Raw genomic sequence first — 115343 nt, forward strand, 5'->3', positions numbered from 1 at the left:
CGGCATGGTCTGCCAGCTCGGCGCCTGCCTGACCAGCGCGGGCACCCTGGTGCTGACGTACCGCTTCGAGCCGGGCCTGGTCCTGGAGGCGTTCGCCGAGCACCGCCCGCAGTACACGGTCGGCCCGTCCACGGCCTTCATGGCACTCGCCGCCCACCCGGACGTCACCCCGGAGCACTTCGCCTCCTTCGTGAACATCTCCTCGGGCGGCGCGCCGCTGCCGCCGGCGCTGGTGGAGAAGTTCCGCGCGGGGTACGGGCCGTACATCCGCAACGGCTACGGGCTGACCGAGTGCACCGCGCCGTGCGCCTCCGTGCCGCCCGGCCTGGAGGCGCCGGTGGACCCGGTCTCCGGGACGCTCGCGGTCGGCGTGTCCGGTCCCGACACGGTCGTCCGGATCATCGACGACGCGGGCCGCGAGGTGCCCTTCGGCGAGCAGGGCGAGATCGCGGTGCGCGGGCCGCAGGTCGTGCCCGGGTACTGGCGGCGGCCCGAGGCCACCGCGGAGACCTTCCCGGACGGCGAGCTGCGCACCGGTGACATCGGGTTCATGGACCCGCAGGGCTGGCTGTACGTCGTCGACCGCAAGAAGGACATGATCAACGCGTCCGGCTTCAAGGTCTGGCCGCGCGAGGTCGAGGACGTGCTGTACACCCATCCGGCGGTGCGCGAGGCGGCCGTCGTCGGCGTGCCCGACGGGTACCGCGGGGAGACCGTCAAGGCCTACATCAGTCTTCGCCCGGGAACTGCAACCGACCCGGACGATCTCGCCCTCTATTGCAAGGAGAGACTGGCGGCCTACAAATACCCGCGCCAGGTGGAGATCCTGACCGACCTGCCGAAGACGGCAAGTGGGAAGATCCTCCGACGGGAACTGCGTTCCCGACCGCAACAGGGTTAGCAGAGACGACGAGGAAGGCAGGTGGCGGCAGTGCCCAGGACGACGGACGGGGACGGGGCTCCCGTTCCGCAGCGGCTCCTCGCCGCCGCCACCCGGCTCTTCGCGGAGCAGGGCTACGACCGCACCTCCGTGCAGGAGATCGTGGAGGCGGCCGGCGTCACCAAGGGGGCGCTGTACCACTACTTCGGCTCCAAGGACGACCTCCTGCACGAGGTGTACGCGCGCGTGCTGCGCGTGCAGCAGGAACGGCTCGACGCCTTCGCGAACGCGGACGAGCCGATCGAGAAGCGGCTGCGGGGCGCGGCGGCCGACGTCGTCGTGACGACGATCGAGAACCTCGACGACGCGTCGATCTTCTTCCGGTCCATGCACCATCTGAGCCCGGAGAAGAACAAGCAGGTGCGCGCCGAGCGCCGGCGCTACCACGAACGCTTCCGCGCGCTCATCGAGGAGGGCCAGCGCGAGGGCGTCTTCTCGACCGCGACCCCGGCGGATCTCGTCGTCGACTACCACTTCGGCTCGGTACACCACCTGTCGACCTGGTACCGGCCGGACGGACCCATGGCTCCGCAGGAGGTCGCCGACCACCTGGCCGACCTGCTGCTGCGGGCGCTGCGGCCCTGAGCCGCGAACAGACCGGCGGCCCCGACCTCATGGCCGGGGCCGCCGGTCTGTTCCCTGTCTACAGGTACTTCTTCAGCTCCCGGCGGGCCAGCGACCGCTGGTGCACCTCGTCGGGGCCGTCGGCGATCATCAGGGTCCGGGCCGAGGCGTAGAGCTCGGCCAGCGGGAAGTCCTGGCTGACACCGCCCGCGCCGTGCAGCTGGATCGCCCGGTCGATGATGTCGACGACCGCGCGCGGGGTGGCGATCTTGATGGCCTGGATCTCGGTGTGGGCGCCCCGGTTGCCGACGGTGTCCATCAGCCAGGCGGTCTTCAGGACCAGCAGCCGCAGCTGCTCGACGGTCACCCGCGCGTCGGCGATCCAGTTGTGCACCACGCCCTGCTGGGCCAGCGCCTTGCCGAAGGCCTGGCGGGAGACGGCCCTGCGGCACATCAGCTCGATCGCCCGCTCGGCCATGCCGATCAGCCGCATGCAGTGGTGGATCCGGCCCGGCCCGAGCCGGGCCTGGGCGATGGCGAAGCCGCCGCCCTCCTCGCCGACCAGGTTCGCGACCGGCACGCGCGCGTGGTCGAAGATCACCTCGGCGTGGCCGCCGTGCGAGTGGTCCGAGTAGCCGAAGACCTGCATCGCGCGCTTGACCGTGACGCCGGGGGTGTCGCGCGGGACCAGGACCATGGACTGCTGGCGCCGGATGTCGGCGCCCTCCGGGTCGGTCTTGCCCATCACGATGAAGATCTTGCAGTCCGGGTTCATCGCCCCGGAGATGTACCACTTGCGGCCGGTGATGACGTAGTCGTCGCCGTCGCGTTCGATGTACGTGGTGATGTTGGTGGCGTCCGAGGAGGCCACCTCCGGCTCGGTCATGGCGAACGCGGAGCGGATCTCACCGGCGAGCAGCGGCTCCAGCCACTGCTTCTTCTGCGCCTCGTCGGCGAACTGGGTGAGCACCTCCATGTTGCCGGTGTCCGGGGCCGCGCAGTTCAGCGCGGTGGGCGCCAGGTGCGGGGAGCGGCCGGTGATCTCGGCGAGGGGCGCGTACTGGAGGTTGGTGAGGCCGGCGCCGTACTCGGCGTCGGGCAGGAAGAGGTTCCACAGGCCCTGCCTGCGGGCCTCGGCCTTCAGCTCCTCGACCACGGCCGGCGTGTCCCACGGCGAGGCCAGCGCCGCGCGCTGCTCCTCGGCGACCGGCTCGGCCGGGTAGACGTACTCGTCCATGAAGGCGAGCAGCTTGGCGCGCAGTTCCTCGGTGCGCGCGTCGAACGCGAAGTCCATGGCCGGTCAGCCTTCCTGAAGAGTGGTCAGTCCGTGCTCGATGAAGACGGGGACGAGTTCGCCGATGCGGTCGAAGCCCTGCCCCAGGGTCTGGCCCAGCGTGTACCGGTAGTGGATGCCCTCCAGGATCACGGCGAGCTTGAACCAGGCGAACGCCGTGTACCAGGAGATGTGCGAGACGTCCCGGCCGGAGCGGGCCGCGTAGCGCTCGACCAGTTCCCGCGGGGCCGGGTGGCCGGGTGCCTCGGCGGTGGTCGACACCGGCGAGTCGGGCGCGCCCAGCGGCTGGCTGTACATCACCAGCAGGCCCAGGTCGGTGAGCGGGTCGCCGAGCGTGGACATCTCCCAGTCGAGGATCGCCCTGATCCGGTCGTCGTCGCCGATCAGGACGTTGTCGAGGCGGTAGTCGCCGTGGATGACGGTGGCCGCGGGGGAGTCGGGCAGCCGGCGGCCCAGGGTCGCGTGCAGCTCGTCGATGCCGGCCAGGTCACGGTTGCGGGAGGCGTCCAGCTGCTTGCCCCAGCGGCGCAGCTGCCGGTCCAGGAACCCCTCCGGGCGCCCGAAGTCGGCGAGGCCGACCTGCCCGGGATCCACGGAGTGCAGCTCGACCAGCGTGTCGACGAGCGACAGCACCGCGTCGCGGGTGCGCTCCGCGCCGAGCGGGGCGAGCTGCTCGGCGGTGCGGTAGGGGGTGCCCTCGACGAACTCCATCACATAGAACGGCGCGCCCAGCACCTCCTCGTCCTCGCACAGCAGCACCGGGGCCGGCACCGGCACCTCGGTCGGGTGCAGCGCGCTGATCACGCGGTGCTCGCGCCTCATGTCGTGCGCGGTGGCCAGGACATGGCCGAGCGGGGGCCGTCGTACGACCCACTTCGCGGTGGAGTCGGAGATCGCGTAGGTGAGGTTCGACCGTCCGCCCTCGATCAGCCTTCCGGTCAGCGGACCGGTCACCAGGCCGGGGCGCTCGCGATCGAGCAGTCCGCGCAGCCGGTCGAGATCGAGTCCGGGCGGGTGGTCGGGGCTCATGCATCGCTCCTACGAACGAATGAACAGGACCCGACTCATGATGCCGACCAGTCGGTATGTCGTCCAGCCGGTGAGCCGAAAGTGACCGGGACCACCCTAAGGCCCGGCCGGGAGACGGCGGCTCCCCGTGCGCGCAGAACGGGGAGCCACCGATTCCGGACCGGGCCGGTTCAGTGGTCGTCCCAGTGGCCGTTGTGCTCGGCGTGCCGGTGTCCGTCGTGCAGGTAGTCGATGTGGTCGCCGTGCAGGACACCGGTGTGCCCGCAGCCGTCGCCGTGCCGGTGGTCGTGGTCCGCGTGGGTCACGTGCCCGTCGGGCTCGCACTCGTCCCAGTGGCCGCCGTGCTCGCGGTGCAGATGCCCGTTGTGCGCGTAGTCGACGTGGTCGCCGTGCGGCACCCGGTCGTGCCCGCAGTCCGGTCCATGGGTGTGGCCGTGCGCGGTGTGTTCCTGATGAAGGATGGTCATGGTGCTCACCTTCGGGAGTGCGGGGTTCAGGAGAGTGGCGTGATGCCGACGGACAGGCTGCCACGCGAACCGTGCATATGCGGGCATCCCGGTTGCGTGGCGTCCGAGTACCCCGGAGGGTCGTTTGCATGAAGGGGATCAGCTACAGCCGGTACGGCGGACCCGGGACACTGGAGTACGGCGAGGTCGAGGACCCGAAGGTCGGCCCCGACTCGGTGCTGGTGAAGGTCCGGGCGGCGGCCGTCAACCCGGTCGACTGGAAGTGCCGTGAAGGCCGTCTGGACGGTGTCCTGGACGCCGTCTTCCCGGTGATCCCCGGCTGGGACGTCTCCGGAGTCGTCGCAAGACCGGGGGCGGCGGTCACCGAGTTCGCGGCCGGCGACGAGGTGATCGGCTACGTCCGCGAGGACTTCCTCTCCCGGGGCACCTTCGCCGAGTACGTCGCCGCCCCGGTGCGCACCCTCGCCCGCAAACCGCGCAACCTCTCCTTCGAGGAGGCCGCCGGGCTGCCGCTGGCCGGACTCACCGCCTACCAGGTGCTGGTCCACGTCCTGGAGGTCAAGCGCGGCGAGACCGTCCTCGTGCACGCCGCCGCCGGCGGGGTCGGCTCGCTCGCCGTGCAGATCGCGGCCCACCTCGGCGCCCGGGTCATCGGCACGGCGAGCGAACCCCACCACGACTTCGTACGGGGGCTGGGCGGCGAGCCGGTGGCCTACGGCCGGGGACTGGCGGAACGCGTCCGCGGACTGGCCCCGGAGGGCGTGGCCGCGGTCTTCGACACCGTCGGCGGCGAGGCCCTGACCGTCTCCGCGAACCTGCTCGCCCCCGAGGGCCGGATGGCCTCGATCGCCGACCCGGACATCGTCGACTTCGGCGGCCGCTACTGCTTCGTACGGCCCGACGCCGACGACCTGGCACGGCTCACCGCGCTCGCCGAGCAGGGCGCGGTGACCGTCCATGTCGCCGAGACGTTCCCGCTGAAACGGACGGCCGACGCACACCGGCGCAGCGAGGAGGGGCACACCAGGGGCAAGCTGGTGGTGACCGTGGACCGGGCCGAGGAGGAGTGACTCCTCGGCCCGCTTCTCATACGACCAGTGCGGCGGCGCAGACCGCGATGGCGACCGTGCACAGCACCGCGGCGGTCGCCCGGCGCGGGGCCAGCGCCGGGGGGCGGTCGGTGGCCGCGAGGGCGCGGATCCGGTGGTGGGCGATCAGGAGGAAGCCGAGCCACAGGGCGCAGCACACGGCACCTATGACCACTCCGTCGGCCGAGGCGCCGTCGTGCACGGCGGTCTTCGCCGCGAGGACGCCGGCCACGGTCGCCGACAGCGTCGTACGACGCCAGGCCAGCCGGGTCCGCTCCGGCTGCAGCCCCGGGTCGCGGACCGGCTCCGTCATCCCTCCCACCCGACGAGCACGACGACGACCATCGCGACGGCCACCACGGCGACGACGACGCTCAGCAGGGCCGGAAAGCGGGACACCGGCAGGTCCTCACCGCGCCGCATCGCGCGCTCGCAGCGCATCCAGTGGTTCACCGCGCGGAGCGAACACAGGACACCGGCGGCGAGCAGCGCGAGCGCGAGGCCGACGCGCCAGGCCCGGCTGAGGTCGGGCAGGAACTGGTCCACGGCGAAGCCGCCGCCGATGAGGGCGAGGGCGGTGCGCAGCCAGGCGAGGAAGGTCCGCTCGTTGGCGAGGGAGAAGCGGTAGTCGGGGGTCGTGCCCTCCTGGCGTACCTCTTCGGGGGCGAACCACAAACGGACGTTCCGCGCGAATTCGATCACGTGGAAGGAGACTACCGGGGGGAGGACGGTGGGTCGTCCGCGGGCCGGTGGGGGCTGGTCGCGCCCACGCGGCGGAGCCGCATATCAATACCGCCCCGCGCCCCTTTCGGGGCGCTTCAGCTGAAGTTTCTCCCAGGCCGCGAGGCCGTCCGGTACCCACTCCCAGTCCCCGAGGCGGGCGGTCAGCTCCTCGTCGGTCAGGAAGGTGTGCCAGGCCACCTCTTCCACCTGCGGTTGGACGGGAAGGTCGCAGAGGGCCTCGTACACCGCGCACCACCAGCTCTGGCCGGTGCCGTTGTGGTAGAGGAACTTGAAGAGGAAGGTCGGCTGGGGGAGGCCGGTCACGCCGAGTTCTTCCTCGGCCTCGCGCAGGGCGGCGGTGTCGTAGGACTCGCCGGCGCCCACCACGCCGCCGACGAACATGTCGTACAGGGAGGGGAAGACCAGCTTGGTGGCGGTGCGGCGGTGGACGAAGAGGCGGCCGGCGGGGTCGCGGGCCTGGATGAAGACGCAGCGGTGGCGCAGACCGCGGGCGTACGCCTCGCCGCGCGGGGACTGCCCGATGACCTGGTCGTGCTCGTCGACGATGTCGAGGATTTCGTCAGCAGCGCTCATACCGTCATCCAAGCAGGCCGACGGGGCGCGGGGGTCAGCGCGGCTGGAGGTCCAGGGCGGGTTCGCGGGGTGCCGATCCGCGGGGCATCGCCGGGTGCAGGCCCAGCAGCACGATGCCCGCCACGATCGCCGCGAGGCCCGCCGCCTCCCAGGCCAGCGCCCCGGTGTCGGTGCGCAGCCGGTCGCCGAGGAAGCCGACGCCGCACAGGATCCCGGCGAGCGGCTGGGCGGCGGTGAGGGCGGGCAGCGACATGCGGAGCTCGGCGGTCTCGAACGCGCTCTGGACCAGGAGCAGGCCCGTGACGCCCAGTACCAGCACGCCGTACGGCTGCCAGCTGGTCAGCACCTCCATGATGCCGCCGTCGGAGAAGTTTGTGCCGGTGACCCGGGTCAGCGCGTCCTGGACGCCGTAGAGGAGACCGGCGGCCAGGGCGAGCAGGGTCGGTCCCGCGCTGAGCCGGGAGCGTTTGGCGTAGGTGGTGAGCACCAGGGCTATGCCGACCATCACGCCGATGATCAGCCAGTGGCGCAGCGGATTGGCGACGGCGTTCCCGCCGCGCGGCTCGCCCGCCACGATGAACGTGGTGACGCCGCCCGCCAGCAGGATGAGGCCCGCCCAGCCCTGGTGGCTGAGAGGGTGCTTGGTCTGGTGCCGGGAGAGGGCGAGGGCGAACAGGAGGTTCGTCGCGAGCAGCGGTTCGACGAGGGAGATCTCGCCCTTGCCGAGGGCGACCGCGCCGAGGATCATGCCGGCCACCATCAGGCCGATACCGCCCAGCCAGCGCGGTACCCGCATCAGGTCGAGCAGCAGCCGGGGCGAGAGGAAGTCGCTGAGCGGAGCCTTCTGGGCGACGTTCTGCTGGAGCACGAACCCGAAGCCCAGGCAACAGGCGGCGCTCACGGCGAGAATCAGAACCAGTACGGACACGCTGCGTACCTCGATCATGCGGCCGGGCTACGGGGTGCGTAGTGGCCGACTGTAGCGGTCCCGGGTCGGGATTGCTCCGGGAGTGCCCGGAACCGGGCAGTCGACTCGGTCACGCCGACCGAATCGGTCACGGGCGGTGGATCGGGGCGGCGGCGAAGCCCCTACGGCCATGGTCCGCCGCCGGGACGGCCCGCGCCATGGCGTACGCCACAGCCGGAACCCCGGGCCCCACGGCCACGGTACGCCAAACGGACTCCGGCGCGCGTCAAGTTCCGCACCACTCACGGTAGTTGAACGGAGTACCGTCTCTGTTCAGCTTGACGCAAAGTCTTGGCTGGGGGTTTGCTGTGCGTGATCGGCCGATGGCAGCCCGACAACCAGGAAGTTCCGCGGTGCCCCCAACCCCGCCCCTCTTAGGCCCAGGCCGGGCCGTCGCCGAAGGTCCCCGCGCGGCAGCGCACCCCGGGTGCGAACACTGTCCCGACGACGCCCTCGACGACGTCGAACTCATTTCCGCCCGTGCCGCGTTGGCCCAGGGCCGCTGGCAGTCCGCCCGCTCCCTGCTGCTCCATACGGGTGAGGACTGGGACCGCCGGGGCCACCGGGTGACCGTCCTCGCCCACGAGCCCTACGCCGTCGCCTGGGCCCGCGAGTGGCTGCTCGCCGAGCCCGGCTCCGCGGGCGCCGCCACCCTGTACGCGCTGACCCTGGTCCGGCACGCCCTGCGCGGCAAGGAGGACCCGGACCGGGCCCGCGAGGCCTGCGAGCGCGCCGCCGCGCTCGCCCCGGCCGACCCCACCCCGTGGCTCGGCCTGCTGATGCTGGCCCGGTACCTGGGCACCGACGACGAGACGCGCCGGACCTTCGGCGAGGTGCGCGGCCGGCACCCCGAGCACCACCACGCCCACCACCTGATGGCCGCCCGGATCGCGGAGACCGAGACCCAGGGGACGTACGAACTGTGCGCCTTCGCGGAACGCTCGGCCGCAGCCGCCCCCGCCGACTCCCCGCTCGCCGTTCTCCCGGTCGTCGCCTACGCCGAGCGCCACCGGGTGCTGGCCGCGACCGGCCGGGCCCCCGCCGACCCGGCCGCAGCCGGCCACTGGGAGGAGCCCTCCGCCCGGCGCGCCCTCACCGCCGCCTTCGACTGGTGGCTGGAGTGGGGTATCGAGGAACACCCCCGCCGCCACGTCGACCTCAACCACCTCGCCCACGCCACCTCGGGCGCCGGCCGGTACGCCGAGGCCGCGGCCCTCTTCCAGCGCATCGGCCGCCATGCCACCCCGGCACCCTGGTCCTACCCGGACCGCGACCCCTGCGAGGCGTTCCGGACGGCCCGGGAGCGCGCGCTGGGAGCTTCATGATCGGGGGTTCATGAGAAGAGGTTGTGGATTCCTTACGGCTGCGGGATTCCGTGGCCGGGGCCGCCCCGAGGGTGTTCGAATGAGTACGTGAACTCTGAACGATCCGAGGAGCCACGGCGCGCCGAGGAGGGCACCCCGGTCGGCCGCCGGGTGTTCCTCGGCACCATCGGCCTCGGCGCCCTCGGGCTGGTGACCGCGCCGGTGCTGCAACGCGTCACCGAGTCGGTCCTCGGCACCTTCTCCGGCAAGGACCCCACGGGCCTGACCGGACTGCTCCCGAACGGCGGCGGCTTCCGCTACTACTCGGTGACCGGGTCCGTGCCGACCAAGACCGCCGCGAACTACCAGCTGAAGATCGACGGCCTGGTGGACAAGCCGCGCACGTACACCCTGGACGACCTGCGGGCCCTGCCGCAGACCCGGCTGGTCAAGGACGTCCAGTGTGTCACCGGCTGGCGGGTTCCGGACACCCCCTTCGACGGCGTCCGGCTCTCCCACCTCCTGGACCTGGCGGGCGTCCGGGACACCGCCAAGGCGATCCGCTTCACCTGCTTCGACGGCGCGTACACCGAGAGCCTCACCCTCGACCAGGCGCGCCGGCCGGACATCCTGGTCGCGCTGCGCATGCAGAACAAGGACATCGGCCACGACCACGGCGGACCAGTCCGCCTCTATGTGGCCCCCATGTACTTCTACAAATCGGCCAAGTGGCTCTCCGGCATCACGGTCACCGACAAGGTGCGGCCGGGATACTGGGAGAACCTCGGCTACGACGTCGACGCCTGGGTCGGCCGTTCGAACGGACGCGACGATGAGCCTACGAGCTGACGCGCCGGCCGGCACGGAGCAGCGGCTGCACCGCTTCACCCCCGCCGAGCGCTGGATCCACCGCACGACGGCGACGCTGATGGGCATCTGCGTGCTGACCGCCGCCTGCCTCTACATCCCGCAGCTGGCGATCCTCGTCGGCCGCCGTGAGCTGGTCGTCCGGATCCACGAGTGCGCGGGCCTCGCCCTCCCCGTCCCGGTCCTCCTCGGGCTCGCCTCCCGCGCCTTCCGCCGGGACCTCGGCTTCCTCAACCGCTTCGGCCCCCACGACCGACTCTGGCTGCACGCCGCCCTGAGCCGCGACAAGCGCCCGTCCTCCCGCCCGGCAGGCAAGTTCAACGCCGGCCAGAAGATCTACGCCAACTGGATCGCCGGCGCCACCCTCGTCATGCTCGCCACCGGCCTGCTCATGTGGTTCACCCACCTCACCCCCCTCATGTGGCGCACCTCCGCCACCTTCGTCCACGACTGGCTCGCCCTCACCATCGGCGTCGTCCTCGCCGGCCACATCTGGATGGCCGTCTCCGACCCGGAGTCCCGCCGCGGCCTGCGCACCGGCCAGGTGAGCCGCGAGTGGGCAAAACGCGAGCACCCACTCTGGCGACCGTAGACCTGCGGCGCCAAAGCCGACGCGGCCTGTCGAAGCGACCCCGACGCTGATCACCGTCGCGGCGGAAAGAACGCCGCGCGGAGGGGGCCCGAAGCGACCGTCGGCAGGGCCCCCGGCCCACTCCGGCCCACCTCTGCCCGCCGCAACGGCGATCAGCCGAGACGGCGGAGTCCGGCAGTACCTTGCAGGACCGGCTGCGGTCTGCTGCCAAGGTGAATGCTCTTTCGGCCTCCGTCACTGGGACGATCGCGCTGATCAGATCCTCGACCTTCGGCTCGCGGGCCAGAAGGGCCAGTCGTCCCGGCCGTGGATCACGCAGCCCAGCATCCGCCCGGCCCCTTTCACAGCACGCTCGTCATGCCGCCGTCGACGTACAGCACCTGTCCGCTCACGAAATCGGCGGCGGGGGAGGCGAGGAACAGCACCCCGCCCACCAGATCCTCCGTACGGCCCCAGCGGCCGGCCGGGGTGCGGCGGCGCACCCAGGCGCTGAACTCCTCGTCGTCGACGAGGGGCCGGGTCAGCTCGGTCTCGATGTAGCCGGGGCCGAGGCCGTTGACCTGGACGCCCCGCGGGCCCCAGTCGGCGCACATGCCCTTGGTGAGCATCTTCAGTGCGCCCTTGGTCGCCGCGTAGGGCGCGATACCGGGCCGGGCCACCTCGCTCTGCAGCGAGCAGATGTTGATGATCTTGCCGTGGCCGCGCGCGGTCATCCGGCGCGCGGCCTCCCGGCCCACCAGGAACGCGCTGGTCAGATTGGTGTCCAGGATGCGGTGCCAGTCCGTGTCCGTGAACTCCAGGAGCGGGGCCCGCAGTTGCATGCCCGCGTTGTTGACCAGGATGTCCAGCGGACCCACCCGCTCCTCGACGTCGGCGATGCCGGCGGCGACGGAGGGCCCGTCGGTCACGTCGAACGCGGCCGTACGGGAGCCGGGGATCCCGGCGGCGGCCTCGGCCAGCCGGTCCTCGTCCCGCCCGTTGAGGACCACCGTGCAGCCGGCCTGGGCCAGCCCCCGGGCCAGCGCGAGGCCGATGCCCCGGCTGGAGCCGGTGACCAGGGCGGTCCGGCCGCCGATGTCGAAGAGGGGGTGAGCCGTCATCGTCGTACCGCTCCCGGTTCGTGAGGGGGGCTAGATCACCAGGGACAGGAGGAGGACCAGACCGCCCGCGACCACCGAGATGATCGTCTCCATGACGGACCAGGTCTTGAGGGTCTGGCCGACGCTCAGGCCGAAGTACTCCTTCACCAGCCAGAAGCCGGCGTCGTTCACATGGCTGAAGAAGAGCGAGCCGGCGCCGATGGCGAGGACGAGGAGGGCGGCGTGGGTGGTCGACATGTCGGCCGCGAGCGGGGCCACCAGGCCGGCCGCGGAGACCGTGGCGACCGTCGCCGAGCCCGTCGCGAGACGGATCGCCACCGCGATCAGCCAGGCCAGCAGCAGCGCCGGGATCGACCAGTCCTTGGAGATCTCCAGGATCATCTGGCCGACACCGCAGTCGATCAGCGTCTGCTTGAAGCCGCCGCCCGCGCCGACGATCAGCAGGATGCCCGCGATGGGCATCAGGCCCTTCTCGACGGTCCGCGAGATCCGCTCCCGGGAGAACCCGGCCGGCCGGCCCAGCGTGAAGATGCCGACGAGCACGGCCGCGAGGAGAGCGATCAGCGGGGAGCCGATGACGTCGAAGACGCGCTGGACGGTGTGGGTGGGGTCGTCCACGACGATGTCCACCAGGGCCTTGGCCAGCATCAGGACGACCGGCAGCAGGATCGTGGCGAGCGTGGCGCCGAAGCCGGGGCGCTTCTCCAGGTCCTCCGAGGGGCGCTGCGGCAGCATCCGGTCGGGGGCCGGGACGTCCACCCAGCGGGCGGCGACCTTCGAGAACAGCGGACCGGCGACGATCACGGTCGGGATGGCGACCAGGACGCCGAGGGCCAGGGTCACGCCCAGGTTGGCGCCGACCGCGTCGATCGCGACCAGCGGGCCGGGGTGCGGCGGCACCAGGCCGTGCATCACGGACAGGCCCGCGAGGGCCGGGATGCCGATGCGCATCAGGGAGTAGTTGCCGCGCTTGGCGACCATCAGCACCACGGGGATGAGCAGCACGATGCCGACCTCGAAGAAGAGCGGCAGGCCGATCACGGAGGCGATCAGCACCATCGCCCACGGCATGGCACGGCCGCCCGCCTTCGCGAGGATCGTGTCGACGATCTGGTCGGCGCCGCCGGAGTCGGCGAGGAGCTTGCCCAGGATCGCCCCGAGCGCGATCAGGACACCCACGCCGGCGACCGTGGAGCCGAGGCCGGTGGTGAAGCTGGTGATCACCTTGTCGAGCGGTGCCCCGGCGAACGCGCCCAGCGCGAGCGAGCCGATGGTCAGCGCCAGGAAGGCGTGGAGCTTGAACTTGGTGATGAGCAGGACGATGACGGCTATGCCCAACAGGACGGCGATGCCGAGTCGGGCATGTCCGGCCGAGGTGATGGGCGCGACGGTGTCCGCTGCCAGCATCTCGACGCTGAGTCTGGTCACGGGGGTTCCCTTGCAGATATGGGGGTGAGGGAGGAGGGGCTGTGGGGCTACTGCGGGGTGAGGTCGGGCAGCGCGTCCAGCGCGCGCACGGCCCGTGCGGTGATCTCCTCGGGGGTGCCCGAGACGTCCACGGCGACGCCCGGCTCGTCCGCCTCCAGCGGTTCGAGCGTGGCGAACTGGGAGTCCAGCAGCGCGGTCGGCATGAAGTGGTTCTGCCGGTGCGCCATGCGGTCCTCGATGAGCCGGCGGTCGCCGGTGAGGTGCACGAAGACGATGCCGGGGGCGGCGGCCCGGAGCCGGTCGCGGTACGACCGCTTCAGCGCGGAGCTGCTGACCACCCCGCCGAGCCCCGCCCGCCCGTGCGCCCAGCCGCCGATGGCGTCCAGCCACGGCCACCGGTCGGCGTCCTCGAGCGGGTGCCCGGCCGACATCTTGGCGATGTTGGCCGGCGGGTGGAAGTCGTCGCCCTCGGCGTAGGGGACGCCGAGCCGGGCGGCGAGCAGCGGACCGATCGTGGTCTTGCCCGTGCCGGCGACGCCCATCACCACGACGACGTGGGGGGTGTCCATCACTGCCTCGCTGTCTTCCTCGACGAGAGACACCGGCGTACGTCATCCGGTGTCGGCCACACTGAAACCCATTAGGTACGACGAATTCAAGAGTGTGTGACAAATAAGTCTGACTTTTTGAGGCTGTGATCCACTCGGTACGCTGAGTGCATGAGCACACCTGGCCGGGGGCTGCACGGCCGCGTACTGGACACCCTCGGCCCCGCGATCACCGCGGGGGAGTACCCGCCGGGCAGCGTGCTGCGCACGGACGAGCTGGCCCAGCACTTTCAGGTGTCACGTTCCGTGATGCGCGAGGCGGTCCGGGTCCTGGAGTCCATGCACCTGGTCGAGTCCCGCCGCCGGGTGGGCGTCACGGTCCGCCCCAAGGCCGAGTGGAACGTCTACGATCCGCAGGTCATCCGCTGGCGGCTGGCCGGCGCCGACCGCCCGCACCAGCTGCGCTCCCTCACCGTGCTGCGCTCGGCGGTCGAGCCGGTGGCGGCCGGCCTGTCGGCCAGGCACGCCACGCCCGAGCAGTGTGCCGAACTCACCGAGTGCGCGCTCGGCATGGTCGCCAACTCGCGCGGTCACCGCCTGGAGGCGTACCTCGTCCACGACATGGCGTTCCACCGCGTGATCCTCGCCGCGTCCGGCAACGAGATGTTCGCCCGCCTCGCCGACGTCGTGGCCGAGGTCCTCGCCGGCCGCACCCATCACGAGGTCATGTTCGAGGACCCCGACCCGGCCGCCGTCACCCTCCACGTCCAGGTCGCCGAGGCGGTCCGCGAGGGCGACGCCACCCGCGCGGAACAGCTCACCCGCGAGATCACCGTGGGCGCCCTGCACGAACTGGACATCCTCGCGCCCTAGCCGTGCTCCTCGGGGAACTCCCCGTCCACGTAGACCCAGTCGCCCGCCACCCGCTCGAACCGGCTGCGCTCGTGCAGCGAACCGCCCTTGAAGGACGCGCGGAACGTCACCGTGCCGGTGGTGTGGAAGGCGGTGCCGTCCGTCGCGTCCAGGATCTCCAGGCCGGTCCAGCGCATCCCCGGGTCGAAGTCGATCCGGGGCGGGCGCGTTCGCGGATGCCAGGTTCGCAGGAGGTACGGCTCGTCGCGCTTGACGAAGGCGGAGTAGCGGGAGCGCATCAGGCGTTCGGCCGTGGGGGCGGTGGCCGCACCCCGGTGGAATCGGCCACAGCACTCTTCGTACGTCTCCGCAGGACCGCAAGGGCAGGAGGGGTTGTGATCTGCGGCGGAGCCGTGCTGCCGCCGGGATTGCGAGGTACGTCGGGACATGGGGACCATTCTGCTGCACCATCGGCTGTGTGCATTCTGTGAACCACCTGATCCGACACGTGCTCATCGTGTGCGCGTTGCGGAAGTCGCTCTTCATCGAACCTCCCTTCGGGCTGGCGTGAACCCACCTTGCTCCTGCAACGCCCGACTCCCCAAGGTGGAGGGGCACTTGAGCATCAGGAGTCACAAGCGTGCGTGCTTGACCCGGGCGGCCGTCCGTCCGGGGTACTGACGGGGGAAACTGATCCGAAGTGCGTGGCCGGCGCCACCGTGCGCGCCGGGACCGACCGCCGCGCGCTTCGAGCACGACCTCTCCCTCTGCCGCCTCTTGGTGCCTGCCATCCGGTGCCTGAGAAGGGATAGGAGGGGGAATGCCGACGAATGCCGTGAGCGCCGCGAGGCCGACGTATCCGGGCGTCTACGTCGAAGAGCTTCCCAGCAGCACCCGCACCGTCTCCGCCGTGACCACCTCGGTGACCGCGTTCGTGGGACACACCCGGCGCGGCCCGCTGAACGAACCGGTGCGCGTCACCGGATTCACCGACTTCGAGCGGCGGTTCGGCGGCCTGAGCGCACAGAGCCCGCTCTCCTACGCGGTCCACCAGTTCTTCGGCAACGGCGGCACCGTCGCCGTGATCGTCCGCGTCGCCAGGTCCGGCAGCGGCAAGGCCGCCCGCGTCGTCCTGGAGTCCACCGAGGGCCACAGCGAGAGCCGGGTCCTGGAGGTCCACGCCAAGGAACCCGGCGTCTGGGGCAACGGCCTGCGCGTCGCCGTCGACTACGACACCCCGGACTGCGAGAAGACCTTCAACCTGCGGGTCCACGACGCCCGGGGCGACGCCCATGAGAGCTTCACCGGCCTGTCCATGGACACCGGCAGCGGCAGCTACGCGCCGACCGTCGTCAACGCCGGCTCCCGGCTGATCCGGGTCGAGGCGGTCGGCGAGGGGCGCCCGGACCCGTCCGGCACGGTCTCCAAGCCGTTCGGCCGCGAACTGCCCGACCTCGCCGTCGACCTGACCGTCAAGATCGGTGACGTGGAGCGAGAGTTCAAGCTCTACGACCCCGACTGCGACGGCGAAGCCCCGTCCACCGTGGCCGAGTTGGCGCTGCTGCTCGAACGCAGGCTGCGCGCGCTGCCCGACGCCCCCGGCAAGCACGCCTTCGCCGGCGTCGAGGTCACCGCCTTCGGCCGCCGGATCCAGGTGGTCGCCGGTTCCACCGACCCCGAGGACGTCGTCCGCTTCCTCGGCCAGTGCGCCAACGACCTGGGCCTGGAGGCCTCGGTCAACCCGCCGGTGTTCCCGCTGGAGGGCGGCGAGGACGGGGAGGCCCCCGGCCCCCGCGACCTCATCGGCTCCGAGGCCGGCAAGACCGGCATCCAGGCGCTGCGCCGGATTCCCGACGTCAACCTGCTGGCGCTGCCCGAACTGGCCTCGTACGAGAAGACCGAGGACGCCCTCACCGTCGTCTCGGCGGCGCAGCGGCTGTGCGAGGAGCGGCGGATCTTCCTGCTCGTCGACGCGCCCGCCACCTGGGTGAGCGTGGACTCGGCCCGGGCCGGGATCGCCGCCTTCGACCCCGTCCGCGGCAACCACGCGGGCCTGTACTTCCCGCACCTCCAGCTCACCGACCCGCTCACCGGGCGGCTGCGGGCCTTCCCGCCGTCCGGCGCGATCGCCGGTGTCATCGCGCGCACCGACTCCGAGCGGGGCGTGTGGAAGGCCCCGGCGGGCACGGACGCGCAGCTGGTCGGCGTGCACGCGCTCACCGTCGACCTGACGGACCGGGAGACCGGGCTGCTCAACCCGCTGGGCGTCAACTGCCTGCGCACCTTCCCCGTCACCGGCCCGCTGGTCTGGGGCGCGCGCACCCTCGAGGGCTCCGACGCCCTCGACAGCGACTGGAAGTACGTACCCGTACGGCGGCTCGCGCTGCATGTGGAGGAGAGCCTCCAACGCGGCCTGCAATGGGTGGTGTTCGAACCCAACGACGAGAGCCTGTGGCAGCAGATCCGGCTGGCCGCCTCCTCGTACCTGCACACGCTGTTCCGCCAGGGCGCCTTCCAGGGCAGCACCCCGCGCGAGGCGTACTTCGTCAAGTGCGACAGCGAGACCACGACGGCCGAGGACGTGGCGGCCGGTGTCGTCAACGTCCTCGTCGGCATCGCGCCGGTCCGCCCGGCCGAGTTCGTGGTCGTCAGGATCCAGCAGACGTCCGGCCAGTTCGCGCTCTAGCGCTTCAGGGAGAGCTGAAGGAATCCGATGGCTGAGTTCACGGTCAACGCGCACCGCTTCGACCCCTACAAGAACTTCAAGTTCCTTGTGCTGTGGGACGGTCGGACGGTCGCCGGCATCAGCAAGATCAGTCCGCTGAAGCGGACCACCGAGGTCGTCAAGCACCGCAACGGCGGCGACCCCTCCTCCCCGCGCAAGTCGCCGGGCCGCTCCGAGTTCGACGGCATCACCCTGGAGCGGGGGGTCACCCACGACCCCGAGTTCGACCGCTGGGCCAACAAGGTCTGGCAGGTCGGCGCGGGCCTGGGCGCCGAGGTGTCCCTGGCCGACTTCCGCAAGGACATCGTCATCCAGGTCCTCAACGAGGCCGGGCAGGTCGCCGTCTCGCACAAGCTGTACCGGACCTGGCCGAGCGAGTACCAGGTCCTCGGCGAGATGGACGCCAACGCCAACGCGGTGGCCATCCAGTCGCTGAAACTCGAGTGCGAGGGCTGGGAACGGGACTACGAGGTGCCCGAGCCGGAGGAGCCCTCGTTCCTCAACCCGGCGTGAGGTGACGGGTGTCGGGGGAGCGGGCCATGGCCGCGGCCGACCTGCTGGCCACCTGGGAGGCGGGCCTCGGCGAGGCGCCCGTCGGCCGGGCGCTGCTGCTGCACCGCGCGGCACGCCCGGACGCCGACGCGGCGGCGCTGCCCGCCCTGCCGGCCGGCGAGCGCGAGGCGGACCTGATCACACTGCGCCGGGCGCTGTTCGGCGAGCGGATGGAGGTACGCCTCGCCTGCGCCGCCTGCGGCCAGGACATGGAGTTCGACCTGGACGCCGGGGAACTCGCGGGCTCGCTCGGCGGGCGGGGTGGGCGTGGTGAGCCTGGCGGGCCTGGCGGATGCGGTGGGCTTGGTGGGCCGGGCGGGCCGGGCGTGCCTGGTGGGCTTGGTGGGCCGGGCCTGCAGGGCGGGCGTGGTGAGCCGGGTGGGCCTGGCGGATGCGGTGGGTCTGGTGGGTCTGGTGGGCCGGGCGTGCCTGGTGGGCCGGGCCTGCAGGGTGGGCGTGGTGAGCCGGGTGGGCCTGGCGGACGCGGTGGGCCTGGCGAGGCCGGTGGGTCTGGCATGGCCGGTGGGCCCGGTGGGCAGGGCGGGCGCGGTGAGCGGGTCGGGTCCGATCGGGACGGCGACTGGGGCGCGTCCGATCGGGACGGCGAGCGGGGCGGGTTCGGGCGGGACGGTGGGCGGGTTGTGCGGATTCAGGAGGGGGGCTGGGACGCCGAGTTCAGGCTGCCCTCCGTCGCCGACCTGCACGCCGTGGCCCGGGCGACCGACCCGCGGGCGGCGCTGCTCGCGCGGTGCCTGGTGTCGGCGGCCCACCACGGCACGGCCGTGCCGGCGGCGGAGCTGCCCGCGCCGGTGCAGCGCCGGATCGCCGAGGCCGTCGAGGCGGCCGACCCCGGCGCCGACCTCACGCTCAACGTCGCCTGCCCCGAGTGCGGCGCGGCCACCCGGGCCGAGCTGGACATCGCGTCCTACCTCTGGACCGAACTGGACTCCTGGGCCCGGGACGTGCTGCTCGACGTCCACCTGCTCGCCACCGCCTACGGGTGGAGCGAGCCGGAGATCCTGGCGCTCAGCCCGCTGCGGCGCCGCTACTACCTGGAGCTGTGCGCGGATGCCTGACACCCCGGACGCCCCCGACTTCCTCGACCGGCTGATCGCCCGGCACACCGCCCCGCGACCGTCCGCGACCCGGGTACGCCCCCGGCTGCCCGGCCCGTTCGAGCGGGTCGAGGCGGTCCGGGCCACGGCACCCGGGACGGCGGCGCCGCTCTGGCCCACGACCGCACCGGCCGCCGTACCGGAGACGGCCGCACCCGGGCCGGCGCTCGGGCAGACGCGGACGACGCACACGCAACGGGAGCGGACCGTCGTACACCGGGAGCCGCCGGCCGCGCCCGCGGAGCCCGCGGTACGGCGTCCCGTGGCGCCGCTGCTGCGGCCCGCCGCGCCCGTCGCAGCGGCGGCGGCGTCGAGACCGTCGGCGTCCGGCGCCGTACGGCCCCCGGCGGGGCGTGCGCGGCCGGAACCGTCACCGATCTCCGCGCCCGTGTTCGTCCCCCCGGGTACGGAGGCCGTCCCCGACGCCGTGTCGGCGGCGCCGCGACCCCGCGCCGCCGACACGGCGGCAGCCCGGGACGCCGTACGGCAGGCCGCCGCCCGGCGACCCGCGCGGGCCGCCGCCGAGCAGGTGGTCCAGGTGCAGATCGGGCGGCTGGAAGTGACCGCGGCGGCGGCCGGAGACGGCCGGCGCCGCCCGCCCGCGAAGGAGCGGGCCGGGGCCGCCCTGGGCCTCGCCGAGTACCTGGCAGACCGAGAGGGACCGAGGAACTGACGTCATGAGCAACGCACTCGCCATCGCGCACGTTACTCAAGCCCTCGCGCTCCTCATCGAGAACAACGTGGGCCCGGAGTTCGGTGAGGCCGTCAAGGTCGAGCCGCGCAAGCCGCCCGCCGATCCGCAGCTGGAGCAGCCGACGATCTCGGTGTTCCTCTACCAGGTCACCCCGAACACCGCCCGCCGCAACGACGACCTGCCCACCCGGGCGTCCGACGGCACCCTCGTCAGGCGGCCCGCCGCCGCGGTCGACCTGCACTATCTGATCAGCGCGTACGGCGACGAGAAGGAACTGGTCGGCCAGCGGCTGATCGGCTCCGTGGTGCGCACCCTGCACGAGATACCGGTCCTGCCGAAGGACGTCGTCGAACAGGCCGGTGAACGCCCCTACCTGGCGGGCAGCGACCTGGCCGAGGCCGCGCAGCGGATCCGCTTCGCGCCCTCGGTGATGGACGTCGACGAGACCTCCAAGCTGTGGGGGATGCTCTACCAGACGCCGTACACCCTGTCCGTCGTCTACCAGGCGGCCCTCGTCCTCATCGACGGCCGCGAGACCCCGGCGCCGCGCAGGCCGGTGGACCGGCCCGAGGTGCGGGTGCTGCCGTTCGGGGCGGCGACGGGGACGGCGGATCAGGGCGCTGGTGAGGGCGAGGCCGAGGGCGCGGGCGCGGAGGACGCCCCGAAGGCACCCGCGAAGACCGCCGCGAGGACGCCCGCGAAGGCGCCCGCGAAGACGGCGGCCAAGACCCCGCCGAAGGCCCCCGCCAAGTCCGCGGAGAAGGCGGAGAAGCCGGAGAAGGCGGAGAAGACCGTGGCCAAGGCCCCTGCCCGAGCCCGTAGGTCCACGACCGGGACCGGCGGGCAGGCGCGCCAGACACCCCCGAAGAGCGCTCCGCGCAGGTCGGACCACGACGGCACGGAGCGCTGAGACACATGCAGACGACGGGGGCGGGAGCGGACATGGCGGCGTACGAGCCGGCGGTCACGGCGTGCCGCGCGGGCGGTACGACGCTGACCGCGGAGATCCGGCGCGTCCTGGCCCGCGTCGACACCCACGCGGCACGCGCCACCGGTGCCGCACCGACCCCACCGAAACCGTCCGCGCCCCCCGACCCGCCCGCACCCGCGCCCGCCCCCGGGGACGAGGGCACCGCCCCCGTCTCGGCTGACGGTCCCGGCCCCGCTCCAGTCACTGCCGACGGTCCCAGCCCCGCCCCGGTCTCCATCGACGGTCCCAGCGCCGCGCCGGCCTTCGCCGACGCCTCCGGCCCCGCCCCGGTCTCCGTCGACGGTCCCGGCGCCGCGCCGGCCTTCGCCGACGTCCCCGGCCCCGCCCCGGTCTCCGTCGACGGTCCCGGCGCCGCGCCGGCCTTCGCCGACGTCCCCGGCCCCGCCCCGGTCTCCGCCGACGGTCGCGGCCCCGCCCCGGTCTCCACCGACAGTCCCGGCACCGCCCCGGTCTCCGTCGACGCCCCCGGCACCGCCCCCCTAGACGCCCTGGTCGCCTGTTTCAGCCTCACGCCCTTCGAACGTGACCTGGTTCTGCTCACCGCCGCTCACGAACTGGAGCCCACGGCCGCCGCTCGGTGTGCCGCCGCGTGTGGTGATCCGGAGCGGGCGCACCCCACGTTCTCGCTCGCCCTCGCCGCGCTCGCGGAACCGCACTGGAGCGCGCTCACGCCTGTCGCGCCGCTGCGGCGCTGGCGGATCGTCGAGCTCGACGACGACTCCAGGCTGACCACCTCACGCCTGCGGCTCGACGAACGCATCCTGCACTTCCTGCTCGGCTCGCCGTACCTGGACGCCCGGCTGCACGGCCAGCTGCGCCGCGCGCCGGTGCCGGACGCGCTGCCGCCGTCGTACGACCTGGCGGCGGACCGGCTCGCCGAGGGCTGGACGCACCCGGCCGGGACGCCGACCGTCGAGCTGACCGGGGGCGATCCGCGCAGCCGGGCCGACATCGCCGCCGCCGCGGCCGCCCGCGCGGGGCTCGGGACGTACGCGATGAGCGCGGCGGACCTCCCCACCGACCCCGTGGAGCGGGACCGGCTCGCCCGGCTCTGGCAGCGCGAGGCGATCCTGCTGCCGGCCGCGCTGCTCGTCGAGGCGGCCGACCTGGACCGCGACCAGCGGGCGGCGACCGAGTCGTTCCTGGCCTCGGCCGCCGTACCGGTGGTGGTGTCCAGCGAGGACCCGCTGCGCTCGGAGCGGTCCCACGGCGCCCGGGTCGCCGTACCCCGCATGGACGACGAGGAGCAACTCGGCCTGTGGGCGGGCGCGTTCGCGGACACCGACCTGGACCAGCGGGAACTCCGGTCCCTCGTCGCCCAGTTCCAGCTGCCGCCGCACGTCGTACGCGCCGCGGCGGCCACGGTACGGCACCGGCTCCCGTACGAGGACGAGCTGGACGTCGCCGAACTCGCCTGGCGGGCCGGGCTCGACGAGGCCCGGATCGGCATGGACGACCTGGGCCGGCGCATCGAACCGAGGGCCGGCTGGCACGACCTGGTGCTGCACGAACGGCAGACCACCGTGCTCCGGGAGATCGTCGCCCATGTACGGCAGCGGGCGACCGTCCACCAGGAGTGGGGGTTCGCCGGCACCCTGCGCCGCGGCCTCGGTGTCACCGCCATGTTCGCGGGCGGCTCCGGCACCGGGAAGACCCTGGCCGCCGAGGTCATGGCGAAGGAACTCGGCCTCGACCTCTTCGTCATCGACCTCTCCCAGGTCGTCAGCAAGTACATCGGCGAGACCGAGAAGAACCTCCGCCGGGTCTTCGACGCCGCCGAACGCGGCGGCGCCCTGCTGCTGTTCGACGAGGCCGACGCCCTGTTCGGCAAGCGCAGCGAGGTCAAGGACAGCCACGACCGGTACGCCAACCTGGAGGTCAGCTATCTGCTGATGCGGATGGAGGCCTACCGGGGCCTCGCCGTCCTCACCACCAACATGAAGAGCGCCCTGGACACGGCGTTCCTGCGGCGCATCCGCTTCGTCGTCGACTTCCCCTTCCCCGGCGAGCCGGAGCGCGCCGAGATCTGGCGCCGGGTGCTGCCGCCGCAGGCCCCGGTGAAGGACATCGACCCCGGGCTGCTGGCCCAGCTCACCGTCGCCGGCGGCTCGATCCGCAACATCGCGCTGTCCGGGGCGTTCCTCGCCGCCGAGGAGGGCGACCGGCTGCAGATGCGGCACATGCTGGCCGCGGCCCGCACCGAGTACCTGAAACTGGAGCGCTCCCTGACGCCGACGGAGGTCCGCGGATGGGTGTGAGTCCTGCCGACGAACCCTCGGCGATCCGGGTGGAGATCGGCGAGCTGGTCCTGGACGGCTTCCGGGCCGACCCGGAACGTGTCTCGGCCGCGTTCGAGACCGAACTGACCCGGCTGGTACGGCTGCACGGCGTGCCGCTCGCCGCGGACGGCCCGCTCGCCGTCGACGCGCTGTCCGGGCTGCCGCCCCTGCCGGCCGGGCTGTCCGCACGCCGCCTCGGCCAGGAACTGGCGCGAGCCGTGCACGAAGGGCTCAGCGGCCACGGGGAGGTGAGCCGATGAGTTCCCGGGCCCAGCAGGACGCACAGGCGGAGCAGAGCGCCGGGCAGCGCCACCGTAAACGCCGGGAGCGGGCCGCCGCGTCCCGTACCCTCGAGCCGAAGAACATCGTCAGCGGCGCCGGACAGCCCCTCGACCCCGGGCTGCGCCGCGAGTTGGAGGAACAGCTCGGCCACGACCTCGGCCGGGTACGGCTGCACACCGGCCGGGACGCCGGTCGGCTGACCGAACTGCTCGGCGCGGACGCCGTCGCCGTCGGCCAGGACATCCTCTTCCGCGAGGGCGCCTTCAGGCCCGGCACCGACGAGGGCCGGCGGCTGCTCGCCCACGAGCTCCAGCACACCGTGCAGAACCCGCACGGCCTGGGCGCGCTGCGGGCCGGACGCGACCTGGGCGCGGTGAGCCTGCCGCAGCAGGCGATCGAACGCGAGGCCGAGGCGGCCGTCCGCGACGAGACCGCCCCGCCCGTGCGGGAGGGCCAGGCCACCCCCGGCTGGCTGCGCTACGCCACCGTCGACGCCGACCGCCGGCGCGCCGAGGCGATCGACCCGGCGACCCTCGTGGACCGGCTCGCCAACTCCCTCGTCCGCTCCCTGCGCGGCGACCCCGAGGACCTCTCCCAGCGCACCCGCAGACAACTGGCCGGACTCCCCGCCGAGTTGCTCGACAGCGTCCTCGTCCGGCTGGAGGGCCGGCTGCTCGCCCCCGAACACGACCGGGTCCTCGACCTCGTCGACGACATCGACGCGTACGACGACTACGCCGACGACCGCGTGGAGAGCGACGCGCACGACGCCCCTGAGGTCGAACCTGACACGGCGGAACAGGTCCGCGACGAGCGGGCGAGCGCACAGCGCCGGGCCCGGCAGGACCGGGACGACCGGGACCGGCCGGTCACCGCCTCCGGCCCGGAGAAGGAACGGGCCGAGCGGGAGGGGGCGCCCGGCAGTACGCCCCTCAACGGCGGCACCCGCGCGCAGCAGCGGACCAGGACCGAGGAGCGGACGCGGCGGGCACGGGCCGAGTCCGAGGCCCGGGAGCGGCGGGAGCAGCAGCCGGCGGGCTCGGCGCGTGGGGCGGGAGTTCCCGCGGCCGGGGTGCGGGACGAGACGCCGGCGGCCACGCAGACGGCCACGGCCACGGCCGCTGACACCGCCACGGCAACGGACACGGCCGTGCCAGAGCCACGGGAACAGCCGCAGGACCGGGAAGCCGACGCAGGCGGCCAGGACCCGCAGGGGCAGCGGGAGGGCGGCGAGAACCAGCAGGCTCAGCAGGAGGCCGGCCAGGAGACCGCCGACGAGCGGGGGGTCCCCGTCGCCGGCGCGGAGGAGTCCGCCGCGCGCAACCGGCCCGGGGCCGCCGACCAGTTCGCGGCCGGGCGGCAGGTCCCGTCGGCGGAGAAACCGGCCACCGACCGGCCGACGGATTCGCCCAGGGCCGGTACCGACATCCCGTTGCCCACGTCGACGAGCCGCCTGGACGGCGTACGGAGCCAGGACCTCGACGGACCGGAGGAGGCGGCCGACGACGAGGGCGCGCTCTCCGACAGCACCTCGGAGGTGGAGGCGGGCGGCGCCGAACCCAGCGCCTGGGACGTCACCCTCCAGCCGGAGGACCACCTGCCGGCGCAGGACCCCGACGTGTCCGGGGTGCCGACGGCGGACCAGGGAGCGGACGCCGCCCTGCCGTCCTTCCCGGCACCGCCGCCCACCAGGGCCGACCAGGTGCAGGCGGAGCGGGACGCCGAGGACGCCGAGGACGCGGCGGCGCAGGCGGACGTCGAGGAGGTACCGGCCGCCGAACCGGCGCCCGCGCCGTCGCTCTCTCCGGAGACGGTGGGCGGGCCCGGTGACACCCTGCTCGCCGGTCTGGACCCCGAGGACAAGGCCGCCGAACTGCCGGACACCGGTGCCGTATCGAAGGATCCGAGGCACGGCGACGACCCGAAGGCCGGTCCCGTCACCGTCCAGACCCCGGTTCAGCGGACGGCCGCCCCGGACGGCAACGGTGCCGCCCAGGAGAAGGGCTCACCCCAGGCGGTGGCCGGAACGGCCGCCGGAGGACAGAAAGACCGGCCGCAGACCGGATCGGCAGCGGGACCTGGATCCGGATCGGAATCACGCTCCGCATCGGAACCGGGAACCGCATCGGAACCGGGAACCGGATCGGCTCCGGCCGCGGCGAACGATCGTACGGGCGACGCTTCGGCCTCCCCGGCCGCCGGGGACTCGCAGATCACCGGGGGTTCCAACGCCGACCGGCCGGGTGCCGCGACCAGCGGCGCGCGGAACGCGGCGGAGCCGGAGCCGGACCGTGCCACGCCCACGCAGCCCGCGTCCGTCCCCAGGACGACCCCCCGACCGGCGCCCCCGGTCCCGAAGCCGTCTCCCTCCGCTTCCCCTGGCTCGGCGGCCACCGCCCAGGCAGCCGAGGACGCGATCGGTGCGGCCCCGCAACCGGAGAAGGCCCCTGGGCCCGCAGTGCCCGCCTCATCCGCATCCAGCGCACCACCCGCTGCGGGCGTCGCGAGCAAGCCCGCCGGCAAGGGCAGGGGCAAGGGGAAGAAGGACTCCGCCTCGGCCCCGAACCTCTCCCAGTTCTCGCCCGAGGCCGGACTGAGCACGGCCGCGACCCTCAAGCCCGACAAGGCCCTCACGGCGATGGGCGGAGTGAGCGGCTCGGTCGACCGCAGCGTGGGCGACGAGCACCAGCAGCTCGCCGCCGCGCCGCCCGCCATGCAGCGCCCGACGGGCGCCCCGCAGACCCTCGAAGGCAAGCCGAAGACCGACGCGCCTGCCCGGTACTCGCAGGATCCGGCCCAGAAGTCGCAGGCACCGGAGCAGGAGAACGCCCAGGTCACGGGCGCGAAGGAGCCCGAGGGGCAGATCGAGGCGGAGAAGGCCGAGGAGCCGGGCGGCTGGCAGACCTTCAAGATGGCGCTGGGCTTCGGCATCGGCTGGCTCGCCGAGAAGCTCGGCTTCAAGGTCGACAAGCAGGAGCTGGCCGCCAAGTTCGCCGGTCTGCCCACCAAGGACGAGGCCCTGAAGCAGGCCCAGGCGGGCAATGCGCCCGGGGTGCAGATGCAGGGCGCGGCCCAGCAGACATCCGACGAGCAGGGTGCCGCCGTCGACACCAAGGGCCAGGACACGGTCGACACGGCTCGGGACGACTCCGGCCGTGGGATGGGCGAGGACCAGGTCTACCCGGACGCTCCCCAGGCGGAACTGAAGGGGAAGGTGCCCGGCGCGGCCGGGGGCCAGGGCGCTGCCGTACCCTCCGCCGCCACCGGTGCCGTACCCGCGGACGCGGCCTCCGCGGTGGCCGAGCACGACAAGGGTCCGGAGTTCCAGGCGGCGTTCAGCCAGGGCCAGAAGGGCATGTCGACCAGTCGTCAGACCAAGGACAAGGACACCCGCGACACGCAGACGAGGCACCGTCAGCAGGTCGACACGGAGATCGGCCGCAACACCAAGGACCAGGCGGCCCAGCGGACGAAGGCCCTCGACGACGTCACGGCGCGGCGGGAGGACTGGCGCAAGGACCAGGACCAGTCGCTCAAGAAGCTCGGCGACAAGAAGAGCGACCGAGCGGACAAGGTCCGAAAAGACGTCCAGGACCGCGAGAAGAAGACCGACGACGACGTCACCCGACAGAAGACCGACAGCGACAGACAGATCAAGGACAAGGGCGACCAGGCCGAGACGGACGCGAAGGGCAAGACGGACAGCGCGGCCCAGGACTCGGGCAACTGGCTGTCGAAAGCCTTCGACTGGATCAAGCAGAAGGTCATCGAGATCAAGAACGCGATCGTCCGGATCATCCGGGACGCTCGTGACGCCGTCGTCAACTTCATCAAGAACTTCAAGGACACCGTCGAGCGCTGGATCAACGAGGCGCGCGCGTTCATCGTCGACACGATCAAGAGCCTGATCGACGACCTGATCGAGTTCGCCGTCGAACTCGTCCGCGAGATCATTGAACTCGCCGCGCGCATCCGCAAGTTCATCACCGACCTGGTCGCGGCGGCGATCGCCTTCGTCACCCGCCTCGCGGCGGAGCTCAGGCAACTGGTCACCGACCTGCTGGACCAGCTCGCGAAGATGCTCGGCGACATCCTGAACATCCTCAAGAAGATGCTCATGGACGTCATCAAGTCGATCATCGACGCGGTCAAGACGATCCTCGACTACGCCTCCAAACTCCTGGGCGCACTCGGCCAGTTCATGATGATCGCGGTCGACTTCCTGGACGACCCGGGCGGCTGGCTCAGCGGCGCCAAGAACTCGGCGGTCGACGGCGCGCAGCACCACCTGTTCCGCGAGGTGCAGTCCGCGGTCAAGCAGTGGTTCCAGGAGAAGATCCAGGAGATCCTCGGCATCCCCAGGGCGATCATCGACAAGCTCGTCAAGGGCGGCTTCTCCCTCGAACGGATCGTGAAGGAGACCTGGGACGCGATCGTGCCCCAGCTCCCCTTCATCATCGGCGAGATCGTCATCACCAAGGTGATCGCGAAGCTGATTCCCGGCGCGGGCTGGGTGATGGCCGTCATCGACGCGATCCGCACCGCCATCGGCGCCCTGGGCGCCATCCTGCGGGCCATGGGCGCGGTCCTGTCCTGGCTGCTGGCCGTCCGCCTCGGCGGCGCGGGCCTCCTCTTCGCCAAGGCCGTCGCGGCCGGCGTCGTCGCCCTCCTCGAACTCGCCTACCAATACCTCCTCAACGCCATCGGCAAATACGTCGCCAAAGTGGGCCGCCGCCTGAAGGGCATCGCCGCCAAACTCTTCCGCGGCGGCCACGAGGGCGAGGGCCCGGGGCGGCGCCCGGCGGGGGGCGCGGAGGACGAGGGCGCGCCCCGCGGCGGCGACCGTCCGGCCGAGCGGACCCCCGCGGCGACCCGTCCCCAGGAGACGTCCGCGACCCCGAACAGGCCGAAGTCCGACACCGACACCCCGGCCCGCCCGAAGCCGGCGGAACCGGCCGCGACCCGCCCGAAGGACCGCCCCGCCGACCGGCCCTCGGGCGAGCAGGACACCCGCCCCACCCCGGCAACGAGGCCCAAGCCGAAGCCGGAGCCGCGCCCCAAGCCGAGGCCCGAGCCCGAGCCGAAGCCGAGGACTCCGGCCAAGGACGAGACCCCCGGGCGCCCGAAGGACACCGCGGGGACCCCGGGCACGACCAGGCCCAAGGGCGAGGAACCCGGCAGGCCCAAGGAGAGCGAGCCGACCGGGCCCAAGGAGGAGACCCCGGCCAGGCCCAAGGACGACGGCAAGCAGACTCCGCCGAGGCGCCCCGGCGACAGGAGCGAGGACCCGAAGAAGCCGAGGCATGGCAAGGACGAGGTCCCGAAGCGGCCGAAGCACGACGAGGACGACCCGAAGAGGCCGAAGAACGACAAGGACGACGACCCGAAGCGGCCCAAGCGCGACGGGGACGAGAAGCCGCACAGGCCGAAGCCGGACGAGCACCCTCCCCGCCGCCCTGGGAACAAGCCGGACAAAGAAGGACCCGGCAGACCCAAGAAGGAGGACGACAAGGACAAGCGTCGGAAAGAGGAGGAGGCGCAGAAGGAGAAGCGGCTCGCGGAGATCGTCGCGCGTATCCGCCCCGTCATCCGCAAGAAACTGGCCAAGGGGATGAGCCCGGAAGTCGACAGAGAGCTGCTGGAGAGGCTGCGGTCGTGGTACCGGCTCACGCGTCTGGCGAAGATCGGTGATCCGGAGTTCGAGATCGAGGCCACGCTGAACCCGTCGGCGCCGGTCACCAACGGCTACACCAAGGCCGAGGATCTCGACACGAACGACTACATCGAGCACACCGACTACCTGACGGACCCGCCGGATCCGAAGTTTCCGGCGCCCCGCACACCGAATTTCGTCAACGGCGCACTGGCCAAGAACTTCAAGGCACAGTACCTCAACAAGAATTTTGCCGAGACGCACGGACAGAAGGCGAATTCAAGCCTGCTCCAGGAACCCATCGGTTTCAGGTATCTCAACAAGTACGATCTCAATACGGATCGCAGTAGCCGCTGGGTCCGGATGCACCTGCTCACCGAGAAGCTGGGCGGACCGTTTCTCGGGTCCAACCTGGTGCCGGCCCGGAACTCCGTCAACAATCCTGAATTCAAATGGGGCATCGAGCAGTACCCGGAGAAGGAGGTGCGGCGCAGCGACGAGACCCGTCACGACAAGCAGCGCATGGTCTGGTACCAGATCGACCTCACCTGGCACCAGAGCACAGTCAAGGGATTCCCTCGCTCCATCACCGCCACCTGGGGTACGTATCGCTACGACAGAGGGGCTGAGGCGTGGCGGGAGAAACAGCCGACGGGCCATGGACCGCTGACCTATACGGCAGGACCGCTGGAGGAGCCGCCCGCGCCCACGGCCGGCAGCCTTGTCAACGTCAACCGCGACTCCGTCAGGCGCTTGGTGCGCATGCTGCACGTCTCGCCGGCCTTCGCCGAGGCCATCAGATACGTCCGTGATCACGACGGGGACGGATCGCCCGCGGCGGCTCCGCTGGACATCCAGGTGCTGATCCGCCGTCTGAACAAACTGCCGGACAGGCGTAAGAACCGGATGCTGGACTTCAGGGCAGGAATCGGAGCCCTGGCCGCAGCGGACCAAGACAACCATCTCAAGTTCTGAGGCGACACATGCGTACCCCGACAGGCATCGAAGGAAAATTGCTCCAGGCGCAGCAGGAGATCATCGACTGTCCAGCCCTTACTGTGGACCGCTCTGTCACCGGCGAACTCAGTGAGATCTTCGAGGAAACGCCGGATATTTTCTCCTTCCTTCCCGAATGGGAAGGAGTGACATTCAGCCGTGACCTGTGCGTGAAAAGTGCGCGTATCACCGAGCTCGCCAACTGCTGGCACGGTGAGCCGTCGTCCGGTATTCCCGAACTTCGGGGCGAGTTCCGTGTGACCGATCTGTTCACCGCTGTACGGAAGCGCCCGCCGAACCTGGCCTGGACAGGTTCCTCCGGCGAGGAGCGCGAGTTCTTCGACGAGTTGAGGGTGATCGATGACACACCGCTCGCCGCGACCGGTCAGCTTGCCGCCGTTCGTATCCAGCGCCAGGTCGACCCATGGGAACTCTGGTACTACGACATGGAACTGACCGGCGTCGACGGGTGGACCCGTCAGTACGTCAAGCTCGATCTCACCTATCCGGACTATCTCGAACAACTGGCCATCACCAAGGGAACCCTGGGCTGGCAGTACCTCTTCACCGGCGAGGTGCCGCTCGGCGCCCCGGAATTCGAGGATGTCAAGAACCAACTCACGGCGATGTTGGATGCCTTCCCCCGGCTCTTCCCCGCATGGAGTTACGCGGAGCTCGCGAGCCGTCTGGAGGCCCGCCTGTGACCCGTTACGCCGACATCCCCAAACCCATCCGCTCCGGCCTGGTCGTCGTGGACCCCGCCAGTGGTACCCCTCAGCGTGTCATCGTGCTGCAGTTCAACCCGGACACCCTGGAGCGGAGCATCGCGCCGCAGTCCGCCGGGGACAGTGCGGACAGTGCGGGCGGCGGTGCCGGGAGCGGGGACCGGAACGAGGCGCTGCGGCTCAAGGGGCCCGCGCAGGAGTCGTGGAAGTTCACCGCCGAGATCGACGCCACCGACCAGCTGGAGATCGCCGCGCCCGACGGGATCCATCCGCAGCTCGCGACGCTGGAGATGCTCGTGCAGCCGACGACGGCGCAGCTGCGGGCCGCGAGCCGGCTCGCGCAGAACGGGACCATCGAGATCAGCCCGATCGAGATGCCGCTGACGCTGTTCACCTGGGGGAGCAAGCGGGTCATGCCCGTGCGGCTCACCGAACTGTCGGTCAACGAGTCCGCGTTCGACGTGAACCTGAACCCCATCCGGGCCTCGCTGAGCATCGGCCTGAAGATCCTCACCGTCAGCGACCTCCCGGCCGGGCACCGCGGCGCCGACCTCTACCTGGCCCACCTCGCGCAGAAGGAGCGGCTCGCCGCCGCCGCGCGCGGCGGGAGCCTCGGCGCCCTCGGGCTGCCGGGCGTGGACGTACTGAGCGGAAGGGGCTGAGGAGCGAGCCATGGCCGACATCGAGCCGTACGAGAGTGCCCTGGGCGCGATACCGGGAGCGCATCCGTATCCCCGGACCAGCCGCTACCACGACGCCGGGATCGGGGTGCACGTCCAGCGGGACGGGACCGAAGTCCGGTACGTCAAACGGCGGTTGCTGCCCCCGCTCGACACGCAGCCGACGCAGGACCACGTCGTCGGCGCGGGCGAGCGGCCCGATCTGCTCGCCCAGCGCTACCTCGGCGACCAGGGCCAGTGGTGGCGCATCGCCGACGCCAACCCCGTCCTCGACCCGCGGGAGCTGACGGACGAGGCCGGGCGGGTCGTGCGGATCCCCGAGCCCGGGGGACAGCGCCGTGTCTGAGCAGCCCGTGGGGCAGGGCCCCGTCCGTATCACCCTCCTCATGGGGCCGAAGCTCGTCCAGCCGGTGCCGGCCGAGGTGACCGAGGCCCTGCTGTCCGCGCAGATCACCGCGACCGCGGGGGAGCGCAGCGGCTTCCAGCTGGCCTTCGACCTGACCAAGAACGGCGTCATCAACGGGCGGCTGCTGCCCGAGGGGTTCTTCGACCCGAAGACCCGGCTCGTCGTCACCGTCAGCGTGCGCGGCACCACCGACGTCCTCTTCGACGGACTGGTCGTACGGCAGGAGGTCGGCGCCAGCAACCAGCCCGGCCACTCCACCCTCACCGTCACCGGCGAGGACCTGACCCTCCTCATGGACCTGGAGGAGCGCACCGCCCGCTACCCCAACCTGCCGCCCTCCGAACGCGTCCTCGCGATCCTGCGCCGGTACTCCGACTACGGCATCCGGCCCGACGTCTACGCGGAGAAGATCAGCCAGCCCCCGCACCAGGACCTGCGCGTGCCGTACCAGACCGGCACCGACCTGCAGTACGTCACCCACCTCGCGAAGGCCAACGGCTACACCTTCTATCTGGAGCCCGGCCCGGACCCGGGCCAGTCCTCCGCCCGCTGGGGCCCGGAGGTCCGGCTCGGCATCCGCCAGCACGCCCTCAACGTCAACATGGACGCCAACACCACCGTGGACCAGCTGACGTTCGCCTACGACGGGACGGCCCGGGAGGAGCCGCAGGCCCGCTGGCAGGACCCGGGGACCCGGCAGTCCACCCTGCTGCCCCAGCCGCCCATCAGCCCACTGCGCCCGCCGCTGGGCCGCCGGCCCACCCCCGCCCTGCGGCGGAGGACCCTCGCCGGCACCGCCAAGCAGCAGCGCGAGCAGGCCGAGGCCGAACTCCTCGCCCGCGCCGCCGTCTCCGCCGACGTCGTCTCCGGCTCCGGCTCGCTCGACGTCAACCGGCACGGCTACCTCCTGCAGCCCCGCCAGCTCGTCGGCGTACGCGGCTCGGGACGGGCCTACGACGGCGACTACTACGTCAAGTCCGTGACCCACACCCTGCGCCCGGGCTCGTTCCAGCAGAACTTCACCCTCTCCCGGGAGGGCCTGGAAGCCCGCAGCGACTACGTCCGGCCGTAACACCTCATCACTCAGGAGCAGTTCAGCATGGCGGCAGCAGCCAACAACCGCTACCTCGGCAAGTTCCGCGGCCGGGTCGTCGACAACGACGATCCGCTGCGCATCGGCCGGATCACCGTCGAGGTGCCCGACGTGCTCGGCGACGAGCCGTCCACCTGGGCGCTGCCCTGCCTGCCGTTCACCGGGCCGCAGTCGGGGCAGTTCGTGGTGCCGCCGCCCGGCTCCGGCGTCTGGGTGGAGTTCGAGCAGGGCGACCCGAGCTTCCCGGTGTGGACCGGGTGCTGGTACGGCGCCGCCGACGAACTGCCGCCGGACGCGCGGCGGGCCCTGCAGGTGAACTCGCCGACCAAGCCCGTCGTCGTCCAGACACCGGGCGCACACAAGATCGTCATGGACGACACCGCCGGTGCCGAGCAGGGGATCCTGCTCCAGGCCCAGGGCGGCGCCTACATCCGCATCACCAGGGAAGCCGTGGTCATCTCGACCGGCGCGGGCGCCGAAGTCCTGCTCCGCGGCGACCAGGTGACCATCAACCAGGGTCAGCTGACCGTGGGCTCGAAGCGCTAGAAGACACGGGGAGAAGAGAACTTGTCCGGGAGTCTGCTCGATGCCGGCGCCGTGATCGGCTGCCCGCACGGCGGCCGGGTCACCGCCGCCACCACACCCTCCGGCGCCGTACGGGTCGGGGGAGCCGTCGTCGCCACGGCCGCCCACGGCCATGTCGTCGTCGGCTGCCCGCACACCGTCGACCGGGTGCCCTCGCCGTGCGTCACCGTCCGCTGGACCGCCGGCGGCACCGGCGTCACGGTCGACGGCGCGCCCGTGCTGCTCGACACCTCCGCGGCCCTGTGCTTCTCCGCGGCCCTCGTGCCGCAGGGACCCCCCGTGGTCCAGGCCGTACAGCGAAAGGTCACCGTCCGATGAGCCCACGCCTTCGCCCCCGCACGGACATCGCGTTCCCCTTCCGCACCGACCGCAGGGGCCGCACCGCGCACGCCGGTCACACCGAGCACGTCCACGACCTCATCGAGCAGCTGCTGTTCACCAGCCCCGGCGAGCGCGTGATGCGCCCCGACTTCGGCTGCGGCCTCCTCGACCTGGTCTTCGCCCCGAACAGCCCGGAACTGGTCAGCACCCTCGAACTCTCCGTGCAGGCCTCCCTGCAGCGCTGGCTCGGCGACCTCGTCGACGTGGTCGCCCTCGACATCGACAACGCCGACGCCGTGGTCCGCGTCCACCTGTCGTACGTCGTCCGCGCCACCGGCGCCGCCCGCGAGGACGTCTTCGTGGGGAGGGCGGCCGGATGACCACCGCCACCCGGCGGGCCAAGGTCCGGGCAGCGCAGCTCAACGGCGTCGACGCCGTCGAGGTGAGCGACGACGGCCTGCTGCTCACCGTCACCTTCCTCGGCAAGGCCCCGCACGGCCTCGGCCCGGAGAACGTCCGCGTCGACGGCGGCCGCCGGATCACCGGCCTCACCGCCCTCGACATCAGCGTGGAACGCGAGGAGGACCCCGAACTCGACGACCTGCTCCACGTCACCCTCGACCGGGCCGGCGACACCTCCCGCTACCGGCTCTCCCTGGTCGAGGCCGACCCGTACGGCCGCCCCGGCACCGAGCCCTTCCGGGGCTTCGACCAGCGCTACTTCAGCGCCGGGTTCTCCTTCCGGCCCGACTGCCCGACCCCCTTCGACTGCCAGGACGACGAACCCCGGGAACAGGACCTCCCGTCCGCCCCCGTCGTCGACTACACCGCCCGTGACTACGACACCCTCCGCAAGCTGCTCCTGGACCGGCTGGCGCTCACCACCCCCGACTGGGCCGAGCGCAACCCCGCCGACCTCGGCGTGACCCTGGTCGAACTGCTCGCCCACACCGGCGACCGGATCGGCTACCAGCAGGACGCGGTGGCCACCGAGGCCTACCTGGACACCGCGCGCCGCCGGGTCTCGGTACGACGGCACGTCAGGCTCATCGACTACGCGATGCACGACGGCTGCACGGCCCGGGCCTACGTCACCGTCCAGACCGCCGGCGACACCGTCCTCGCCCCCGGCACCTTCCGCTTCGCCTCCGTCGACGTCCGCGCCCTCGACCCGCACGACCGCCCCGAACCCGGCACCGTCATCGACGAGAACGACCTCGGCGACCTGGACGAGCGCGGCTCGGTCGAGGTCTTCGAACCGGTCGTCGCGGCCGACCCGCTGGAGCTGCGCGTCGCCCACAACGCGATCCGCCTGTGGACCTGGGGCGGCGAGGTGGGCGCCCTGCCCAGGGGCGCCACCGCCGCCACCCTGCGCGACGAGTGGGACGACCCGGAGACCTGCCGGGACCGCCGGCTCGCCCTGAAGCCGGGTGACGTGCTGGTCCTCGAAGAGGTGAAGGGCCCGCGCACCGGCACCCCCGGCGACGCCGACCCGAGCCACCGCCAGGCCGTCCGCCTCACCTCCGTCACCCCGGCCGTCGACCGCATCGAGGACCAGCCGGTCCTGGAGGTCACCTGGGCCGCCGAGGACGCCCTGCGCTTCCCGCTGCGCCTCACCGCCCTCGGCGGCCGCGACTGCCTGCCCGTCGAGGACGTCACCGTGGCCCGCGGCAACGTCGTGCTGGCCGACCACGGCCGGTCCGGGTTCGGGGACACGGTCACCGTGCCGCCCGTACCCGCCGTCGTCGCCCCCTGCGGCCCTCCCGCCTTCGGCTGCCCGGACCGCGAGGAGGGCAACGCCCCCGCCCGGCTCCTCGACTCCCTGACGGACAAGGCGGAACGCGGCGAGGCCCTCGTACCCGACGACGTCCGGGACCTCTTCGCGCACCTCGGCGAGGCGGCGACCGCACGCGCCGGCATCGGCCTGGAGCAGGCCGGGCAGCGCCATGTGGGGGTCCCCCCGGCCGGAGGCTGGGGGAAGGTGGTGCCGGGGACGGCGTACGCCCAGGCGGCCGCCCTGCGCACCCTGCTCGCCCAGTCCGTCTATCCGGGCATCCCGCCCCGCTTCCGGCCGGTCCTCGGCCGGGCGCCGGTCGTCCAGGCGGTGCCCTTCCCCGACCCGGCGGGAGTCGCCGCCGGGCAGGCCGAGCGGATCGCCGAGATCCCCGGCCGGGTACGGCAGCGGCTCGTCGAGCTGTGGCGCAGCGCCCGCGACCGGGACGGCCTCGGGGACACGGAGATCGACGAACTCACCGTCGTCTTCGGCCTGAAGGTCGTCGAACGGTTCGAACTGCGCGCCCACCCGGTCCGGGCCCTGCGCGAACTCCTGCACCGGAGCGACGAGTTGCTCGACGGCAAGCTGAGCCGGGTCGCCGTCCTCGTCTCCCGTGCCCGGGCCGGCACGGTTCTCGACCCGCACATCGCCTGGGAGATCGCCCACAGCTGGGGCCCCGCGTACGCGGCCGGGCTGCACCCGCAGGAGCCGGTGCTGCGCGGGTCCGCCACCGCCGCCCTCGCCCAGGACCCGCGCCGCGCCCTGCCCGCCGTGCGCATCGAGGACGGCGACCTCGCCTGGGAGCCGCGCCGCGACCTGCTGCACAGCGCCCCGCGCGAGCGGCACTTCGTCGGTGAACCGGAGGACGACGGCCGCCTCGCCCTGCGCTTCGGCGACGGCCGGCACGGCGCGCGGCCCACCCCCGGCGCCCGCCTCGACCTGCGCTACCGGCTGGGCGGTGGCAGCGCGGGCAACGTCGGCGCCGAGGCCATCAACCACCTCGTCGTCCAGGCCGACCGCGAGCGGCCGCCGGCCGCGGCGGTCCGCAACCCGCTGCCCGCCACCGGCGGCGTCGAACCCGAACCCGTCCAACAGGTACGCCAGTTGGCCCCCCTCGACCTGCGACGCACCCGGCTGCGGGCCGTCACCGCCGAGGACTACGCGACCCTCGCCGCCGAACTCCCCGGCGTCCAGCGCGCCGCCGCCGACATCCGCTGGACCGGCAGCGTCCGGGAAGCCCACGTGGCGATCGACCCGTACGGCACCGCACAGCCGTCGGCCGAGCTGCTGGCCCGGGTCGAGCAGTCCCTGGAGCGGTACCGGCGCATCGGCCACGACCTGGTGGTCGGCCCCGCCCGGCTGGTCCCGCTGGACATCGCCCTCGCCGTCTGCGCCCGGCCCGGCCACCAGCACGGGCGGATCCTGGCCGACCTGTACCGCGCCCTGGGCAGTGGCCGGGGCGGCTTCTTCCACCCCGACGCGCTGACCTTCGGCGAACCGGTACGGCTCAGCCGCCTGGTCGCCGTGGCCGCCGCCGTACCCGGCGTGGAGAGCGTCCGGGTCACCCGGCTGCGGCGGCTGTTCGAGCAGGACCGAGGAGAGAGGGAGGACGGCGTGCTGCGGCTCGGCCCGCTGGAGATCGCCACCTGCGACAACGACCCGGACCGGCCGGAGAACGGCCTGCTGGCCATATCCCTGGGAGGTACGGCCCGATGACCGCCACCGACGACTGCACCTGCGGCTGCGGCGGCCACGACGAGCGCGTGGCACCGGCGCCGGTCCACAACCCTCCCGGCCGCACCGCCCTCGACTACCGGGTCGGCACGTACGGGACGTTCCTGGCCGCGCTCCTCGACCGGCTCGCCTCGCCCGCGTACCCGGCCCTGGCGGGGCTCACGGTCCGCACCCCGGACGACCCGGCGATCGGCCTCCTCGACGCCACGGCCGTCCTCGGTGACCTGCTCACCTTCCACTCGGAGCGGATCGCCGACGAGGCGTACGTCCGTACGGCGAACGAGCACCGCTCGCTCGTGCTGCTCGGCCGACTGGTCGGCCACCGGCCGCGCCCCGGGGTCGCCGCCGCCACCCACCTCGCGTACACCCTCGAACGCGACGCACGCGCCGAGACCCTGGCCGTACGGATCCCGCGCGGCGCCCGCAGCCAGAGCGTGCCCGCCTCCGCCGACGAGGAGTCCCTCACCTTCGAGAGCAGCCGGGACCTCATGGCCCGCTGGGACTGGAACGAGCTGAAGGTCCGCCGGCGCCGGCCGTCGCTCATCACCCCGGACGATCTGGCGCGCCGCTCGAAGCTGTTCGTCGAGGGCACCGCGAACCTGCTGCGGACCGGCGACCAGTTGCTGTTCGTGTTCGGTGAACAGGCTGGTGGGCAGCGTGAGTTGCTGCCGCTCGCCGAGGTGCGGACCGACCGGGACGAGGACATCACGGCGCTCACCCTGCCCGAGTCCGCACCGGCCACGCTCAAGGAACTCATCGACGAGGTGCGGCGGTGGATCGCCGCGCCCGCGGAGCCGGGCGAGCCGGGGGAGGAGGCGCCTACACCTGCGGTGCCCGATCCGCGGCCGGTGAGCCAGTTGGTCGAGGACTTCGAGGACCAGGTGCTGGCGCCCTTGCGGGCGGCTCTGGACGGAGTGAGGACGCCGGAGGGGCTGGCGGGGGTGCTGGTCGAGCCGGTGGCTCGGCTGGGGGAGGCGGAGGTGTTGGCGGAGCCGTGGGAGGAGGTGGCCGGATGGTTCGAGAGGCTTCAGGCCGTGCTGGCCGAACTTGGCCGACGGGCACTGGAGTTGGCACCTGCGCGGAGTGACGGTAGTACGTCGTCCGCGGCGCGGCGGGGGCTGGTCGCGCAGTTCCCCGCGCCCCCAAGCAAGGGTGCTTCCAGCGCGGCTGCTTTCCAGGTGCTCGGCGCTGTGCTTCCTGCTCTGCGGTCCAAGCGTGCGGCCGGGGTGTCCGAGGTGCGCCCGGCCACCGACCCGGCCCGGCTGCTGGCCGCGTTGAATCCCTCGCTCGGGAGTCTGTATCCCGCCTGGCGCAGGGCCGCCGCCACCGATACCGCGCCGCTGCTCCGGGCTCTGCTCGCCATGCGGGTCACCGCCGCGCCCTTCGGGGCGACCGCACCGCTCAAGCCGGTGCAGGACGACAAGGGGCGGGTCATCCGGTCCACGGACTGGCCGCTCACCGGGGCCGTGCTCACCGGGACGCGGGTCGTGCTGGACGCGGCGGGGCGGACGCCGGTGCGGGCGGAGTTCCAGTATGTGGAGGGGAACAGCTCGGACCAGCGGGCGGTGACCCTGCCGGTCACCCAGCAGGTCCGCTTCACCCTCGGGACCGGCCAGGTGGAGCTGTCCAGCCGGGCCGCCCAGGATCCCGGGGTCACCGTCCGGCTGAGCGGGGGGCTCCCCGAGCGCACCCTCACCGTGTCGCGCCCGGACGACGACGGGCTGGTCCAGGTCGGCGTCAGTGACGGCACGGCGCACGACGAGCCGCTGCGGCCGGGCGACACCCGGCAGTTCACGCAGGGCGAGTACGAGGTGAGCCTGCGCTACACGGTGGGCGGCACCGAGTCCGACATCGAGATCGTGGTCGCCAGCAAGCCGGCGCCGGTGAACCGGAACGTGCTCCAGCTGGACTCCGTGCACACCGGCATCACCGTCGGCAGCTGGGTCGCGATCCAGCGTCCCGCGAAGGGCGCCACCGTCCACGGCGACGCCAGGCTCGCCTTCGTCACCACCCAGGTCGTGGCGGCGCGTACGGCGGCGTACACCAACTACGGGATCACCGGCCGCGGCACGGAACTCACCCTCGCCGACCCGTGGCTGGACGAGTTCGACGTGCTGCTCTCGCACATCCGGGACACCACCGTGCACGCGGCGAGCGAGCCGCTGGACCTCGCCGACGAACCGCTCGGCGAGGACGTGCACGGCAACGTGATCGAACTCGACCGGCTGTACGACGGGTTGCGGCCCGGCCGCACCCTGATCGTCGGCGGCGAGCGCGCCGACATCCCGGGCACCACCGGCGTCACCGCCACCGAGGTCGTGACCGTCTCCGCCGCGGATCCCGCCGTGGACCCCCGGCTGCCAGGCGACCACGTCCACACCAGGCTCACCCTCACCACCGACCTCGCCCACCGCTACCGCCGGGCGACCCTCCGGATCCTCGGCAACGTCGTCGAGGCCACCCACGGCGAGAGCCGCGAGGAGGCCATCGGCAGCGGCGACTCGGAGCGGACGAACCAGACCTTCGCGCTCTGGCAGTCCCCGCTCACCTGGCTCGCCGCCGACAACCCCCTCGGCGCCACCCCGGTCCTGGAGATCCGGGCCGACGGCGTGCTCTGGCACGAGGTCGACAGCCTCGCCGGACGCGGCCCGAACGAGCGTGTGTACATCACCGGCACCGCCTCCGACGGCCGGACCACGGTCACCTTCGGCGACGGTGTGCACGGCGCCCGGCTGCCCAGCGGCCACGAGAACGTCCACGCCCGCTACCGCTTCGGCACCGGCCGGGCGGCCAACGTGGCCGCCGCCCGGATCACCCAGCCCCTCACCCGCCCGCTCGGCGTCACCGCGGTGACCAACCCGCGCCCGGCGAGCGGCGGTTCGGACGCCGACGGCCCCGGACCGACCCGCCGGACCGTCCCGCTCGCCGTCTCCGCCCTGGACCGGCTGGTCTCGGTGCCCGACTACGAGGACTTCGCCCGCTCCCGGGCCGGCATCGGCCGGGCCGCGGCACGCGAACTCTTCGACGGACGGCGGCGCGTGCTGCACGTGACGGTGGCCGGCACCGACGACGTCCCGCTCGGCGAGCAGACCCTCCAGGCCCTGCGGGCCGCCCTCGCCGAGTACGGCGACCCGGGTCTCACGGTCCGCGTGGACGCCCGCGAACCGGTGCTGCTGCTGGTCTCCGCCCGGGTGAAGGTCGCCCCCGACCACGCCTGGGAGTACGTCGAACCCCGGCTGCGGCGGGCGCTGTACGCCCGACTCGGCTACGAGGGACGGGAGTTGGCCCGGCCGGCCCGGCTCTCGGACCTCCTCGCCACCGCCCACACCGTGCCCGGCGTGGACTACGTGGACGTCGACGTCTTCACCGGCGTCCCCGCCTCCGCCACCCCGGACGAGCTGACCGCCCTCCTCGCGGATCCCGGCGAACCCCGCGCGAGTGTGCCGGCCCACCCGGCGTCGTACGAGGAGAAGATCCACACCGTCCGCGCCCCGGACGGCGAGACGCTCTCCTCCGTCTGCCACCACTACGGCATCCCGCTCGCCCGGCTCCTGCGCCTCAACCCCGACATCACCGACACGCGGCGCCTGCGGAAAGGCCGCTCGGTGTACGTCTTCCGCGGCATCCGCCCCGCCCAGCTCGCCCTGCTCTCCGCGAAGGCGACCGACACCCTCATCCTCACGGAGGTCAAGTGATGGCCGCCCACTCGCCGGACAGCCTCGCCGCCCTGCTGCCCCGCTGGCACCTGCTGCGCGACGCCGAGGAGGGCGAACCGCTGCGCGCGCTGCTCGCGGTGGTCGCCGAGCAGCTGGACCGGGTCCGCGACGGCGTCGAGCAGGGCTACGAGGACCTGTTCGTGGAGACGGCGGCGCCCTGGGTACTGCCGTACCTGGGTGATCTCGTCGGGTACCGCACCCTGCCCGGCTACGAACGCGTACTCACCACGGGGCTGCACGACGGCGGCCGGGACGCCCTCGCGGAGGCGATCGCCCCGCGCGCAGACGTGGCCGCCACGGTCGCCAACCGGCGGCGCAAGGGCACCCTGCACCTGCTGGAGGAGATCTCCGAGCAGGTCGCCGGGTGGCCCGCGCGGGCGGTGGAGCTGTCGCGGCTGGTGGCGCAGAACCAGTCGGTGAAGCTGTTCCGGGACACCGGACGCGGCCGGCTGGTGGACCTCAGGGACGGCTCGGCCCTCGCCCTCCAGGGCGGACCCTTCGACACCACGGCCCGCACGGCCGACGTCCGCTCCGCCGGTTCCACCAGGAAGCAGGGCGGCTGGAGCCCCGCCGGGGTCGCCCTCTTCGTCTGGCGGCTCAAGGCGTACTCGCTCACCTCCTCGCCGGCGTACTGCGTCGACCGCGCCCGCAACCTCTACACCTTCTCGATCCTCGGCAACGACAGCCCCCTGGTCACCAAGCCGGTCCCGGAGCCGTCGCCCACGCACATCGCCACCGTCGACAACGTCCCCGCCTTCATCACCCGCCGCCTCCTGCACGACCGGCTGCTGGACTACTACGGCCCCGGCAAGAGCTTCGTGATCCGGCGCGACGGCGAGGACCGGCCGGTGCCGCCGTCGGACATCGTGGTCGCCGACCTCTCCGACTGGCGCTACCGGCCCGGGCGCGGCCAGATCGCCGTCGACCCGGAGCTGGGGCGGATCGCCTTCGGCGCCCGGTCGGCGCCCCGGCAGGGCGTGTGGGTGGACCACCACTACGCGTACGGCGCCGACCTCGGCGGCGGCGAGTACGACCGGCCCGACCGTGCGGACCGGCCGGACGCGACCTACTACCGGGTCGGCCCGGGACAGCCGTACCGGCAGATCATGGACGCCTACCGGGCCTGGCAGAGCGAGCGCGACCCCGAGCGGACCGGGATCATCGAGATCACCCACAGCGGCGCCTACCAGGAACAGCTGGACTTCGACCTCGACCCGGGCGACCGCCTCGAAGTACGGGCCGCCGAGGGCACCCGGCCGGTGATCCGCCTCCTCGACTGGTACAGCAACCGGCCCGACGCCCTCAACATCCGTGCCGTGGAAGGGGACTGCGCCCCGCACGAGCGGCCCCGGATCGTCCTCGACGGGCTGCTGGTGGCCGGCCGCGGCATCAACGTCACCGGGCCGATGGGCGCGGTGGTGGTCCGGCACTCCACCCTCGTGCCCGGCTGGTCCCTGGAACCGCACTGCGAACCGCACTCGCCCGAGGAACCCAGCATCGTCCTCGACCGCACCACCGCCTGCCTCCAGATCGAGCACAGCATCCTCGGCACCATCGAGGTCATCGGCGACGAGGTGACCGAGGACCCCCTCGACATCCACCTCCGCGACAGCGTCCTCGACGCCACCGGCCACGACCGGGAGGCCCTGTCCGCCCCGGACCGCCGGCACGCCCACGCCGTGCTGCACCTCCACCGCACCACCGTGATCGGCGAGATCCACACCCACGCCGTCGAGATCGCCGAGAACTCGATCCTCACCGGCCGGCTGCAGGTGGCCCGGCGCGGCATCGGCTGCCTGCGGTACAGCGCCGTGCCCGAAGGTTCGCGCACCCCGCGGCGCCATCGCTGCACCACCGTACGGCCGTTGTTCGCGGCGGTGCGCTACGGGACGCCCTGGTACGCGCAGTCGGCCGACGGCGGCCCCGAGGAGATCCGCCGCGGCTCCGACGACGGCGCCGAACTCGGCGCCTTCCACGACCTCTACCGGCCCCAGCGCGAGGACGGGCTGCGGGCGCGGCTCGCGGAGTACACGCCCGCCGACTCGGACGCCGGGATCTTCTACGTGACCTGAGCAGTGCCGCCGTACGCCTCACCCGCACTTTCCTGAACCAGGGGGACCCCCTTCATGCACGCAGATCTCTCCCGCCTCACCTTCCGGCCGGAGCGGCACTACTCCGCGGTCGTCGCCCAGCAGGGCCGCGTCCAGCTCGACGCCGACGCCAACGAGCAGACCGCCATCCAGCTCCACCAGGCCCGCACCCTCGCCGCCGACCTGATCGGCCGCTACGGCGGGCCGCGCGACGCGGCGGGCTTCCGGATCGAGTACGTCGGCGGCCGGCACGACATCGACACCCTGTACATCCACGGCGGCCGGTACTACGTCGACGGCATCCTGGTCGACGCCGACCGCCCGGCCCCCGGGGTACCGGTACCGGACGAGGAGGCCGAGGAGGACACCACCGTCCCGCCCGCGTACTGGACCTACTGGGACCAGCCCGACGCCTACCGCGACCCGGAGCGGCCCGGCGACCGGCTGCCCTCGCCCGCCACGTCGCCGTTCGTGGTCTATCTGCAGGTGTGGGAGCGCTCGGTGAACGCGGCCGAGGACCCGGCGCTGCGCGAGGTCGCCCTCGGTGCCGCGATGCCGGACACGGCGGCCCGGGTGAAGGTGGTCTGGCAGGTGCTGCCGCTGTCCCTCGCGGAGCTGGCGATCGAGGACGCCGACCCGTCCAGGGAGGTCGTCCGCGCGGCCTTCGAGAAGTGGGCGAAGGGGCGGTCGCGGTCCGCCGCCCGGCTCGCCGCCCGCGGCGAGCGGCCCGACCACGCCGACGAGGACCCCTGCCTGGTCCGGCCCGACGCCCGCTACCGCGGCCCGGAGAACCAGCTGTACCGCGTCGAGGTGCACGCCGGCGGCGCGGCGAAGGACGCCACCTTCAAGTGGTCCCGGGAGAACGGGTCGGTGGTCTTCCCGGTCGACGAACTCGACGGCACCTGGGTGCGGTTGGCGTCCCTCGGACACGACGACAAGCTGGACCTGGACGTCGGCGACCGGGTCGAGTTCACGGACACGGCCTGCTCCTCCCGGCTGGAGGCCCTTCCCCTGCTGCGCGTCGAGGAACTCGACCTGCCCGGACGGCGGGTCCGGCTCTCCGCCGAGCCCGCGCCGGGCGTCGGACGGCTCCCGGACCTCAACCCGTTCCTGCGCCGCTGGGACCACCACGAGGGACCACGGCGCAAGGGGCGCACGGCCGCGCTGAAGGCCGGTGCCGTGCCGGTGACGGAGGGGGAGTGGCTGCCCCTGGAGGACGGGGTCGAGGTCTGCTTCGCCGAGGGCGGCGCCTACCGCACCGGCGACCACTGGCTGATCCCGGCCCGTACCGCCACCGGCGGTGTCGAGTGGCCCGTCGACCGGGCGCGCCGCCCGCTGCTCCAGGGCCCGGCCGGCATCACCCGGCACCTCGCCCCGCTGGCCCTGGTCAAGGGCGAGGAGAGCGCCGTCGACCTGCGGCTCGCCTTCGGGCCGCTGGCCAGCAGCATCCCGGCCGCGGACAAGGCGGCCCTGGCCGCCGAGGAGCAGGCGCACCGGGAGGAGGTCGCGGCCGAGGACCCGTCGCACGGCAGGTCGCAGACCACCGCGGAAGCCGAGGCGGCGGCGCCGCTGGACGGAGACAACTGATGGCCACCCCCATGAGCGGCGCCAAGCTGCTGGACGTCCTGCGCGCGGAGGGCCTGACGGTCCACGAGGTGCGTGACTGGCGCCACCACAACCGGAACACGAAGGGGCCCTGGGGCCCGGTGAACGGCGTGATGATCCACCACACCGTCACCTCGGGCACCGACAGCTCCGTCGCCCTCTGCTACAACGGCTACTCCGGGCTGCCGGGGCCGCTCTGCCACGGCGTCATCGACAAGCAGGGCCAGGTGCACCTGGTCGGCAACGGCCGGGCGAACCACGCCGGCCTCGGCGACAGCGACGTGCTCCGTGCCGTCGTCGACGAGACGAGGCTCCCGCCCGACAACGAGGCCGACACCGACGGCAACCGGCACTTCTACGGCTTCGAGTGCATCAACCTCGGCGACGGCAAGGACCCCTGGCCCGAGGCGCAGAAGGAGGCCATCGAGAAGGTCTCCGCCGCGATCTGCCGCCACCACGGCTGGAGCGCGGCGTCGGTCATCGGCCACAAGGAGTGGCAGCCGGGCAAGCAGGACCCGCGCGGCTTCACCATGGACGGGATGCGCAAGCGGATCGCCGAGCGGCTGGCCGGGAAGTCCCCCAAGCCCGGCTCCGACGAGCCCGAGCCGCCGTCCAGGCCCCGGTACGCCCCCTTCCCCGGCAGCGGCTTCTTCCACGTCGGCCAGAAGTCCCCGCTCGTCACCGCCATGGGCAGACGCCTGGTCGCCGAGGGCTGCGGCCACTACGAGGAGGGCCCGAGCCCCGAATGGACCGACGCCGACCGCAAGTCCTACCAGGCCTGGCAGCACAGACTCGGCTTCAAGGGCAAGGACGCCGACGGCATCCCCGGCCGCACCAGCTGGGACAGACTGAAGGTACCGGCCACCTGACCCGCGGCCGCCCGCCTACGCCGACTCGGCGTTGGTGGGCGGCCGGTCCGGGCGGGCCGGGACGGCCAGGGTCGGCAGTGGAGGCAGCGCGGTGCGGTGCACCCAGGCGTCGAGGAGGCCGTCGAGCGGCTCGTCCGCGAACCGGTTGACGTGGGCGGTGAACATCGGGGTGGTCACCGCCCCGCCCCGGTGCAGCCCCGCCCACGCCCGCAGCATGTGGAAGAACCGCTCGTCGCCGAGCGCGCAGCGGATCGCGTGCACCGTGACCCCGCCGCGCTCGTAGAGCCGGTCGTCGAACATCGCCTTCTTGCCCGGGGCGGCGATCCGGATGTCCTGCGGCAGCCCGGACAGCAACCGGTGGGCGACGCCCGCCAGTTGCTGGGCGCTGCGGCCGCCGGACCGCTCCGACCACAGCCACTCCGCGTACTTGGCGAGCCCCTCGTTCAGCCAGATGTGCCGCCAGTCGGCGATGGACACGCTGTTGCCGAACCACTGGTGGGCCAGCTCGTGAGCCACCAGCCGCTCCGAACCCCGCGCCCCGTCCACGTGGTTGGCGCCGAACAGCGACAACCCCTGGGCCTCGACGGGGACATCGAACTCCTCGTCGGCGACGACCACGGCGTACTCGTCGAAGGGGTACGGCCCGAACAGCCGCTGGAACAGGTCCATCATGGCGGGCTGCCGCGCGAAGTCCCGGGAGAACTCCGGCAGTAGATGCGCCGGTATGTGGCCGTGCATCGGCACCCCGCCGAAGCCCGGGTCGCCCAGCAGCACCGTCTGGAACTTCCCGATCGCCAGGCTCACCAGATAGCTCGACGTCGGCGCCGCCTGCTCGTACACCCAGGTCGTCGTGGACGCCTTGGTGGTACGGGTGAGCAGCCGGCCCCCGGCCACCACCGAGTACGCCGACGGGCAGGTCACCGAGATCAGGTAGGAGGCCTTGTCGGCGGGCCGGTCGTTGCACGGAAACCACGAGGGCGCGCCGATCGGCTGGCTCGCCACCAGCGCGCCGTCCGTCAGCTCCTCCCAGCCGATCCCGCCCCAGGGGCTGTTCACCGGCCTGGGGTTGCCCGACCAGTGGATCTCCACGGTGAACGCGGCCCCGGCCCGCAGCGGCTTGGCCGGTTTGATCCGCAGCTTGCCGCCCCGGTGCGTCCAGTGCGGCTGGCGGCCGTCCACCCGGATCCGGCCGATCTTGAAGTCGGCCAGGTTCAGCTGGAACTCGGGCAGCGCGGCCCGGCCCGCGATGGCGTTGATCCGGGCCATGCCGGCCAGGCGGTTGGGGCCTGGCCGGTAGTCCAGCGTGAGCTCATAGCGATGGACCCGGTACCGGGCATCGCCGTTGTCCGGGAAGTACGGGTCCGGACCCGCTGACTGCTGCACTGCCACTTCCGCGTTCGCTCCCTGCGCTGTGCTCGAACCGTCCCTCGGCGCACCGATACCCGCGGCCACCGGACGGCCCGCGCTCAGGGACGCCATGCCTCGATCGGATTGCCGAGCCAGCGGGTGTCGTCGGGAACCGACTCCGCCGCCATGACGAGCGACGCGGGACCCAGGGTGGTGCGGGCCCCGATCATGCTGCCGGGCAGCACGATCCCGCCAGGGCCCAGCGTGGCGCCCTCACGGAGAACAACAGTATCCGTCCGCAAGATCCGGTCGTGGAAGAGGTGAGTCTGCAGGACACAGCCGCGGTTCACGGTGGCCGCGTCCTCCAGGGTCACCAGGTCGGTCTCCGGGAGCCAGTAGCTCTCCACCCAGACACCCTTGCCGATCCGGGCGCCCATGCCCCGCAGCCAGGCCGTCAGCACCGGAGTACCCGGCACCGAACCGGCCAGCCACGGCACCGCCAGCACCTCCACGAAGGTGTCCGCCAGCTCGTTGCGCCAGACGAAGGAACTCCACAGCGGGTGCTCCCCGCTGCGGTGCCGTCCGACCAGCAGCCACTTGGCCAGCATCGAGACCAGACCCGCGGCCGCGCCGGCGGCGAGCAGCACCAGGCCGGACAGCAGCGGCGCCCACGCGCCGAGCGCGCACAGTGCGGCCACCGTCAGCCCGGCCAGCGCCACCGAGCACAGCACCGGCACGATCCGGCAGGTCTCCACCAGGGCCCGCGCCCACAGCAGCCGGGCCGGCGGCTCGTAGGTACGGCTCTGGTCGCCGTCGGCCGTGCTGCGCGGCAGCTTCACCGGCGGCAGCCCCAGGTACGAGGTGCCCTTCTTGGCCTTCTTCGGGGTCGCCGACAGCACGCCCACCAGACCGCCGTCCGGGACACTGCGGCCCGGCGCGGTCATCCCGGAGTTCCCGAGGAACGCCCGCCGGCCGATCTCCGCGCGCCCGATCCGCACATAGCCGCCACCGAGTTCGTACGGCGCGGTCAGCGTGTCGTCGGCCAGGAACGCGCCCTCGCCGACCGTGGTCAGGCTCGGCAGCGCGAGCACCGTCGACACCTCCGCGCCGCGCCCGATCCGCATCCCGAGCAGCCGCAGCCAGACCGGGGTGACCAGACCGGCGTAGAGCGGGAACAGGGTCTCGCGGGAGCGGTCCATCAGCTGGGAGACCGTCCAGGCCTGCCAGCCGATCCTGCTGTGCGTCGGATGCGTGCCGACCCTGAGGCCCAGGCTGAGCAGCCGTACCGAGACGAGGATCAGCAGCGCGTACGCCAGACCGAAGGCCAGCGTGGCCGGGACCAGCGCGACCGCCGCGCCCCGCAGGGCCTCGGCCAGACCGTCCCCGGGGGCCACGAAACGCCCGGCCACCAGCAGGGCGGCGGCACCGGCGAGCACCGGCAGCGCGCTGAGCCCGAGCCCGGTGAGGCCGTACATCACCCGCCAGTACGTGCCGCGCTGCGGCCGGTGCTTGGGCCAGTTCCGCTTGGCCTTGCCCAGCTTGACGGCCGGCGCGCCCGCCCAGCGCTGGCCGGTCGGGATCTGCCCGGTGACGGCCGAGCCGGGGGCCACCTCGGCCCGCTTGCCGACCCGGGCACCGGGGAAGAGCATGCTGCGCGTGCCGACGACCGCGTGGGCGCCGATCCGGACCGCGCCGACCACCAGCCGGTCGCCGTCCAGCCAGTAGCCGGAGAGGTCCACCTCGGACTCCACGGCCGCGCCCCGGCCGACCCTGAGCAGGCCGGTCACCGGCGGCAGCGAGTGCAGGTCCACCTCGGGACCGATCTTGGCGCCGAGCGCCCGCGCGTACCGCTCCAGCCAGGACCCGGTCAGCGTGGTCGCCCCGGTGAACTCGGCCAGCCGCTCCGCCGCCCACAGCCGCAGATGGACGGAGCCGCCGCGCCGGTACCGGCCGGGCTTCACGCCCCGCAGCAGCAGCCGTGCGCCACCGGCCGCGATCGCGATCCGGCCGGGCGGGGTGAACAGGGCCAGCGCCCCGAGGCCGACCAGCCACCAGGGCGCGGTGGGCAGCCAGCCGTAGCCGCCCAGCACATTGCCGAGCGCGGCCAGGACGACCGTCCAGCGCAGCCCGAGCAGCGTGAACAGGGGGAGCAGCAGCAGGAGCTGCACGGCCTGGGCCGAACGCGGCACGGGCGCGATCGTGCGCTCGGCGCCGTCGTCCTGCGTGGACTCCTCCAGCCGGCGGGCCAGCTTGCGCAGCACCGGCTGCTGGTAGATGTCGAGGACGGCCGCGCTCGGGTAGCGGGTGCGCAGCCGGGTGGTGAGCTGGGCGGCGGACAGACTGCCGCCGCCGATCGCGAAGAAGTCGTCGGCGGCGCTGGTCACCGGGATGCCGAGGACCTCGGTCCACTGCTCGGCGAGCCAGGCCTCGGTGCCGTACAGCTGCTCGGCCGGGCCGCCGGTCTCCAGGCCCTCCAGGGGCCACGGGAGGGCGTTGCGGTCGACCTTGCCGGAGGTGCGGGTGGGCAGCTCGGCGACGGGCGCGAGCAGCGGGACGAGGGCGGCGGGCAGTTCGGCGCGGAGCTTCTCGACGGCGGTGGCGTGGTCCCAGCCCTCCTGGGTGACGACATAGCCGACCAGGAGCTGATTGCCGCTGCGCGCGGTCCGTACCGCCGCCGCGGCGCCCGCGACACCCGGCAGGGCCTGCAGGGCCGCGTCCACCTCGCCGAGCTCGATACGACGGCCGCCGAGCTTGATCTGCTCGTCGGCCCGCCCGAGGAACACCAGGCCCTCGCGGTCGGCGCGCACCAGGTCGCCGCTGCGGTACGCCCGCTTCCAGCCCAGCGACTCCAGCGGCGCGTACTTCTCGGCGTCCTTCTCGGCGTCGAGGTACCGGGCCAGGCCGACCCCGCCGATCACCAGCTGGCCGCTCTCGCCCAGGGCGACGGGCTCGCCCGCGTCGTCCACGACGGCGAGTTCCCAGCCGTTCAGGGGCAGCCCGATGCGGATCGGCTCCTCGCCGCTCATCAGGGCGGCACAGGCGACCACGGTGGCCTCGGTGGGCCCGTAGGTGTTCCAGACCTCGCGGCCCTCGGTCACCAGCCGCTGCGCCAGCTCGGGCGGGCAGGCCTCGCCGCCGAAGATGAGCAGGCGGACGTCGTTGAGGGTCTCGGGCTCCCAGAGCGCGGCCAGCGTCGGCACGGTCGAGACGACGGTGATCTCCTGCTCGACCAGCCAGGGGCCGAGATCGGCGCCCGAGCGGACCTGGGAGCGCGGCACGGGCACCAGACAGGCGCCGTAGCGCCACGCCAGCCACATCTCCTCGCAGGAGGCGTCGAAGGCCACCGAGAGGCCCGCCATGACCCGGTCGCCGGGTCCGATGGGCTCCTCGGTCAGGAACAGCGCGGCCTCGGCGTCCACGAAGGCCGCGGCGCTGCGGTGGGTGACGGCGACACCCTTGGGCTTGCCGGTGGAACCGGAGGTGAAGATGATCCAGGCGTCGTGCTCGGTGCCGGGGCGTGCGGCGGTACGACCGTCCGCGCGCCGGACGTCGATGTGCAGGCCCTCGCCGAGCACGGCCGCGACCTCGGCCTCGCCGAACACCAGTGCGGCCCGCTCGTCCGGGTCCTCGGCGTCGACGGGCACGTAGGCGGCGCCGGCCGCGAGGGTGCCGAGCACGGCGACGTAAAGGTCATTGGTCCCCGACGGGACGCGCACGCCCACCCGGTCGCCGAGCCCGATCCCGGCCTCGGCGAGCCGCCGCCGCAGCCGCTCCACCTCGACCGCGAGCGCGCGGTAGGTGAGCTGGGTGGTGCCGTCGTCCAGTGCGGGCTCGTCGGGGTGAGTCCGTACACTTGCTTCGAACACGTCTACGAGCGTGCGCGGCGACGCTGCCGCCCCGGCCGAAAATCGGGCCGTGTCCCCGAACTCCTCGCGGATCTCATCGTCGAGCAGGCCGAGAGCACTGCTCTCGTCTATGGCTGCCATCCGGTCCTCGCGTCTCGTTCCCGGAACCCTCCGGGGAGCCGGCGGGCCCGCAGGTGTGCCTGGGGTTATCCGGGTCCGGCTAGGTAACAAACCGGAAATGTTAGTACGACGCTAGGCTTCCGTTCATCTGACGGCCACTCGAAAGCGGCCGTTCGGGGCAGTCGTTCAAAGCTTAACAAACCCCTGACCAGGCATGATCCATCTACGGCGAGAGATGGACCACACAGTGTGAGACGGGCCAACTCCGCGTGTCCGGAGGTGGGTACGGCGAGGGGTGCGGCGGCCGGTCAGGCGGCGCTGACCTCGGCCCAGATGGACTTGCCCCAGGGCAGGTTGCCCACGCCCCAGCGGCCCGAGCAGAGCGCGTCGAGGATCAGCAGTCCGCGCCCGCGGTCCCGTTCGACGGAGATGGGGCGCAGCCGGGGGTGGCGGCTCAGCGGGTCGTGCACCTCGACCCGGGTCCGGGAGCCGTCGGACTCGATGAGGAGCCGGACCGGGTCGTCGGGGTCGGTCTCGTAGCGCAGGGAGTTGGTGACCAGCTCGCAGGTGACCAGCGCGACGGCCTCGATGTGGTCCCGGGAGGCGTCCGGGCTGTGATGGATGATGAAGTCGCTCACGAACAGCCGTGCCGCCCTGGCCGACTGGGGCTCGCTCGCCAGTAACAGGACCGGCGGCGGGGCGACTTGCAGGGCACGGGTTTCGGTCGTGGTGCTCCGCTGGCGTTCGATCATGTGGATCCCCTCACGGGCATGTCCCAACGCAGGCACGGTGCTTCGCCATGCGAGTGCGGTCACTTTCGTATTTCCCGGATTCATGGTGCCTTCACGGCACAGTCGATCGCAATACGTCCTCGGAGATGTGAAAAATTGCGCATCTCCTCGGGAGACTTGCGGCACAAGTCGTCAGTCGGTGGCGGGGGCCTGGGCGGCACGGCAGACTGTCGGGCAGTTCACCAGACAGAAGGGGGATCCGTGAGCACGCCCACGGTGCGCCGGCGACGGCTCGGTGCCAAGTTGCGCGAACTGCGCGGCGAACTCACCCTCGACGAGGTCGCGGAGCACTCCGAAGGCGCGTTCGTCTCCTCGAAACTGTCCCGGATGGAGACCGGCAAGACGGCCCCCAAGGCAGCGGACATCCAGGCGCTGCTCACCCTGTACGGCGAACTCGGCCGCGACGTCAGCGACGAGCTGCGGGCGGCCCTGATCACCCTCACCAAGGAGGGCGGCCGGCGCGGCTGGTGGCATTCGTACCGAGGTGTCCTCACCCCGGTGTACGAGGACCTGATCAGCCTGGAGGCGGAGGCCGAGACGGTCTCCACCTGGCAGCTGGGCATGGTCCCCGGACTGCTCCAGACCGCCGAGTACGCCCGCGAGATCATCCGGGCGACCGCCATGTCCGAGGCGGTCGAGGCACGGGTCGACGCGCTCGTCGAGGTACGGCTCGCACGCCAGGCCGTCCTCACCCGCGACAGCGACCCGCTGGCGCTCTGGGCGATCGTCTCCGAGCAGGCACTGCGCTCCACCACCGAGGATCCCGCCCTGATGTACGAGCAGTTGGGGCGCCTGCTTACGATGGGGCGGCGGCCGAACATCAACATCCAGGTGTTGAGATCGGACGCTCCCCTCCACGCCGGGCTGACCGGCACCTTCAGCATCCTGGGCTTCGGTCCGCACACGGACCTGGACGTCGTCCACCAGGAAGGGCTGACCTCCGCCCTGTACATCGAGGAACGTGATCGGGTCTCCACGCACCGGGCCGCGTGGCAACGCCTCACGTCTGCCGCCGAGTCCGTCGAGGCGTCGGTGGAACTGATCACCCAGATAAGGAAGAACGAATAGCGAATGAAGCACGTTGACGACGCGTCGACTCTGCCGGTGTCCTGGTGGAAGTCCTCGGCGTCCGCATCACAGTCCGACTGCGTGGAATGCGGGATCGTCGACGAGGCGACGGCCGCCGTCCGCGACAGCAAGCGGCCGCACGGCCCCGCGCTGCTGGTCGGCCGAGCGGCACTCTCCGCGTTCACCTCGGCCGTGGCCCTCGGCCACGGCCGAATAGCCGACGGCGTCGACTGAGAGAAGGGCGCCCACCGCGAGGCGGTCGCCCGGCGCCCTGCCCCGAAAAACCAAGAAACCCCTGCTCAGCAGGGGTTTCTTCGTGATTCCTTCATGGTGTCCGAGGGGGGACTTGAACCCCCACGCCCGATAAAGGGCACTAGCACCTCAAGCTAGCGCGTCTGCCATTCCGCCACCCGGACAAGGTGTCTGTCGTGCGAAGTCTTCCGTGCGGGTTTCCCTCGCGGCGACGAAGGAAACACTACCAGGCTTTCGGGGGCCGCCGATCACACCCTGTTTCCGGCCGGGCGGGCGTGAACGGCGTGTGACGGGCCGGGACCGGCCTTGGGCCCGGAGCGGGAAGGGAGAGAGGATGACGGGGACCGGCCGCCAGTGACAGCAGGAGGAAACGACGTGAGCGAGACGGACACGGCCAAGGGCGTCACCGGCGAGGAGGAGGTCGTCGACCTCTGCCGCGAGCTGATCCGGTTCGACACCAGCAACTACGGCGACCACTCCGGGCCCGGCGAGCGCAAGGCCGCCGAGTGGGTCGCGGAGAAGCTCGCCGAGGTCGGCCTGGACCCGGAGATCTTCGAGTCCCACCCGGGCCGCGCCTCGACGGTGGCCCGCATCGAGGGCGCGGACCCGTCCCGGCCCGCCCTCCTCATCCACGGCCACCTCGACGTCGTACCGGCCAACGCCGACGACTGGACCCACCACCCGTTCTCCGGCGAGGTCGCGGACGGGTGCGTGTGGGGGCGCGGCGCGGTCGACATGAAGGACATGGACGCCATGACCCTGGCGGTCGTACGGGACCGGCTGCGCACCGGCCGCAAGCCGCCCCGGGACATCGTGCTCGCCTTTCTCGCCGACGAGGAGGCCGGCGGCACCTGGGGCGCCCGGCACCTGGTCGACAACCACCCTGGCCTCTTCGAGGGCGTCACCGAGGCGATCAGCGAGGTCGGCGGCTTCTCCTTCACGGTGAGCGAGGAGCGGCGGCTGTATCTCATCCAGACGGCCGAGAAGGGCATGCACTGGATGAAGCTGAAGGTGGCCGGCACCGCCGGGCACGGCTCCATGATCCACCGCGACAACGCGATCACCGAGCTGTCCGAGGCCGTGGCCCGGCTCGGCCGGCACCGGTTCCCGGTGCGGGTCACCAAGACCACCCGGGCCTTCCTCGACGAACTGGGCGACGCGCTCGGCACCGAGCTGGACCCGGAGGACATGGAGTCGACGCTGGCCCGGCTCGGCGGCATCGCCAAGCTCATCGGCGCGACGCTCAGCAACACCGCCAACCCCACCCAGCTGAACGCCGGTTACAAGGTCAACGTCATCCCGGGCGAGGCCACCGCGCACGTGGACGGCCGCTTCCTGCCGGGGCACGAGGAGGAGTTCCTCGCCGACCTCGACCGCATCCTCGGCCCGAACGTGGTCCGCGAGGACGTGCACTCCGACAAGGCGCTGGAGACCGGCTTCGACGGGCCCCTGGTGGCCGCCATGCAGTCGTCGCTGCTGGCCGAGGACCCCACCGCCAAGGCGATCCCCTACATGCTCTCCGGCGGCACCGACGCCAAGTCCTTCGACGACCTCGGCATCCGCGGCTTCGGCTTCGCGCCCCTCAAGCTGCCGCCGGAGCTGGACTTCGCGGGCATGTTCCACGGGGTGGACGAGCGGGTGCCGGTGGACGGTCTGCAGTTCGGTGTGCGGGTGCTCGACCGGTTCATCGACGCGTCGTGAAGTCGGTAATCGGGTGCGCGTGCGAGCCGGACTGAAAAGAGTGAATGCGACGATAAGCTCGTAGCTCCATTACTCCCTCCTCGTTACAGGTGGTGCGATCCGCTACTTGGGATCGCATTGCCAACAAGGAGGAATAATGCTCAAGAAGGTCGTCGCTGCTGCGGCTGCCACTGGTGGTCTGGTTCTCGCGGGTGCGGGCCTGGCCGTCGCCGACTCGGGTGCCCAGGGCGCTGCCGTGGGCTCCCCGGGCGTCGTCTCCGGCAACGTGATCCAGGTTCCCGTGCACGTCCCGGTGAACGTCTGCGGCAACACGATCTCGGTCATCGGGATTCTGAACCCCGCCTTCGGCAACACCTGCATCAACAAGTGACGCCGGCTCCCTGAGGGGGCGTCTTTCCGTCGGCCCCGGAGCGCGCGCCATGCGCTCCGGGGCCGACCGGTTTTTCTGCGGGCTCTTTCCGCGGGAAATGCAAACGGTCAGGATCCAAGGCAGGGGGGAATTCACACAATGCGACAGGGTGCCCGTAAGGGCCTTATGACCATGGCCGCGGCGACCGGCGTCATCGCCGCGGCGGGCGGCTACGCCCACGCCGACTCGGGGGCCGTCGGCTCGGCCTCCGACTCACCCGGCGTACTCTCCGGCAACACGGTGCAGGCGCCGGTGCACGCGCCGGTGAACGTCTGCGGCAACACCGTGAACGTCGTCGGCGCCCTCAACCCGTCGGTGGGCAACAAGTGCGCCAACCACGGCGGCCACGGCGGTTACGGCGGTTACGGCGGTTACGGCGGTTACGGCGAGCACGGCGGTTACGGGGGGCACACGGGCCACGGCGGCTCGCACGCCGGAGGCCACACCGGGGGCTCACCCGGGGTCGGCTCGGGCAACACCGTGCAGGCGCCGATCGACGTTCCGGTCAACGTCTGCGGCAACAGCGTCGACATCATCGGCGTCGGCAACACCGCCGTCGGCAACGAATGCGCCAACGACGGGGGTTCCGGACATTCCGGCGGCCCGGGCGGCGGTCACTCCACGCAGCCTCCCGGGCACGGAGGGCATGGGGGTCACGGTGGGCATGGCGGTCACGGCGGGCATGGCGGGCATGGCGGGCATGGCGGGCATGGGGGCCACGGTGGGCATGGCGGCCACGGTGGTCACGGTGGGCATGGGGGCCACAGTGGGCATGGGGGCCACGGCGGTAATCCGCCCGGTAACCCGGGGACTCCGGGTCAGCCGGGAACCCCGGGGCAGCCAGGTCAGCCAGGGCACCCGGGCAACCCGGGCCAGCACCCGGGCACGCCTCCCGGTCACCCCGGTCACCCCAATCACCCCGGCGGGCACGGGAGCCAGACCGTCCCGACCGGGACTCATGGAACTCCCGTGACCCACGGCACCCCCGGACCCCACGGCTCCGCCCTCGTCGACCCCCTGGGCAGCCGCTCGGTGACCCAGCCCGTCACGGCCGCGCAGCTCGCGCACACCGGGAGTGACCTGTCGCTGGGCCTCGTGGCCCCGGCGGGCGTCGGCGCGCTGCTCGCGGGCGCGGTGCTGTACCGCAGGGCGCGCGCCGCGGCGTAGCGCACGGACGGTGACGCACCGGCACCGGTGCGTGGTACGGAACGGGCCCCGTCGACCCGGGGCCCCTTCCGTCAGTCGGCCAGTCTCACCATGTGGCACGCACCTGGCGGATGATCCGCCGGCGCAACCGCACCCTGCGGCTGCCGTCGCGCATGAGGCTCAGTCGGTCCAACTCCCAGTGTCCGTACTCGGCATGGTCCGTCAGCAGTCGTGTGGCGTCCTTGCGGGAGACCCCGCGAGGTACGTACACGTCGACAAATTCGTATTCCGGCATCGCATCTATTGTGCGGGCTGGTGCCCGGTACGGATAGCGTCTGCACTATGTCTGATGCTGCGCAGCCCACCGCTGCCGAGGTACGCGCCGCCGCCGAGGCGGTCAAGACCGCGCTCGACCGCCATCTGGCCGCGGTCGAACGCAGGTCGGGGGAGGACGACCCGGCTGTCTACGAGGCGTTCAACCAGCTGGCCGCGGCCGCCGAGGTCTACGACGAGCTCCTTTACGACCGCTACGACGAGGTCACGCCCTTCGAGATCCCCGGTGCGGACGACTCGCTGCCCCCGTACGCGGGTCCAGAGGAGCCGAACGCGATCAGCGTGCTGATCCGCCGCGACTACGCCGTGGCGGAGCCGCAGCGGCTGCTGGCGCAGGCCCAGCGGGTCGAGGCGGCGGAGTACGACGACGGCCCGGGCACCGACGCGGACGCCGCCGGCACGATCCACGGGGCGCTGGGGATCCTGTTCGGCGAGTTCGAACCGGACGAGATCGCCTCCCGGCACAAGGAGTTCGGCCTGGAGGAGGGCGACTCCACGCTGTGGGTGACGGCGGCGGACGAACCGGCCGAGCCCGGGGAGTGGCTGGAGACACCGTTCGAGGCGGTCGACCCGCAGCGGGTGGTGTGCCGGTTCGACGTCAGCGCAGTCTTCGACGACGAGGACACCGACGGCGCGGAGGACGCCGACGAGCTGGAGGAACTCGACCTCGACGAGGACGAGGACCTGGAGCCGCTGGACGCCGAGCGCTGACCCCGTGGCCGGCCGCGGTGCCTTCCGAGAGATTCAGGCGGGAAGGCACCGCAGGCCGGAGCCGCGGCGGCTGATCGCCGCCGCGGCGGAGAAGCCGGTCAGTCCGCTGCCGGGACCTGGGTCTTGAGCAGCAGCGGCAGCCGGGTGGTGCGGGGCTTGGGCAGGGTCTCGGCCACCGCCTTCGGCAGGGCCTGTTCCACGCCGTGGACCACCGACAGATGGCGTTCGGCCCGGCTGAACGCCGTGTACACCCAGGGGCGGCTGAGGGTCGGGGCCGCGTCACCGGGGAGGACCACGACCGCCGCCGGCCAGCGGCTGCCCGCCGCCTGGTGGGCGGTGAGCGCCCAGCCCTGCCGGACGGACTGCTCCACCCGCTCCTTCGGTACGACGACGGGCACGCCCGCGCACGACAGGTGCAGTCCGTCGGCGTCCGCCTTCACCACCTGGCCGCAGACCGTACGGCCCGGCGCGGGGGAGTAGGCGATCCGGTCACCGGGGTCGAAGCCGCCGAACCGGCCGGGACCCGGATTGAGCCGTTCCTTCAGCGCCGTGTTGAGGGCGCGGGTGCCCGCCGCTCCGCCGTGGCCCGGGGTGATCACCACGGTCTGCTCGGCGGGGACGCCGATCGCGCGCGGCACCGAGTCGGCGACCAGCTGCACCGTCCGGTGCACCGCCTCGCCCGCGTCCCGCACCGGCACGATCACCAACTCCTTGCCGGGCGCCTCGACCTGGGTCAGCTCACCGATGCCGATCCCGGAGACCAGCTCCCCGAGCGGGCCGGGGTCGGGCGTGCGGGACGCGATCTGCGGGCAGACCCGGGCCGCCAGCAGATCGGCGAAGACCCGCCCGGGCCCCGCCGACCACAGCACCGCCGGATCCCCGCTCAGCACCAGCCGGGCCCCGTCGGGCAGCGCCTCCACCAGCACGGCCGCGCCCTCCACGTCCAGCTGGGGCGCGTCCAGCACGATCAGCAGGTCGAGATCGAGCGCCCCGTCCGCGTCCCGGCCGGGACCCTCGACGCCGGAGAGCAGACCGGCGACCGTCCCGACGGCTTCCTCACCACCGTCCTCCAGCACCGCCGCCAGCCGCCGGCGCCCCTCGGACGTGTGGGCGACGGCGCAGGCGCGCAGCCCGGCCGTCCGGGCGGCCGCCAGCAGCGCGGCGGGTTCGGCGCGGGCCGCCTCCCCGCCGGTGTGCAGCACCAGGCCGTGTCCGGCGACCGCCCGCAGCAGCTCGGCCGCACCGCCCGGGGCGGTCGCCGCGGCCTCCTCCCAGCGCTCCGAGGCGTCCTTGGCCGGGGAGTTGACCAGCCGGGCCAGGCCGTCGGCGAGGCTCTCCTCGGCCAGGGCGTACCGCTCCAGAGCGACCAGGACCCGGACCGGGCGCTCCTCCTCGCCGTCCTCGGGTTCGGGGGCGCCCGGATCCAGGGCGTCCTGGAAGACCAGCGCCTCGCCCTCGGCGATCGCGTCCTGCACGGCCGCCTCCGGGTCGGGCACCGCCCGCTGGGCCAGCGCGGCGGTGAGCGCCGGCATCTCCAGCGCGGTGTGCCCGGCCAGGGCCGCCTGTTCGAGGAGCCAGCCGGTCACGGCCCGGCCGCGCCGCTCGTCGTCCGGACCGCACTCCGCGCCGAGCAGTGCCCGGGCGAACCCGTCGGCCTGGTCCGGCCGGACACCGGCGACCCGGAGCAGCTGCCAGGGATCCTCCCGGAGCAGGGCGTCGGACCCCTCGCCGAGGGCGGCGGCGACCTGGGGCGCGAGCGACTCGGGGGCGCCGCCCTCGGCCAGGATCCGCCGTACCGTCGCGATCGTCTCCGTGGCGGGTGCCGCGACGGCCGGTGCGGGCTGGGGGCGGCGAACGGCCTCCGGGGCGGGGGCCGCCGGGCGCGGCGCCGGATCCGGGGCGGCGAACACGGTGGCCGCCGGCTTCTCGCCGCCCTCCACCGCGCGGATCGCCGCGAGCAGGTCGGCCGCCTTGCCGCTGAGCTTGGTGCCGCTCTCGACGGGCCCCTTCCGCTCGGCCCTCCGCCGCTCGATCCGCTCCCGCTCGACCCGCTGAGCGGCCAACTCGGCCTCGGCCTCGGACCGCTGGGGGGCGTCCGCCGCACCGGCCCCACCGGCCTCCGACGAGGCCGCCCCCGCCTGAACTCCGCTCGCGCCACCGACCCCGTCCGGCTCGCCGCCCTCGGCAACCGGCGAGCCGCTCGCACCGGCCTCCGGGGAGCGGTCCGCGTCGGCGTCGGGTGAGTCGCCGGCTCCGGCGGCCGGCGGGACACCCGCACCGGAGTCCGGCGAGCCGCTCGCTCCGGCCGGTCCGGCGGTGAGGTCGTCCCCGGCCCCCGCCGTCCCCCCGGCCGTGGTTCCCTCGTCGTCGGCCTCGGGCCCTGTGCCCAGCCCCGGCTCCGTGCTCACAGCGTGCTCCAGTCGTGATCGGGATAGCGGTGCACGGGCGCCGACACGTCGTCGAGCGCCCGGCAGATCTCGTCAGGAAGCGTAAGGGCCTCCACTGACAATGCCGCGATGAGCTGCTGCGCGTTGCGCGCGCCGACGATCGGCGCGGCCACGCCCGGCCGGTCCCGCACCCAGGCGAGCGCGATCTGGAGCGGGGTCACCGCGAGCCCGTCGGCGGCCGTCTGCACCGCGTCCACGATCCGGGTCGCGGTGTCGTCGAGGTACGGCGCGACGAACGGCGCGAGATGCTCGGAGGCGCCGCGCGAGTCCGGGGGAGTGGCGTTGCGGTACTTCGCGGTCAGCACGCCGCGTCCCAGGGGGGAGGACGGCAGCAGGCCGATGCCCAGGTCCAGCGCGGCGGGCAGCACCTCGCGTTCGACGCCCCGCTGCAGCAGCGAGTACTCCAGCTGCGTGGAGGCCAGCCGGGTGCGGGTGCCGGGCGCCGCGAGCTGCCAGGTCGCCGCCTTCGCGATCTGCCAGCCGCAGAAGTTGGAGACCCCGGCGTACCGGGCACGGCCGCTGCCGACGGCCAGGTCGAGGGCCTGGAGGGTCTCCTCCAACGGGGTGTCCGGGTCGTAGGCGTGCACGTGCCAGACGTCGACGTAGTCGGTGCCGAGGCGGGCGAGGGAGGCGTCGAGCGCGGCGAGCAGATGACCGCGGGAGCCGTTGAAACGGCGGTCGGGGTCGGGGACGCTGCCCGCCTTCGTCGAGATGATCAGGTCCCGGCGTGGCACCAGGCCTTCTATGAGCTGTCCGAGCAGGTACTCGGCCTCTCCGTCGCCGTACACGTCCGCGGTGTCGACGAGGGTCCCGCCGGCCTCCCAGAACGCCTTCAGCATGTCCGCGGCGTCGTGCTCGTCGACGTCCCGGCCCCAGGTGAGGGTGCCGAGTCCGATTCTGGACACGCGCAGGCCGGTACGGCCGAGATGCCTCTGCTCCATGACCGCGAGATTACTGGCCAGAGTTGGTGCGTTGGGTTGCCTGTGGATAACCGATTTCACAAGGCAGCGGTGCCTTGGAGGGGGCGCGACCAGCCCCCACCCACCCGCAGCCGAACGCGCACCGATCCCCCGTGCGAAAAACCTCCGCGCTAAGGTCGATCGCGACAGCGACGTTACTGATCGGTAAGGGGATGCGGCCATGCAACTCGGGATCAACCTCGGCTACTGGGGCGCCGGGATGGACGGGGACAATCTGGCCGTGGCGCAGGAGGCCGACCGGCTCGGGTACGCCGTGTGCTGGGCCGCCGAGGCCTACGGCTCCGACGCCGCCACCGTGCTCAGCTGGGTCGCCGCCCAGACCGAGCGCATCGACGTCGGCTCGGCCATCTTCCAGATCCCGGCCCGGCAGCCCGCGATGACGGCGATGACCGCCGCGACCCTCGACTCCCTCTCCGGCGGCCGGTTCCGGCTCGGCCTCGGCGTCTCCGGACCGCAGGTCTCCGAGGGCTGGTACGGCGTGAAGTTCGACAAGCCGCTCTCCCGCACCCGCGAGTACGTGGAGATCGTGCGCAGGGCGATGAGCCGGGAGCGGCTCTCGTTCGAGGGCGAGCACTGGACGCTGCCGCTGCCGGGCGGCCCGGGCAAGCCGATCAAGCTGACCGTGCACCCGGAGCGCGAGCACATCCCCGTCTACATCGCCGCCATCGGGCCGAAGAACCTGGAGCAGACCGGCGAGATCGCCGACGGCGCCCTGCTGATCTTCCCCTCGGCCGAGCACCTGGAGGAGACGGCCGTCCAGTACCTGCGCGCGGGACGGGAGAAGGCCGGCAAGACCCTCGACGGGTTCGACATCTGCCCGACGCTGCCGCTCGCCGTCGGTGACGACAAGGACGTGGCCGCGCTCGCCGACACCTTCCGCCCGTACACCGCGCTGTACGTCGGCGGCATGGGCAGCCGCAAGCAGAACTTCTACAACCAGCTCGCCCGGCGCATGGGGTACGAGCAGGCGGCCACCGAGGTCCAGGACAAGTACCTGTCCGGGGACAAGAACGGGGCCGCGGCCGCCGTACCGCACGACCTGATCGACCGGACCACGCTGCTCGGGTCCGTGGACCGGATCGCCGACCGGATGAAGGCCTACGCGGCCGCCGGGGTCACCACGCTCTCCCTCGCCCCCGCCGGCTTCACCCTGGACGAGCGGCTCGCCTCGCTGCGGGCCGGCGCCGAGGCCGTGGAGCGCGCCGGGCTCGCCTGACGCCCGGGAGAAGTCTGCGGCCGTGGTGGGGGCTCGGGGGTCTTCCCCGCCACGGCCGTCACGTAGAACAACGCGCCCGTGCCCGCGCGGTTACGCCCCCGGCGTGACCCCGGTGCTCCTCCTTTCGGCCGAGTCCGCCCGCACAGCTGTTGCAGCGCCCGCGTTGCGGCATTTGACTGATTCTCCGCGGGTCTGGTGAGTCCTCCGGAGAGGTGCCCACGATGCTTTCGGCCAGGAGTCTGTTCCAGGAGATCGTCGAAGACGACGAGTCCTTCCGGCTGTTCTGCTCCATCGCGGCCAGCGGGGAGTCGCAGGGCGGCTGGGAGAACGGCAGGATCGCCGCCCTGGTGCCCCCGGGCGAACGCGGCCTCGCCCCCAAGATCGCCCGCCACGGCGCCGACGAGGACAAGCACGGACGCATCTTCCGCGCCCTGCTGAAGAAGCGCGGGCTGGCACCCGCCCCGGTCCCGCCCGAGACCGACTACACGGCGCTCCTGGAACGGCACGGCATCGGGCTGGCCCACGACCGGCTCAGGGCCGACCGGCCGCTCGGCGTGCCGGACATCGTCACCTACCTCGCCCACAGCCGGGTCACCGAACAGCGCGCCTCCGAGCAGATGGAACTGCTGCGCCGGCATTTCGCCGACCATCCCGACCTGGGCCGCGCGGTGCGCATGATCTCCGACGACGAGGACAACCACCTCGCCTACTGCCACGAGGAGCTGCTGCGCCTGGCCGCCGCCGGGCACGGCCGCGCCATCCAGCGCACGCTCCGCGCCTGCGCGCTCGCCGAGATCAGGATCTACCGGGACGTCAGCCTCGCCGTCATGGCCCACATGGGCCGCATCCTGGGCTGGCCGAGGGCCAAGTCCGCGCTCCTCGCGCTCGGCATCCACGCCGTCTACGGCTACGAACGCGTCCTCGGCTGGCGCCGCATGGTCTCCCTGCGGATGCCCGAGCACCGGAACGCCCTGGGCCGCCCCGCCACCGAATACGCCTGACCTACATCCAGCCGCGGCGCTTGAACAGCCGGTACAGCACCGTCTCCAGGAAGGCCATGACCAGGATCACCGCCGGGTACGACCAGTACCAGTGCAGCTCGGGCATGTGGTCGAAGTTCATGCCGTAGATCCCCGCGATCATCGTGGGCACCGCCGCCATGGCCGCCCACGCGGAGATCTTCCGCATGTCGTCGTTCTGCCGGACGCTCATCTGCGCGAGATGGGCGCCGAGGACGTCCGACACCAGCCGGTCCAGGCCCTCCACGCTCTCGTTCACCCGCAGCAGATGGTCGTTGACGTCCCGGAAGAACGGCCGGGCCTCCGCGTGCACGAAGGGCACCGTCACCCCGCTGCCGTACGGGCCCACGCCCGCCAGCTTGGTCATGGGCAGCGCCAGCGGCACGGTCGCCCGGCGGAACTCCAGGATCTGCCGTTTGAAGGTGTAGATCCGCGAGGCGGTGTGCCGGGAGCCGCCGCCGCTCGGTGAGAACACCTCGGCCTCCAGCTCCTCCAGGTCGTTCTGCAACTCGGTGGCGACCGCCAGGTAGTTGTCGACGACCGCGTCGGAGATCGAGTGCAGCACCCCCGTCGGCCCGTGCTTGAGCATCTCGTGCTGCTCCTCCAGATGCCGCCGGATGTCCCCGAGCGGCGAGGGCGTCCCGTGGCGCACGGTGACCACGAAGGAGTCCCCGATGAAGAGCATCAGCTCCCCGGAGGTCACCGTGTCGCTCCTCGGCTCGTACGTCACCGGCTTCAGGACGACGAACAGCGAGTCGTCGTACACCTCCAGCTTGGGCCGCTGGTGGGCGGTCAGGGCGTCCTCGACGGCCAGCGGATGCAGCCCGAACTCGTCGGTGACCAGGTCGAACTCGCGCTCGGTCGGCTCGTAGAGGCCGATCCACAGGAAGCTGTCGCCCCGCGCGCGTGTCTCCCCGAGGGCGTCGGAGAAGTCCTGCGGGGTCTCCGTCCGCTCCCCGTCCCGGTAGATGGCACAGTCGACGATCACGGAGAGTATTGTCCCGTCGCCCGGCCGTCGGCGCACTCCGGCGTGCGCCTACCCTGGGCCGCATGCCCACGCTGATCCTCGTAAGGCACGGACGGTCCACCGCCAACACCTCCGGGGTGCTCGCCGGCTGGACGCCGGGCGTCGCCCTCGACGAGCGAGGGGCCTCCCAGGCCGCCGCCCTGCCCGGCCGGCTCGCCGGGCTGCCCCTCTCCGAGGTCGTCACCAGCCCGCTGCAGCGGTGCCAGGAGACGATCCGCCCCCTGCTGGACGCCCGGCCGGAACTCACCGCGCACACCGACGACCGGATCGGGGAGGCCCACTACGGCGACTGGTCCGGACGCAAGCTCGCCGAACTCAAGGACGAGCCACTGATGGAGGTCGTCCAGGCCCATCCGTCCGCCGCCGCCTTCCCCGGCGGCGAGTCCATGCGGGCCATGCAGACCCGGGCCGCCGAGGCGGTGCGCGAGTGGAACGCGCGCGTGGAGCGCGACCACGGCCCCGGCGCGGTCTACCTCATGTGCTCGCACGGTGACATCATCAAGTCCCTCGTCGCGGACGCGCTCGGCCTGCATCTCGACCTCTTCCAGCGGATCTCCGTGGAACCGTGTTCCGTCACGGCGATCCGTTACACCCGCCTCAGGCCGTTTCTCGTTCGTCTCGGGGACACCGGGGATTTCGCCTCCCTTGCCCCCCGGGAGGAACCTCCCGGGGAAGACGCCCCGGTCGGTGGCGGCGCCGGCGCGCCGTGATCGACAAGCGCAGTAGGGTGAAGCGATCCACGTAAGCGACCGCACAGGTCGCGACGTCGCCCCCCGAGCCCACGCACCCTCGATTCCCATGGAGACAGGACGTGTCCCGTCAGGTGTTCCTCTACGATCCGCCGGACCGCTTCGTCGCGGGCACGGTGGGACTGCCCGGACGCCGTACGTTCTTCCTCCAGGCCACGGCCGGCCCCCGGACGACCAGCGTGGCCCTGGAGAAGACCCAGGTCGCCGCGCTCGCCGAACGCATGGACGAACTCCTCGACGAGGTCGTGCGCCGCAGCGGCGGCAACGCGGCGGTGCCCGCCGTGGCGCCCACCGAGATCAGCGACAGCGCCCCCCTCGACACCCCCGTTGAGGAGGAGTTCCGCGTCGGCACCATGGCGCTCGCCTGGGACGGCGAGGAAGAGCGCATGATCGTCGAGGCGCAGGCCCTCGTGGAGCTGGACGCCGACTCCGAGGAGGACCTCGCCGAGGCCGAGGAACGGCTCCTCCAGGACGAGGAGAACGGGCCCCCGATGCTGCGGGTCCGGCTGACCGGCGCGCAGGCCAGAGCTTTTTGCAAGCGCGCCCTGGACGTCGTCAACGCCGGGCGGCCGCCGTGCCCGCTGTGCAGCCTCCCGCTCGACCCGGAAGGACACGTATGTCCGCGCCAGAACGGATACCGCCGCGGAGCGTGACCGCCGCCGAGCTGCTCGCCCAGGGTGAGCTGAAGGTGCGCGGCCGGATCCGCGACGCCTCCAACGCGGCGCTCTTCTGCACGGTCGCGCAGGACGGCGAGGAGGCGTCCTGCGTCTACAAGCCGGTCGCCGGGGAACGCCCGCTGTGGGACTTCCCCGACGGCACCCTCGCCCAGCGCGAGGTCGCCGCCTACGAGGTCGCCCGCGCCACCGGCTGGGACCTGGTCCCGCCCACCGTGCTGCGCGACGGCCCGTACGGCGAGGGCATGGTCCAGCTCTGGATCGACGTCGCACCCGACGCCGCCGAGCTGCTCGCCCTGGTGGACGCCGAGGAGCCGGAGCCCGGCTGGAGGGCGATCGGGTTCGCCGACGTCGGTGAGGGGAAGACCGCGCTGCTGGTGCACGCCGACGACGAGCGGCTGCGCCGGCTCGCCGTCCTGGACGCCGTGATCAACAACGCCGACCGCAAGGGCGGCCATCTGCTGCCCACCGCCGACGGCCGGCTCTACGGCATCGACCACGGCGTCACCTTCAACGTCGACAACAAGCTGCGCACCCTGCTGTGGGGCTGGGCGGGCGAGCCGCTGCCCGCCGACGCCGTCGAGGTCCTCGAAGGGCTGCGTACGGCCCTGGGCGGGGCGCTGGGCACCCGGCTGGCCGAGCTGATCACCACGGCCGAGCTGGACGCCACCCGCGCGCGGGTCGACGCCCTGCTCACGGCGGGCAAGCACCCGGAACCGAGCGGGGAGTGGCCCGCCATCCCCTGGCCGCCCGTCTAGGCACATCGACCGCGCAAGATCAAGAGTGCCTTCCCGGTCATCTGGCCTGGTCCGGTTCGTATACCGAACTCGGGTCCGGTTACGCTCATGTACATGCATGCCTGGCCCGCTTCCGAGGTCCCCGCCCTGCCTGGTCAGGGCCGCGACCTGAGGATCCACGACACCGCGACCGGCGGTCTGGTCACCCTCGACCCCGGTCCCGTCGCCCGTATCTATGTCTGCGGCATCACGCCGTACGACGCGACCCACATGGGGCACGCGGCGACCTACAACGCGTTCGACCTGGTTCAGCGCGTGTGGCTCGACACCAAGCGGCAGGTGCACTACGTCCAGAACGTGACGGACGTCGACGACCCGCTGCTGGAGCGCGCGGAGCGGGACGGCGTCGACTGGGTCGCCCTCGCCGAGCAGGAGACCACCCTCTTCCGTGAGGACATGACCGCCCTCAGGATGCTGCCGCCGAAGCACTACATAGGCGCGGTCGAGGCCATACCCGGCATCGTGCCGCTGGTCGAACGGCTCCGCGACCTCGGCGCCGCCTACGAGCTCGACGGCGACGTCTACTTCTCCGTCGAGTCCGACCCGAACTTCGGCAAGGTCTCGAACCTCGACGCGGCCGCCATGCGGCTGCTCTCCGCCGAACGCGGCGGCGACCCGGACCGCCCCGGCAAGAAGAACCCCGTCGACCCGATGCTGTGGATGGCGGCCCGCGAGGGCGAGCCCAGCTGGGACGGCGGCTCCCTCGGCCGCGGCCGGCCCGGCTGGCACATCGAGTGCGTGGCCATCGCCCTCGACCACCTCGGCATGACCTTCGACGTCCAGGGCGGCGGCTCCGACCTCGCCTTCCCGCACCACGAGATGGGCGCCTCGCACGCCCAGGTGCTCACCGGCGAGTTCCCGATGGCCAGGGCGTACGTCCACGCCGGCATGGTCGGCCTGGACGGCGAGAAGATGTCCAAGTCCAAGGGCAACCTGGTCTTCGTCTCCCGGCTCCGCCACGACGGCGTCGACCCGGCGGCCATCCGCCTCGCCCTCCTCTCCCACCACTACCGCAGCGACTGGGAGTGGACCGACCAGGTCCTGGCCGACGCCGTCACCCGCCTCGACCACTGGCGCGCCGCCGTCTCCCGCCCCGACGGCCCGCCCGCCGAGACCCTGGTGGAAGAGATCCGCGAGGCCCTCTCCACCGACCTGGACGCCCCGACCGCCCTGGCGGCGGTGGACCGCTGGGCCACCCTCCAGCAGACGGAGGGCGGCACGGACACGGGCGCACCCGGCGTCGTTTCGCGAGCGGTGGACGCCCTGCTGGGCGTGGCCCTTTAGAAACCGCCGGCGGTCGGCGCCTGAGCCACGCCACGACGAAGGGGCGGTACGCACCACGCGTACCGCCCCTGTTCAGTCCTCGGATTCCGTCCCCGGATTCAGTCCTCGGAGGTGTCCTCGCCGTCCGTACCGCCGGAGCCACCGGCTTCGCCGGAATCCCCCGAGTCTCCCGAGTCCCCCGAGTCGCCGGAATCCCCGGCGTTCCCCGCGGCTCCGGGCGTGTCGGGCTTCGGTGGGCGGGGTGGCCGGGTCCGGCCGCTGGGGCTGTCCCGCAGGTAGGACGCGCTGTCGCTGCCGTCCGCCGTGGCGTGGCCGCCGGGCGGACTGCCGGGTGCGCCGCCGTCCCGCCGTCGCAGATAGCGCTCGAACTCACGGGCGATCGCCTCGCCCGACGCCTCCGGCAGCTCGGCGGTGTCCCGGGCCTCCTCCAGCGTCTGCACGTACTCGGCGACCTCGCTGTCCTCGGCGGCCAGCTGGTCCACGCCGACCTGCCAGGCGCGCGCGTCCTCGGGCAGCTCGCCCAGCGGGATCCGCAGGTCGAGCAGGTCCTCCAGGCGGTTGAGCAGGGCCAGGGTGGCCTTGGGGTTGGGCGGCTGGGAGACGTAGTGCGGGACCGCCGCCCAGAGCGAGACCGCCGGGACGCCCGCGTGCGTGCACGCCTCCTGGAGGACGCCGACGATGCCCGTCGGGCCCTCGTACTTGGTCTCCTCCAGGTCCATCCGCTGGGCCAGGTCCGCATCGGAGGTCACCCCGCTGACCGGCACCGGACGTGTGTGCGGGGTGTCACCGAGCAGCGCGCCCAGGACGACCACCAGCTCCACGCCCAGCTCATGGGCGAACCCGAGCAGCTCGTTGCAGAACGAGCGCCAGCGCATGGACGGCTCGATGCCTCTGACCAGCACCAGGTCCCGCGGCTTCTCGCCGCCGACCCGGACCACCGAGAGCCGTGTCGTCGGCCAGGTGATCTTGCGCACGCCCGCGTCCATCCACACCGTGGGGCGGTTCACCTGGAAGTCGTAGTAGTCCTCGGCGTCGAGCGCCGCGAACACCTCGCCCTTCCACTCCCGCTCCAGATGCGCGACCGCGGTGGAAGCGGCGTCGCCGGCGTCGTTCCAGCCTTCGAACGCGGCCACCATGACTGGGTCGATCAGCTCTGGAACCCCCTCCAGCTCGATCACCCAGTGCCTCCTTCCGACGTGCCCTCGCGTACGCCCCAACCTTACGGCGTCGGGCGGGGGCGCCCGCAGCCCCCTTGCACGGGGGAGTGAACGGATCACTGCCCCGTTCGCCGCCCTCGAACACCCCGGGATTCAGGAAGCCGGAAAGCGCTTCACCGGACTTCACCGGGGTTCACAGACTGCTGCGCAGCCACTGCTCCACGCTCGCGATGTGCACGGTCGCCCAGGAGCGGGCCGCCTCCGCGTCCCGGTCGCGCAGCGCGGCCAGGATCGCCCGGTGCTCGCGCAGGGTCCGGGCGACCGCGTCCTCCTGGGTCAGGCCGCGCCAGATCCGGGCCCGGGTGGTCGGCCCGGAGAGGCCGTCGAGGAGCGAACACAGCACCGAGTTCCCGGAGCTCTGCACGATGCCCCGGTGGAACTCCAGGTCGCAGGCGACCAGTTCCTCCACCGAGGGCGCGCCGCCGAGCGCGTCCAGCTGGGCGGCGAGCGCGTCCAGTTGCTGCTCGCTGATCCGGGAGGCCGCCATCGCGGTCGCGGCCGGCTCCAGGATCCGGCGCACCGCGAGGAACTCCAGGACGGTGTCGTCCCGGTGGAAGTCGACGACGAAGCTCATCGCCTCCAGGAGCAACTGCGGGTCCAGGCTGGTCACATACGTGCCGTCGCCCTGCCGTACGTCCAGGATCCGGATCAGCGACAGGGCCCGCACCGCCTCCCGGAGCGAGTTGCGGGACAGGCCGAGTTCGGAGGCGAGTTCGCTCTCCTTGGGCAACCGGTCACCGGGGCGCAGCGCACCGGAGACGATCATGTCCTTGATCTTCTCGATCGCCTCATCGGTGACTGCCATACCGGCCTCCCTGTCGCCCAGACATCCGATGTCTCAGCCCCATTATGCGACCTGGTCAGGCCGTGCCCGGAACGTTCTCACAGTGCCGCCGCCAAGTCGTCCAGCACGGCCCGCTCGTCCAGCGTGAGCAGCTCACGGCCGCGCATCAGCACCCGCCCGTCGACCACGGTGTCCCGCACGTCCGCCGAGTGCGCCGCGTACGCCAGTGTCGACCACGGGTCGTGCAGGGGCCGCAGATGCGGCGCGCCGAGATCGACCACGATCAGATCGGCCCGCTTGCCGACCTCGAGCGACCCCAGCTGATCGCCGAGGCCGAGCGCCCGCGCCCCCTCGATCGTCGCCATCCGCACGGCCTGCTCGGCACCGACCGCCGTGGGGTCGCCGCCCGCCTTGTGCACCAGCGCCGCCTGCCGCACCGCTCCCAGCACGTCGAGCGAGTTGGAGCTGACCGCCCCGTCGGTGCCGAGCCCCACGGTGACCCCGGCGCCCAGCAGCCGGGGCACCGGCGCGATCCCGCAGCCCAGCTTCAGGTTCGACACCGGGCAGTGGGCGACCGCCGTCCCGGTGCGGGCGATGGCCGCGATCTCCGGCCCGGTCAGGTCGACGGCGTGCGCGAGCAGCACGTCCGGGCCCAGCAGCCCCAGCGAGTCCAGCAGTTCCACCGGCCGCTTGCCGTACTTGACCTCGACGGTGGCCACCTCGGTGCCGTTCTCGGCCGCGTGGATGTGCACCAGCGCCCCGAACTCCCGGGCCAGTGCGAACACTTCGGTCAGCTGGGCGGGGGAGAGGGTGTAGGCGGAGTGCGCGAACACCACCGGCCGGTGCCCGGGCCGGGCGTCCCCGCGCGCCTCCAGGTCGCGTCGCGCCCAGGCGAGCCGCTCCTCGTGGGCGAGGCCGTCGGGCGGCTCGGGCACGTCCATGAAGGTGGGCCCGGTGTGCAGCCGCCAGCCCGCCTCGCGGGCCGCCGTCTCGGCCGCCTCGTGGAACCAGTACATGTCCAGCGCCGAGGTGACCCCGGCCCGTACGCTCTCGGCGACCGCCAGCCGTACGGCCGCCGCCACGTTCTTCGGCGCCAGCAGCCGGGCCTCCCACGTCAGCACCCGCTCCAGGAAGCCCTGGAGGGTGACGTCGTCGGCCCGGCCGCGCAGCAGGGTCATGGCGAGGTGGGTGTGCGCGTTGACCAGTCCGGGCAGCACCAGACAGCCCTCGGCGTCGATCGTCTCGTGGGCCGGGTACCGCTCGGCGAGCTCCCCGGCCGCCCCCACGGCCACGATCCTCCCCTCGTGCACGGCGACCGCCCCGTCCCGTACGACGGTCGAACCCTCGTCCACGGTGAGGACGTCCCCGCCCCGCACCAACAGGTCGACACTCACGCCGGGTTCTCCTCCGCCAGCAGCCGCAGCGCCTCAAGCGACACCAGCGCACCGCGCTCGACGCCGGCCGCGACGACCTCGCGGTGCGGGTCGTAGCCGCCGGTCGCCGCCTCGTCGACCAGCTCGTCGGCGTTGGCCCCGTCGACGACCAGCACCCCGCCCGCGACCAGACCGCGCAGCGAGGCCGTCACCAGCAGCGCGGACAACTCCATCTCGATCGCCGCAAGACCGGCCCCCTGGTAGGAGAACAGCGGCAGCAGTCCCGGCTGGAAGGCCGCCCGCGTCCACACCACGCCCCGGTGGTGCGGGGCGCCCGCCGCGCGCGCCGCCCTCTGCAGCGCGAACACCGCCTCGGGGGCGGAGTACGCCGGATACTCCGGCGGCAGCAACTGCTGCGTCACCCCGTCGTCCCGCACCGCCGCCTCCGCGATGACCAGGTCGCCGTCGTCGATCCCCGGCTTCATCGCCCCGGCCGTACCGAACCGCACAAAGGTCCGCACCCCCGCGTCGGCCAGCTCTTGGAACAGCAGGATCGCCCCCGGCGCGCCCACCCCGTGCGAGGCGACGGCCACCGGCAGTCCCTTCCAGCTCCCGCTGAACACGCGGTACTCGCGGTGGTACGACACCTCCTCCGCGCCGTCGAGCAGCGCGGCCACCGCCGCCGCCCGCGCCGGGTCCCCGACCACGATCGCGTGCGCCGGCAGCCCCGTGCGCGGTATTCGGGTGATGGGCAGCTGGTCCTGCGTCATACGGCAGCTCCGGAAGAGGGGGTACGGCGACGGCGGCGGGCCGTCGAGAGGAAGAGGGCGCCGAGCGTGACGACGTACGGCGCGGCGTCGGTCGCCTGCTGCGGCAGCCCGACTCCCTGGAGGCGGAAGCCGGCCGCCTCGGCGAGCCCGAACAGCAGCGCGGCGGCCAGCACCCCGAGCGGCGCGGCCCGCCCGAGCAGCACGGCGACGACGGCGATCCAGCCGCGTCCCGCCGTCATGTTCTCGGAGAACAGGGTGACGTTGCCCAGCGCGAGTTGGGCTCCCGCGAGCCCGCACAGCACACCCGAGGCCAGCACCGCGCCGTACTGGTACTTCACCGGGCTCACCCCGAGCGAGGCCGCCGCCCGGGGCGCCTCGCCGACCCCGCGCAGCCGCAGCCCCCACACATGCCGGGAGAGCAGCACCGCGGCCACGGCCACCGCCGCGAACGCCAGATAGGCGAGCGGCGTGAGGCCCCCGACGAGCGGCAGCCCGGCGAGGGACGGGTCGTCGAAGGTGCCCTGCACGCCGAAGACGGTACGCAGCAGGAAACTCGTCAGGCCCACCGCCAGCAGGTTCATCGCGATGCCGAGGACCACCGCGTCGCCCTTCAGGGTCACCGCCCCCACGGCCAGGATCAGCGAGTAGGCGGCCGCGGCGAGGGCGGCGGCCAGCACGCCCAGCCAGGCGCTGCCGGTGAACCAGCTGGTCGCCACCGAGGTGAAGCAGCCGAGCAGCATCATGCCTTCGAGACCGATGTTGAACACGCCGGCCCGCTCGCACAGGGCGCCGCCCAGCGCGGCCAGCAGGATCGGGGTGAGTGCGCGCAGCGCCGACATCAGGAGATCGGAGTCGAGGAACATCACGCGGCCTCCCGCTTCTGGAAAAGCCGCAACAGACGGCCGGGGAACCGGAGTCGGGCCGCCAGGAACACGATCACGATCGCCTGCAGCACCTGTGTCAGCTCACGCGGCACCTCGGTGGTCCGCTCCATCGCGAGGCCGCCGACCTGGAGGACGGCGAAGAAGAACGCGGCGACCACCGTGCCGAACGGGGCCGCGGCGGCGAGCAGCGCGGCCGTCAGACCCGTCCAGGTGTAGCCGGGCGCGGTCAGCGACCCGTCCACGAAACGGTACGGGAAGCTCAACACCCCGATGGCGCCCACGAGTCCGGACAGCGCACCCGACACCGCCATCAGCCGCAGCGTCAGACCACGGCGTTCGACACCCGCGTACGCGGCGAACCGGGCGTTGAGACCGGTCATCCGGATCTCGTAGCCGAAGGCCGTGCGCCGGTCGGTGAACCAGTACGCGGCGGCGGCCGCCAGCACCAGCAGCAGCCCGACGGTCACCGTCGAGTCGCCGAACGCGGGCAGCGCCACGCCGTCGTCGAGCGCCCGGGTCTGGGGCAGGCTGGAGCCGGGCTCCTTCAGCGGGTAGCGGGCCAGATAGGAGGCCAGCGACACCGCCGGGTAGCTCAGCAGCAGACTGCTGACCAGCAGCGGAACGCCCAGGTGGTTCTCGCAGAGGGCGGCCAGGGCCGCGTAGCCGGCGCCGGCCGCCATGCCCGCGAGCAGCGCCAGTACGACGGCGAGCGGGGCCGGCCCCGGCACGTACAGGCCGGTCACGGCGGCCGTGATGCCGCCGAGCACCAGCTGCCCGTCGCCGCCCAGGTTGATCAGCCCGGCCCGCAGCGGGATCGCCAGTGCCAGCGCCATGCCGAGCACGCTGGTGCCGGTGGACAGCGTGGAGCCGATGCCGTCGGCGCCGAGCGCGCCGGTGAGGACGGCGCCGTACGCGGTGACCGGGTCGGCGCCGGTGCCGAGCAGGAAGAGGGCGCCGATGACCACTCCGGCCAGCACCGAGAAGGTGACGGGGGACCGCACGGCCCCCGATATCCGTTCGTACACAGGGGAGTTCATGTCAGTCCGCGGCCTCCGCCGGCTCCCGGCCGCCCGCCATGGCAAGCCCCAGGGAGCGCTCGTCGGCCTCGTGTTTCGGGTACGACGCCGTGATCCGGCCCTCGTACATGACCAGCACCCGGTCCGCGAGCCCGCGGATCTCGCTCAGTTCGGCGGAGATCAGCAGGATGGCGTGGCCTGCGTCGCGACTGGCGATCAGCTGGTCGTGGATGTTCTGGACGGCGCCGATGTCGACCCCGCGCGTCGGCTGCTCGACGAGCAGCAGCGGGGCCTCGTGGGCGAGTTCGCGGCCGATCAGCAGCTTCTGCAGATTGCCGCCGGAGAGCGCGGACGCGGGCACCTCCGGGCTCGCCGCCTTGATGCCGAACCGCTCGATCAGCCGGCCCGCGTGGGCGCGGACGGCGGACGGCGGCAGCAGACCCCGGGCGGACAGGCTCGTACGGTGGTGGCCCATCGCGAGGTTGTCGGCGACCGAGGCGGCCGGGGCCGTACCGACCGCGTGCCGGTCCTCGGGGACGTAGGCGAGCCCCTTGGCCCGGCGTTCGGCGGCCGAGGCGCGGGTGATGTCCGCGCCGCCGAGGGTGACCGTGCCGCCGGTGGCGGGCCGCAGCCCGGCCAGCGCCTGGACCAGCTCGCTCTGCCCGTTGCCCGCGACGCCCGCGATGCCGACGATCTCCCCGGCCCGGACGGTGAGACCGACGTCCCGTACGCCGTCGGTGGCCAGGCCCCGCACGTCGAGGACGACCTCACCGGGCGTGCCCGGCGGATGGACCCGGTCCAGCTCCACCGCGCGGCCGGTCATCGCGGCGGCGATCTCGTCGGCGGAGGTCTCGGCGGTGACCAGCCGGGCGACCACCCGGCCGTCCCGCAGCACGGTCACCCGGTCGCTGCCCTCCAGCACCTCGCGCAGCTTGTGCGTGACAAGGATCACCGAACGGCCCTCGGCGGCCAGCGACTTCAGCACCGCGAACAGCGCGTCCGCCTCGGCCGGCGTGAGAACGGCCGTCGGCTCGTCGAGGATCAGCGTTCGGGCGCCCCGGTGCAGCAGCTTGAGGATCTCCACCCGCTGCCGCAGCCCGACCGGCAGGTCGCCGACCCGGGCGTCCGGATCGACGGCGAGCCCGTGCTCGGCGGCGAGTTCAGCCACCCGGCGGCGGGCGGCGGCCCGGTCCACCAGGCCGAAGCGGCGCGGCTCGGCGGCGTAGACGACGTTCTCGGCGACCGTCAGCGAGTCGAACAGCTGGAAACTCTGGTGGACCATGCCCAGTCCGGCGGCCATGGCACCGGACGGCCCGGCGAAGTCCACCGCTCGACCGTCGACCCGGACCGTCCCGGCATCCGGACGCTCCATCCCGTAGAGGACCGCCATCAGCGTGGACTTGCCCGCGCCGTTCTCGCCCATCAGCGCGTGGATCTCGCCCCGGTGGACGGTGAGGTCGACGGAGTCGTTGGCGAGCGTGCCGGGGAACCGCTTGGTGATTCCCCGGAGTTCGACGGCGACCTCGGGGTCAGCCTGCGGCGGGGTCATCGACCGTCAGCTTCCCGGCGACGATCTGGTCGCGCAGCGCCTTCACCTCGGCGAGCACGTCCTTGTGCTGGGCGATCACGCACTTCGACGAGTCGACCCCGGCCTCCAGACCGGTGAGGCTGATGCCGCCCTCCTTCAGGCCGTACGACACGGTGGTGCCGGCCTTGCCGCCGAGGACCGCGTCGATGCCCTTCTCGACGGCGACGTCCGTGCGCTTGATCACGTTGTCGACGACCGTGCCGGGGGACGAGGGGCACTGGTTGACGTCGACGCCGTACGCGAAGGCGCCCTTGGCCTTGGCCGCCTCGAAGACGCCGTAGTTGCCGGCCGCGGCCGCCGCCATGATCTGGTCGGTGCCCTTGGCGAGCAGCGAGTTCGCCTGCTCCTTGGCGCGCGCCGAGTCGTCGAACGGCGACTGGCCGCCGACGAAGCGGGTGGACGTCTGCGTCTTGGCCTCCACCTTCTGGGCGCCGGCCGCGAACGGGTCGCTGTAGCGCCGGAACTGGGGCGTGTCGAGCACGTCGACCGCGCCGACCTTCCCGGACTCGCTGAGCAGCCCCGCCTCGGCGCCCGCGAGATAGACGCCCTCGTGCTCCCGGAAGACCGCGCAACTCACGTTCGTGAACGTCTTGGTCGTGCAGGCGTCGATCATCAGGAACTGCTGCTTCGGGTGGGCCTTGGCCTGCTGGGCGACCAGGTCGGCGAACTCGAAGCCGACGAGCACGATCACGTCCGGCGCCGCGGCCACGGCGGCCTGCACGTTCTGCTGCTGCGAGGCGGTGTCGGTGGACTCGTACACCTTCTGCGAGCCGCTGTGCGCCTTCGCCGCGTCCTTGATGCCGGTGACCGCGAGCTTCAGGAACTCGTTCTGGCCGACGGCGTCCGGGGTGACCAGCGTGAACGACGTCCCGGATGCGCCCGAGGCGCTGTCCGCGGTGTCGCTCTTGGCCGCCGCGTTGCAGGCGGTGGCGGCGGTGGCCAGGAGCGCGGTGGCGGCGGCGAGTTGCAGGGAGCGGCGGTGTCTGCGGCGCATGGGGACCCTCCGGGGACCTTCCGGGTACGGCGAGACGCGCTCCGCCGTTGGAGCGCGCGAGGTGAGGTGGTGAAGAGGACGCTGAGGGGGGAGAGTCAGCGTCGACAGCCGTCGCCGGCGCAGCGACCGAAGTCGAGGAAGCGGCGTTTGGTGAGCGGCACGGTTCCTCCTTCGTCGTCTCGCCCTGCGGGATGCGGGTGTCGTCCTGTGGAATGCAGGTGCTGGACTGTAACACCCGTTTCCGGCCACCCGTTCTACCGTCTCGAACTGTGGTTCTTCGAGGTCATGTACGGTGTCGGACACCATCGGAACATCAGGAGTGTCCCGTTATGTCCCAGGAACTGCGCGCCGTCGAGTGGACCGGAACCGGTCTCGCGCTCATCGACCAGACCCTGCTTCCGCAGCGCACGGAGACCCTCCCTGTCCACGATGTGGACGCTCTGGTGGATGCCATCCAACGGCTCGTGGTGCGGGGCGCCCCCGCGATCGGCGCGGCCGGCGGCTACGGTGTCGCGCTCGCGCTGCTCCAGGGCGAGCGCGAGGGCTGGACCGAGGCGGAGGTCCGCGCGGCCGTCGCCCGCGTCCGCGAGGCGCGCCCCACCGCCGTCAACCTGATGGTCTGCGTGGACCGGGTGATGACCCGGTTCGCCGAGGGGCTCGACGCGGTCCTCGCGGAGGCCGCGGCGATCCAGCGCGAGGACGTCGAGGCGAACCGCGCGATGGGCGTGCACGGCGCCGAGTGGCTGCTGAAGAAGGCCGGCGCGGACCGCCCGCTGCGCATCCTCACCCACTGCAACACCGGCGCGCTGGCGACGGCGGGTTGGGGCACGGCGCTCGGCGTCATCCGCGAACTGCACTCCCGCGGCAGCGTGGAGGTCGTGTACGCCGACGAGACGCGCCCCCTCCTCCAGGGATCCCGGCTCACCGCCTGGGAGTTGGTGCAGGAGGGCATACCGCACTACGTCCAGGCCGACGGGGCCGCCGCCGGCACCATCCTGCGCGGCGAGATAGACGCGGCGATCGTCGGCGCCGACCGCATCGCGGCCAACGGCGACACCGCCAACAAGGTCGGCACCGTGGGCGTCGCCCTCGCCTGCGCCGACGCGGGCATCCCGTTCCTCGTCGCCGCCCCCACCACCACGGTCGACCTCGCCACCGCCACCGGCGCCGACATCCACATCGAACTCCGCTCGGAGACCGAGGTGCTGGAGTGGGCCGGCCACCGCACGGCCCCCGCGGAGTCCCGCGGCCACAACCCCGCCTTCGACGTCACCCCCGGCCGCCTGATCACCGGCCTGGTCACCGAGCGGGGCGTCCTGGAGATCTCGGCGGGCGAACTGCCGGGGGACAGGCTGCGATAGACGCCCGAGGGGCGCCCGACGACGACGAGGGGCCGGCGGAATGTCCGCCGGCCCCCGACTCGTGGCCTCGGCTACTTGGCCGTGAGCTCCAACTCCAGCAGCCACTCCACGACTTCGGTGTGGTGGCGGGCCTGGCGGGGGGTCTCGCCCCAGACGTAGAGGCCGTGGCCGGCCACGACCACGGCCGGCATCCGCGGGTTACGGGCGGCTTCCAGGCGGTCGCCGAGTTCCCTCATGTCCTGGCTGTTGGCGATGACCGGCAGGGTCACCTCGACGTCGTGGGCGGGCTGGCCGACGCCCTTGAGCATCTCCAGGTCCCTGAAGACGATGCCGCCCGGGTGGCGGTGGCCCATGGCGACGGAGGCCACCGTGTGGACGTGCACCACCGCGCCCGCCCCGGTCAGGGCCGCCACGCGCGCGTGCAGTTCGGCCTCCGCGGACGGCTTCCCGCCCCGTACGGCGGCCCCCGCCCCGTCGACCAGCACCACGTCCGCGGGCGTCAGTTCGCCCTTGTCGTGGCCGCTCGCGGTGACCGCGAGGCGCAGCGGGTCGCGGGACAGGACGACCGACAGGTTGCCGGACGTGCCCCGCATCCAGCCGAAGTCGGCGAACCGGGCGGACTCGGCGGCGAGCACCGCCCCCGCCTCCTCCAGGTCGCGGGCGGTGATGTCGGCGCTCACGTGGTGCTCCTCGAAACGGTGATCTCGTCGAACGTCCCCGCCTGCGCGTGGTCGCCGACGCCTTGCTCGTAGTGCGGCTCGCCGGGGCGTCGGATCCCCACGGCGTGCCATCCGGCCGCCCGGGCCGCGTCCAGCTCGCCGGGCCGGTCGGAGAGGAAGAGGAGCCGGCCCGGGGCGATCCCGGCCGACTCGGCGATCCGGCGGTACGACTCCGCCTCCTGCTTGGGCCCCGCGTTCTCCGTGTCGTACAGCCCGGACAGCAGGGGCAGCAGATCGCCCCGAGGGGTGGCCGAGAACCACGCCCGCTGGGCCGCCACCGAGCCGGACGAGTAGACGTACAGGCGCGCTCCGGCCGCGTGCCAGGCGCGCAGCGCCGGGACGACGTCGTCGTAGAAGTGCGAGACCAGGTCGCCGCGGGCGAAGCCCTCCGCCCAGATGAGACCCTGAAGGGTCTTCAGGGGTGTGACCTTGCGGTCCTCGTCCAGCCACGCGTTGAGGGTCTTCTCGACGGCCGTCGCGTCGGCCTCCGGATCGCCCGTCAGCTCCCGTACCTGGGCCACCGCCCGCGCCACGTCCGGATCACCGCTCCGCTCGGAGAGCAGCGCTCCGAAACGCGAGCGCGAGTACGGGTACAGCACGTCCACCACGAACCCCGTGGCGCTCGTGGTGCCCTCGATGTCGAGCACCACGGCGTCCACGTCATAGTGGTATGTCACACCGCACCCTTGTCGGCCGCGTACCCCGCCGCGATCGTGTCGTAGTCCGGGAACCGCCCCGCGATGGACGACCCCGTGAAGTTGCCGATCCAGCCGTCCTCCTCGTGGAAGAACCGGATCGCGGTGAACGACGGCCTCGTGCCCATGTCGAACCAGTGCGTGGTGCCGCGCGGCACGCCCAGCAGGTCGCCCTTCTCGCAGTAGACGGCGTGCACCTCACCGTTCACGTGCAGATAGAAGATGCCGGAGCCGGAGACGAAGAACCGGACCTCGTCATCGTCGTCGTGCGTGTGCTCCTGGAGGAACTTCTCGCGCGCGGCCTTCGCCTTCACCGGGTACTCGGGGTCGTCACCGGGGTGCAGCCCGAGGACGTCGACGGTGGTGAAGCCCTCCTCGGCGTTGAGCTTGTCGATCTCGGGGCCGTACGCCGCGAACACGGTCTCGCTGTCCGCGTCGGAGGGGACGTCCGCACGGACCGGCCACTGCTCGTAGCGCACGCCCAGCGGCTTGAGCGCCTCGGTGATCTCGGCGGGGTCCGAGGTACGGCGCACCACGGTGTCGGGGCCGGACTCGGCCCAGGTAGTCAGCAGCGTCATGGCGGCAACTCCAGGGAAGAGGGAGGGATGTCCGGATACCGAGACGGTAGCGGACGGAAGGGAGAGAGTGGGTGGACGGCTCGCGGGGCAGTGGTCAGGCGCGACACAGCGCGCGGGTACAGCGGTGCATGCGGGGCATGCGCTGCGCTGTTACGCGTGCGGTCGTCATCAGGGCCTCACTGGGGCGGGGCGGGTGCCGGTCCCGTGATGGTAACGCCACCCACCGGGACGACCAGGTGTGACGTAGTCGTTGTCCCACATGTCGAGAAAACGCTTCCCCATCATTTGACGGGTGGCTGAAACCGTTCTCATGATCTGCGTATGAAGACGCTGCTGCTCGTGCGGCGGCTGTACGTGGACCTGCTCCGGTCGACCACGGCCAGCTGTCGCTGACCTCATCCGGAGCCCCGACGCGCCCTGTTGCGGCGCGTGCCCGCCCTCTCCGTGTGGCCGGCGTCCGCCCTGCCCAGCTCCGGTTCAAGCACCCTCCTTCCCGCTTTGCGCCACCCCTTGCACCTGGAGCCCCGTCATGTCCCGTGCCCGTCTGCCCCTTGCCGCGCTCTCGCTGGCCTCCGTCTCCGCCCTCCTGCTCGCCGGCTGCTCGCAGTCCACGGACGCCTCGAAGAGCACCGGCTCCACCGCGGCCTCGGCCTCCGCCGCCACCGGCAAGAAGCCGGCCCCCTTCAGCAAGGGCACGGTGAAGGTCGCCCTGGTCCGGCAGAGCGGGGCCGGCGACTACTTCGAGCAGTGGGGCAACGGCGCCAAGGCGCAGGCCAAGGCCCTCGGTATCGACCTGACCGTGTACGACGCCCAGGCCGACAACGCCAAGCAGGCCACCGACCTCTCCTCCGCCATCAACTCCGGCGCGCAGGCGATCATCGTCGACCACGGCTTCCCGGCCACCATCCAGCCGGAGATCGACCAGGCGGTGAAGAAGGGCATCAAGGTCGTCGTCTACGACGTCGACCAGACCAACAAGTCCGTGGTCAGCACCGAACAGGACGACGCCAGCATGGCCCAGGCCGTCCTCGACGTGATGGCCGAGACGGTCGGCAGGAACACCAAGGTCGGGTACGTCAACGTGGCCGGCTACGCCGCCCTCGACAAGCGCGACACCGTCTGGCAGAAGGCGCTCACGTCCAACGGGTGGACGCAGGAGTTCAAGGTCGGCAAGGTGACCGACTCCACCGCGACCGACAACGTTCCCCTGGTCTCCGCCGCGCTCACCCAGCACTCCGACGTGACCGGCGTCTTCGCGCCCTACGACGAGCTCGCCAAGGGCACCGTCCTCGCCGTGCAGAACAAGAAGCTCCAGGACAAGGTGAAGGTCTTCGGCGCGGACGTCTCCAACGCCGACATCCAGAACATGACCGCCGCCGACAGCCCGTGGGTGGCCACCGCCGGCACCGACCCGTCCGCCGTCGGCGCCGCCGTGGTCCGCACCACCGCGCTGGAACTGGCCGGCCAACTGGGCAGGACCTCCGTCGAGTTCCCGGCCGTCGCCATCACCCGCGACTTCCTGCTCAAGAACAAGATCGAGAACATGGACCAGCTGCGCACCGCCCTGCCCGCGCTGAACCTCTCCCAGGTCGGCACCGCGGACTGGATCCCCAATGTCGCCCACTGACACCGCTCCCGCGGTCGCGCTGCGGAACGTGAGCATGGCCTTCGGCGGAAAGACGGTCCTGGAGTCCGTCTCGCTGGACATCGCCCCGGGCAGCGTGGTCGCGCTGCTCGGCGCGAACGGCGCCGGAAAGTCCACCCTGATCAAGATCCTGTCCGGCGTGCACAGGGACCACGGGGGCGAGGTGCGGGTCGCGGGGGAGCCCGTGGCGCTCCAGTCGCCCCTGGCCGCACGCCGGCTGGGCATCCAGACGGTGCACCAGCGCATCGGCGAGGGCATCGTCCCCGGCCTCACGGTCGCGGAGAACCTGGTCTTCGAGGAGCTGGCCCAGCGGCGCGGCAACCCCTTCCTCGGCGGCGCCCGCACCCTGGCCCGCGCCCGCGAGATCCAGGCCGGCCTCGGCCTGGACTGGCCCGATCCGGTCCTCCGCCAGGACGTCACCGAACTCGGTATCTCCGACCGGCAGTTGCTGATCCTGGCCCGCGCCCTGGCCACCCGCCCCCGGCTGCTCGTCCTCGACGAGCCCACCTCCGCCCTGTCGGCCGCCGAGGCCGAGCGGCTCTTCGCCCTCGTCGAGAAGCTGCGCGACGACGGCATCGCCGTGCTCTACGTCTCCCACCGCCTCGGCGAGATCGACGCCCTCGCCGACCGGCTGGTCGTCCTGCGGGACGGCCGTCTCACCGACGACCAGGCGAAGCCCTTCGACTGGGACACGGCCCTGCGCGCGATGCTCGCCCAGGCGCACGAGGCCCGGACGGCCCGCCCGGCCCGCGAGGGGGAGCGGGGCGAGACCGTCCTCGCCCTGCGCGGCGTCCGGCTCCTCGACGGCCGCGCCCCGCTCGACCTCGACCTGCGCGGCGGCGAGGTCACCGGTGTCGTGGGCCTGCTGGGCGCGGGCAAGACCGAACTGGCCCGCGGCCTGTTCGGCGCCGAGCCCTTCCGCACCGGCACCACCGAACTGGACGGCAGGGCCTACGCGCCCCGCCGCCCCGCCGACGCCATCCGGGCCGGCGTCCACCTGGTCCCCGAGGACCGGCACACCGACGCCCTCGTCCCCGGCTGGTCACTGGCCCAGAACATCTCCCTGCCGTTCCTCAGGTCCCTCTCCCGGGCCGGTCTGGTGAGCCGCCCGCGCGAGGACGCCCTCGGCCGGGACACCGCCCTGGCCCTCGGGGTCGTGGCCCGCGACGAGCACAGCGCGATCGAGGAACTCTCCGGCGGCAACCAGCAGAAGGTCGTCGTCGGCCGCTGGCTCGCCCGCACCCCCCGCGTCCTCATCCTGGACGAACCGTTCCGAGGGGTGGACATCGGTGCCCGCCGGGACATCGGCCGCCGGGCCCGCGCCCTGGCCGCCGAGGGCGCCGCCGTGCTCGTCCTGTCCGCCGACGTCGACGAGGTGCTGGAGGTCGCCGACCGCGTCGTCGTCCTCGCGGCCGGCGAGATCCACCTCGACGCGTACGGCGAGGACGCGGAGCGCGACCGCGTGATCCAGACCATCGCCGTGTCCGTCTAGCCCCTCCGACACCCGGCCGCCGAAGGAAGCAGCACCCATGACCACCATCACCCGGGGCACCGAGAGCCCGGCCCGGCCCGCGAACGCCGTGCGCGTCCAGGACGCCGTCATCAAGTACGGCTTCATCTTCGTGACGGTCGCGCTCTTCGCGTACTTCGCCCTGACCGAGGGCTCGTTCCGCGAGTCGGCGACCCTCCTCGACACCCTGCGCTATGTCTCCGTCGCCGCGATCCTCGGCCTCGGCGTCACCCTCACCATGGCCGTCGGCGGGATGGACATGTCCGTCGGCGCGGTCGCCGGACTCGGTGTCTCCGTCGCCGCCCAGACCATGGTGATCCAGAACCAGGTCGGCACGGTCGCCGTCCTTGCCGTCCTCGCGGCGGGCGCCCTGGCCGGACTGCTCAACGCGCTGCTGATCGTCGTACTGAAGATCCCGGACATGCTGGCCACCCTGGGCACCATGTTCGTCATCCAGGGCGGCAAGCTCATCCTGGTCGACGGCCAGTCCATCACCCCGGGCATGACCGAGTCCGACGGGACGACCGCCCCCGGCAGGTTCACCGCCGGGTTCCTGCGCATCGACCGCGGCACGGTCCTCGGCATCCCCGTCTCCGTACTGATCTTCGGCGGACTCACCGTCGCCGCCTGGGTGTTCCTGGCCCGCACCCGCTGGGGCCGGGTGCTCTACGCCATCGGCGCCAACCCGGAGGCCGCCCGGCTGGCCGGCATCCGCGTCGGCGGCTACCGCGCCCTGGCCTACGTCCTGTCCGGCGTCCTCGCCTCCGTCGGCGGGCTGATCCTGGCCTCCCGGATCGGCCAGGGCGACGTCTCGGCCGGCACCTCCCAGCTGCTGGAGGCGGTGGCGGTCGCCCTCGTCGGAACCTCCGTGCTCGGCAGGGGTCGCCCGAACGTGTGGGGAACCGCCCTCGGCGCCGTCCTGATCGGCATCATCACCACGGGCCTGACCATCAAGGGCCTGCCGTACTACACCCAGGACGTGGTCGAGGGCGCCGTCCTCATCCTCGCCCTGGTCTTCAGCTTCACCCTGTCCAAGCGCCGCACCGCATAAGGAAGTTCGAGACGATGGGCTACCGCATCCTGGAGACCGCCGACATCCCGGCCTACCTGCGCGAGCGCGGCCACTGGGACGACCCGGCCGACATCGAGGTCCGCGAGGTCTCCGACGGCAACGTCAACCGCGTCTTCCTCGCCTCGGACCGGGCCGGCACCCGCGGCCTCGCCCTGAAGCAGGCGCTGCCGTGGGTACGGGTGGCCGGGCCGTCCTGGCCGCTGAGCCCCGACCGCTCCGACGCCGAGGCCCGCGCCTACGAGCAGCTCGCCAAGGTCGCCCCGGACACCGTCCCCGCGATCCACGGCTACGACCCCGAGAACCACGCCCTGGTCATGGAGGACCTCTCCGACCTGGAGGTGCTGCGCACCGTCCTCAACGAGGGCGCCGCGTACGGCCCGGTCACCTCCCCCCGGATCGGCGGACTGGTGGCCCAGCTCTCCTTCGCGACCAGCGACTTCGGCCTCCCCTCGGCCGAACGCAAGGCCCTGATCGCCGCCTCGGTCAACCCGGAACTCTGCGAGATCACCGAGGACGTCGTCCTCTCCGAGCCCTACGTCGAGCACGAGCACAACCACTGGCTGCCCGAACTCGACGACCTCGCCGCCGAGTTCCGCGCCGACGCCCGGCTGCGCACCGAGGTCGCCGACCTCCGCCACACCTTCATGACCAGCGCCCAGGCCCTCCTCCACGGCGACCTGCACACCGGCAGCATCATGGTCGGCGAGCGCGCGGGCACCCCCGTCGTCCGGGTCTTCGACCCCGAGTTCTCCTTCGTCGGACCCATCGGCTTCGACCTCGGCCTGTACTGGGCCAACACCCTGGTCTCGGAGGAACGCGCCCGCGTCCTGGGCACGCTGTCCGACCACGCCGACCAACTCCGGCTGTCCTGGGAGGCGTTCGAGACCACGTTCCGCGGGCTGTGGCCGACCCGCGTGGACACCTTCTTCGACGACGCCTACCTGGACCGCTTCCTGCGCCGGGTCTGGACGGAGTCGCTGGGCTTCGCCGGCACCGAGATCGTCCGCCGCGTCATCGGCTTCGCCCACCTCACCGACCTGACCACCCTGCCGGACCCGGCCCCGGCCTCCCGGCGCGCCCTGCTGCTCGGACGCGAACTGATCGTGCGGCGCGACGAGTTGACGTCTCCCGAAGCGGTCCGGGAGCTCGTCGGCTAGCCGGGCCTGCCGCCCCGCTCCCGGACCGGCCCGTCGGCCGCCTCGCGCGGCCCGGGCGGTCCGGACGGTCCGGGCGGTCCGGCGGGAAAGACCTCGGGTGCGGCGTCGGCGGTTCCGTTCGCGAGATACGACTGCAGCCGCAGATGCCGGAACTCGAAGTACGCCCCGGACTGCCGCAGCACACCCCGCCGGTGGGCGTCCTCCAGGAACGCCATCAGCCGCCAGGGCAGCCGCCCCGTCACCGCGAGCCAGCCCCGGGCGACGGCCAGCCTGCCCCACGCGCTCAGCGCCACCGCGGCCGTGCCGAGCGGCAGCCACAGCTGGGTACCGACGTGCACCAGCCCGCCCCAGTCGCCCGGCACCAGCGTCACCGGCACACAGACGCACGCCACCACCAGGGCGACGACCCCGCCCCGGGTCACGGACGCCGTCCGGTCGGTGCGCAGGGCGGACCCGGGACCGGGCGCCCGCATGGTGTCCGAGGGCACGCTCAGCGCCCGGTACACCCCGCACACGCACCCGCCCACCACGCCCACGACGACTCCGCCCGCCACGAACGGCGGCAGACAGCGGGCCAGCAGACCCCACGCCGGCCCCCGGGTCAGCCAGGCGCGCGCGTCCGGCGGCAGCACCGACCGCAGATCGGCCGCGTACGCGACCACCGCAGGACCGTCGGTGCCGTCCGGCGCGAGACGTACGACGACCGTGCCGCCCCGGGACTCGAACACCGTGTCCGCGGCCCGGAACCCCGCGCAGTGGCGGCCGTGCACCAGCGGGACCGTGCAGTCCGGCGGCACCGCTCCGGGCGGGTAGGCGATCGGCCGCGCCCCGTCGCCGGGGACCAACAGCGTGCCCCGCAGCGGCCGTTCGAGGGCGGCCGTCCTGACTCCGGCGTGCTCGGTGAACCGCCAGCCGTCGACCTGCCGTCCGGCGAGATCGGGCGCGGCACCGGACTTGAGGACGGTCACCCCCGTGGCGGCGAGCCCCGCCAGCGTGCACGCGGTGACACCGGTCAGCAGCGCGACGGCCGTACCCCGGACCACCCCGGTCGCGAACCGTCGTACGACCCGCCCGCCCCGGGGCACCAGCGCGCCCTCCCGGCCGGCCCGGCGGACACCGCTGACCAGCAGCGCGGTACCCGCGGCGGCGGCCGTGACGCCCACCAGCACCGGCCAGGGACCGCCGGGCCGGCCCAGCACCGCCCCGGCCGTCGTGCCCGCTCCGGCCGGCAGCAGGGCCGCCCCGCACAGCCGGGCCCAGAGCCGCTCGCCGGTGCCGCTCCACGGCAGGCCGAGCGGCACCGGCCGCCGGGGCAGCCCCGCGATGCCGAAGAACAGCGTGAACAACAAGGAGAACAGACAGCCGCCGAGCAGATCGGGCAGCCAGCCGTCGGTCACCGAACCGAAGCGGAAGCCGAACCGCAGGTCGTCGGCGTACGCGAAGGCCGCCCACAGCGCCCCGCTCACCCCGACGACGGTCAGCCCCTGCCGGACCAGGAACCGCCGGTCCGGCTCGCCCCCGCCGTCCGGCAGCAGCCACGCCACCCCGAACGCGAACCCCGACGCCTGCCCCACCAGCGTGGCGACCAGCGACAACAGGTCCTCCACACCGGCCAGTTCACGCACCGCGCGGGTCACCGCGACCGGCAGCAGCAGCGCGGACAGCACGGCCATGGACAGCAGCCCCGGCGCAAAGACCCGCAGGGCCCGCGGCAGCAGCGACTCCAGCTCCCACCACGCCAGCCGTCCGGTGTCCCGGCGGTGCAACTCCCGTGCCAGCAGGGCGAGGTGCCGTGCCGCGTCCGAGGCGGCGTTCGGGTCCGCGTCCGCGTAGGCGGCCGGCACGAACGCCCCGAGCAGATGCTCCTCGACGGCGGCCGCCGACCCGAAGCGCGCGGTGTCGAGGAGTTCCGAGGGATCCCGGGAGGTGTCGCCGTACACCGCGCGGGCGAGGGCCACCATCAGGGGAGTGGTGAGCGCCGTGGCCGCCGGGGAGTGCGGGTGCCGCGCCAACTCCGCCACCACCGGCGTCCACACGGTGGCGTCCGTCCCGTCCGCCGTCCGCTGCGGCCGCGCCGTGCGCTCCAGATGCGCGGTGGCCTGCGCGAGGTCGAGCGGCCGGAGTTCGACCACCTCGGCGGCGGTCAGGACGTCGCCCTCGGCCACCGCGGTCGCCCACGCCGTGGCCCGGCTGGTGAGCAGCAGCGGCAGGTCGTCGTCGAGACCGGCGTTGATCCGTCGTACCGCCTCCCCGTAGGCGGGCCGGGCCAGTTCGTCGAAGCCGTCGAGCACCGGCAGGACCAGCCCCGCGTCCAGCAGGCCGCGGGCGAGGGTGCGGGTGCCGTCGGTCACGGCGGCCAGCGGCCGGTGCTCGGCCGCCAGCCGCTCCGCGAGCCACTCCCGCAGCCCGGTCCGCCGCGGATCCCAGCCCGCCAGCGGGAAGATCACCGGCACCGGTTCGCCCGGCCGCCGCCCGGCCAGCCGCGCCAGCACGAACCGCACCGCCAGCACACTCTTGCCCGCCCCCGGCCCCCCGAGCACCACCAGCCGCCGCCCCGGCCGCGCCGCGAACACCCCCGCCAGACCCTCAACCCGCGACACCCGCGCCCCCGGCACCCGCCGCGCCCGGCTGCCGTCCCGGTCCCGATCCCGGCTACGGTCTCGGTCCCGGTCGCCGGGCTGACCGATGCCGCGTGCGTTCTCCGGATGGTCGGCGAGGCGTCGGTCCGCGGGGGTCCAGGGGACGTCGATCGGTTCGGGGTCCTGGAGGCGGCGCAGGCGTGCCTCGGCGGCCCACTGCTCGCGTACGGCCTCGGCCAGCGCGTCGGCGGCCCGTCGCCGTTGCTCCTCGGCGGGGGCCGGAGCCGGGTCGGCGTCGCCGCGCAGTACGTCGGCCACCAGCGCCGCGACCGACACCAGGGTGCCGATCGCCGAGATCAGGACGCCCTCGGTCGCCGCGTCGTGCCGCCAGAACCGGAGCACCCCCGTGAGCGCCCCCAGCGCCGCCGCGCATGCCGATAACGCCACGCGCCGCCGCACCCGGGCACTGTGCCATCCGCCCTGCATGTTCGCTCCCCGGGGGCCGGTCCGCCGTCTCTGCCGCGTACCGCCGTACGGACGCGCGGACGTGCGGTACTGGAAGGACCCGTTGTAGCCGCCGGGGTCTCGGAGAACCGGCTGTTCGAAACACGTGCGAGGGAGCGTGCGGTGGTGTTCGGGGGGGCGGTTGGTGGTGCGATGCGGAGGCGCAGCAGATTCCCCGGGCATGGGGCTCAGGCATACGTATGCGAGGGCGCAGGCATGCGAAAGGGCGGCTCCCCAGGGGATGGGAGCCGCCCCTTCTGTCGCCCGCCCCCGGTACGGCGGGGGTGGGGACGTCAGCGGATGCCGGGCCGGTCAGGGGTGACCCGGCACACCGCCCGTCTCGCGCCGCTGCGCGCTGCTTCGTGTCACTTCTTGTCGAGCAGGTCCTGGACCTTGGCCTTGACGTCGTCCGTGGCCAGGCCGCGGATCGTCAGGGTGGTGCGGCGGCGCAGCACGTCGTCCGTGGTCTCGGCCCACTCGTGGTCGCGGGCCCAGACGACCTGCGCCCAGATCTCCGGGGCGTCCGGGTGGACGCGCTCGGCCAGCTCCGGGTGCTCGTTGGCGATCCGGGCGATGTCGAAGGCCAGCGAACCGTAGTGGGTGGCCAGGTGCTTGGCGGTGTCGGCGGCCATCCGCGGGCCGGGCGCCGGGTTGTCCACCAGCAGGCGGTGGGCGACCGCGCGGGGGTTGGCGACACCGGGCAGCGGCAGCTTCTTCGGCAGCGAGGCGATGGGCTCGAAGTCGTCGCCGAGCGGGTGGCCCGGCAGCGCCTCCAGCTTCTGCATCACGGTGCGGCCGATGTGCCGGAAGGTGGTCCACTTGCCGCCCGCGACGGACAGCATGCCGCCCCGGCCCTCGGTGACCACGGTCTCCCGCTTGGCCTTGGCGGTGCTGCCGGGGCCGCCCGGCAGCACCCGCAGGCCGGCGAAGGCGTAGGTGATCAGGTCGCGCTGGAGCTGCTGGTCCCGGACGGAGAACGCGGCCTCGTCCAGGATCTGGGCTATGTCCTTCTCGGTGACGGCGACGTCCGCCGGGTCGCCCTCGTACTCCTCGTCGGTGGTGCCGAGCAGGAGCATGTCCTCCCAGGGGAGGGCGAAGGTGATGCGGTACTTGTCGATGGGGGTGGCGAGCGCGGCCTTCCACGGCGCGGTCCGCTTCAGGACCAGGTGCGCGCCCTTGGAGAGGCGGATGGAGGGGGCCGCGTTCGGGTCCTCCATCTTGCGCAGGTGGTCGACCCAGGGGCCGGTCGCGTTGAGCACGAGCCGGGCGTTGACCCCGAACTCCTCGCCGGAGACCGCGTCCTTCAGGTCGGCGCCGGTGACCCGGCCCTTGGTGAAGCGCAGGCCGGTGACCTGGGCGTGGTTGAGGACGACCGCGCCGGCCTCGACGGCCGCGCGGACCGTCATCAGCGCCATGCGGGCGTCGTTCATCTGGTCGTCGCCGTACACCGCGACGGCCTTGAGGTTCTCGGTGCGCAGCTCGGGCACGTCCTGCGCCGCCTTGGCGGGAGAGAGCAGGTGCCCGACGCCGTCACCGAACGCGGAGAGCGCGGAGTAGGCGAAGACGCCCGCCCCGAGCTTCGCGGCGCCGTGCGGACCGCCCTTGTACACGGGGAGGTAGAACGTGAGCGGGTTCGCCAGGTGGGGGGCCACCTGGCGGGAGACCGCACGGCGCTCGAAGTGGTTCTCCGCCACCAGCTTCACCGCGCCGGTCTGCAGGTAGCGCAGACCGCCGTGGAGAAGCTTGGAGGAGGCGGAGGAGGTGGCGCCGGCGAAGTCGCCGGCGTCGACCAGTGCCACCCGCAGACCGGACTGCGCGGCGTGCCAGGCGGTGGAGATGCCCAGGATGCCGCCGCCGATCACGAGAAGGTCGTACGACGCCTTGGAGAGCTGCTCCCTGGTCTCGGCCCGGCTCGGGTTGGAGCCGGAGGCCGGGTGCGTCCCCAGGGCAGGCACGGACTGCAGGGTGGACTGACTGGTCATGTCGGGTTCTTACTCCTCGTCAGAGCTCGATCGTGAGAGCTGGTGCGCTCTCGTCAGCTCTCGTCGTCGTCGATCCAGCCCATGGTCCGGTCGACGGCCTTGAGCCAGTTCTTGTACTCACGGTCGCGGGTCTCCGCGTCCATGCGGGGGGTCCATTCGGCGGCCCGGCGCCAGTTGGCGCGCAGTTCGTCGGTACCGGACCAGAAGCCGACGGCGAGGCCGGCGGCGTAGGCGGCGCCGAGGCAGGTGGTCTCGGCGACCATCGGGCGCACCACGGGCGCGTCCAGGACGTCGGCGAGCTGCTGCATCAGCAGGTTGTTGGCGGTCATGCCACCGTCGACCTTGAGGGCCACCAGCTCGTCGCCGGAGTCCTTCACCATGGCGTCCGCGATCTCGCGGGTCTGCCAGGCGGTGGCCTCCAGGACGGCGCGGGCCAGGTGCGCTTTGGTGACGTACCGGGTCAGGCCGGCGATGACACCGCGGGCGTCGGAGCGCCAGTGCGGGGCGAACAGGCCGGAGAAGGCCGGCACGAAGTACGCGCCGCCGTTGTCCTCGACCGAGAGCGCGAGCGTCTCGATCTCGGCCGCGGTGGAGATCAGGCCCATCTGGTCGCGCATCCACTGCACCAGCGAACCGGTGACGGCGATCGAGCCCTCCAGCGCGAACACGGTCGGCTGGTCGCCGATCTTGTAGCCGACCGTGGTCAGCAGGCCCGCGTAGGAGTTGATGATCTTGTCACCGGTGTTCATCACCATGAAGGTGCCGGTGCCGTAGGTGGACTTGACCTCGCCCTCGGAGAAGCAGCACTGGCCGAACAGGGCCGCCTGCTGGTCGCCGAGCGCGGAGGCGACCGGGATGCCGCCGAGCAGGTCGCCGAGCTTGCCGCCGGTGACCTCGCCGTAGACCTCCGCGGAGGAGCGGATCTCGGGCAGGATCTGCAGCGGCACGCCGATGGACTCGGCGATCTTCTCGTCCCACTGCGTGGTGTGCAGGTTCATGAGAAGGGTGCGGGAGGCGTTGGTGACGTCGGTGACGTGCTTGCCGCCGTTGACACCGCCGGTCAGGTTCCAGATGACCCAGGTGTCCATGGTGCCGAAGAGGATGTCGCCCGCCTCGGCGCGCTCCTGGAGGCCGTCGACGTTGTCGAGCAGCCAGCGGGCCTTGGGGCCGGCGAAGTAGGAGGCGAGGGGGAGGCCGGTCTCGCGGCGGAAGCGGTCCTGGCCGACGTTGCGGCCGAGCTCCTTGCAGAGGGCGTCGGTGCGGGTGTCCTGCCAGACGATGGCGTTGTGGACGGGCTCACCGGTGTTCTTGTCCCACAGCACGGTGGTCTCGCGCTGGTTGGTGATGCCGATGGCCTTGATGTCGTCGCGGGTGATGCCGGCCTTCTGGATGGCCCCGGCGACGACTTCCTGGACGTTGGTCCAGATCTCGTTGGCGTTGTGCTCGACCCAGCCCGGCTTCGGGAAGATCTGCTCGTGCTCCTTCTGGTCGACCGAGACGATACGGCCGTCCTTGTCGAAGACGATGCAGCGGCTGGAGGTGGTGCCCTGGTCGATCGCGGCGATGAAGGGGCCTGCGGTGTGGGCGTCGGTCACTGTGTGCTCCTCAGAGGTCCGTGGTGTGGAGGCGGTACGTACGGCGCGTGTCTGCTTGTGAGCCGGATCTGCTTCTTAGCTTGATCTGCTTCTCAGGCGAATGCGACGTTGTAGATCCCTGCGGCGATGGCCGCGCCGATCAGCGGACCGACCACCGGGATCCAGGCGTAGCTCCAGTCGGAACCGCCCTTGTTGGGCAGCGGGAGGAGCGCGTGCACGATCCGCGGACCGAGGTCACGGGCGGGGTTGATCGCGTAGCCGGTCGGGCCGCCGAGCGACAGACCGATCGAGACGACCACGAAGGCGGTGATCAGGCCGCCGATGACGCCGAGGCCGTTGCCCTTGTCGTTGAGACCCTGGGTGAGGACCGCGAGGATCAGCACCACGGTGCCGATGATCTCCGTGGCCAGGTTCTGCACGGCGTTCCGGATCTCCGGACCGGTGGAGAAGATACCGAGCACCGGACCGGCGCCCGTCTCCTGGGCCTCGACGGCCTTGACCTTGGTGGCCTGGGCACCCGGACCGCCGACGATCTCCTTGTCGGTGAGGTGCGCCTGGAACTGGCCGTAGTAGGCGACCCACACCAGGGCCGCGCCGATCATGGCGCCGAGCAGCTGTCCGGCGAAGTAGACCGGGACGTTGCTCCAGTCGCTGTTCTTGATCGCGAGGGCGACGGTGACGGCCGGGTTGAGGTGGGCACCGGACAGCGGTCCGGAGATGTAGACCGCCGTCATGACGGCGAAGCCCCAACCGAAGGCGATGGCGAGCCAGCCGGCGTTACGGGCCTTGGAGGCCTTGAGCGTGACGGCGGCGCACACACCGCCGCCGAGCAGGATGAGTATGGCGGTACCGATGGTCTCGCCGATGAAGATGTCGGAGCTGGACACCCGCGACTCCTTTGTCCTTCGTCCAGGGGACCGAACCCCGGGTCCCTCCGGGAGTTCGAGCTGCCCTCGGGGGTGAGAGCGATGTTGCCGGCCCTTGGCGTTGTCACACTCTAGCGCGTATTGCCGGTAGGTGTTCGACAATGCCGACCGATGGACGGGAGTCTTGCTCCGGCGTTACGCGCACGTCAAGAGTTCTGTTATCGAAAACGCGATCGTTATTGATTGCTGTGAGATGTCGATCTTTGTCGGGTCCTGTGTCGGGTGTGCCGCGATAGCCCCGCTGAACTGGGGATTCATCCAGTTTTGTCCGTTTCAGGGTACGACTGAGGCCGGTTCGCCGACACGCGAACCGGCCTCGGTCGTCGATCAGTGGCGCCCGGTCAGAACCGTCCGGCGCCCAGGTCCCGCGACACCGCGCGGGCGCAGTCCCGCACCGCGGCGATCAGGTCGGGCCGCAACTCCCCGTCCTTGCAGAGCCGTTCCACCGCGCCCGTGATGCCCACCGCGCCCACCGGCATGCGCCGCCGGTCGTGGATCGGCGCCGCGACGGAGGACACGCCCTCCCAGGTCTCCTCCACGTCGGCCGCGTATCCACGCGCGCGGGTGATGTCGAGGATGTGCTCGAAGGCGTCCAGCTCGCAGGTGGTCCGGTCGGTGAAGGGCTTGCGGTCGGCCTCCAGGGCCTCGCTGTGCGCCACCGGGTCGTAGGCCGACAGCACCTTGCCCAGGGCCGTGGAGTGCAGCGGCTGCATCGCGCCGATCTCCAGCACCTGCCGGCTGTCGTCGGGCCGGAAGACGTGGTGCACGATCAGTACGCCCTGTTGATGGAGAACGCCCAGGTAGACGCTCTCCCCGCTGGACCGGGCCAGGTCGTCCGTCCACACCAGCGCCCGCGCCCGCAGCTCGTGCACATCCAGATAGGTGGTGCCCAGCCGCAGCAGCTCGGCGCCCAGCTGATAGCGCCCGGAGGTGTCGTCCTGTTCGACGAACCCCTCCTGCTGGAGGGTGCGCAGGATGCCGTGGGCGGTGCCCTTGGCGAGGCCAAGGGAGGAGGCGATGTCGGACAGGCCGAGCCGTCGCTCGCCGCCCGCGAGCAGCCGCAGCATCGCGGCCGCCCGTTCGAGCGACTGGATGTTCCGTGCCATCGCCGTCCTGTCCTCCGTCCCAACGACCCTCACCGCAACGACGGCGTAACCATCGTTCGGCAATGTCGAACACTACCGGTCCATGTCGACGGACCGCTAATGGTCCGTCGACACCTGTTACATCACACGTGGGAATCCGGTCACCTCACCGGGCACACACGTGACCTCTCTGTGACGAGCCCGTGCCCGGTCGGCCGGGGGGGTGAGGATCCCATGACGGTCCCGCGTCTCACTCGTCCGCCACATGGACGTCCTGCCCATCCAAGCCCACACCCGGTTAGGCTGGCGCAGTGCGTCCCTGCCGGGCCCGCCCCGGGGGACCGCATAGCCGACAGCCGTCGCATCCAAGGGAGCCCTTCATGGCCTCGTCGCCGCCGTCCCCCTCCGCCGACAGCCGGACCCGTGTGTCCGCGCTCCGTGAGGCGCTCGCCACCCGTGTGGTGGTCGCCGACGGAGCCATGGGCACCATGCTCCAGGCGCAGGACCCCACGCTGGACGACTTCCAGCAGCTCGAGGGCTGCAACGAGATCCTCAACGTCACCCGCCCCGACATCGTCCGCTCGGTCCACGAGGCGTACTTCGACGCGGGCGTGGACTGCGTCGAGACCAACACCTTCGGCGCCAACCACGCGGCGATGGCCGAGTACGACATCCCCGAGCGGGTCTTCGAACTGTCCGAGGCGGGCGCCCGGATCGCCCGGGAGACCGCAGACGGCTACCTCGCCCGCGACGGCCGCCAGCGCTGGGTCCTCGGCTCCATCGGCCCCGGCACCAAGCTGCCCACCCTCGGCCACATCGGCTACACCACGATCCGGGACGCCTTCCAGCAGAACGCCGAGGGCCTGATCAGCGGCGGCGCGGACGCGCTGATCGTGGAGACCACCCAGGACCTGCTGCAGACCAAGGCGGCCGTGATCGGTGCCCAGCGCGCCCGTGAGCTCTCCGGCCTGGACGTCCCGATCATCGTCTCCGTCACCGTGGAGACCACCGGCACCATGCTGCTGGGCTCCGAGATCGGCGCCGCCCTCACCGCGCTGGAGCCGCTCGGCATCGACATGATCGGCATGAACTGCGCCACCGGCCCCGCCGAGATGAGCGAGCACCTGCGCTACCTCTCCCGGCACTCCCGGATCGCCCTGTCGTGCATGCCGAACGCGGGCCTGCCGGTCCTCGGCAAGAACGGCGCCACCTACCCGCTGACCGCGCCGGAGCTGGCCGACGCCCACGAGACCTTCGTCCGGGACTACGGCCTCTCCCTGATCGGCGGCTGCTGCGGCACCACCCCCGAGCACCTGCGCCAGGTCGTGGAGCGGGTCCGGGGCGTCACCCCGCCCGAGCGCAGCCCGCGCCCCGAGCCCGGCGCCGCCTCCCTCTACCAGACGGTGCCGTTCCGCCAGGACACCTCGTACCTGGCCATCGGCGAGCGCACCAACGCCAACGGTTCCAAGAAGTTCCGCGAGGCCATGCTGGCCGCCCGCTGGGACGACTGCGTGGAGATGGCCCGCGAGCAGATCCGCGAGGGCGCCCACATGCTGGACCTCTGCGTGGACTACGTCGGCCGCGACGGCGTCGCCGACATGGAGGAGCTGGCCGGCCGCTTCGCCACCGCCTCCACCCTGCCGATCGTCCTCGACTCCACCGAGGTCCCCGTCATCCGGGCCGGCCTGGAGAAGCTCGGCGGCCGCGCGGTCATCAACTCCGTCAACTACGAGGACGGCGACGGCCCGGAGTCCCGCTTCGCCAAGGTCACCGAGCTCGCGCGGGAGCACGGCGCCGCGCTGATCGCGCTGACCATCGACGAGGAGGGCCAGGCCCGCACCCCGGAGAAGAAGGTCGAGATCGCCGAACGGCTCATCGACGACCTGACCGGGAACTGGGGCATCCACGAGTCGGACATCCTCATCGACACCCTGACCTTCACCATCTGTACCGGTCAGGAGGAGTCCCGCAAGGACGGCATCGCCACCATCGAGGCGATCCGCGAGCTCAAGCGCCGCCACCCGGACGTCCAGACCACCCTCGGTCTGTCCAACATCTCCTTCGGCCTCAACCCGGCCGCCCGCATCCTGCTGAACTCCGTCTTCCTCGACGAGTGCGTCAGGGCGGGCCTGGACTCGGCGATCGTGCACGCCTCGAAGATCCTGCCGATCGCCCGCTTCAGCGAGGAGGAGGTGCAGACGGCCCTCGACCTCATCCACGACCGCCGCGCCGAGGGTTACGACCCCCTCCAGAAGCTGATGCAGCTCTTCGAGGGCGCCACCGCCAAGTCCCTCAAGGCCGGCAAGGCCGAGGAACTGGCCGCCCTCCCGCTGGAGGAGCGCCTCAAGCGCCGCATCATCGACGGCGAGAAGAACGGTCTGGAGGCCGACCTCGACGAGGCGCTGACCACCCGCGCCGCCCTCGACATCGTCAACGAGACCCTCCTGGACGGCATGAAGGTCGTCGGCGAGCTGTTCGGCTCCGGCCAGATGCAGCTGCCGTTCGTCCTGCAGTCCGCCGAGGTCATGAAGTCCGCCGTCGCCCACCTCGAACCGCACATGGAGAAGTCGGACGCGGAAGGAAAGGGCACCATCGTCCTCGCCACCGTCCGCGGCGACGTGCACGACATCGGCAAGAACCTCGTCGACATCATCCTGTCCAACAACGGCTACAACGTCGTCAACCTGGGCATCAAGCAGCCCGTCTCCGCGATCCTGGAGGCCGCCGACGAGCACCGGGCCGACGTCATCGGCATGTCCGGCCTGCTGGTCAAGTCCACGGTGATCATGAAGGAGAACCTGGAGGAGCTCAACCAGCGCGGTCTGGCGGCCTCCTACCCGGTCATCCTCGGCGGCGCCGCCCTCACCCGCGCCTACGTCGAACAGGACCTGTACGAGCTCTACGAGGGCGAGGTCCGCTACGCCCGGGACGCCTTCGAGGGCCTGCGCCTGATGGACGCCCTCATCGGCGTCAAGCGCGGGCTGCCCGGCGCGGTCCTGCCGGAGCTGAAGCAGCGCCGGGTGCGGCCGGCCGCGACCGTCGAGGCCGAGGAGCGGCCCGAGGAGGGCCACGTCCGCTCCGACGTCGCCGTCGACAACCCGGTGCCCACCCCGCCGTTCTGGGACACCCGCGTCATCAAGGGCATCCAGCTCAAGGAGTACGCGAGCTGGCTCGACGAGGGCGCCCTCTTCAAGGGCCAGTGGGGCCTCAAGCAGGCCCGCACCGGCGAGGGACCCACATACGAGGAACTCGTCGAGACCGACGGCCGCCCCCGGCTGCGCGGGCTCCTCGACAAGCTGCAGACGGAGAACCTGCTGGAGGCGGCCGTGGTCTACGGCTACTTCCCGTGCGTCTCCAAGGACGACGACCTGATCATCCTGGACGACCGCGGCAACGAACGCACCCGGTTCACCTTCCCGCGCCAGCGCCGCGGCCGCCGCCTCTGCCTCGCCGACTTCTTCCGCCCGGAGGAGTCCGGGGAGACGGACGTGGTCGGCCTCCAGGTCGTCACCGTCGGCTCCCGCATCGGCGAGCAGACCGCCAAGCTCTTCGAGGCCAACGCCTACCGCGACTACCTCGAACTGCACGGCCTGTCCGTCCAGCTGGCCGAGGCCCTCGCCGAGTACTGGCACGCGCGGGTGCGTTCCGAACTCGGCTTCGCGGGCGAGGACCCGGGCGACATCGAGGACATGTTCGCCCTGAAGTACCGGGGCGCCCGCTTCTCCCTCGGCTACGGCGCCTGCCCCAACCTGGAGGACCGTGCCAAGATCGCCGACCTGCTCCAGCCCGAGCGGATCGGCGTGCACCTCTCCGAGGAGTTCCAGCTGCACCCCGAGCAGTCCACGGACGCCATCGTCATCCACCACCCGGAGGCGAAGTACTTCAACGCGCGCTGAGCGGCGCGCCGACACCGAGACGTGTCCCACAGAGCACACTGATCGGATAAGTCGTACACTGGTCGGTCCACAGCAGGCCGGTTCCCCGCATGGGAACCGGCCTGATCGTCCCTCAAGGAGGTACGTGGATGACCAGCACGGTCCCCGCGCTCGGAACCCGGACGGCCGAAGGCTCGGCCCTTCAGGCGGTGCTCCTCGACATGGACGGCACCCTGGTGGACACCGAGGGCTTCTGGTGGGACGTCGAGGTGGAGATCTTCGCCCGCCTCGGCCACACCCTCGACGACTCCTGGCGCCATGTCGTGGTCGGCGGCCCGATGACCCGCAGCGCCGGGTTCCTCATCGAGGCTACCGGCGCGGCCATCACGCTCGCCGAGCTCAGCGTGCTGCTCAACGACGGCTTCGAGGAACGCCTCGACGGCGGCCTGCCGCTGATGCCGGGCGCCCGGCGGCTGCTCGCCGAACTCTACGAGCAGCAGATCCCCACCGCCCTGGTCTCCGCCTCGCACCGGCGCATCATCGACCGGGTCCTGACCGGGCTCGGCACCCACCACTTCAGCCTGTCCGTCGCCGGCGACGAGGTCTCGCGCACCAAGCCCCACCCGGACCCGTATCTGCTGGCCGCCGCCGGTCTGGGCGTGGATCCGGCCAGGTGCGCGGTGGTCGAGGACACCGCGACCGGAGTCGCCGCCGCCGAGGCCGCCGGCTGCCAGGTCGTCGCCGTCCCGTCCGTCGCGCCTATCGCCCCCGCCGAGCGGCGTACCGTGGTCACCTCCCTGGAACAGGTCGACCTGGCATTTCTGCGCGGACTGATGACGGAAATGCGCTAGCCGTTCACCCAGCGTGCAAACAGCATTGGGTGAAATCCCGGCCCGGGTCGCGCCACGGAATTCGCACCCGTTCGACCGGCTGAATTCCGATAGCGGCTCACACATTTTACTGTGTGACGTTCCCCACGTGCCAGGCGCTCGACAACGTTGCCCGGCTGTGCCGCACGCCCCCGTTCGGGGGGAAACGCGGCGACCTTGTGTCCCGATTGGGGAGAGCCTGCACTAATCCTGCCGCTGTCGGGTTTTCGGTCTGTCCGCAACTGGTTCCACTCCGTGATGGGACCTCAACTCACGCGCCTGCGAACCCTCCTGCGGGTGCGCACTAATCTCGTCGCGAGAACATCGCCGCAACCCCCGTGATCCGCTTCGACACCCCATGTATGCGGGATACACGGACACGATCAGCTCTGGAGAACTTCGAGCATGAACCGTAAGACTTTGGTGCTGCCGGCCGTGGTCGGTCTGCTCACTCCGGTCCTCGCCGCCTGCGGTGGTTCCGGCAGTGGAAGCAGCAGCAACGACGCGATCGTCGTCGGCACCACCGACGGGTTCACTGCCACGAAGGAAGCCCCGGCGCCGGTCGACCCCGCCTACTCGTACGACGTCGGCGGCTGGAACATCCTGCGCCAGACCGTGCAGACCCTGATGTCCCAGCCCAAGGGCGAGGGCGACCCGGTCCCCGACGCGGCCGAGAGCTGCTCCTTCACCGACAGCGGCAGTGAGCGCTACGCCTGCAAGCTGCGTGAGGGCCTGAAGTTCTCCGACGGCAACTCCGTCACCGCCGAGGACGTCAAGTGGTCCATCGAGCGCGCCCTGCGCATCAAGTCGGACAGTGGGGTCTACGGCCTCCTCACGAACATCGACACCATCGAGACCCAGGGCGACCGCGAGGTCATCTTCCACCTCAAGACCGCTGACGCCACCTTCCCGTACAAGCTGTCCACTCCGGTCGCGGGCATCCTGAACCCGAAGGACTACGAGAAGGACAAGCTCCGCGACGGCTTCGACATCGACGGCTCCGGCCCCTACAGCTTCAAGGCCGACGTCAAGAACGACGAACTCGTCTCCGCCACCTTCACCAAGAACCCGAACTACAAGGGCAGCGTGAAGGTGAACAACGAGCAGGTCGTCCTGCGCTCGTACAAGGACGCCGACGCCATGGGCGAGGCGCTCGACAAGGGCGACATCGACGTGATGACCCGCACCATGTCGCCGTCGCAGATCAACAAGCTCAGCACCGGCAAGAGCTCCAACATCGACCTGGTCGAGATGTCCGGTCTGGAGATCCGCTACCTCGGCTTCAACACCAACGCGTCCACGGTCAAGTCGAAGGCTGTCCGTGAGGCCATGGCCCAGCTCGTCGACCGGGCCGGCCTCGTCTCCAAGGTGTACGGCTCCCAGGCCGAGCCGCTGTACTCGCTGGTCCCGGCCTCCGTGACCGGCCACTCCAACTCCTTCTTCAACAAGTACGGCGACCCCAGCGTCTCCAAGGCGAAGAACCTGCTGACCGCGGCCAACATCACCACCCCGGTGAAGCTGACCCTGCACTACACGACCGACCACTACGGTCCGGCCACCAAGCAGGAGTTCGAGGTCCTCAAGCAGCAGCTCAACGGCAGCGGCCTCTTCGACGTCAGCATCGAGGGCCACCCCTGGTCGACGTACCAGACGGACGAGCGCAAGGGCGACTACGACGTCTACGGCATGGGCTGGTTCCCCGACTTCCCGGACGCCGACAACTTCCTCGCGCCGTTCCTCGACAAGGACAACTTCCTCAAGTCGCCCTACGTCAACAACCGGATCATCAACACCCTGATCCCGGAGTCCCGCCGCGCGGCCGACCGGGCCAACGCCACCAGCAGCCTGACCGAGATCCAGGACGACGTCGCCGACGACGTCCCGGTGCTGCCGCTCTGGCAGGGCAAGCAGTACGTCGCCGCCCGCGACGACATCACGGGCGTCGCCTACGCCCTCAACTCCTCCGCGAGCCTCCAGCTGTGGGAGCTCGGCCGCGGCTCCAGCAGCTGACGGACCTTCAGTACGGCGAAGGGGGGCCCCGCCCCCCCGCCGGGGCGCCCCGGCCCCGCCCGGGTGAGCCGGGGGGGGGGGCCCCACGCGCCCCCCGGCGCCCCCCCACCCCCCCCGCCCCCCCCCCGGTGGGGGCCCGCGCCCGCGCCCCCCCCCCGCCCCGCCCCGCCTCTCGGGCTCTGGGCCCCCCCCCCCCCCGCCGGGGCCCCCCTTCGCCGTACGTGATGACCGGGTGTCCGTCGCCTACTGCGCCCCGGGGCGCACCAGCCCGCTCTCGTACGCGTACACCGCCGCCTGCACCCGGTCCCGCAGCCCCAGCTTGGTCAGCACATGCCCCACATGGGTCTTCACGGTGGTCTCGCTGACGAACAGGTCGGCGGCGATCTCCGCGTTCGACAGCCCCCGCGCGACCAGCTTCAGCACCTCCACCTCACGGTCGGTGAGGGTGTGCAGGGTGTCCGGCACCGGCTCCTCGCCGGACGGCAGATGGGTCGCGTACTTGTCGAGCAGCCGGCGCGTGATGCTCGGCGCCAGCATCGCCTCGCCGTTCGCCACCACCCGGATCGCCTGCACCAGTTCGTTGGCCGGGGCGTCCTTCAGCAGGAACCCGCTGGCCCCCGCGCGCAGCGCCTCCACCACGTACTCGTCGAGATCGAACGTGGTCAGCACCAGCACCTTCGCCGGGCCGTCCCGGCCGGGCCCGGTGATCTGCCGGGTGGCCTCCACGCCGTCCATCCGCGGCATCCGGATGTCCATCAGCACCACATCGGGCTGGAGGGCGCGCACCTGGTCGAGGGCCTGCAGGCCGTCTCCGGCCTCGCCCACGACCGCGATGTCCTGCTCGGCCTCCAGAATCATCCGGAACCCGGTTCGCAGCAGCGGCTGGTCGTCGACCAGTAGGACGCGGATGGCCACGGTGAGTCTCCTTCTGCTAGTCCGCGCCCATTCTGCCCTGCGGCACGTCCCCGGACTCGGCCGACCTCACCGGCAGCGGGTACGGCGGGGGAGTGCCGCCGAACTCCGGGCAGTGCGCCTGGTGGTCGCACCAGCCGCACAGCTTCGTGGGACGCGGCCGCCACTCACCCGACTCCGTCGCCTCCCGGATCGCCTCCCACAGCGCGAGCAGCTTGCGCTCGACCCGCTGGAGATCGGCGGGGACCGGGTCGTACGTCAGCACGTCACCGCTGCCGAGATAGACCAGCTGCAGCCGCCTCGGCACCACGTTCTTCAGCCGCCACACCACCAGCGCGTAGAACTTCATCTGGAACAGCGCGCCCTCGGCGTACTCCGGCCGCGGCGCCTTGCCCGTCTTGTAGTCGACGATCCGCACCTCGCCCGTCGGCGCCACGTCGACCCGGTCGATGATCCCGCGCAGCCGCAGCCCCGACTCCAGCTCGGTCTCCACGAACAGCTCCCGCTCCACGGGCTCCAGCCGGGACGGATCCTCCAGCGTGAACCAGCGCTCGACGAGCTGCTCCGCCTCGCCCAGCCAGCGCGCCAGCCGCTCGCCCTCGGGGTCGTCCGCGAACAGCTCACCGACCTCAGGCCGGTGCTCCCGCAGCCGGTCCCACTGCCCCGGGATCAGCGACTTGGCCCGCGGCGCGGTCCGGTCGGCGGCCGGGGCGTCGAAGAGCCGCTCCAGGACCGCGTGCACCAGCGTCCCTCTGGTCGCCGCCTCGCTGGGTTTCTCCGGCAGCCGGTCGATCACCCGGAACCGGTACAGCAACGGACACTGCATGAAGTCACTGGCCCGCGAGGGCGACAACGAGGCGGGCGGCCGGGCCGTCGGCCCCGCCACCGCCGTGACCGGCTCTTCCCCCTGCGCGACGTCCGCGCCCGGGCCTTGCGGGGTGTCCTCGATGCTGCTCTCCATGACCACAGACCATACGGCCCGCCACTGACAGTCACCCAACCCGCGCGACGGCCCGGCCAACACAAGGGGTGCCGGGGCGAAACGCGTCACGACGGCCGCATACCATCGACCACAGACGACGTTTCTAACGAGGGGACACCGTGGACGTGAGCGGCGGGAGCGGGCAGCCCCGGTCGGAGAACGCCGAACCGGCCGAACCGACCGAACACCCCGCAGGCCCTACGGCCCCGACCACCGACGGGGGCCCGGACCCGGCCGACGCCCCGACGGCTCCCCCGGAGACCGAGGCGCCCGCCCGCACCGGGAAACCGTCGCCGGCGCCGTCCGCCGAGGAGCCCACGGCGCCGACGGCCGGGCCGGAGACCGACGAGGCCCCGGAACCGGCCACGCCCGAGGACACACACGCCGACGCCCCCGCCGACGCCCCGGCCTCCGACGCCCCCGTCTCCGACGCCCGCGCGGACTCGCCCCCCGACGCCCCCGGCACCCCCGGTGAATCCGACGGGCGGGCCCTGGCCGACTCGGGAATGAGCAAGGGGCGGCCGCCGCAGCGGCCCAAGGAACCCGGCGGCGGGCTGCTCATGGGGCGCCCCTTCGGCGTGCCCGTGTACGTCGCCCCCAGCTGGTTCCTCGTCGCCGCCCTGATCACCTGGGTCTTCGGCGGCCAGCTCGACCGCGTCCTGCCCGAACTCGGCGCCGCCCGCTACCTCGTCTCCCTCTTCTTCGCCGTCGCCTTCTACGCCTCCGTCCTGGTCCACGAACTGGCCCACACGGTCGCCGCGATCCGCTTCAAACTCCCGGTCCGCCGCATCCAGCTCCAGTTCTTCGGCGGCGTCTCCGAGATCGAGAAGGAGGCCGAGACCCCCGGCCGCGAGTTCGTGCTGGCCTTCGTCGGCCCGCTGCTCTCCCTCGTCCTGTCCGGCGTCTTCTACCTCGCCATGCAGCCCGTCGAGCCCGGCACCGTCCCCGGCGTCCTGCTGGCCGGCCTGATGGTCTCCAACCTCATCGTGGCCGCCTTCAACCTCCTGCCCGGGCTGCCCCTCGACGGCGGCCGGATGCTCCGCGCCGTCGTCTGGAAGATCACCGGCAAACCCATGAGCGGCACCGTCGCTGCCGCCTGGGTCGGCCGCGCGCTCGCCGTCTCCGTCCTCATCGGCCTCCCCCTCCTCAACTACTCCGGCGCCTTCGGCGGCGGTGCCGAGGAGACCGGCGGCGGCATGGACACCGTCACCGACGCCCTGCTCGCCGCCATCCTCGCCGCGATCATCTGGACCGGCGCCGGCAACAGCCTGCGCATGGCCCGGCTGCGCGAACACCTCCCCGAGCTGCGCGCCCGCACCCTGACCCGGCGGGCCGTCCCCGTCGAGACCGACACCCCGCTCTCCGAGGCCCTGCGCCGCGCCAACGCCGCCGGCGCCCGCGCCCTGGTCGTCGTCGACGCCGACGGCAACCCGCTCTCCCTGGTCCGCGAGGCCGCCATCGTCGGCGTACCCGAGCACCGCCGCCCCTGGGTCGCCGTCAGCGGCCTCGCCCAGGACCTCACCGACGGCATGCGGGTCTCCGCGGAACTCGCCGGAGAGGACCTCCTGGACGTCCTGCGCGCCACCCCCGCCACCGAGTACCTGGTCGTGGAGGAGACCGGCGAGATCTACGGCGTCCTGTCGGCCGCCGACGTCGAGCGGGCCTTCGTGCGGGCGATGGCCCGCCCCAGCTGAGAGAGCCGCTCCTAGCGCGGCGGCCAGACGTCCCCGGGCGCGGCCGGAGCCCGGCGCCGCCGCAGTCGCCGGACGGTGAAGAGGACCGCCGACATGAGCGCCGTGAGCGCCACGGCGACCGGGGCCACCGCCTGCCAGGGGACATGGAGCAGGAGCGCGCCGTAGGCCCAGCCGAGCCCGGCGACCAGCACGATGCCGAGCAGCCAGCGGCCCACCGGGCGCCAGGTCCAGGGCCCCAGGTCGTCCGGCCGGACCAGCCGCAGGACGCCGAACCCCAGCGCCAGCGCCGCCAGCAGGGCCGCCGTCACGCCGAGTCCGGCGAACATCTGCGGCTCGTCGCGCGGTTCGTCGGCCGTCGCCTGCTCGTCGTCGTACCGGACGAGCCGCGTGACCGCGCCCCGCCAGACGACGCCGCCGACCCGGTCCCCGGTCCGGAGCTGCCGCAGCACCGGTCCCGGGTCGCCGAACGCGACCGCGCCGTTCCAGTAGCGGGTGCCGGACAGGGTCGCCTCGAAACGCACGTGCCGCCGGGGGAGCAGACCCCGCCGGCCCTCGACCACCGTGTCCCGCACCGTGAAGGTGACCGTGCGCAGGCAGTCCTCGGCGGGTCCGGCCGGCAGCGGGTCCGAGCAGACCGCGGCCGCCCGGTACTCCCGGTACTCGCGCATGGTCGTCGGCAGCGCCACGGCGAACAGGTAGCAGCAGAGGTACGCCGAGACCACCGCCCCGGCCACCAGCAGCACGCCCCAGAGCCGTGCCCCGGCCGCGTCCGACCCGTCTCCGACCCCCACCGCCACGGCCCGCTCCCCCCGCTCGCCGGCGTCACCCTCGTGTTGACGCCACGGCCTCACGCGGTGGTTCCACGCGCCCCATCCGCCCCAGGGATCCGCCGCCGGCCCCACGGCGGTAGGGCCGCACGGTGGTCGGTGCCCTGCGCAAACCCCGGTAGGCTGTTCACATGTCCGAACCGACCGGTGCCGCCCGCAGGCGCGGGCCCTTCAAGGTCGGGGACCAGGTACAGCTGACCGACCCCAAGGGTCGCCACTACACGTTCACACTCGAAGCCGGGAAGAACTTCCACACCCACAAGGGCTCCTTCCCGCACGACGAACTGATCGGCGCTCCCGAGGGCAGCGTTGTCCGCACCACCGGCAACGTCGCCTACCTCGCGCTGCGCCCCCTGCTCCCCGACTACGTCCTGTCCATGCCCCGCGGGGCAGCCGTCGTCTATCCCAAGGACGCGGGGCAGATCCTGTCCTTCGCCGACATCTTCCCCGGCGCACGCGTCGTCGAAGCCGGTGTCGGCTCCGGTTCGCTCAGCAGCTTCCTGCTGCGCGCCATCGGCGACCAGGGCATGCTGCACAGCTACGAGCGCCGCGCGGACTTCGCCGAGATCGCCCAGCAGAACGTGGAACGCTACTTCGGCGGCCCGCACCCGGCCTGGCAGCTCACCGTCGGCGACCTCCAGGACAACCTGTCGGACACCGACGTCGACCGCGTCATCCTCGACATGCTCGCCCCCTGGGAGTGCCTGGAGGCCGTCTCCAAGGCGCTCGTCCCCGGCGGCATCCTGTGCTGCTACGTCGCCACCACCACCCAGCTCGCCCGGACCGTCGAGTCCATCCGCGAGATCGGCTGCTTCAACGAGCCGACCTCCTGGGAGACGATGATCCGCAACTGGCACGTGGAAGGCCTCGCGGTCCGCCCCGACCACCGGATGATCGGCCACACCGGCTTCCTGCTCACCGCCCGCCGCCTCGCCGACGGCGTCGAGCCGCCCATGCGCCGCCGCCGCCCCGCCAAGGGCGCCTACGGCGAGGACTACGACGGCCCCAACGCCGACGGAGGCGCCGGCCGCTGACCCGTCCCGTCACCGCAGTAACGTACGAGCGCCGCCGCCGAGTTCCCCGGACCCCACCGGAACTCGGCGGCGGCGCTCGCGCGTTGACCCGGCACCAGGGCCGCGGCGCCCCACCGGCCGCGGAAGCCCACCCCGCCCGTTCCCTCCCACTGTGACGTGTGGCACTATGCAGGCCACCCCCACCGGCACAGGCCTCACAGGAGACACTCCTAGTGCAGCAATCCGTGGTCCCGGAGCTCGCTCACACCGACACCCGTCCCATGCACTGGCTCGCCACCGCGACCGCGGTGGCCGGCGTCGTGGCTCTCTCGTCCCTCCTCCAGCCGGGCTCGGCCAAGGCCGCCCAGCCCGCCGCGAACAGCGATCCGAAGCCCGCCCCTGCGGCCGCCGCGCCGCCCAGCACCACCGGCGTGGACTTCCCGCTCGACTGCGGCCCGGTCAAGGAGAAGGTCGTCAAGAAAGCCACCGGCGACCTCGACGGCGACGGCAGACCGGAAACCGTGGCGGTGGTCCACTGCGACTCGGCCATGGGCACCCCGCCCGACGGGGTCTACGTCCTCACCCAGGCCGCCGACGCCACCGCACCCCGGGTCGTGGCCACCCTCGTCGACCCCAAGGACCGGTTCACGGTGACCGACTTCACCGTCGCCGCCGGGACGGTCACCGCCACCCTGCTCGGCTATTCCTCGGACGATGTGCCCAGTTGCTGTCCGGACGTGAAGACCGCCGCCAAGTGGCAGTGGAACGGCCACGCGTTCGTCCGCTCCACCCCGGTGGCCGCCCACAGCGTCTGACGGCCGCGCCACCGGGACGTACGGGCCACGCGGGGTGGCCGGAAAGTCACTCCGCGTCCGGCCCGTACACCTCGACCCGGTCCGCGACCCGGCGCACGTGGATGCACTCGCCCGGGCACTCCCGCGCCGAGTCCACCACGTCCGTGAGCAGCGGCAACGGCACGGGCACCGTCGCGCCCGCCGCCTGCAGCAGCTCGTCGTCCGAGCCCTTCACATAGGCCAGACCGTCGATGTCCAGCTCGAACACCTCCGGGGCGTACTGGGCGCAGATCCCGTCGCCCGTACACAGATCCTGGTCGATCCAGACCTCGAGTGCCTCGCCGCCGGCCAGGGCCTCCTGCTGCACGGTCATCTCTCCTGCCGTCGAAAGCGCCGGGCGGCCGGACCCGGGGGTCACCCGGTCCCGCCCCGGCGGGTGTTGAACGCCTTCGACCCTACCTCCGCCGGAGCACCCCTCCGGCGGCCACCGCCCGCCCCGTACCCGCCCCCGACACCGGAACCGGAGCGCCGACCCGGAGCCGCCATCAGAGCCCGGCCCGGGCGCCCCCGCGCCCCGCGCCGCAGCCCCCTGCCGGGCGCCCCGCGCCCGCGCGCACGGCGCGTCCGACCGCGCGGGGCGACGGCGCCCGGCCACCGGATCGATCGACTTCGGCCAACCCGCGACCCGTATCCACCGTCACATTCACGGCCCGACCGGTCGCTCTGTGTAAGGAACGCGCCACCGGGGCACAACCCCTGAACCGGCATCGGATCGGACAACTCCGGTCAGTCACGAAGGGTTTTGACCGCTCCGGGCCTGGAACACGCCGCTTCTGAATCGCGTTGAGTGGGTATCCACCCGGCACGAGGGAGAACGCAACGGGTGACCGACGACACACCTTGACAGTCTTTGTGATCTAGGGGTTTCAATCGACACCCACCCAGGTAGGGTCTGGAAGCGTCCAGCTCCCCTTGGAGGAGGTGAGGACCGTGGCAGCCCACGACGACGACATGAACCGCGGCATCCGCCCGGGACGAGGGTCCGACGACCCGGCCGGGCAGATCGCTTACCTTGAGCAGGAGATCGCCGTCCTGCGACGCAAGCTCGCCGACTCTCCGCGACACACGAGGATTCTCGAAGAGCGGATCGTCGAGCTGCAGACGAACCTGGCCGGCGTGTCCGCCCAGAACGAGCGACTCGCGAACACCCTCCGCGAGGCCCGCGACCAGATCGTGGCCCTCAAGGAGGAGGTCGACCGACTCGCACAGCCGCCGGCCGGCTTCGGTGTCTTCCTGCAAGCCAACGAGGACGGCACCGCAGACATCTTCACCGGCGGTCGCAAACTGCGGGTGAACGTCAGCCCAAGCGTTGACCTGGACGACCTCAGGCGCGGCCAGGAAGTGATGCTCAACGAGGCGCTCAACGTGGTCGAGGCCATGGAGTACGAGAGCATCGGCGACATCGTCACCCTCAAGGAGATCCTGGAGGACGGCGAGCGCGCCCTCGTCCTGGGGCACACGGACGAGGAACGGGTGGTACGGCTCGCCGAGCCGCTGCTCGACGTGAACATCCGCCCCGGCGACGCCCTGCTCCTCGAACCCCGCTCCGGGTACGTCTACGAGATCGTCCCCAAGAGCGAGGTCGAAGAGCTCGTCCTCGAAGAAGTCCCCGACATCGGCTACGAGCAGATCGGCGGCCTCGGCGGCCAGATCGAGGCCATCCGCGACGCCGTCGAGCTTCCCTACCTGTACCCGGACCTGTTCAAGGAGCACGAACTGCGCCCGCCCAAGGGCGTCCTGCTCTACGGACCGCCCGGATGCGGCAAGACGCTCATCGCCAAGGCGGTCGCCAACTCGCTCGCCAAGAAGGTCGCCGAGGTGACCGGCCAGGCCGCCGGCAAGAGCTTCTTCCTCAACATCAAGGGCCCCGAGCTCCTGAACAAGTACGTCGGCGAGACCGAGCGGCAGATCCGCCTCGTCTTCCAGCGTGCGAGGGAGAAGGCCAGCGAGGGCACCCCCGTCATCGTCTTCTTCGACGAGATGGAGTCGCTCTTCCGGACCCGTGGCTCCGGTGTCAGCTCGGACGTCGAGAACACGATCGTCCCGCAGCTGCTCGCCGAGATCGACGGTGTCGAAGGCCTGCAGAACGTGGTCGTCATCGGCGCCTCGAACCGTGAGGACATGATCGACCCCGCCATCCTGCGCCCCGGCCGCCTCGACGTGAAGATCAAGATCGAGCGTCCCGACGCGGAAGCGGCCAAGGACATCTTCGGCAAGTACCTCACCGAGCGCCTCCCGCTGCACTCCGACGACGTCGGGGAGCACGGCGGCAGCAAGGCCACCACCGTCGAAAGCATGATCCAGACGGCAGTGGAACACATGTACGCCGAATCCGAGGAGAACCGCTTCCTGGAAGTCACCTACGCCAACGGCGACAAGGAAGTCCTGTACTTCAAGGACTTCAACTCCGGCGCGATGATCGAGAACATCGTCGGACGTGCCAAGAAAATGGCGATCAAGGACTTCCTCGAACACAGCCAGAAGGGTCTCCGCGTCTCCCACCTCCTCCAGGCCTGCGTGGACGAGTTCAAGGAGAACGAGGACCTGCCCAACACCACCAACCCCGACGACTGGGCCCGAATCTCCGGAAAGAAGGGCGAGCGGATCGTGTACATCCGTACCCTCATCACCGGAAAGCAAGGCGCGGACACCGGACGCTCCATCGACACGGTGGCGAACACCGGACAGTACCTGTAAGACACAGGGCGGCTGCGGGTGCCCTAGCCGGGTACCCGCAGCCGACTGTTTTTCCGGCCAAAACCGGAACCGAGGGCGAGCAAGGCAATGACGCAAATGATCTCCCCACCAGTGCAAAGGCGTTCTAGGCTCTTTCCTACCGCCGAGTCGCGCAGTGCGGGGACGGGCACCGCACACGCACCGGAGCGCCAGCGGTACGCGAGCGGAGCCCACGACCGAGGGCTCCGCCGGGCAAGGAGGGCCGCATGACCGTACGGCGAGTAATGGGCATCGAGACGGAGTACGGCATCTCCGTTCCCGGCCACCCCAACGCCAATGCCATGCTCACCTCGTCCCAGATCGTCAACGCCTACGCGGCGGCGATGCACCGGGCCCGACGCGCCCGCTGGGACTTCGAGGAGGAGAACCCGCTGCGGGACGCCCGGGGCTTCGACCTCGCCCGGGAGGCCGCCGACGCCAGCCAGCTCACCGACGAGGACATCGGCCTCGCCAACGTCATCCTCACCAACGGCGCGCGCCTCTACGTCGACCACGCCCACCCCGAGTACAGCGCCCCCGAGGTCACCAACCCCCGGGACGCCGTCCTCTGGGACAAGGCCGGCGAACGGATCATGGCCGAGGCCGCCGAACGAGCCGCCGCGCTCCCCGGCGCCCAGCCGATCCACCTCTACAAGAACAACACCGACAACAAGGGCGCCTCCTACGGCACGCACGAGAACTACCTGATGAAGCGGGAGACCGCCTTCTCGGACATCGTGCGCCACCTCACCCCGTTCTTCGTCTCCCGCCAGGTCGTCACCGGCGCCGGCCGCGTCGGCATCGGCCAGGACGGCCACGAGCACGGCTTCCAGCTCAGCCAGCGCGCGGACTACTTCGAGGTCGAGGTCGGCCTGGAGACGACCCTGAAGCGGCCGATCATCAACACCCGGGACGAGCCCCACGCGGACGCGGAGAAGTACCGCCGCCTGCACGTGATCATCGGCGACGCGAACCTGTCCGAGATCTCGACGTACCTGAAACTGGGCACGACGGCTCTCGTGCTCTCGATGATCGAGGACGGCTTCATCGCGGTCGACCTGGCCGTCGACCAGCCGGTGCGCACGCTCCACCAGGTCTCCCACGACCCCACCCTCAAGCGCCTCGTCACTCTCCGCAGCGGCCGCACGCTCACCGCCGTCCAGCTGCAGATGGAGTACTACGAGCTCTCCCGTAAATACGTGGAGGAGCGCTACGGCTCCGATGTCGACGACCAGACCAAGGACGTCCTCACCCGTTGGGAGGACACCCTCAACCGCCTGGAGAACGACCCCATGAGCCTGTCGGGGGAGCTCGACTGGGTGGCCAAGAAAGAACTCATGGAGGGCTACCGGCGCCGCGACGACCTCGACTGGGACGCCGCCAAGCTGCACCTCCTCGACCTCCAGTATGCCGACGTACGGGCCGAGAAGGGCCTCTACAACCGTCTGGCGGCCCGTGGCCGCATCAAGCGGCTCCTGGACGAGGCCGACGTGGAGCGGGCCCGTACGAGCCCGCCCGAGGACACCCGCGCGTACTTCCGGGGCCGCTGCCTGGAGCAGTACGCCGACGACGTCGCCGCGGCGAGCTGGGACTCGGTGATCTTCGACCTCCCGGGGCGCGATTCGCTCCAGCGGGTCCCAACCCTGGAACCGCTACGCGGAACGCGAAATCACGTCAAGGAGCTGCTGGACCGCTGTCGCACCGCAGAAGACCTGGTCAGGGTCCTCTCCGGCGGCTGAGCGGGCCCATGGACCGCACCGGTCGGACGGGGTCAAAATCCCGCCGCCCGGGAATCATCGAGGTGGCCCCCGTACGTTGGAGAAACTGCGGGGCCGATGTCGGACCCGGCTTGTAGGGTCTGATCATCACCGATCGGCAGGAATGCCGACCTGTCGACCATGTCGGGCGAACTGAGCGGGGTGAGGGTTATGGCAACCAAGGACACCGGCGGCGGACAGCAGAAGGCCACGCGCTCCACCGAGGAGGTCGAGGAGCAGGCGGCGGAGTCGCAGGCTTCGGAGGACCTCAAGGAGCGGCACGAGAAGCTGAGCGATGACGTGGACTCGGTCCTGGACGAGATCGATGACGTCCTGGAGGAGAACGCGGAGGACTTCGTTCGCTCGTTCGTTCAGAAGGGTGGACAGTAGCCCACACCCGTGAACAGCGGGGGGAACGTGCTCGGCCCGCCGGAAGGCTCTTCCGGCGTGGCCGGGTTCCACGGGCGCTGCCAGGAAGCACCGAAGCCGAGCGCGACGCGATGGGTCGCCTCCCCGTACGGACTCCGCGCGATCTGCCTCGATACCCCGCCCGTTCATGTGGATCACCGCCACAAGACGGGTAGGGTCCGAGGCGTACTGAGCTTCAACTGCAATTCGGCCATCGGCACTTCGAGGGACCAGTCCGCCGCCGCGCGCCGAACCGCTGCTTACCTGGAAGGAAACTTGTGGAAGCCAACACTCGTAGCACCGGGCGTCTGCCGGCTGCCTTCCTGACGCCTGGGTCCTCCTCTTTCATGGACTTTCTGGGTGAGCACCAGCCGGAGTTGCTGCCCGGCAGGCGCCAGTTGCCGCCCACGCAGGGGGTGATCGAGGCGCCGCACGGGACGACGATCGTGGCGGTGACCTTCCCCGGGGGCGTGGTGCTGGCCGGTGACCGCCGGGCGACGATGGGGAACGTGATCGCCCAGCGCGACATCGAGAAGGTGTTCCCGGCCGACGAGTACTCGGCTGTCGGCATCGCCGGCACCGCCGGTCTCGCCGTGGAGATGGTGAAGCTCTTCCAGCTGGAACTGGAGCACTTCGAGAAGGTCGAGGGCGCCCAGCTGTCGCTGGAGGGCAAGGCGAACCGGCTGTCGACGATGATCCGCTCGAACCTGGGCATGGCGATGCAGGGGCTCGCGGTCGTGCCGCTGTTCGCCGGTTTCGACGTGGACCGGGCCAAGGGGCGGATCTTCTCGTACGACGTGACGGGCGGCCGTTCCGAGGAGCACAACTTCGCGTCGACGGGCTCCGGCTCGATCTTCGCGCGGGGTGCGATGAAGAAGCTGTTCCGCGACGACCTGACCGAGGAGCAGGCGACCACACTGGTGGTGCAGGCCCTCTACGACGCGGCTGACGACGACTCGGCGACGGGTGGTCCCGATGTCGCCCGCCGGATCTACCCGATCATCACCGTGATCACCGAGGCCGGTTTCCGTCGGCTCACCGAGGACGAGGCGTCCGAACTCGCCCGCGCGGTGCTGGCGCGCCGTCTGGAGGAGCCGGACGGACCGCGCGCGGCGCTGCTCTGAGGCGCTCGGCGCTTGTTGTGAAGGTGATCCCAGTGACTTCGACGGAACCCTAAGGAAGGGGACGGATACCGGTGTCGACGCCGTTCTATGTCTCACCCCAGCAGGCCATGGCGGACCGTGCCGAGTACGCCCGCAAGGGCATCGCGCGAGGCCGCAGCCTGGTTGTGCTCCAGTACGCCGACGGCATCGTGTTCGTCGGCGAGAACCCGTCCCGCGCGCTGCACAAGTTCAGCGAGATCTACGACCGGATCGGCTTCGCCGCCGCCGGCAAGTACAACGAGTACGAGAATCTGCGGATCGGCGGTGTGCGGTACGCCGATCTCCGTGGATACACCTATGACCGTGACGATGTGACGGCGCGCGGTCTTGCCAACGTGTACGCGCAGACCCTGGGCACGATCTTCTCCAGCTCGGCCGAGAAGCCGTACGAGGTGGAACTGGTGGTGGCCGAGGTGGGGGAGACCCTGGAGGGCGACCAGATCTACCGCCTGCCGCACGACGGCTCGATCGTGGACGAGCACGGCTCGGTCGCGGTCGGCGGCAACGCGGAGCAGATCAGCACCTATCTGGACCGCGAGCACCGGGACGGCATGACCCTCGCCGAGGCCCTGAAGCTGGCGGTGACGGCGCTGTCCCGGGAGTCGAACGGCACTCAGCGTGACATTCCCGCGGAGCGCCTGGAGGTCGCGGTGCTGGACCGTACCCGTCCGCAGCAGCGCAAGTTCAAGCGGATCGTGGGCCCGCAGCTCGGCCGGCTGCTGGAGGCCGACGGCGCGACCACGGTCGCCGAGGCCGAGGCCGAAGCCGAGGAGTCCGGCGGAGACGTCGAGTAGCGCTCCGCAGCAGTCCTGGCAGGTTCCGATCAGTCCCGCTCCGCGCGCCCCGTCCGGTGACCACCGGGCGGGGCGCGGGCGTTTGCCCGCGGTGTGGGTTTCCTGTGGGGTCAGGAGGGCCGTGGTGGCGCCGTGGAGCCCCGCACGACCAGTTCGACCGGGATGTCCCCGCTCTCCGGTTCCCGGCCCTCCAGGACGGCCAGGAGGGCCCGCATACCGCGTTCGCCGAAGAGTTCCGCGTCCAGGCGCACGGTCGTGAGCTCGGGATCGATGGCGGTGGCGAGGGCGAGGTCGTCGAGGCCGGTGACGGAGATGTCGTCGGGGACACGCAGGCCGAGTCGGCGTACGGCCTTGTAGGCGCCCGCGGCGAGCTTGTCGTCGTCGCAGACGAGGGCGGTGGGCCGGGGGCCGGGGCCGGCGAGGGCGGCCTCGGCGGCGGTGACGGCGCCGTCGATGGAGATGGGGGCGCGGACCGTGCGGACCGAGGTGCCGGGCGTCCCCGCCGTCCGCGCGGCCAGCTCCCGGGCGCGTACCTCGAAGGTCCAGGACGCCACGTCCGCCGCGATGTGCAGGAAGCGCCGGTGGCCCAGGTCGAGCAGGTGTTCGGCGACCTGCCGTACGCCGTCGGCGATGTCCAGGTTGACGGTGGCGGCGCCCAGGCTGCCCTCGGGGTCGCTGTCGAGCATGACGAGGGGGAGCTGGTCGCCGCGGATGGCGCTGAGGGCGTCGGCGGCCATGGAGGAGGCGATGACGCCGTCCAGGGCGGCCTGGGCGGAGGCGAAGGGGTCGCGGGCCGGGCCGATGCCCTCGGGGGAGGGGTAGAGGACGACGCCGAAGCCGTTCTCGGCGGCCACACGGGCGGCGCCGGTGTAGACGCCGGCGAAGAACTCGGTGGTCAGCGCGGGGACGACGAGGAGCACGGTGCGGGTGTGGCCGAGGCGGAGGTTGCGGGCGGCGAGGTTGGGGCGGTAGCCGAGGTCGCGCGCGGCGTCGCGGACGCGGGCGGCGGTGGTCTCCGAGACCCGGCCGCGCCACTTGTCGCCGAGGACGAGCGACACGGCGGCCTGGGAGACGCCGGCGGCCTGGGCGACGTCGCGGCTCGTCGGGCGCGTGCTGCTGCGTGCCACCGGGGGTGCGCTCCTTCGTCTGGACGTGTGAACAGGGCACATGGTACGTATGGGAGAAGGGGTTATACGTAAAACTTGGAGGCAGGTCATGGCCGCGGGGTACCTGGAGATCCTCAGGGCGAGACATGCGGCCCGGCTGCTGACCGGGACGCTGGTGGGCCGGTTGCCGAACGCGACCGCGGCGATCGCGATCGTGCTGTTCGTGCGCGCGGAGGGCGGTACGTACAGCCTGGCGGGGGCGCTCGCGGCGGTGTACGGGGTGGCCAACGCGGTCGGCCAGCCGGTGCTGGGGCGGCTGGTCGATCTGCGCGGGCAGCCGCGTGTCCAGCTGCCCGCGGCGCTCGCCTCGGCCCTCGCGATGGCCGTCTTCGCGTTCGCCGGCACCGGGACGCTGCCGCTCGCCTACGCATCCGTGGCGGCGGCCGGGCTCTTCACCCCGCCGCTGGAGGGCGGGCTGCGGGCGCTGTGGCCGAGCGTGCTCGGTGACGGGGAGCGGGTGCACACGGCGTACGCGATGGACGCGGTGGCGCAGGAAGTGATGTTCACCGTGGGCCCGTTGCTGGTGACGCTGTGCGTGTCGCTGTGGTCCGCGCAGGCGGCGCTGCTCGTGGTGAACGCGGTGGGCGTGCTCGGGGCCCTCTCCGTCGTGCTCTCGCCGCCCTCGCGCGCGTGGCGCTCGGCGCCGCGCGAGGCGCACTGGCTGGGCGCGCTGCGCTCGCCCGGGCTGCTGGCGCTGCTGGGCGCGTTCCTGTTCGTGGGGATCGCGCTGGGCTCCATCACGGTGGCGTCGGTGCCGTACGCGGACGAGCACGGCGGGGACGCGGTGTACGGCTGGCTGATGGCCGCCCTGGGGCTCGGGGCGCTGTTCGGGGGATCCGTCTACGGGGCGCGGCGGTGGTCGGGGGAGCCGGGGCGGCGACTGCGGGTGCTGGTGGCGCTTCTGGCGGTCTGTTATCTGCCGCTGATGCTGATGCCGGATGCGTTGGCCATGGTGTTGCTCACCGTGCTGGCCGGAGTGTTCCTGGCGCCGGCCATCGCCTGTGCGTTCGTGCTGGTGGACCGGCACGCGCCGCGGGGGACGGTCACCGAGGCGTTCTCCTGGCTTGTGACGACGTTCACAGTGGGGGCGTCGGTCGGAACGGGCCTGGCGG

General features: G+C 72.1%; 96 protein-coding genes, 1 tRNA gene and 2 pseudogenes (2 of these 99 only partly in view). 57 read left to right on the forward strand and 42 right to left on the reverse strand.

Annotated features, from left to right (window positions below; translation table 11 throughout):
• Both ACGFZS_RS28115 and ACGFZS_RS28120 read left to right on the forward strand, forming a co-directional pair.
• Positions 1-901: the 3' portion of a class I adenylate-forming enzyme family protein gene (locus tag ACGFZS_RS28115; protein WP_393797458.1), read on the forward strand. It extends 776 nt beyond the left edge of the window; the window shows 901 of its 1677 coding nt (coding positions 777-1677); its start codon lies off the left edge, out of view; it ends in the stop codon at positions 899-901.
• Positions 902-931: 30 nt separating this feature from the next.
• Complete coding sequence (locus ACGFZS_RS28120; RefSeq protein WP_355717807.1) at positions 932-1525, forward strand: TetR/AcrR family transcriptional regulator; 594 nt, start codon at positions 932-934, stop codon at positions 1523-1525.
• 58 nt (positions 1526-1583) lie between these two features.
• Here ACGFZS_RS28120 and ACGFZS_RS28125 read toward each other — a convergent pair whose 3' ends face one another.
• From ACGFZS_RS28125 to ACGFZS_RS28135, 3 genes are all read right to left on the reverse strand, one after another.
• Positions 1584-2798, reverse strand: coding sequence for an acyl-CoA dehydrogenase family protein (locus ACGFZS_RS28125; RefSeq protein WP_393797459.1), 1215 nt, complete (start codon positions 2796-2798; stop codon positions 1584-1586).
• A 6-nt stretch (positions 2799-2804) separates the two neighbouring features.
• The gene (locus ACGFZS_RS28130) at positions 2805-3827 is read right to left on the reverse strand and encodes a phosphotransferase family protein (RefSeq protein WP_393797460.1); all 1023 of its coding nucleotides are present in this window, start codon (positions 3825-3827) and stop codon (positions 2805-2807) included.
• Between the two features lie 170 nt (positions 3828-3997).
• A complete protein-coding gene (locus ACGFZS_RS28135; RefSeq protein WP_355717816.1) occupies positions 3998-4294 on the reverse strand; it encodes a hypothetical protein in 297 nt (98 codons plus the stop codon).
• A gap of 128 nt (positions 4295-4422) precedes the next feature.
• Here ACGFZS_RS28135 and ACGFZS_RS28140 point away from each other — a divergent pair, with 128 nt between their 5' ends.
• Positions 4423-5364 (forward strand): NADP-dependent oxidoreductase, encoded by a 942-nt coding sequence (locus ACGFZS_RS28140; RefSeq protein WP_393797461.1) that lies wholly within the window; start codon positions 4423-4425, stop codon positions 5362-5364.
• Between the two features lie 16 nt (positions 5365-5380).
• Here ACGFZS_RS28140 and ACGFZS_RS28145 read toward each other — a convergent pair whose 3' ends face one another.
• The 4 genes from ACGFZS_RS28145 to ACGFZS_RS28160 form a co-directional block, all read right to left on the reverse strand.
• Positions 5381-5695 (reverse strand): DUF202 domain-containing protein, encoded by a 315-nt coding sequence (locus tag ACGFZS_RS28145; RefSeq protein WP_393797462.1) that lies wholly within the window; start codon positions 5693-5695, stop codon positions 5381-5383.
• Positions 5692-6084 carry a YidH family protein gene (locus tag ACGFZS_RS28150; protein ID WP_393667771.1) on the reverse strand — a complete coding sequence of 131 codons (393 nt, stop codon included), beginning with the start codon at positions 6082-6084 and terminating at the stop codon, positions 5692-5694. The genes ACGFZS_RS28145 and ACGFZS_RS28150 overlap by 4 nt, the downstream gene beginning before the upstream one ends.
• 84 nt (positions 6085-6168) lie before the next feature.
• On the reverse strand, positions 6169-6699 hold the full coding sequence (locus tag ACGFZS_RS28155) for an NUDIX hydrolase (RefSeq protein ID WP_393797463.1): 531 nt from the start codon (positions 6697-6699) through the stop codon (positions 6169-6171).
• Between the two features lie 34 nt (positions 6700-6733).
• Positions 6734-7627 carry a DMT family transporter gene (locus tag ACGFZS_RS28160; RefSeq protein ID WP_365685656.1) on the reverse strand — a complete coding sequence of 298 codons (894 nt, stop codon included), beginning with the start codon at positions 7625-7627 and terminating at the stop codon, positions 6734-6736.
• Between the two features lie 392 nt (positions 7628-8019).
• On the opposite strand from ACGFZS_RS28160, the gene ACGFZS_RS28165 reads away from it, so the two are divergent.
• From ACGFZS_RS28165 to ACGFZS_RS28175, 3 genes are all read left to right on the forward strand, one after another.
• Positions 8020-8991, forward strand: coding sequence for a hypothetical protein (locus ACGFZS_RS28165; protein WP_393797464.1), 972 nt, complete (start codon positions 8020-8022; stop codon positions 8989-8991).
• Between the two features lie 87 nt (positions 8992-9078).
• Entirely contained in the window at positions 9079-9819 is a 741-nt protein-coding gene (locus tag ACGFZS_RS28170; RefSeq protein ID WP_355717831.1) for a molybdopterin-dependent oxidoreductase, read from the forward strand.
• A complete protein-coding gene (locus ACGFZS_RS28175; RefSeq protein WP_393797465.1) occupies positions 9803-10429 on the forward strand; it encodes a cytochrome b/b6 domain-containing protein in 627 nt (208 codons plus the stop codon). Before ACGFZS_RS28170 ends, ACGFZS_RS28175 begins: the two co-directional genes overlap by 17 nt.
• A 169-nt stretch (positions 10430-10598) precedes the next feature.
• Here ACGFZS_RS28175 and ACGFZS_RS28180 read toward each other — a convergent pair.
• The 4 genes and pseudogenes from ACGFZS_RS28180 to ACGFZS_RS28195 form a co-directional block, all read right to left on the reverse strand.
• Positions 10599-10724 (reverse strand): annotated as a pseudogene (locus ACGFZS_RS28180) (L-idonate 5-dehydrogenase); the annotation flags it as partial.
• 46 nt (positions 10725-10770) lie between these two features.
• Positions 10771-11529 (reverse strand): SDR family oxidoreductase, encoded by a 759-nt coding sequence (locus ACGFZS_RS28185; protein ID WP_393537732.1) that lies wholly within the window; start codon positions 11527-11529, stop codon positions 10771-10773.
• Between the two features lie 30 nt (positions 11530-11559).
• A complete protein-coding gene (locus ACGFZS_RS28190; protein WP_365685641.1) occupies positions 11560-12957 on the reverse strand; it encodes a gluconate:H+ symporter in 1398 nt (465 codons plus the stop codon).
• A gap of 47 nt (positions 12958-13004) precedes the next feature.
• Entirely contained in the window at positions 13005-13526 is a 522-nt protein-coding gene (locus ACGFZS_RS28195) for a gluconokinase (RefSeq protein ID WP_393797466.1), read from the reverse strand.
• A gap of 150 nt (positions 13527-13676) precedes the next feature.
• Here ACGFZS_RS28195 and ACGFZS_RS28200 point away from each other — a divergent pair, with 150 nt between their 5' ends.
• Positions 13677-14378, forward strand: coding sequence for a FadR/GntR family transcriptional regulator (locus tag ACGFZS_RS28200; protein ID WP_393797467.1), 702 nt, complete (start codon positions 13677-13679; stop codon positions 14376-14378).
• Here ACGFZS_RS28200 and ACGFZS_RS28205 read toward each other — a convergent pair.
• Positions 14375-14806, reverse strand: coding sequence for a YchJ family protein (locus ACGFZS_RS28205; protein WP_393797468.1), 432 nt, complete (start codon positions 14804-14806; stop codon positions 14375-14377). The genes ACGFZS_RS28200 and ACGFZS_RS28205 overlap by 4 nt on opposite strands.
• A 371-nt stretch (positions 14807-15177) precedes the next feature.
• On the opposite strand from ACGFZS_RS28205, the gene ACGFZS_RS28210 reads away from it, so the two are divergent.
• Together ACGFZS_RS28210 and ACGFZS_RS28215 are read left to right on the forward strand one after the other, a co-directional pair.
• Positions 15178-17043: a phage tail sheath family protein gene (locus tag ACGFZS_RS28210; protein WP_393797469.1), complete on the forward strand. Its 1866-nt coding sequence runs from the start codon at positions 15178-15180 to the stop codon at positions 17041-17043.
• A 27-nt stretch (positions 17044-17070) separates the two neighbouring features.
• Entirely contained in the window at positions 17071-17595 is a 525-nt protein-coding gene (locus ACGFZS_RS28215; RefSeq protein WP_355717858.1) for a phage tail protein, read from the forward strand.
• Here ACGFZS_RS28215 and ACGFZS_RS28220 read toward each other — a convergent pair.
• A complete protein-coding gene (locus ACGFZS_RS28220) occupies positions 17547-18338 on the reverse strand; it encodes a hypothetical protein (protein ID WP_393797740.1) in 792 nt (263 codons plus the stop codon). The two genes, ACGFZS_RS28215 and ACGFZS_RS28220, sit on opposite strands and share 49 nt — an antisense overlap.
• Here ACGFZS_RS28220 and ACGFZS_RS28225 point away from each other — a divergent pair.
• The 18 genes and pseudogenes from ACGFZS_RS28225 to ACGFZS_RS28310 form a co-directional block, all read left to right on the forward strand.
• Positions 18273-18710 (forward strand): annotated as a pseudogene (locus ACGFZS_RS28225) (hypothetical protein); the annotation flags it as partial. The gene ACGFZS_RS28220 and the pseudogene ACGFZS_RS28225 overlap by 66 nt on opposite strands.
• Positions 18703-19422: a hypothetical protein gene (locus tag ACGFZS_RS28230; RefSeq protein ID WP_393797470.1), complete on the forward strand. Its 720-nt coding sequence runs from the start codon at positions 18703-18705 to the stop codon at positions 19420-19422. The pseudogene ACGFZS_RS28225 and the gene ACGFZS_RS28230, both read left to right, overlap by 8 nt.
• A 4-nt stretch (positions 19423-19426) precedes the next feature.
• On the forward strand, positions 19427-20353 hold the full coding sequence (locus tag ACGFZS_RS28235; protein ID WP_393797471.1) for a DUF4255 domain-containing protein: 927 nt from the start codon (positions 19427-19429) through the stop codon (positions 20351-20353).
• Positions 20354-20358: 5 nt separating this feature from the next.
• Positions 20359-22692: an AAA family ATPase gene (locus ACGFZS_RS28240; protein WP_393797472.1), complete on the forward strand. Its 2334-nt coding sequence runs from the start codon at positions 20359-20361 to the stop codon at positions 22690-22692.
• On the forward strand, positions 22683-22973 hold the full coding sequence (locus ACGFZS_RS28245; protein WP_365685621.1) for a hypothetical protein: 291 nt from the start codon (positions 22683-22685) through the stop codon (positions 22971-22973). The genes ACGFZS_RS28240 and ACGFZS_RS28245 overlap by 10 nt, the downstream gene beginning before the upstream one ends.
• Positions 22970-29623: a DUF4157 domain-containing protein gene (locus ACGFZS_RS28250; protein ID WP_393797473.1), complete on the forward strand. Its 6654-nt coding sequence runs from the start codon at positions 22970-22972 to the stop codon at positions 29621-29623. Before ACGFZS_RS28245 ends, ACGFZS_RS28250 begins: the two co-directional genes overlap by 4 nt.
• 8 nt (positions 29624-29631) lie before the next feature.
• Positions 29632-30348 carry a hypothetical protein gene (locus ACGFZS_RS28255; RefSeq protein WP_393797474.1) on the forward strand — a complete coding sequence of 239 codons (717 nt, stop codon included), beginning with the start codon at positions 29632-29634 and terminating at the stop codon, positions 30346-30348.
• Entirely contained in the window at positions 30345-31031 is a 687-nt protein-coding gene (locus ACGFZS_RS28260) for a hypothetical protein (RefSeq protein WP_393797475.1), read from the forward strand. The genes ACGFZS_RS28255 and ACGFZS_RS28260 overlap by 4 nt, the downstream gene beginning before the upstream one ends.
• Positions 31032-31041: 10 nt before the next feature.
• On the forward strand, positions 31042-31395 hold the full coding sequence (locus ACGFZS_RS28265; protein ID WP_393797476.1) for a hypothetical protein: 354 nt from the start codon (positions 31042-31044) through the stop codon (positions 31393-31395).
• The gene (locus tag ACGFZS_RS28270) at positions 31388-32527 is read left to right on the forward strand and encodes a hypothetical protein (RefSeq protein ID WP_393797477.1); all 1140 of its coding nucleotides are present in this window, start codon (positions 31388-31390) and stop codon (positions 32525-32527) included. Before ACGFZS_RS28265 ends, ACGFZS_RS28270 begins: the two co-directional genes overlap by 8 nt.
• A 27-nt stretch (positions 32528-32554) precedes the next feature.
• Positions 32555-33094, forward strand: coding sequence for a phage baseplate assembly protein V (locus ACGFZS_RS28275; RefSeq protein ID WP_393797478.1), 540 nt, complete (start codon positions 32555-32557; stop codon positions 33092-33094).
• A gap of 21 nt (positions 33095-33115) precedes the next feature.
• Positions 33116-33451, forward strand: a complete 336-nt coding sequence (locus ACGFZS_RS28280; protein WP_393797479.1) for a hypothetical protein — start codon at positions 33116-33118, stop codon at positions 33449-33451.
• The gene (locus tag ACGFZS_RS28285) at positions 33448-33834 is read left to right on the forward strand and encodes a GPW/gp25 family protein (RefSeq protein WP_393797480.1); all 387 of its coding nucleotides are present in this window, start codon (positions 33448-33450) and stop codon (positions 33832-33834) included. Before ACGFZS_RS28280 ends, ACGFZS_RS28285 begins: the two co-directional genes overlap by 4 nt.
• Complete coding sequence (locus tag ACGFZS_RS28290) at positions 33831-36944, forward strand: putative baseplate assembly protein (RefSeq protein WP_393797481.1); 3114 nt, start codon at positions 33831-33833, stop codon at positions 36942-36944. Before ACGFZS_RS28285 ends, ACGFZS_RS28290 begins: the two co-directional genes overlap by 4 nt.
• Positions 36941-40657, forward strand: coding sequence for a putative baseplate assembly protein (locus ACGFZS_RS28295; RefSeq protein WP_393797482.1), 3717 nt, complete (start codon positions 36941-36943; stop codon positions 40655-40657). Before ACGFZS_RS28290 ends, ACGFZS_RS28295 begins: the two co-directional genes overlap by 4 nt.
• Positions 40657-42750 carry a hypothetical protein gene (locus tag ACGFZS_RS28300; protein ID WP_393797483.1) on the forward strand — a complete coding sequence of 698 codons (2094 nt, stop codon included), beginning with the start codon at positions 40657-40659 and terminating at the stop codon, positions 42748-42750. The genes ACGFZS_RS28295 and ACGFZS_RS28300 overlap by 1 nt, the downstream gene beginning before the upstream one ends.
• A 54-nt stretch (positions 42751-42804) precedes the next feature.
• Positions 42805-44355 carry a DUF6519 domain-containing protein gene (locus ACGFZS_RS28305; RefSeq protein ID WP_393797484.1) on the forward strand — a complete coding sequence of 517 codons (1551 nt, stop codon included), beginning with the start codon at positions 42805-42807 and terminating at the stop codon, positions 44353-44355.
• Entirely contained in the window at positions 44355-45242 is an 888-nt protein-coding gene (locus ACGFZS_RS28310) for a peptidoglycan-binding protein (protein ID WP_393797485.1), read from the forward strand. The genes ACGFZS_RS28305 and ACGFZS_RS28310 overlap by 1 nt, the downstream gene beginning before the upstream one ends.
• Before the next feature lie 15 nt (positions 45243-45257).
• Here the strand turns inward: ACGFZS_RS28310 and ACGFZS_RS28315 are convergent, their stop codons facing one another.
• From ACGFZS_RS28315 to ACGFZS_RS28325, 3 genes are all read right to left on the reverse strand, one after another.
• Positions 45258-46631 carry a M1 family metallopeptidase gene (locus tag ACGFZS_RS28315; RefSeq protein WP_393797486.1) on the reverse strand — a complete coding sequence of 458 codons (1374 nt, stop codon included), beginning with the start codon at positions 46629-46631 and terminating at the stop codon, positions 45258-45260.
• 77 nt (positions 46632-46708) lie between these two features.
• On the reverse strand, positions 46709-50575 hold the full coding sequence (locus tag ACGFZS_RS28320) for a Pls/PosA family non-ribosomal peptide synthetase (RefSeq protein WP_393797487.1): 3867 nt from the start codon (positions 50573-50575) through the stop codon (positions 46709-46711).
• Positions 50576-50862: 287 nt separating this feature from the next.
• A complete protein-coding gene (locus tag ACGFZS_RS28325) occupies positions 50863-51306 on the reverse strand; it encodes an ATP-binding protein (RefSeq protein ID WP_393797488.1) in 444 nt (147 codons plus the stop codon).
• Between the two features lie 240 nt (positions 51307-51546).
• Here ACGFZS_RS28325 and ACGFZS_RS28330 point away from each other — a divergent pair, with 240 nt between their 5' ends.
• Together ACGFZS_RS28330 and ACGFZS_RS28335 are read left to right on the forward strand one after the other, a co-directional pair.
• Positions 51547-52413, forward strand: coding sequence for a helix-turn-helix transcriptional regulator (locus ACGFZS_RS28330; protein ID WP_355716629.1), 867 nt, complete (start codon positions 51547-51549; stop codon positions 52411-52413).
• A 3-nt stretch (positions 52414-52416) separates the two neighbouring features.
• Positions 52417-52647 (forward strand): DUF397 domain-containing protein, encoded by a 231-nt coding sequence (locus ACGFZS_RS28335; RefSeq protein ID WP_393797489.1) that lies wholly within the window; start codon positions 52417-52419, stop codon positions 52645-52647.
• Positions 52648-52741: 94 nt separating this feature from the next.
• Here the strand turns inward: ACGFZS_RS28335 and ACGFZS_RS28340 are convergent.
• Positions 52742-52829, reverse strand: a tRNA-Leu gene (locus ACGFZS_RS28340).
• 211 nt (positions 52830-53040) lie between these two features.
• On the opposite strand from ACGFZS_RS28340, the gene ACGFZS_RS28345 reads away from it, so the two are divergent.
• The 3 genes from ACGFZS_RS28345 to ACGFZS_RS28355 all read left to right on the forward strand — a co-directional run bounded on the left by ACGFZS_RS28345 (position 53041) and on the right by ACGFZS_RS28355 (position 55942).
• A complete protein-coding gene (locus tag ACGFZS_RS28345; RefSeq protein WP_393797490.1) occupies positions 53041-54366 on the forward strand; it encodes a M20/M25/M40 family metallo-hydrolase in 1326 nt (441 codons plus the stop codon).
• Between the two features lie 136 nt (positions 54367-54502).
• Positions 54503-54736: a chaplin ChpH gene (chpH, locus tag ACGFZS_RS28350; protein WP_355716637.1), complete on the forward strand. Its 234-nt coding sequence runs from the start codon at positions 54503-54505 to the stop codon at positions 54734-54736.
• 138 nt (positions 54737-54874) lie between these two features.
• Positions 54875-55942 carry a chaplin family protein gene (locus tag ACGFZS_RS28355; protein ID WP_393797491.1) on the forward strand — a complete coding sequence of 356 codons (1068 nt, stop codon included), beginning with the start codon at positions 54875-54877 and terminating at the stop codon, positions 55940-55942.
• Between the two features lie 85 nt (positions 55943-56027).
• Here the strand turns inward: ACGFZS_RS28355 and ACGFZS_RS28360 are convergent, their stop codons facing one another.
• Positions 56028-56216 (reverse strand): DUF5703 family protein, encoded by a 189-nt coding sequence (locus ACGFZS_RS28360; RefSeq protein ID WP_007380901.1) that lies wholly within the window; start codon positions 56214-56216, stop codon positions 56028-56030.
• A gap of 47 nt (positions 56217-56263) precedes the next feature.
• On the opposite strand from ACGFZS_RS28360, the gene ACGFZS_RS28365 reads away from it, so the two are divergent.
• Complete coding sequence (locus ACGFZS_RS28365; protein ID WP_393797492.1) at positions 56264-56965, forward strand: hypothetical protein; 702 nt, start codon at positions 56264-56266, stop codon at positions 56963-56965.
• A gap of 98 nt (positions 56966-57063) precedes the next feature.
• On the opposite strand, the gene ACGFZS_RS28370 is transcribed toward ACGFZS_RS28365, so the two are convergent.
• Both ACGFZS_RS28370 and ACGFZS_RS28375 read right to left on the reverse strand, forming a co-directional pair.
• Positions 57064-59373 (reverse strand): helix-hairpin-helix domain-containing protein, encoded by a 2310-nt coding sequence (locus tag ACGFZS_RS28370; RefSeq protein ID WP_393797493.1) that lies wholly within the window; start codon positions 59371-59373, stop codon positions 57064-57066.
• Complete coding sequence (locus tag ACGFZS_RS28375) at positions 59370-60353, reverse strand: aldo/keto reductase (protein ID WP_393797494.1); 984 nt, start codon at positions 60351-60353, stop codon at positions 59370-59372. The genes ACGFZS_RS28370 and ACGFZS_RS28375 overlap by 4 nt, the downstream gene beginning before the upstream one ends.
• A 199-nt stretch (positions 60354-60552) precedes the next feature.
• Here ACGFZS_RS28375 and ACGFZS_RS28380 point away from each other — a divergent pair, with 199 nt between their 5' ends.
• Both ACGFZS_RS28380 and ACGFZS_RS28385 read left to right on the forward strand, forming a co-directional pair.
• Positions 60553-61608: an LLM class F420-dependent oxidoreductase gene (locus tag ACGFZS_RS28380; protein WP_393797495.1), complete on the forward strand. Its 1056-nt coding sequence runs from the start codon at positions 60553-60555 to the stop codon at positions 61606-61608.
• Positions 61609-61829: 221 nt separating this feature from the next.
• Entirely contained in the window at positions 61830-62609 is a 780-nt protein-coding gene (locus ACGFZS_RS28385; protein ID WP_393797496.1) for a ferritin-like domain-containing protein, read from the forward strand.
• Between the two features lies 1 nt (position 62610).
• Here ACGFZS_RS28385 and corA read toward each other — a convergent pair whose 3' ends face one another.
• Positions 62611-63615, reverse strand: coding sequence for a magnesium/cobalt transporter CorA (corA, locus tag ACGFZS_RS28390; RefSeq protein ID WP_393797497.1), 1005 nt, complete (start codon positions 63613-63615; stop codon positions 62611-62613).
• A gap of 62 nt (positions 63616-63677) precedes the next feature.
• Between corA and ACGFZS_RS28395 the strand changes: the two genes are divergently transcribed.
• The 4 genes from ACGFZS_RS28395 (at position 63678) to mshC (ending at position 67158) form a co-directional block, all read left to right on the forward strand.
• Entirely contained in the window at positions 63678-64364 is a 687-nt protein-coding gene (locus ACGFZS_RS28395; protein ID WP_393797498.1) for a histidine phosphatase family protein, read from the forward strand.
• 101 nt (positions 64365-64465) lie between these two features.
• A complete protein-coding gene (locus ACGFZS_RS28400; RefSeq protein WP_355716660.1) occupies positions 64466-65056 on the forward strand; it encodes a DUF3090 domain-containing protein in 591 nt (196 codons plus the stop codon).
• A complete protein-coding gene (locus ACGFZS_RS28405; RefSeq protein WP_393797499.1) occupies positions 65020-65835 on the forward strand; it encodes an SCO1664 family protein in 816 nt (271 codons plus the stop codon). The genes ACGFZS_RS28400 and ACGFZS_RS28405 overlap by 37 nt, the downstream gene beginning before the upstream one ends.
• A 93-nt stretch (positions 65836-65928) precedes the next feature.
• Positions 65929-67158, forward strand: a complete 1230-nt coding sequence (gene mshC / locus ACGFZS_RS28410) for a cysteine--1-D-myo-inosityl 2-amino-2-deoxy-alpha-D-glucopyranoside ligase (protein WP_393797500.1) — start codon at positions 65929-65931, stop codon at positions 67156-67158.
• Between the two features lie 98 nt (positions 67159-67256).
• On the opposite strand, the gene ACGFZS_RS28415 is transcribed toward mshC, so the two are convergent.
• From ACGFZS_RS28415 to ACGFZS_RS28450, 8 genes are all read right to left on the reverse strand, one after another.
• Entirely contained in the window at positions 67257-68336 is a 1080-nt protein-coding gene (locus ACGFZS_RS28415) for a PAC2 family protein (RefSeq protein ID WP_393797501.1), read from the reverse strand.
• A gap of 172 nt (positions 68337-68508) precedes the next feature.
• Positions 68509-69180: a FadR/GntR family transcriptional regulator gene (locus tag ACGFZS_RS28420; RefSeq protein WP_355716670.1), complete on the reverse strand. Its 672-nt coding sequence runs from the start codon at positions 69178-69180 to the stop codon at positions 68509-68511.
• Between the two features lie 77 nt (positions 69181-69257).
• The gene (locus tag ACGFZS_RS28425) at positions 69258-70553 is read right to left on the reverse strand and encodes an amidohydrolase (RefSeq protein ID WP_393797502.1); all 1296 of its coding nucleotides are present in this window, start codon (positions 70551-70553) and stop codon (positions 69258-69260) included.
• The gene (locus ACGFZS_RS28430; protein WP_393797503.1) at positions 70550-71302 is read right to left on the reverse strand and encodes a nucleoside phosphorylase; all 753 of its coding nucleotides are present in this window, start codon (positions 71300-71302) and stop codon (positions 70550-70552) included. Before ACGFZS_RS28430 ends, ACGFZS_RS28425 begins: the two co-directional genes overlap by 4 nt.
• A complete protein-coding gene (locus tag ACGFZS_RS28435; RefSeq protein WP_393797504.1) occupies positions 71299-72165 on the reverse strand; it encodes an ABC transporter permease in 867 nt (288 codons plus the stop codon). The genes ACGFZS_RS28430 and ACGFZS_RS28435 overlap by 4 nt, the downstream gene beginning before the upstream one ends.
• Entirely contained in the window at positions 72165-73223 is a 1059-nt protein-coding gene (locus ACGFZS_RS28440; protein ID WP_393797505.1) for an ABC transporter permease, read from the reverse strand. Before ACGFZS_RS28440 ends, ACGFZS_RS28435 begins: the two co-directional genes overlap by 1 nt.
• A gap of 1 nt (position 73224) precedes the next feature.
• Positions 73225-74751 carry an ABC transporter ATP-binding protein gene (locus tag ACGFZS_RS28445; RefSeq protein WP_393797506.1) on the reverse strand — a complete coding sequence of 509 codons (1527 nt, stop codon included), beginning with the start codon at positions 74749-74751 and terminating at the stop codon, positions 73225-73227.
• Positions 74732-75784, reverse strand: coding sequence for a BMP family ABC transporter substrate-binding protein (locus ACGFZS_RS28450; protein ID WP_393797507.1), 1053 nt, complete (start codon positions 75782-75784; stop codon positions 74732-74734). The genes ACGFZS_RS28445 and ACGFZS_RS28450 overlap by 20 nt, the downstream gene beginning before the upstream one ends.
• A 329-nt stretch (positions 75785-76113) precedes the next feature.
• Between ACGFZS_RS28450 and mtnA the strand changes: the two genes are divergently transcribed.
• Positions 76114-77145 (forward strand): S-methyl-5-thioribose-1-phosphate isomerase, encoded by a 1032-nt coding sequence (gene mtnA / locus ACGFZS_RS28455; RefSeq protein ID WP_393797508.1) that lies wholly within the window; start codon positions 76114-76116, stop codon positions 77143-77145.
• 71 nt (positions 77146-77216) lie between these two features.
• Here mtnA and mtnB read toward each other — a convergent pair whose 3' ends face one another.
• The 3 genes from mtnB to ACGFZS_RS28470 are packed head-to-tail and all read right to left on the reverse strand — an operon-like array spanning position 77217 to position 79137.
• Complete coding sequence (gene mtnB / locus ACGFZS_RS28460; RefSeq protein WP_393797509.1) at positions 77217-77825, reverse strand: methylthioribulose 1-phosphate dehydratase; 609 nt, start codon at positions 77823-77825, stop codon at positions 77217-77219.
• The gene (gene mtnC / locus ACGFZS_RS28465; RefSeq protein WP_393797510.1) at positions 77822-78541 is read right to left on the reverse strand and encodes an acireductone synthase; all 720 of its coding nucleotides are present in this window, start codon (positions 78539-78541) and stop codon (positions 77822-77824) included. The genes mtnB and mtnC overlap by 4 nt, the downstream gene beginning before the upstream one ends.
• Complete coding sequence (locus ACGFZS_RS28470; protein ID WP_393797511.1) at positions 78538-79137, reverse strand: acireductone dioxygenase; 600 nt, start codon at positions 79135-79137, stop codon at positions 78538-78540. The genes mtnC and ACGFZS_RS28470 overlap by 4 nt, the downstream gene beginning before the upstream one ends.
• A gap of 529 nt (positions 79138-79666) precedes the next feature.
• Between ACGFZS_RS28470 and ACGFZS_RS28475 the strand changes: the two genes are divergently transcribed.
• The 4 genes from ACGFZS_RS28475 to mtnK are packed head-to-tail and all read left to right on the forward strand — an operon-like array spanning position 79667 to position 84521.
• Positions 79667-80764: a substrate-binding domain-containing protein gene (locus ACGFZS_RS28475; protein WP_393797512.1), complete on the forward strand. Its 1098-nt coding sequence runs from the start codon at positions 79667-79669 to the stop codon at positions 80762-80764.
• Complete coding sequence (locus ACGFZS_RS28480; RefSeq protein ID WP_393797513.1) at positions 80751-82274, forward strand: sugar ABC transporter ATP-binding protein; 1524 nt, start codon at positions 80751-80753, stop codon at positions 82272-82274. Before ACGFZS_RS28475 ends, ACGFZS_RS28480 begins: the two co-directional genes overlap by 14 nt.
• Positions 82275-82311: 37 nt before the next feature.
• The gene (locus ACGFZS_RS28485; RefSeq protein ID WP_393797514.1) at positions 82312-83343 is read left to right on the forward strand and encodes an ABC transporter permease; all 1032 of its coding nucleotides are present in this window, start codon (positions 82312-82314) and stop codon (positions 83341-83343) included.
• A 14-nt stretch (positions 83344-83357) separates the two neighbouring features.
• The gene (gene mtnK, locus ACGFZS_RS28490) at positions 83358-84521 is read left to right on the forward strand and encodes an S-methyl-5-thioribose kinase (protein ID WP_393797515.1); all 1164 of its coding nucleotides are present in this window, start codon (positions 83358-83360) and stop codon (positions 84519-84521) included.
• Here mtnK and ACGFZS_RS28495 read toward each other — a convergent pair.
• The 5 genes from ACGFZS_RS28495 to ACGFZS_RS28515 all read right to left on the reverse strand — a co-directional run bounded on the left by ACGFZS_RS28495 (position 84518) and on the right by ACGFZS_RS28515 (position 93213).
• Positions 84518-87547 carry an NACHT domain-containing protein gene (locus tag ACGFZS_RS28495; protein WP_393797516.1) on the reverse strand — a complete coding sequence of 1010 codons (3030 nt, stop codon included), beginning with the start codon at positions 87545-87547 and terminating at the stop codon, positions 84518-84520. The genes mtnK and ACGFZS_RS28495 overlap by 4 nt on opposite strands.
• Positions 87548-87969: 422 nt before the next feature.
• Complete coding sequence (locus ACGFZS_RS28500; protein ID WP_393661530.1) at positions 87970-89586, reverse strand: FAD-dependent oxidoreductase; 1617 nt, start codon at positions 89584-89586, stop codon at positions 87970-87972.
• 53 nt (positions 89587-89639) lie between these two features.
• Positions 89640-91181 (reverse strand): glycerol kinase GlpK, encoded by a 1542-nt coding sequence (glpK, locus tag ACGFZS_RS28505; protein ID WP_359209257.1) that lies wholly within the window; start codon positions 91179-91181, stop codon positions 89640-89642.
• A 92-nt stretch (positions 91182-91273) separates the two neighbouring features.
• Positions 91274-92068 carry an MIP/aquaporin family protein gene (locus ACGFZS_RS28510; RefSeq protein WP_355716715.1) on the reverse strand — a complete coding sequence of 265 codons (795 nt, stop codon included), beginning with the start codon at positions 92066-92068 and terminating at the stop codon, positions 91274-91276.
• Positions 92069-92448: 380 nt separating this feature from the next.
• On the reverse strand, positions 92449-93213 hold the full coding sequence (locus ACGFZS_RS28515) for an IclR family transcriptional regulator (protein ID WP_365685502.1): 765 nt from the start codon (positions 93211-93213) through the stop codon (positions 92449-92451).
• Positions 93214-93572: 359 nt separating this feature from the next.
• Here ACGFZS_RS28515 and metH point away from each other — a divergent pair, with 359 nt between their 5' ends.
• From metH to ACGFZS_RS28530, 3 genes are all read left to right on the forward strand, one after another.
• On the forward strand, positions 93573-97088 hold the full coding sequence (metH, locus tag ACGFZS_RS28520) for a methionine synthase (protein WP_393661533.1): 3516 nt from the start codon (positions 93573-93575) through the stop codon (positions 97086-97088).
• Positions 97089-97216: 128 nt separating this feature from the next.
• Positions 97217-97918 carry an HAD family phosphatase gene (locus ACGFZS_RS28525; RefSeq protein WP_365685497.1) on the forward strand — a complete coding sequence of 234 codons (702 nt, stop codon included), beginning with the start codon at positions 97217-97219 and terminating at the stop codon, positions 97916-97918.
• Positions 97919-98341: 423 nt separating this feature from the next.
• Positions 98342-99946 (forward strand): ABC transporter substrate-binding protein, encoded by a 1605-nt coding sequence (locus ACGFZS_RS28530; RefSeq protein ID WP_393797517.1) that lies wholly within the window; start codon positions 98342-98344, stop codon positions 99944-99946.
• Positions 99947-100189: 243 nt separating this feature from the next.
• On the opposite strand, the gene ACGFZS_RS28535 is transcribed toward ACGFZS_RS28530, so the two are convergent.
• Complete coding sequence (locus ACGFZS_RS28535) at positions 100190-100861, reverse strand: response regulator transcription factor (RefSeq protein ID WP_030608351.1); 672 nt, start codon at positions 100859-100861, stop codon at positions 100190-100192.
• A gap of 16 nt (positions 100862-100877) precedes the next feature.
• Entirely contained in the window at positions 100878-101819 is a 942-nt protein-coding gene (locus ACGFZS_RS28540) for a RecB family exonuclease (protein WP_393797518.1), read from the reverse strand.
• A 140-nt stretch (positions 101820-101959) separates the two neighbouring features.
• Here ACGFZS_RS28540 and ACGFZS_RS28545 point away from each other — a divergent pair, with 140 nt between their 5' ends.
• Positions 101960-103534 carry a site-2 protease family protein gene (locus ACGFZS_RS28545; RefSeq protein WP_393797519.1) on the forward strand — a complete coding sequence of 525 codons (1575 nt, stop codon included), beginning with the start codon at positions 101960-101962 and terminating at the stop codon, positions 103532-103534.
• Between the two features lie 11 nt (positions 103535-103545).
• Here ACGFZS_RS28545 and ACGFZS_RS28550 read toward each other — a convergent pair whose 3' ends face one another.
• Positions 103546-104331, reverse strand: coding sequence for a hypothetical protein (locus ACGFZS_RS28550; protein WP_393797520.1), 786 nt, complete (start codon positions 104329-104331; stop codon positions 103546-103548).
• A 161-nt stretch (positions 104332-104492) separates the two neighbouring features.
• Between ACGFZS_RS28550 and ACGFZS_RS28555 the strand changes: the two genes are divergently transcribed.
• A complete protein-coding gene (locus tag ACGFZS_RS28555; RefSeq protein WP_089103073.1) occupies positions 104493-105395 on the forward strand; it encodes a tRNA (adenine-N1)-methyltransferase in 903 nt (300 codons plus the stop codon).
• Between the two features lie 212 nt (positions 105396-105607).
• Complete coding sequence (locus ACGFZS_RS28560; RefSeq protein ID WP_393797521.1) at positions 105608-106189, forward strand: hypothetical protein; 582 nt, start codon at positions 105608-105610, stop codon at positions 106187-106189.
• 46 nt (positions 106190-106235) lie between these two features.
• Here the strand turns inward: ACGFZS_RS28560 and ACGFZS_RS28565 are convergent, their stop codons facing one another.
• Positions 106236-106541, reverse strand: a complete 306-nt coding sequence (locus tag ACGFZS_RS28565) for a ferredoxin (RefSeq protein ID WP_393797522.1) — start codon at positions 106539-106541, stop codon at positions 106236-106238.
• 617 nt (positions 106542-107158) lie between these two features.
• Here ACGFZS_RS28565 and arc point away from each other — a divergent pair.
• From arc to prcA, 6 genes are all read left to right on the forward strand, one after another.
• Entirely contained in the window at positions 107159-108925 is a 1767-nt protein-coding gene (gene arc, locus ACGFZS_RS28570; protein ID WP_393797523.1) for a proteasome ATPase, read from the forward strand.
• Positions 108926-109170: 245 nt separating this feature from the next.
• Complete coding sequence (gene dop / locus ACGFZS_RS28575; RefSeq protein WP_393797524.1) at positions 109171-110682, forward strand: depupylase/deamidase Dop; 1512 nt, start codon at positions 109171-109173, stop codon at positions 110680-110682.
• Positions 110683-110871: 189 nt separating this feature from the next.
• Complete coding sequence (locus tag ACGFZS_RS28580) at positions 110872-111090, forward strand: ubiquitin-like protein Pup (RefSeq protein WP_155057540.1); 219 nt, start codon at positions 110872-110874, stop codon at positions 111088-111090.
• Between the two features lie 168 nt (positions 111091-111258).
• A complete protein-coding gene (locus ACGFZS_RS28585) occupies positions 111259-111435 on the forward strand; it encodes an endonuclease domain-containing protein (protein WP_393797735.1) in 177 nt (58 codons plus the stop codon).
• Positions 111387-112232 carry a proteasome subunit beta gene (gene prcB, locus ACGFZS_RS28590; protein ID WP_393797525.1) on the forward strand — a complete coding sequence of 282 codons (846 nt, stop codon included), beginning with the start codon at positions 111387-111389 and terminating at the stop codon, positions 112230-112232. The genes ACGFZS_RS28585 and prcB overlap by 49 nt, the downstream gene beginning before the upstream one ends.
• A 71-nt stretch (positions 112233-112303) precedes the next feature.
• A complete protein-coding gene (gene prcA, locus ACGFZS_RS28595; RefSeq protein WP_393797526.1) occupies positions 112304-113065 on the forward strand; it encodes a proteasome subunit alpha in 762 nt (253 codons plus the stop codon).
• Positions 113066-113175: 110 nt separating this feature from the next.
• On the opposite strand, the gene ACGFZS_RS28600 is transcribed toward prcA, so the two are convergent.
• Complete coding sequence (locus ACGFZS_RS28600) at positions 113176-114192, reverse strand: LacI family DNA-binding transcriptional regulator (protein ID WP_393797527.1); 1017 nt, start codon at positions 114190-114192, stop codon at positions 113176-113178.
• Positions 114193-114280: 88 nt separating this feature from the next.
• Here ACGFZS_RS28600 and ACGFZS_RS28605 point away from each other — a divergent pair, with 88 nt between their 5' ends.
• Positions 114281-115343, forward strand: the 5' portion of a protein-coding gene (locus ACGFZS_RS28605) for an MFS transporter (RefSeq protein WP_393797528.1). The gene runs 197 nt beyond the window's last position; only the first 1063 of its 1260 coding nucleotides appear in the window; the start codon lies at positions 114281-114283; the stop codon falls past the right edge of the window.

Source organism: Streptomyces sp. NPDC048288 (genome assembly GCF_043201555.1).
In the GTDB taxonomy this organism is placed as follows: Bacteria; Actinomycetota; Actinomycetes; order Streptomycetales; family Streptomycetaceae; genus Streptomyces.

What these genes read in the sequence shown, in the direction of transcription:
- ACGFZS_RS28300 (WP_393797483.1), top strand. Translation starts at nt 40,657, where the DNA reads ATGGCCGCCCACTCGCCGGACAGCCTCGCCGCCCTGCTGCCCCGCTGG.
- ACGFZS_RS28290 (WP_393797481.1), top strand. Translation starts at nt 33,831, where the DNA reads ATGACCACCGCCACCCGGCGGGCCAAGGTCCGGGCAGCGCAGCTCAAC.
- ACGFZS_RS28515 (WP_365685502.1), bottom strand. Translation starts at nt 93,213, where the DNA reads ATGGCACGGAACATCCAGTCGCTCGAACGGGCGGCCGCGATGCTGCGG.
- ACGFZS_RS28135 (WP_355717816.1), bottom strand. Translation starts at nt 4,294, where the DNA reads ATGACCATCCTTCATCAGGAACACACCGCGCACGGCCACACCCATGGA.
- ACGFZS_RS28360 (WP_007380901.1), bottom strand. Translation starts at nt 56,216, where the DNA reads ATGCCGGAATACGAATTTGTCGACGTGTACGTACCTCGCGGGGTCTCC.
- ACGFZS_RS28335 (WP_393797489.1), top strand. Translation starts at nt 52,417, where the DNA reads ATGAAGCACGTTGACGACGCGTCGACTCTGCCGGTGTCCTGGTGGAAG.
- ACGFZS_RS28210 (WP_393797469.1), top strand. Translation starts at nt 15,178, where the DNA reads ATGCCGACGAATGCCGTGAGCGCCGCGAGGCCGACGTATCCGGGCGTC.
- ACGFZS_RS28305 (WP_393797484.1), top strand. Translation starts at nt 42,805, where the DNA reads ATGCACGCAGATCTCTCCCGCCTCACCTTCCGGCCGGAGCGGCACTAC.
- ACGFZS_RS28480 (WP_393797513.1), top strand. Translation starts at nt 80,751, where the DNA reads ATGTCGCCCACTGACACCGCTCCCGCGGTCGCGCTGCGGAACGTGAGC.
- ACGFZS_RS28375 (WP_393797494.1), bottom strand. Translation starts at nt 60,353, where the DNA reads ATGGAGCAGAGGCATCTCGGCCGTACCGGCCTGCGCGTGTCCAGAATC.
- ACGFZS_RS28245 (WP_365685621.1), top strand. Translation starts at nt 22,683, where the DNA reads ATGGGTGTGAGTCCTGCCGACGAACCCTCGGCGATCCGGGTGGAGATC.
- ACGFZS_RS28555 (WP_089103073.1), top strand. Translation starts at nt 104,493, where the DNA reads ATGTCCGAACCGACCGGTGCCGCCCGCAGGCGCGGGCCCTTCAAGGTC.
- ACGFZS_RS28430 (WP_393797503.1), bottom strand. Translation starts at nt 71,302, where the DNA reads ATGACGCAGGACCAGCTGCCCATCACCCGAATACCGCGCACGGGGCTG.
- mtnA (WP_393797508.1), top strand. Translation starts at nt 76,114, where the DNA reads ATGTCCCAGGAACTGCGCGCCGTCGAGTGGACCGGAACCGGTCTCGCG.
- ACGFZS_RS28385 (WP_393797496.1), top strand. Translation starts at nt 61,830, where the DNA reads ATGCTTTCGGCCAGGAGTCTGTTCCAGGAGATCGTCGAAGACGACGAG.
- ACGFZS_RS28145 (WP_393797462.1), bottom strand. Translation starts at nt 5,695, where the DNA reads ATGACGGAGCCGGTCCGCGACCCGGGGCTGCAGCCGGAGCGGACCCGG.
- ACGFZS_RS28265 (WP_393797476.1), top strand. Translation starts at nt 31,042, where the DNA reads ATGGCCGACATCGAGCCGTACGAGAGTGCCCTGGGCGCGATACCGGGA.
- ACGFZS_RS28185 (WP_393537732.1), bottom strand. Translation starts at nt 11,529, where the DNA reads ATGACGGCTCACCCCCTCTTCGACATCGGCGGCCGGACCGCCCTGGTC.
- ACGFZS_RS28450 (WP_393797507.1), bottom strand. Translation starts at nt 75,784, where the DNA reads ATGCGCCGCAGACACCGCCGCTCCCTGCAACTCGCCGCCGCCACCGCG.
- ACGFZS_RS28235 (WP_393797471.1), top strand. Translation starts at nt 19,427, where the DNA reads ATGAGCAACGCACTCGCCATCGCGCACGTTACTCAAGCCCTCGCGCTC.
- ACGFZS_RS28540 (WP_393797518.1), bottom strand. Translation starts at nt 101,819, where the DNA reads ATGGAGAGCAGCATCGAGGACACCCCGCAAGGCCCGGGCGCGGACGTC.
- ACGFZS_RS28125 (WP_393797459.1), bottom strand. Translation starts at nt 2,798, where the DNA reads ATGGACTTCGCGTTCGACGCGCGCACCGAGGAACTGCGCGCCAAGCTG.
- ACGFZS_RS28155 (WP_393797463.1), bottom strand. Translation starts at nt 6,699, where the DNA reads ATGAGCGCTGCTGACGAAATCCTCGACATCGTCGACGAGCACGACCAG.
- ACGFZS_RS28470 (WP_393797511.1), bottom strand. Translation starts at nt 79,137, where the DNA reads ATGACGCTGCTGACTACCTGGGCCGAGTCCGGCCCCGACACCGTGGTG.
- ACGFZS_RS28530 (WP_393797517.1), top strand. Translation starts at nt 98,342, where the DNA reads ATGAACCGTAAGACTTTGGTGCTGCCGGCCGTGGTCGGTCTGCTCACT.
- mshC (WP_393797500.1), top strand. Translation starts at nt 65,929, where the DNA reads ATGCATGCCTGGCCCGCTTCCGAGGTCCCCGCCCTGCCTGGTCAGGGC.
- ACGFZS_RS28475 (WP_393797512.1), top strand. Translation starts at nt 79,667, where the DNA reads ATGTCCCGTGCCCGTCTGCCCCTTGCCGCGCTCTCGCTGGCCTCCGTC.
- ACGFZS_RS28445 (WP_393797506.1), bottom strand. Translation starts at nt 74,751, where the DNA reads ATGACCCCGCCGCAGGCTGACCCCGAGGTCGCCGTCGAACTCCGGGGA.
- ACGFZS_RS28500 (WP_393661530.1), bottom strand. Translation starts at nt 89,586, where the DNA reads ATGACCAGTCAGTCCACCCTGCAGTCCGTGCCTGCCCTGGGGACGCAC.
- ACGFZS_RS28325 (WP_393797488.1), bottom strand. Translation starts at nt 51,306, where the DNA reads ATGATCGAACGCCAGCGGAGCACCACGACCGAAACCCGTGCCCTGCAA.
- ACGFZS_RS28205 (WP_393797468.1), bottom strand. Translation starts at nt 14,806, where the DNA reads ATGTCCCGACGTACCTCGCAATCCCGGCGGCAGCACGGCTCCGCCGCA.
- ACGFZS_RS28320 (WP_393797487.1), bottom strand. Translation starts at nt 50,575, where the DNA reads ATGGCAGCCATAGACGAGAGCAGTGCTCTCGGCCTGCTCGACGATGAG.
- ACGFZS_RS28255 (WP_393797474.1), top strand. Translation starts at nt 29,632, where the DNA reads ATGCGTACCCCGACAGGCATCGAAGGAAAATTGCTCCAGGCGCAGCAG.
- ACGFZS_RS28175 (WP_393797465.1), top strand. Translation starts at nt 9,803, where the DNA reads ATGAGCCTACGAGCTGACGCGCCGGCCGGCACGGAGCAGCGGCTGCAC.
- ACGFZS_RS28355 (WP_393797491.1), top strand. Translation starts at nt 54,875, where the DNA reads ATGCGACAGGGTGCCCGTAAGGGCCTTATGACCATGGCCGCGGCGACC.
- ACGFZS_RS28565 (WP_393797522.1), bottom strand. Translation starts at nt 106,541, where the DNA reads ATGACCGTGCAGCAGGAGGCCCTGGCCGGCGGCGAGGCACTCGAGGTC.
- ACGFZS_RS28365 (WP_393797492.1), top strand. Translation starts at nt 56,264, where the DNA reads ATGTCTGATGCTGCGCAGCCCACCGCTGCCGAGGTACGCGCCGCCGCC.
- ACGFZS_RS28310 (WP_393797485.1), top strand. Translation starts at nt 44,355, where the DNA reads ATGGCCACCCCCATGAGCGGCGCCAAGCTGCTGGACGTCCTGCGCGCG.
- dop (WP_393797524.1), top strand. Translation starts at nt 109,171, where the DNA reads ATGACCGTACGGCGAGTAATGGGCATCGAGACGGAGTACGGCATCTCC.
- ACGFZS_RS28420 (WP_355716670.1), bottom strand. Translation starts at nt 69,180, where the DNA reads ATGGCAGTCACCGATGAGGCGATCGAGAAGATCAAGGACATGATCGTC.
- ACGFZS_RS28240 (WP_393797472.1), top strand. Translation starts at nt 20,359, where the DNA reads ATGCAGACGACGGGGGCGGGAGCGGACATGGCGGCGTACGAGCCGGCG.
- ACGFZS_RS28485 (WP_393797514.1), top strand. Translation starts at nt 82,312, where the DNA reads ATGACCACCATCACCCGGGGCACCGAGAGCCCGGCCCGGCCCGCGAAC.
- ACGFZS_RS28215 (WP_355717858.1), top strand. Translation starts at nt 17,071, where the DNA reads ATGGCTGAGTTCACGGTCAACGCGCACCGCTTCGACCCCTACAAGAAC.
- ACGFZS_RS28380 (WP_393797495.1), top strand. Translation starts at nt 60,553, where the DNA reads ATGCAACTCGGGATCAACCTCGGCTACTGGGGCGCCGGGATGGACGGG.
- ACGFZS_RS28525 (WP_365685497.1), top strand. Translation starts at nt 97,217, where the DNA reads ATGACCAGCACGGTCCCCGCGCTCGGAACCCGGACGGCCGAAGGCTCG.
- ACGFZS_RS28200 (WP_393797467.1), top strand. Translation starts at nt 13,677, where the DNA reads ATGAGCACACCTGGCCGGGGGCTGCACGGCCGCGTACTGGACACCCTC.
- ACGFZS_RS28440 (WP_393797505.1), bottom strand. Translation starts at nt 73,223, where the DNA reads ATGAACTCCCCTGTGTACGAACGGATATCGGGGGCCGTGCGGTCCCCC.
- metH (WP_393661533.1), top strand. Translation starts at nt 93,573, where the DNA reads ATGGCCTCGTCGCCGCCGTCCCCCTCCGCCGACAGCCGGACCCGTGTG.
- ACGFZS_RS28275 (WP_393797478.1), top strand. Translation starts at nt 32,555, where the DNA reads ATGGCGGCAGCAGCCAACAACCGCTACCTCGGCAAGTTCCGCGGCCGG.
- ACGFZS_RS28405 (WP_393797499.1), top strand. Translation starts at nt 65,020, where the DNA reads ATGTCCGCGCCAGAACGGATACCGCCGCGGAGCGTGACCGCCGCCGAG.
- ACGFZS_RS28285 (WP_393797480.1), top strand. Translation starts at nt 33,448, where the DNA reads ATGAGCCCACGCCTTCGCCCCCGCACGGACATCGCGTTCCCCTTCCGC.
- ACGFZS_RS28395 (WP_393797498.1), top strand. Translation starts at nt 63,678, where the DNA reads ATGCCCACGCTGATCCTCGTAAGGCACGGACGGTCCACCGCCAACACC.
- ACGFZS_RS28295 (WP_393797482.1), top strand. Translation starts at nt 36,941, where the DNA reads ATGACCGCCACCGACGACTGCACCTGCGGCTGCGGCGGCCACGACGAG.
- ACGFZS_RS28230 (WP_393797470.1), top strand. Translation starts at nt 18,703, where the DNA reads ATGCCTGACACCCCGGACGCCCCCGACTTCCTCGACCGGCTGATCGCC.
- mtnK (WP_393797515.1), top strand. Translation starts at nt 83,358, where the DNA reads ATGGGCTACCGCATCCTGGAGACCGCCGACATCCCGGCCTACCTGCGC.
- ACGFZS_RS28130 (WP_393797460.1), bottom strand. Translation starts at nt 3,827, where the DNA reads ATGAGCCCCGACCACCCGCCCGGACTCGATCTCGACCGGCTGCGCGGA.
- ACGFZS_RS28435 (WP_393797504.1), bottom strand. Translation starts at nt 72,165, where the DNA reads ATGTTCCTCGACTCCGATCTCCTGATGTCGGCGCTGCGCGCACTCACC.
- ACGFZS_RS28195 (WP_393797466.1), bottom strand. Translation starts at nt 13,526, where the DNA reads ATGGACACCCCCCACGTCGTCGTGGTGATGGGCGTCGCCGGCACGGGC.
- ACGFZS_RS28250 (WP_393797473.1), top strand. Translation starts at nt 22,970, where the DNA reads ATGAGTTCCCGGGCCCAGCAGGACGCACAGGCGGAGCAGAGCGCCGGG.
- chpH (WP_355716637.1), top strand. Translation starts at nt 54,503, where the DNA reads ATGCTCAAGAAGGTCGTCGCTGCTGCGGCTGCCACTGGTGGTCTGGTT.
- ACGFZS_RS28140 (WP_393797461.1), top strand. Translation starts at nt 4,423, where the DNA reads ATGAAGGGGATCAGCTACAGCCGGTACGGCGGACCCGGGACACTGGAG.
- ACGFZS_RS28580 (WP_155057540.1), top strand. Translation starts at nt 110,872, where the DNA reads ATGGCAACCAAGGACACCGGCGGCGGACAGCAGAAGGCCACGCGCTCC.